At 56.2% G+C, this 115343-nt stretch carries 100 protein-coding genes and 3 rRNA genes (2 of these 103 cut by a window edge); 74 read left to right on the plus strand and 29 right to left on the minus strand.

The features are described from left to right. The 7 genes from ACMGG5_RS07020 to aceK all read left to right on the plus strand — a co-directional run. A 16S ribosomal RNA gene (locus ACMGG5_RS07020) occupies window positions 1-1156 on the plus strand; it begins 384 nt to the left of the window's first position. 199 nt (window positions 1157-1355) lie between these two features. Then, a 23S ribosomal RNA gene (locus ACMGG5_RS07025) occupies window positions 1356-4259 on the plus strand. Window positions 4260-4329: 70 nt separating this feature from the next. Beyond that, window positions 4330-4445 (plus strand): 5S ribosomal RNA (gene rrf / locus ACMGG5_RS07030). The 16S, 23S and 5S rRNA genes sit together here, the layout of an rRNA operon. A gap of 173 nt (window positions 4446-4618) precedes the next feature. Further along, window positions 4619-5548, plus strand: coding sequence for a homoserine O-acetyltransferase MetA (gene metA / locus ACMGG5_RS07035; RefSeq protein ID WP_024906663.1), 930 nt, complete (start codon window positions 4619-4621; stop codon window positions 5546-5548). 270 nt (window positions 5549-5818) lie between these two features. Continuing rightward, window positions 5819-7420, plus strand: coding sequence for a malate synthase A (gene aceB, locus ACMGG5_RS07040; RefSeq protein WP_420277645.1), 1602 nt, complete (start codon window positions 5819-5821; stop codon window positions 7418-7420). A 31-nt stretch (window positions 7421-7451) separates the two neighbouring features. Continuing rightward, window positions 7452-8756 (plus strand): isocitrate lyase, encoded by a 1305-nt coding sequence (gene aceA, locus ACMGG5_RS07045; protein WP_024906665.1) that lies wholly within the window; start codon window positions 7452-7454, stop codon window positions 8754-8756. A gap of 49 nt (window positions 8757-8805) precedes the next feature. Further along, window positions 8806-10539 carry a bifunctional isocitrate dehydrogenase kinase/phosphatase gene (gene aceK / locus ACMGG5_RS07050; protein WP_420277646.1) on the plus strand — a complete coding sequence of 578 codons (1734 nt, stop codon included), beginning with the start codon at window positions 8806-8808 and terminating at the stop codon, window positions 10537-10539. A gap of 40 nt (window positions 10540-10579) precedes the next feature. Here the strand turns inward: aceK and iclR are convergent, their stop codons facing one another. Continuing rightward, entirely contained in the window at window positions 10580-11410 is an 831-nt protein-coding gene (gene iclR, locus ACMGG5_RS07055) for a glyoxylate bypass operon transcriptional repressor IclR (protein WP_045888359.1), read from the minus strand. Between the two features lie 193 nt (window positions 11411-11603). Here iclR and metH point away from each other — a divergent pair, with 193 nt between their 5' ends. The 5 genes from metH (at window position 11604) to rluF (ending at window position 18668) form a co-directional block, all read left to right on the plus strand. After that, window positions 11604-15287 carry a methionine synthase gene (gene metH, locus ACMGG5_RS07060; RefSeq protein ID WP_420277647.1) on the plus strand — a complete coding sequence of 1228 codons (3684 nt, stop codon included), beginning with the start codon at window positions 11604-11606 and terminating at the stop codon, window positions 15285-15287. Window positions 15288-15403: 116 nt separating this feature from the next. Then, window positions 15404-17035 (plus strand): Na/Pi cotransporter family protein, encoded by a 1632-nt coding sequence (locus ACMGG5_RS07065; RefSeq protein ID WP_420277648.1) that lies wholly within the window; start codon window positions 15404-15406, stop codon window positions 17033-17035. A 95-nt stretch (window positions 17036-17130) separates the two neighbouring features. Then, window positions 17131-17424, plus strand: coding sequence for a type II toxin-antitoxin system CcdA family antitoxin (locus tag ACMGG5_RS07070; protein ID WP_420277649.1), 294 nt, complete (start codon window positions 17131-17133; stop codon window positions 17422-17424). Continuing rightward, window positions 17424-17741, plus strand: a complete 318-nt coding sequence (locus tag ACMGG5_RS07075; protein WP_029740630.1) for a CcdB family protein — start codon at window positions 17424-17426, stop codon at window positions 17739-17741. Before ACMGG5_RS07070 ends, ACMGG5_RS07075 begins: the two co-directional genes overlap by 1 nt. A gap of 54 nt (window positions 17742-17795) precedes the next feature. Beyond that, a complete protein-coding gene (gene rluF, locus ACMGG5_RS07080; protein ID WP_420277650.1) occupies window positions 17796-18668 on the plus strand; it encodes a 23S rRNA pseudouridine(2604) synthase RluF in 873 nt (290 codons plus the stop codon). Here the strand turns inward: rluF and ACMGG5_RS07085 are convergent, their stop codons facing one another. From ACMGG5_RS07085 to rtcR, 3 genes are all read right to left on the minus strand, one after another. Beyond that, window positions 18669-18941: a DUF3811 domain-containing protein gene (locus ACMGG5_RS07085; protein WP_023309994.1), complete on the minus strand. Its 273-nt coding sequence runs from the start codon at window positions 18939-18941 to the stop codon at window positions 18669-18671. It lies immediately after the preceding gene. A gap of 50 nt (window positions 18942-18991) precedes the next feature. Continuing rightward, entirely contained in the window at window positions 18992-19936 is a 945-nt protein-coding gene (gene panS / locus ACMGG5_RS07090; RefSeq protein ID WP_420277651.1) for a ketopantoate/pantoate/pantothenate transporter PanS, read from the minus strand. A gap of 105 nt (window positions 19937-20041) precedes the next feature. Then, window positions 20042-21616 (minus strand): RNA repair transcriptional activator RtcR, encoded by a 1575-nt coding sequence (gene rtcR, locus ACMGG5_RS07095; RefSeq protein WP_420278609.1) that lies wholly within the window; start codon window positions 21614-21616, stop codon window positions 20042-20044. Between the two features lie 443 nt (window positions 21617-22059). On the opposite strand from rtcR, the gene ACMGG5_RS07100 reads away from it, so the two are divergent. From ACMGG5_RS07100 to ACMGG5_RS07110, 3 genes are read left to right on the plus strand one after another with little or no spacing between them, the layout of a single operon-like run. Beyond that, a complete protein-coding gene (locus tag ACMGG5_RS07100) occupies window positions 22060-23187 on the plus strand; it encodes a slipin family protein (RefSeq protein WP_148770066.1) in 1128 nt (375 codons plus the stop codon). Window positions 23188-23191: 4 nt separating this feature from the next. Further along, window positions 23192-24418 (plus strand): RtcB family protein, encoded by a 1227-nt coding sequence (locus ACMGG5_RS07105; RefSeq protein WP_248166295.1) that lies wholly within the window; start codon window positions 23192-23194, stop codon window positions 24416-24418. A gap of 4 nt (window positions 24419-24422) precedes the next feature. Then, a complete protein-coding gene (locus tag ACMGG5_RS07110; RefSeq protein ID WP_420277652.1) occupies window positions 24423-25211 on the plus strand; it encodes a DNA polymerase beta superfamily protein in 789 nt (262 codons plus the stop codon). Window positions 25212-25252: 41 nt separating this feature from the next. On the opposite strand, the gene lysC is transcribed toward ACMGG5_RS07110, so the two are convergent. Then, window positions 25253-26602 carry a lysine-sensitive aspartokinase 3 gene (lysC, locus tag ACMGG5_RS07115; protein WP_023334126.1) on the minus strand — a complete coding sequence of 450 codons (1350 nt, stop codon included), beginning with the start codon at window positions 26600-26602 and terminating at the stop codon, window positions 25253-25255. Window positions 26603-26976: 374 nt separating this feature from the next. Between lysC and pgi the strand changes: the two genes are divergently transcribed. The 5 genes from pgi (at window position 26977) to ACMGG5_RS07140 (ending at window position 32768) form a co-directional block, all read left to right on the plus strand. Next, on the plus strand, window positions 26977-28626 hold the full coding sequence (gene pgi / locus ACMGG5_RS07120; protein WP_420277653.1) for a glucose-6-phosphate isomerase: 1650 nt from the start codon (window positions 26977-26979) through the stop codon (window positions 28624-28626). Between the two features lie 367 nt (window positions 28627-28993). Then, window positions 28994-29236, plus strand: coding sequence for an exopolysaccharide production protein YjbE (gene yjbE / locus ACMGG5_RS07125; protein ID WP_008503423.1), 243 nt, complete (start codon window positions 28994-28996; stop codon window positions 29234-29236). A gap of 63 nt (window positions 29237-29299) precedes the next feature. Then, complete coding sequence (locus ACMGG5_RS07130; protein ID WP_024906676.1) at window positions 29300-29938, plus strand: YjbF family lipoprotein; 639 nt, start codon at window positions 29300-29302, stop codon at window positions 29936-29938. After that, complete coding sequence (locus ACMGG5_RS07135; protein WP_420277654.1) at window positions 29935-30672, plus strand: capsule biosynthesis GfcC D2 domain-containing protein; 738 nt, start codon at window positions 29935-29937, stop codon at window positions 30670-30672. The genes ACMGG5_RS07130 and ACMGG5_RS07135 overlap by 4 nt, the downstream gene beginning before the upstream one ends. Beyond that, window positions 30672-32768, plus strand: coding sequence for a YjbH domain-containing protein (locus tag ACMGG5_RS07140; protein ID WP_024906678.1), 2097 nt, complete (start codon window positions 30672-30674; stop codon window positions 32766-32768). The genes ACMGG5_RS07135 and ACMGG5_RS07140 overlap by 1 nt, the downstream gene beginning before the upstream one ends. 78 nt (window positions 32769-32846) lie before the next feature. Here the strand turns inward: ACMGG5_RS07140 and ACMGG5_RS07145 are convergent, their stop codons facing one another. Further along, window positions 32847-33299: an acyltransferase gene (locus ACMGG5_RS07145; protein WP_048990582.1), complete on the minus strand. Its 453-nt coding sequence runs from the start codon at window positions 33297-33299 to the stop codon at window positions 32847-32849. 96 nt (window positions 33300-33395) lie between these two features. Here ACMGG5_RS07145 and psiE point away from each other — a divergent pair, with 96 nt between their 5' ends. Next, window positions 33396-33806, plus strand: a complete 411-nt coding sequence (gene psiE, locus ACMGG5_RS07150; protein WP_000202963.1) for a phosphate-starvation-inducible protein PsiE — start codon at window positions 33396-33398, stop codon at window positions 33804-33806. Window positions 33807-33903: 97 nt separating this feature from the next. On the opposite strand, the gene malG is transcribed toward psiE, so the two are convergent. The 3 genes from malG to malE form a co-directional block, all read right to left on the minus strand. Next, window positions 33904-34794: a maltose ABC transporter permease MalG gene (gene malG, locus ACMGG5_RS07155; RefSeq protein WP_008500077.1), complete on the minus strand. Its 891-nt coding sequence runs from the start codon at window positions 34792-34794 to the stop codon at window positions 33904-33906. Window positions 34795-34808: 14 nt separating this feature from the next. Beyond that, window positions 34809-36353, minus strand: coding sequence for a maltose ABC transporter permease MalF (gene malF, locus ACMGG5_RS07160; RefSeq protein WP_420277655.1), 1545 nt, complete (start codon window positions 36351-36353; stop codon window positions 34809-34811). Window positions 36354-36473: 120 nt separating this feature from the next. Continuing rightward, on the minus strand, window positions 36474-37664 hold the full coding sequence (gene malE / locus ACMGG5_RS07165; RefSeq protein WP_420277656.1) for a maltose/maltodextrin ABC transporter substrate-binding protein MalE: 1191 nt from the start codon (window positions 37662-37664) through the stop codon (window positions 36474-36476). Window positions 37665-38034: 370 nt separating this feature from the next. On the opposite strand from malE, the gene malK reads away from it, so the two are divergent. From malK to ubiA, 5 genes are all read left to right on the plus strand, one after another. Then, on the plus strand, window positions 38035-39144 hold the full coding sequence (gene malK / locus ACMGG5_RS07170; RefSeq protein ID WP_032650555.1) for a maltose/maltodextrin ABC transporter ATP-binding protein MalK: 1110 nt from the start codon (window positions 38035-38037) through the stop codon (window positions 39142-39144). A gap of 71 nt (window positions 39145-39215) precedes the next feature. Further along, window positions 39216-40553: a maltoporin gene (locus tag ACMGG5_RS07175; protein WP_073961651.1), complete on the plus strand. Its 1338-nt coding sequence runs from the start codon at window positions 39216-39218 to the stop codon at window positions 40551-40553. A gap of 112 nt (window positions 40554-40665) precedes the next feature. Beyond that, window positions 40666-41619, plus strand: a complete 954-nt coding sequence (malM, locus tag ACMGG5_RS07180) for a maltose operon protein MalM (protein ID WP_420277657.1) — start codon at window positions 40666-40668, stop codon at window positions 41617-41619. A 180-nt stretch (window positions 41620-41799) separates the two neighbouring features. Further along, window positions 41800-42297: a chorismate lyase gene (gene ubiC, locus ACMGG5_RS07185; protein ID WP_024906684.1), complete on the plus strand. Its 498-nt coding sequence runs from the start codon at window positions 41800-41802 to the stop codon at window positions 42295-42297. 12 nt (window positions 42298-42309) lie between these two features. Continuing rightward, a complete protein-coding gene (gene ubiA / locus ACMGG5_RS07190; protein WP_024906685.1) occupies window positions 42310-43179 on the plus strand; it encodes a 4-hydroxybenzoate octaprenyltransferase in 870 nt (289 codons plus the stop codon). 89 nt (window positions 43180-43268) lie between these two features. On the opposite strand, the gene zntA is transcribed toward ubiA, so the two are convergent. Beyond that, window positions 43269-45440, minus strand: a complete 2172-nt coding sequence (gene zntA / locus ACMGG5_RS07195) for a Zn(II)/Cd(II)/Pb(II) translocating P-type ATPase ZntA (protein ID WP_420277658.1) — start codon at window positions 45438-45440, stop codon at window positions 43269-43271. A 76-nt stretch (window positions 45441-45516) separates the two neighbouring features. Continuing rightward, complete coding sequence (locus tag ACMGG5_RS07200; protein ID WP_024906687.1) at window positions 45517-46143, minus strand: lysoplasmalogenase; 627 nt, start codon at window positions 46141-46143, stop codon at window positions 45517-45519. A 129-nt stretch (window positions 46144-46272) separates the two neighbouring features. On the opposite strand from ACMGG5_RS07200, the gene ACMGG5_RS07205 reads away from it, so the two are divergent. After that, a complete protein-coding gene (locus tag ACMGG5_RS07205) occupies window positions 46273-46629 on the plus strand; it encodes a DUF2500 domain-containing protein (RefSeq protein WP_290094289.1) in 357 nt (118 codons plus the stop codon). Between the two features lie 60 nt (window positions 46630-46689). On the opposite strand, the gene ACMGG5_RS07210 is transcribed toward ACMGG5_RS07205, so the two are convergent. Further along, a complete protein-coding gene (locus ACMGG5_RS07210; RefSeq protein WP_420277659.1) occupies window positions 46690-46971 on the minus strand; it encodes a DUF1145 family protein in 282 nt (93 codons plus the stop codon). Continuing rightward, window positions 46955-47557 carry a 16S rRNA (guanine(966)-N(2))-methyltransferase gene (gene rsmD, locus ACMGG5_RS07215; RefSeq protein WP_024906689.1) on the minus strand — a complete coding sequence of 201 codons (603 nt, stop codon included), beginning with the start codon at window positions 47555-47557 and terminating at the stop codon, window positions 46955-46957. Before rsmD ends, ACMGG5_RS07210 begins: the two co-directional genes overlap by 17 nt. Before the next feature lie 127 nt (window positions 47558-47684). Between rsmD and ftsY the strand changes: the two genes are divergently transcribed. From ftsY to livJ, 6 genes are all read left to right on the plus strand, one after another. Next, the gene (gene ftsY, locus ACMGG5_RS07220) at window positions 47685-49157 is read left to right on the plus strand and encodes a signal recognition particle-docking protein FtsY (RefSeq protein WP_420277660.1); all 1473 of its coding nucleotides are present in this window, start codon (window positions 47685-47687) and stop codon (window positions 49155-49157) included. A gap of 2 nt (window positions 49158-49159) precedes the next feature. Next, window positions 49160-49831: a cell division ATP-binding protein FtsE gene (gene ftsE, locus ACMGG5_RS07225; protein ID WP_023310016.1), complete on the plus strand. Its 672-nt coding sequence runs from the start codon at window positions 49160-49162 to the stop codon at window positions 49829-49831. Continuing rightward, complete coding sequence (ftsX, locus tag ACMGG5_RS07230; protein WP_024906691.1) at window positions 49818-50873, plus strand: permease-like cell division protein FtsX; 1056 nt, start codon at window positions 49818-49820, stop codon at window positions 50871-50873. The genes ftsE and ftsX overlap by 14 nt, the downstream gene beginning before the upstream one ends. A 251-nt stretch (window positions 50874-51124) precedes the next feature. Beyond that, the gene (rpoH, locus tag ACMGG5_RS07235) at window positions 51125-51982 is read left to right on the plus strand and encodes an RNA polymerase sigma factor RpoH (RefSeq protein WP_420277661.1); all 858 of its coding nucleotides are present in this window, start codon (window positions 51125-51127) and stop codon (window positions 51980-51982) included. 136 nt (window positions 51983-52118) lie between these two features. Next, complete coding sequence (locus tag ACMGG5_RS07240) at window positions 52119-53384, plus strand: 4-aminobutyrate--2-oxoglutarate transaminase (RefSeq protein ID WP_290094292.1); 1266 nt, start codon at window positions 52119-52121, stop codon at window positions 53382-53384. 197 nt (window positions 53385-53581) lie between these two features. After that, window positions 53582-54682 carry a branched chain amino acid ABC transporter substrate-binding protein LivJ gene (livJ, locus tag ACMGG5_RS07245; protein WP_024906694.1) on the plus strand — a complete coding sequence of 367 codons (1101 nt, stop codon included), beginning with the start codon at window positions 53582-53584 and terminating at the stop codon, window positions 54680-54682. A 95-nt stretch (window positions 54683-54777) separates the two neighbouring features. Here the strand turns inward: livJ and panM are convergent, their stop codons facing one another. Beyond that, the gene (gene panM / locus ACMGG5_RS07250; protein ID WP_024906695.1) at window positions 54778-55167 is read right to left on the minus strand and encodes an aspartate 1-decarboxylase autocleavage activator PanM; all 390 of its coding nucleotides are present in this window, start codon (window positions 55165-55167) and stop codon (window positions 54778-54780) included. A gap of 424 nt (window positions 55168-55591) precedes the next feature. Here panM and livK point away from each other — a divergent pair, with 424 nt between their 5' ends. From livK to ugpQ, 10 genes are all read left to right on the plus strand, one after another. Then, a complete protein-coding gene (livK, locus tag ACMGG5_RS07255) occupies window positions 55592-56701 on the plus strand; it encodes a high-affinity branched-chain amino acid ABC transporter substrate-binding protein LivK (protein ID WP_024906696.1) in 1110 nt (369 codons plus the stop codon). A 46-nt stretch (window positions 56702-56747) separates the two neighbouring features. After that, window positions 56748-57674: a high-affinity branched-chain amino acid ABC transporter permease LivH gene (livH, locus tag ACMGG5_RS07260; RefSeq protein ID WP_008500099.1), complete on the plus strand. Its 927-nt coding sequence runs from the start codon at window positions 56748-56750 to the stop codon at window positions 57672-57674. Continuing rightward, the gene (locus ACMGG5_RS07265) at window positions 57671-58948 is read left to right on the plus strand and encodes a high-affinity branched-chain amino acid ABC transporter permease LivM (RefSeq protein ID WP_024906697.1); all 1278 of its coding nucleotides are present in this window, start codon (window positions 57671-57673) and stop codon (window positions 58946-58948) included. The genes livH and ACMGG5_RS07265 overlap by 4 nt, the downstream gene beginning before the upstream one ends. After that, complete coding sequence (livG, locus tag ACMGG5_RS07270; RefSeq protein ID WP_420277662.1) at window positions 58945-59712, plus strand: high-affinity branched-chain amino acid ABC transporter ATP-binding protein LivG; 768 nt, start codon at window positions 58945-58947, stop codon at window positions 59710-59712. The genes ACMGG5_RS07265 and livG overlap by 4 nt, the downstream gene beginning before the upstream one ends. A 1-nt stretch (window position 59713) precedes the next feature. Next, window positions 59714-60427: a high-affinity branched-chain amino acid ABC transporter ATP-binding protein LivF gene (livF, locus tag ACMGG5_RS07275; protein WP_008500102.1), complete on the plus strand. Its 714-nt coding sequence runs from the start codon at window positions 59714-59716 to the stop codon at window positions 60425-60427. Window positions 60428-60679: 252 nt separating this feature from the next. Further along, complete coding sequence (ugpB, locus tag ACMGG5_RS07280) at window positions 60680-61996, plus strand: sn-glycerol-3-phosphate ABC transporter substrate-binding protein UgpB (protein WP_047743093.1); 1317 nt, start codon at window positions 60680-60682, stop codon at window positions 61994-61996. Window positions 61997-62123: 127 nt separating this feature from the next. Then, a complete protein-coding gene (ugpA, locus tag ACMGG5_RS07285) occupies window positions 62124-63011 on the plus strand; it encodes a sn-glycerol-3-phosphate ABC transporter permease UgpA (protein ID WP_045328892.1) in 888 nt (295 codons plus the stop codon). Beyond that, entirely contained in the window at window positions 63008-63853 is an 846-nt protein-coding gene (ugpE, locus tag ACMGG5_RS07290) for a sn-glycerol-3-phosphate ABC transporter permease UgpE (protein WP_048989807.1), read from the plus strand. The genes ugpA and ugpE overlap by 4 nt, the downstream gene beginning before the upstream one ends. Before the next feature lies 1 nt (window position 63854). Further along, the gene (locus ACMGG5_RS07295) at window positions 63855-64925 is read left to right on the plus strand and encodes a sn-glycerol-3-phosphate import ATP-binding protein UgpC (protein WP_149367215.1); all 1071 of its coding nucleotides are present in this window, start codon (window positions 63855-63857) and stop codon (window positions 64923-64925) included. Continuing rightward, a complete protein-coding gene (gene ugpQ, locus ACMGG5_RS07300; protein WP_061716144.1) occupies window positions 64922-65668 on the plus strand; it encodes a glycerophosphodiester phosphodiesterase in 747 nt (248 codons plus the stop codon). Before ACMGG5_RS07295 ends, ugpQ begins: the two co-directional genes overlap by 4 nt. On the opposite strand, the gene ACMGG5_RS07305 is transcribed toward ugpQ, so the two are convergent. Then, window positions 65652-66029, minus strand: a complete 378-nt coding sequence (locus ACMGG5_RS07305) for a DUF2756 family protein (RefSeq protein ID WP_023326493.1) — start codon at window positions 66027-66029, stop codon at window positions 65652-65654. The genes ugpQ and ACMGG5_RS07305 overlap by 17 nt on opposite strands. A gap of 126 nt (window positions 66030-66155) precedes the next feature. Here ACMGG5_RS07305 and ggt point away from each other — a divergent pair, with 126 nt between their 5' ends. Next, complete coding sequence (ggt, locus tag ACMGG5_RS07310) at window positions 66156-67898, plus strand: gamma-glutamyltransferase (RefSeq protein ID WP_420277663.1); 1743 nt, start codon at window positions 66156-66158, stop codon at window positions 67896-67898. 94 nt (window positions 67899-67992) lie between these two features. Here ggt and yhhY read toward each other — a convergent pair whose 3' ends face one another. Beyond that, window positions 67993-68481 carry an N-acetyltransferase gene (yhhY, locus tag ACMGG5_RS07315; RefSeq protein ID WP_248273375.1) on the minus strand — a complete coding sequence of 163 codons (489 nt, stop codon included), beginning with the start codon at window positions 68479-68481 and terminating at the stop codon, window positions 67993-67995. A 256-nt stretch (window positions 68482-68737) separates the two neighbouring features. On the opposite strand from yhhY, the gene ACMGG5_RS07320 reads away from it, so the two are divergent. From ACMGG5_RS07320 to gntU, 5 genes are all read left to right on the plus strand, one after another. After that, a complete protein-coding gene (locus tag ACMGG5_RS07320; protein ID WP_024906705.1) occupies window positions 68738-69775 on the plus strand; it encodes an oxidoreductase in 1038 nt (345 codons plus the stop codon). A gap of 123 nt (window positions 69776-69898) precedes the next feature. Further along, complete coding sequence (locus ACMGG5_RS07325; RefSeq protein ID WP_000639796.1) at window positions 69899-70594, plus strand: pirin family protein; 696 nt, start codon at window positions 69899-69901, stop codon at window positions 70592-70594. A gap of 101 nt (window positions 70595-70695) precedes the next feature. Next, window positions 70696-71691 (plus strand): gluconate operon transcriptional repressor GntR, encoded by a 996-nt coding sequence (gene gntR / locus ACMGG5_RS07330; RefSeq protein ID WP_024906706.1) that lies wholly within the window; start codon window positions 70696-70698, stop codon window positions 71689-71691. 126 nt (window positions 71692-71817) lie between these two features. Next, a complete protein-coding gene (gene gntK, locus ACMGG5_RS07335) occupies window positions 71818-72345 on the plus strand; it encodes a gluconokinase (protein ID WP_008503362.1) in 528 nt (175 codons plus the stop codon). Between the two features lie 3 nt (window positions 72346-72348). After that, on the plus strand, window positions 72349-73689 hold the full coding sequence (gntU, locus tag ACMGG5_RS07340; RefSeq protein ID WP_010436459.1) for a gluconate transporter: 1341 nt from the start codon (window positions 72349-72351) through the stop codon (window positions 73687-73689). Window positions 73690-73793: 104 nt separating this feature from the next. Here the strand turns inward: gntU and plsB are convergent, their stop codons facing one another. Next, a complete protein-coding gene (gene plsB, locus ACMGG5_RS07345) occupies window positions 73794-76214 on the minus strand; it encodes a glycerol-3-phosphate 1-O-acyltransferase PlsB (RefSeq protein WP_024906708.1) in 2421 nt (806 codons plus the stop codon). 154 nt (window positions 76215-76368) lie between these two features. On the opposite strand from plsB, the gene ACMGG5_RS07350 reads away from it, so the two are divergent. The 4 genes from ACMGG5_RS07350 (at window position 76369) to ACMGG5_RS07365 (ending at window position 79186) form a co-directional block, all read left to right on the plus strand. Next, complete coding sequence (locus ACMGG5_RS07350; RefSeq protein WP_024906709.1) at window positions 76369-76737, plus strand: diacylglycerol kinase; 369 nt, start codon at window positions 76369-76371, stop codon at window positions 76735-76737. A 108-nt stretch (window positions 76738-76845) separates the two neighbouring features. Further along, entirely contained in the window at window positions 76846-77454 is a 609-nt protein-coding gene (gene lexA / locus ACMGG5_RS07355; protein ID WP_024906710.1) for a transcriptional repressor LexA, read from the plus strand. Window positions 77455-77517: 63 nt separating this feature from the next. After that, window positions 77518-78855 (plus strand): MATE family efflux transporter DinF, encoded by a 1338-nt coding sequence (gene dinF, locus ACMGG5_RS07360; protein ID WP_420277664.1) that lies wholly within the window; start codon window positions 77518-77520, stop codon window positions 78853-78855. Window positions 78856-78976: 121 nt separating this feature from the next. Beyond that, entirely contained in the window at window positions 78977-79186 is a 210-nt protein-coding gene (locus ACMGG5_RS07365; protein WP_024906712.1) for a CsbD family protein, read from the plus strand. Window positions 79187-79233: 47 nt separating this feature from the next. On the opposite strand, the gene zur is transcribed toward ACMGG5_RS07365, so the two are convergent. After that, on the minus strand, window positions 79234-79746 hold the full coding sequence (gene zur, locus ACMGG5_RS07370) for a zinc uptake transcriptional repressor Zur (protein WP_008503369.1): 513 nt from the start codon (window positions 79744-79746) through the stop codon (window positions 79234-79236). A gap of 115 nt (window positions 79747-79861) precedes the next feature. Here zur and ACMGG5_RS07375 point away from each other — a divergent pair, with 115 nt between their 5' ends. From ACMGG5_RS07375 to pspG, 4 genes are all read left to right on the plus strand, one after another. Beyond that, entirely contained in the window at window positions 79862-80350 is a 489-nt protein-coding gene (locus ACMGG5_RS07375) for a cupin domain-containing protein (protein WP_420277665.1), read from the plus strand. Between the two features lie 172 nt (window positions 80351-80522). Next, the gene (locus ACMGG5_RS07380; RefSeq protein ID WP_024906714.1) at window positions 80523-81833 is read left to right on the plus strand and encodes a conjugal transfer protein TraF; all 1311 of its coding nucleotides are present in this window, start codon (window positions 80523-80525) and stop codon (window positions 81831-81833) included. An 82-nt stretch (window positions 81834-81915) separates the two neighbouring features. Beyond that, on the plus strand, window positions 81916-82911 hold the full coding sequence (gene dusA / locus ACMGG5_RS07385) for a tRNA dihydrouridine(20/20a) synthase DusA (protein ID WP_048989822.1): 996 nt from the start codon (window positions 81916-81918) through the stop codon (window positions 82909-82911). Between the two features lie 136 nt (window positions 82912-83047). Beyond that, window positions 83048-83290 carry an envelope stress response protein PspG gene (gene pspG / locus ACMGG5_RS07390; protein WP_023310044.1) on the plus strand — a complete coding sequence of 81 codons (243 nt, stop codon included), beginning with the start codon at window positions 83048-83050 and terminating at the stop codon, window positions 83288-83290. Between the two features lie 184 nt (window positions 83291-83474). Here pspG and ACMGG5_RS07395 read toward each other — a convergent pair whose 3' ends face one another. Continuing rightward, window positions 83475-84458 (minus strand): quinone oxidoreductase, encoded by a 984-nt coding sequence (locus ACMGG5_RS07395; RefSeq protein WP_090420764.1) that lies wholly within the window; start codon window positions 84456-84458, stop codon window positions 83475-83477. A gap of 66 nt (window positions 84459-84524) precedes the next feature. Between ACMGG5_RS07395 and dnaB the strand changes: the two genes are divergently transcribed. The 6 genes from dnaB to ACMGG5_RS07425 all read left to right on the plus strand — a co-directional run bounded on the left by dnaB (window position 84525) and on the right by ACMGG5_RS07425 (window position 90163). Next, window positions 84525-85937: a replicative DNA helicase gene (gene dnaB / locus ACMGG5_RS07400; protein WP_023310046.1), complete on the plus strand. Its 1413-nt coding sequence runs from the start codon at window positions 84525-84527 to the stop codon at window positions 85935-85937. A 16-nt stretch (window positions 85938-85953) separates the two neighbouring features. Then, a complete protein-coding gene (gene alr, locus ACMGG5_RS07405; RefSeq protein WP_290094302.1) occupies window positions 85954-87033 on the plus strand; it encodes an alanine racemase in 1080 nt (359 codons plus the stop codon). Window positions 87034-87152: 119 nt separating this feature from the next. Further along, a complete protein-coding gene (tyrB, locus tag ACMGG5_RS07410) occupies window positions 87153-88346 on the plus strand; it encodes an aromatic amino acid transaminase (protein WP_024906719.1) in 1194 nt (397 codons plus the stop codon). Between the two features lie 217 nt (window positions 88347-88563). Further along, window positions 88564-89277 carry an acid phosphatase AphA gene (gene aphA / locus ACMGG5_RS07415; protein ID WP_024906720.1) on the plus strand — a complete coding sequence of 238 codons (714 nt, stop codon included), beginning with the start codon at window positions 88564-88566 and terminating at the stop codon, window positions 89275-89277. Between the two features lie 113 nt (window positions 89278-89390). Then, the gene (locus ACMGG5_RS07420) at window positions 89391-89807 is read left to right on the plus strand and encodes a secondary thiamine-phosphate synthase enzyme YjbQ (RefSeq protein ID WP_157188483.1); all 417 of its coding nucleotides are present in this window, start codon (window positions 89391-89393) and stop codon (window positions 89805-89807) included. Between the two features lie 2 nt (window positions 89808-89809). Then, the gene (locus tag ACMGG5_RS07425; protein WP_023310053.1) at window positions 89810-90163 is read left to right on the plus strand and encodes an MmcQ/YjbR family DNA-binding protein; all 354 of its coding nucleotides are present in this window, start codon (window positions 89810-89812) and stop codon (window positions 90161-90163) included. A gap of 3 nt (window positions 90164-90166) precedes the next feature. On the opposite strand, the gene uvrA is transcribed toward ACMGG5_RS07425, so the two are convergent. Further along, window positions 90167-92989, minus strand: coding sequence for an excinuclease ABC subunit UvrA (gene uvrA, locus ACMGG5_RS07430; RefSeq protein WP_024906722.1), 2823 nt, complete (start codon window positions 92987-92989; stop codon window positions 90167-90169). 250 nt (window positions 92990-93239) lie between these two features. Between uvrA and ssb1 the strand changes: the two genes are divergently transcribed. After that, complete coding sequence (ssb1, locus tag ACMGG5_RS07435; protein ID WP_023310055.1) at window positions 93240-93770, plus strand: single-stranded DNA-binding protein SSB1; 531 nt, start codon at window positions 93240-93242, stop codon at window positions 93768-93770. A 61-nt stretch (window positions 93771-93831) separates the two neighbouring features. Here the strand turns inward: ssb1 and ACMGG5_RS07440 are convergent, their stop codons facing one another. Beyond that, a complete protein-coding gene (locus ACMGG5_RS07440; RefSeq protein WP_008503385.1) occupies window positions 93832-94113 on the minus strand; it encodes a YjcB family protein in 282 nt (93 codons plus the stop codon). Between the two features lie 489 nt (window positions 94114-94602). Here ACMGG5_RS07440 and ACMGG5_RS07445 point away from each other — a divergent pair, with 489 nt between their 5' ends. After that, window positions 94603-96006: a diguanylate cyclase gene (locus ACMGG5_RS07445; protein ID WP_420277666.1), complete on the plus strand. Its 1404-nt coding sequence runs from the start codon at window positions 94603-94605 to the stop codon at window positions 96004-96006. A gap of 338 nt (window positions 96007-96344) precedes the next feature. After that, complete coding sequence (locus ACMGG5_RS07450) at window positions 96345-97910, plus strand: EAL domain-containing protein (RefSeq protein ID WP_024906725.1); 1566 nt, start codon at window positions 96345-96347, stop codon at window positions 97908-97910. 6 nt (window positions 97911-97916) lie between these two features. Here the strand turns inward: ACMGG5_RS07450 and soxS are convergent, their stop codons facing one another. Beyond that, window positions 97917-98243 (minus strand): superoxide response transcriptional regulator SoxS, encoded by a 327-nt coding sequence (gene soxS / locus ACMGG5_RS07455; protein WP_008503387.1) that lies wholly within the window; start codon window positions 98241-98243, stop codon window positions 97917-97919. Between the two features lie 98 nt (window positions 98244-98341). Between soxS and soxR the strand changes: the two genes are divergently transcribed. The 4 genes from soxR to ACMGG5_RS07475 all read left to right on the plus strand — a co-directional run bounded on the left by soxR (window position 98342) and on the right by ACMGG5_RS07475 (window position 103201). After that, window positions 98342-98800 carry a redox-sensitive transcriptional activator SoxR gene (gene soxR, locus ACMGG5_RS07460; RefSeq protein WP_008503388.1) on the plus strand — a complete coding sequence of 153 codons (459 nt, stop codon included), beginning with the start codon at window positions 98342-98344 and terminating at the stop codon, window positions 98798-98800. A gap of 288 nt (window positions 98801-99088) precedes the next feature. Then, window positions 99089-99760: a glutathione S-transferase family protein gene (locus tag ACMGG5_RS07465; RefSeq protein WP_104949641.1), complete on the plus strand. Its 672-nt coding sequence runs from the start codon at window positions 99089-99091 to the stop codon at window positions 99758-99760. Between the two features lie 294 nt (window positions 99761-100054). Further along, complete coding sequence (ghxP, locus tag ACMGG5_RS07470; protein ID WP_032650612.1) at window positions 100055-101404, plus strand: guanine/hypoxanthine transporter GhxP; 1350 nt, start codon at window positions 100055-100057, stop codon at window positions 101402-101404. A gap of 150 nt (window positions 101405-101554) precedes the next feature. Then, a complete protein-coding gene (locus tag ACMGG5_RS07475) occupies window positions 101555-103201 on the plus strand; it encodes a Na+/H+ antiporter (RefSeq protein ID WP_024906728.1) in 1647 nt (548 codons plus the stop codon). A gap of 81 nt (window positions 103202-103282) precedes the next feature. Here ACMGG5_RS07475 and ACMGG5_RS07480 read toward each other — a convergent pair whose 3' ends face one another. Then, a complete protein-coding gene (locus ACMGG5_RS07480) occupies window positions 103283-104170 on the minus strand; it encodes a LysR family transcriptional regulator (protein WP_024906729.1) in 888 nt (295 codons plus the stop codon). Between the two features lie 102 nt (window positions 104171-104272). Here ACMGG5_RS07480 and ACMGG5_RS07485 point away from each other — a divergent pair, with 102 nt between their 5' ends. Together ACMGG5_RS07485 and ACMGG5_RS07490 are read left to right on the plus strand one after the other, a co-directional pair. Next, window positions 104273-104683: a CidA/LrgA family protein gene (locus tag ACMGG5_RS07485; protein WP_021242769.1), complete on the plus strand. Its 411-nt coding sequence runs from the start codon at window positions 104273-104275 to the stop codon at window positions 104681-104683. After that, complete coding sequence (locus tag ACMGG5_RS07490; protein ID WP_061716132.1) at window positions 104676-105365, plus strand: LrgB family protein; 690 nt, start codon at window positions 104676-104678, stop codon at window positions 105363-105365. Before ACMGG5_RS07485 ends, ACMGG5_RS07490 begins: the two co-directional genes overlap by 8 nt. A gap of 32 nt (window positions 105366-105397) precedes the next feature. Here the strand turns inward: ACMGG5_RS07490 and actP are convergent, their stop codons facing one another. From actP to acs, 3 genes are all read right to left on the minus strand, one after another. Then, the gene (gene actP, locus ACMGG5_RS07495; protein WP_024906732.1) at window positions 105398-107047 is read right to left on the minus strand and encodes a cation/acetate symporter ActP; all 1650 of its coding nucleotides are present in this window, start codon (window positions 107045-107047) and stop codon (window positions 105398-105400) included. Continuing rightward, window positions 107044-107358 (minus strand): DUF485 domain-containing protein, encoded by a 315-nt coding sequence (locus ACMGG5_RS07500; RefSeq protein WP_024906733.1) that lies wholly within the window; start codon window positions 107356-107358, stop codon window positions 107044-107046. The genes actP and ACMGG5_RS07500 overlap by 4 nt, the downstream gene beginning before the upstream one ends. A gap of 128 nt (window positions 107359-107486) precedes the next feature. Then, complete coding sequence (acs, locus tag ACMGG5_RS07505; protein ID WP_032650613.1) at window positions 107487-109445, minus strand: acetate--CoA ligase; 1959 nt, start codon at window positions 109443-109445, stop codon at window positions 107487-107489. Window positions 109446-109867: 422 nt separating this feature from the next. Here acs and gltP point away from each other — a divergent pair, with 422 nt between their 5' ends. Continuing rightward, window positions 109868-111181, plus strand: a complete 1314-nt coding sequence (gene gltP, locus ACMGG5_RS07510; protein ID WP_024906735.1) for a glutamate/aspartate:proton symporter GltP — start codon at window positions 109868-109870, stop codon at window positions 111179-111181. Window positions 111182-111261: 80 nt separating this feature from the next. Here the strand turns inward: gltP and ACMGG5_RS07515 are convergent, their stop codons facing one another. The 3 genes from ACMGG5_RS07515 to fdhF all read right to left on the minus strand — a co-directional run bounded on the left by ACMGG5_RS07515 (window position 111262) and on the right by fdhF (window position 114680). Next, window positions 111262-111936, minus strand: coding sequence for a tetratricopeptide repeat protein (locus tag ACMGG5_RS07515; protein ID WP_148769109.1), 675 nt, complete (start codon window positions 111934-111936; stop codon window positions 111262-111264). Between the two features lie 121 nt (window positions 111937-112057). Further along, entirely contained in the window at window positions 112058-112210 is a 153-nt protein-coding gene (locus tag ACMGG5_RS07520) for a Hok/Gef family protein (RefSeq protein ID WP_032650616.1), read from the minus strand. Between the two features lie 322 nt (window positions 112211-112532). Further along, window positions 112533-114680, minus strand: coding sequence for a formate dehydrogenase subunit alpha (fdhF, locus tag ACMGG5_RS07525; RefSeq protein ID WP_420277667.1), 2148 nt, complete (start codon window positions 114678-114680; stop codon window positions 112533-112535). 256 nt (window positions 114681-114936) lie between these two features. Here fdhF and ACMGG5_RS07530 point away from each other — a divergent pair, with 256 nt between their 5' ends. Next, a protein-coding gene (locus ACMGG5_RS07530; protein WP_420277668.1) for a response regulator crosses the window boundary here: on the plus strand, window positions 114937-115343 show its 5' portion. Its footprint extends 325 nt past the window's final position; the window shows 407 of its 732 coding nt (coding positions 1-407); its start codon is at window positions 114937-114939; its stop codon lies off the right edge, out of view.

Consider the following 115343-nt stretch of genomic DNA (forward strand, 5'->3'; position numbering starts at 1 on the left):
TGATGCAGCCATGCCGCGTGTATGAAGAAGGCCTTCGGGTTGTAAAGTACTTTCAGCGGGGAGGAAGGTGTTGAGGTTAATAACCTCAGCAATTGACGTTACCCGCAGAAGAAGCACCGGCTAACTCCGTGCCAGCAGCCGCGGTAATACGGAGGGTGCAAGCGTTAATCGGAATTACTGGGCGTAAAGCGCACGCAGGCGGTCTGTCAAGTCGGATGTGAAATCCCCGGGCTCAACCTGGGAACTGCATTCGAAACTGGCAGGCTAGAGTCTTGTAGAGGGGGGTAGAATTCCAGGTGTAGCGGTGAAATGCGTAGAGATCTGGAGGAATACCGGTGGCGAAGGCGGCCCCCTGGACAAAGACTGACGCTCAGGTGCGAAAGCGTGGGGAGCAAACAGGATTAGATACCCTGGTAGTCCACGCCGTAAACGATGTCGACTTGGAGGTTGTGCCCTTGAGGCGTGGCTTCCGGAGCTAACGCGTTAAGTCGACCGCCTGGGGAGTACGGCCGCAAGGTTAAAACTCAAATGAATTGACGGGGGCCCGCACAAGCGGTGGAGCATGTGGTTTAATTCGATGCAACGCGAAGAACCTTACCTACTCTTGACATCCAGAGAACTTTCCAGAGATGGATTGGTGCCTTCGGGAACTCTGAGACAGGTGCTGCATGGCTGTCGTCAGCTCGTGTTGTGAAATGTTGGGTTAAGTCCCGCAACGAGCGCAACCCTTATCCTTTGTTGCCAGCGGTTAGGCCGGGAACTCAAAGGAGACTGCCAGTGATAAACTGGAGGAAGGTGGGGATGACGTCAAGTCATCATGGCCCTTACGAGTAGGGCTACACACGTGCTACAATGGCGCATACAAAGAGAAGCGACCTCGCGAGAGCAAGCGGACCTCATAAAGTGCGTCGTAGTCCGGATTGGAGTCTGCAACTCGACTCCATGAAGTCGGAATCGCTAGTAATCGTAGATCAGAATGCTACGGTGAATACGTTCCCGGGCCTTGTACACACCGCCCGTCACACCATGGGAGTGGGTTGCAAAAGAAGTAGGTAGCTTAACCTTCGGGAGGGCGCTTACCACTTTGTGATTCATGACTGGGGTGAAGTCGTAACAAGGTAACCGTAGGGGAACCTGCGGTTGGATCACCTCCTTACCTTAAAGAACCTGCCTTTGCAGTGCTCACACAGATTGTCTGATGAATGATGAACTTCTGAATGTACTTTTGAGTGCATTAAGAAGTTTTGCTCTTTAAAAATCTGGATCAAGCTGAAAATTGAAACGACACATCTTTAAGGTGTGTTCGAGTCTCTCAAATTTTCGCAATCATGAAGTGAAACATCTTCGGGTTGTGAGGTTAAGCGACTAAGCGTACACGGTGGATGCCCTGGCAGTCAGAGGCGATGAAGGACGTGCTAATCTGCGAAAAGCGCCGGCGAGGTGATATGAACCTTTGACCCGGCGATGTCCGAATGGGGAAACCCAGTGCAATTCGTTGCACTATCGTTAACTGAATACATAGGTTAACGAGGCGAACCGGGGGAACTGAAACATCTAAGTACCCCGAGGAAAAGAAATCAACCGAGATTCCCCCAGTAGCGGCGAGCGAACGGGGAGCAGCCCAGAGTCTGAATCAGCTTGTGTGTTAGTGGAAGCGTCTGGAAAGTCGCACGGTACAGGGTGATAGTCCCGTACACGAAAATGCACAGGCTGTGAACTCGAAGAGTAGGGCGGGACACGTGGTATCCTGTCTGAATATGGGGGGACCATCCTCCAAGGCTAAATACTCCTGACTGACCGATAGTGAACCAGTACCGTGAGGGAAAGGCGAAAAGAACCCCGGCGAGGGGAGTGAAAAAGAACCTGAAACCGTGTACGTACAAGCAGTGGGAGCACCTTCGTGGTGTGACTGCGTACCTTTTGTATAATGGGTCAGCGACTTATATTCTGTAGCAAGGTTAACCGTATAGGGGAGCCGAAGGGAAACCGAGTCTTAACTGGGCGTTAAGTTGCAGGGTATAGACCCGAAACCCGGTGATCTAGCCATGGGCAGGTTGAAGGTTGGGTAACACTAACTGGAGGACCGAACCGACTAATGTTGAAAAATTAGCGGATGACTTGTGGCTGGGGGTGAAAGGCCAATCAAACCGGGAGATAGCTGGTTCTCCCCGAAAGCTATTTAGGTAGCGCCTCGTGAACTCATCTTCGGGGGTAGAGCACTGTTTCGGCTAGGGGGCCATCCCGGCTTACCAACCCGATGCAAACTACGAATACCGAAGAATGTTATCACGGGAGACACACGGCGGGTGCTAACGTCCGTCGTGAAGAGGGAAACAACCCAGACCGCCAGCTAAGGTCCCAAAGTCATGGTTAAGTGGGAAACGATGTGGGAAGGCACAGACAGCCAGGATGTTGGCTTAGAAGCAGCCATCATTTAAAGAAAGCGTAATAGCTCACTGGTCGAGTCGGCCTGCGCGGAAGATGTAACGGGGCTAAACCATGCACCGAAGCTGCGGCAGCGACACTATGTGTTGTTGGGTAGGGGAGCGTTCTGTAAGCCGTTGAAGGTGTGCTGTGAGGCATGCTGGAGGTATCAGAAGTGCGAATGCTGACATAAGTAACGATAAAGCGGGTGAAAAGCCCGCTCGCCGGAAGACCAAGGGTTCCTGTCCAACGTTAATCGGGGCAGGGTGAGTCGACCCCTAAGGCGAGGCCGAAAGGCGTAGTCGATGGGAAACAGGTTAATATTCCTGTACTTGGTGTTACTGCGAAGGGGGGACGGAGAAGGCTATGTTAGCCGGGCGACGGTTGTCCCGGTTTAAGCATGTAGGCGGAGGTTCCAGGTAAATCCGGTACCTTTTAACGCTGAGGTGTGATGACGAGGCACTACGGTGCTGAAGTAACAAATGCCCTGCTTCCAGGAAAAGCCTCTAAGCATCAGGTAACATCAAATCGTACCCCAAACCGACACAGGTGGTCAGGTAGAGAATACCAAGGCGCTTGAGAGAACTCGGGTGAAGGAACTAGGCAAAATGGTGCCGTAACTTCGGGAGAAGGCACGCTGATATGTAGGTGAAGCCCCTGCGGGTGGAGCTGAAATCAGTCGAAGATACCAGCTGGCTGCAACTGTTTATTAAAAACACAGCACTGTGCAAACACGAAAGTGGACGTATACGGTGTGACGCCTGCCCGGTGCCGGAAGGTTAATTGATGGGGTTAGCGGTAACGCGAAGCTCTTGATCGAAGCCCCGGTAAACGGCGGCCGTAACTATAACGGTCCTAAGGTAGCGAAATTCCTTGTCGGGTAAGTTCCGACCTGCACGAATGGCGTAATGATGGCCAGGCTGTCTCCACCCGAGACTCAGTGAAATTGAACTCGCTGTGAAGATGCAGTGTACCCGCGGCAAGACGGAAAGACCCCGTGAACCTTTACTATAGCTTGACACTGAACACTGGTCCTTGATGTGTAGGATAGGTGGGAGGCTTTGAAGCGTGGACGCCAGTCTGCGTGGAGCCGTCCTTGAAATACCACCCTTTAATGGCTGGTGTTCTAACGTAGACCCGTGATCCGGGTTGCGGACAGTGTCTGGTGGGTAGTTTGACTGGGGCGGTCTCCTCCCAAAGAGTAACGGAGGAGCACGAAGGTTAGCTAATCCTGGTCGGACATCAGGAGGTTAGTGCAATGGCATAAGCTAGCTTGACTGCGAGAGTGACGGCTCGAGCAGGTGCGAAAGCAGGTCATAGTGATCCGGTGGTTCTGAATGGAAGGGCCATCGCTCAACGGATAAAAGGTACTCCGGGGATAACAGGCTGATACCGCCCAAGAGTTCATATCGACGGCGGTGTTTGGCACCTCGATGTCGGCTCATCACATCCTGGGGCTGAAGTAGGTCCCAAGGGTATGGCTGTTCGCCATTTAAAGTGGTACGCGAGCTGGGTTTAGAACGTCGTGAGACAGTTCGGTCCCTATCTGCCGTGGGCGCTGGAGAATTGAGGGGGGCTGCTCCTAGTACGAGAGGACCGGAGTGGACGCATCACTGGTGTTCGGGTTGTCATGCCAATGGCACTGCCCGGTAGCTAAATGCGGAAAAGATAAGTGCTGAAAGCATCTAAGCACGAAACTTGCCCCGAGATGAGTTCTCCCTGAGACTTTAAGTCTCCTGAAGGAACGTTGAAGACGACGACGTTGATAGGTCGGGTGTGTAAGCGCAGCGATGCGTTGAGCTAACCGATACTAATGAACCGTGAGGCTTAACCTTACAACGCCGAAGATGTTTTGGCGAAGAGACAGACACGATTTTCAGCCTTGATACAGATTAACAGAATTTGCCTGGCGGCTTTAGCGCGGTGGTCCCACCTGACCCCATGCCGAACTCAGAAGTGAAACGCCGTAGCGCCGATGGTAGTGTGGGGTCTCCCCATGTGAGAGTAGGGAACTGCCAGGCATCAATTAGAAGAACCCCGTACCGAAAGGTGCGGGGTTTTTTGCTTTTGTCTTTCCCCTTCCTTGAAACTTTCTCACCTTCGACTTGCAGACTCGACATTCAAACCATTTCTGGGTATCGTTAGCTATCTGGATGTCTAAACGTTTATACGTATGCTGTGAGGATATAAAGCTATGCCGATTCGGGTGCAGGACGAGCTACCAGCCGTCAATTTCTTGCGTGAAGAAAACGTCTTCGTCATGACGGCTTCGCGTGCGACAGGTCAGGAAATTCGCCCGCTGAAGGTGCTTATTCTCAATCTGATGCCAAAAAAGATCGAAACAGAAAACCAGTTCCTGCGTCTGCTGTCGAACTCCCCGCTGCAGGTCGATATCCAGCTGCTGCGAATCGACGCCCGTGAGTCACGTAACACGCCTTCTGAGCATCTGAACAACTTCTACTGCAACTTCGATGACATCCAGGGGGAAAACTTCGACGGACTGATTGTGACCGGCGCCCCGCTGGGTCTGGTTGAATTTAACGATGTCGCCTACTGGCCGCAAATCAAACAGGTGCTGGAGTGGGCAAAAGATCACGTCACGTCCACATTGTTTGTCTGTTGGGCGGTACAAGCCGCACTGAATATTCTCTATGGCATCCCCAAGCAAACCCGCACTGAAAAGCTCTCCGGCGTATACGAACACCATATTCTCCATCCACATGCGTTGCTGACGCGCGGGTTTGATGATTCTTTCCTGGCCCCGCATTCTCGCTACGCTGACTTCCCGGCCCAGCTGATTCGTGATTACACCGATCTGGAGATCCTGGCCGAAACGGAAGATGGAGATGCTTATCTGTTTGCCAGCAAGGATAAACGCATTGCATTCGTAACCGGGCATCCTGAGTACGATCCGCATACCCTTGCGTCAGAGTATTTCCGTGATGTCGAAGCAGGTCTCAATCCGGATGTCCCGTACAACTATTTCCCGAAAGACGATCCGCAAAACAAACCGAGAGCAACCTGGCGCAGCCACGGGAATTTGCTTTTTACTAACTGGCTCAACTATTACGTCTACCAGATAACACCATACGATCTGCGTCACATGAATCCAACGCTGGAGTAATCGTCTGCACTAAACGATCCTAAAGCGTTTCAGCTATTCAAATCAGGCACCTTCGGGTGCCTTTTTTATTTCCGAAATGTCACTCATCATTCTTTAAAACTTTAATTTCAATAAAATCAATCAATTAATTGCAATTTATAATTAAAATGGAAATTGTTTTTGATTTTAGAAAAAATAGAGATAGTCTTAATTCTGCTGAGCGAAAACTACCCAACGATCTTTCGTTCGCATCGGGGGCGTGATTTTGGATCTTTGATGAGGAGCAGAGTAATGACTCAACAGGCAACGACGGTCGATGAACTGGCCTTTACCCAGCCGTATGGCGCGCAAGAACAGCAAGTTTTGACGGCAGAAGCGGTAGAATTCCTGACTGAACTGGTGACCCGCTTTACGCCGCAGCGCAATAAGCTGCTGGCGGCACGTATTCATCAGCAGCAGGAAATTGATAACGGCAAGTTGCCTGGTTTTATTTCGGAAACCGCTTCCATTCGCCGTGGAGAGTGGAAAATCCGCGGCATCCCTGAAGATTTACAGGATCGCCGCGTTGAGATCACCGGTCCGGTAGAGCGCAAAATGGTGATCAACGCCATGAACGCCAACGTTAAGGTCTTTATGGCCGATTTTGAAGACTCGCTGGCGCCGGACTGGCGTAAGGTCATCGATGGACAGATCAACCTGCGCGACGCCGTAAACGGCACCATCAGCTATACCAACGAAGCCGGCAAAATATACCAGCTTAAACCGAACCCGGCGGTACTGATCTGTCGCGTGCGCGGGCTGCACCTGCCGGAAAAACATGTCACCTGGCGCGGTGAAGCCATTCCGGGAAGTCTGTTTGATTTTGCGCTCTATTTCTTCCACAACTACAAAGCCCTGCTGGCGAAGGGCAGCGGCCCGTATTTCTATCTGCCTAAAACGCAGGCCTGGCAGGAAGCGGCCTGGTGGAGCGAAGTCTTCAGCTATGCGGAAGATCGTTTCAACCTGCCGCGGGGCACCATCAAGGCCACGCTGCTGATTGAAACGCTGCCCGCCGTGTTCCAGATGAATGAAATTCTGCACGCCCTGAGAGACCACATTGTCGGCCTGAACTGCGGACGCTGGGACTATATTTTCAGCTACATCAAAACCCTGAAAAACTATCCCGATCGCGTGCTGCCGGATCGCCAGGTCGTGACCATGGATAAACCGTTCCTGAGCGCCTACTCGCGTCTGCTGATCAAAACCTGCCACAAGCGCGGTGCCTTTGCGATGGGCGGCATGGCGGCATTTATCCCGAGCAAAGACGCAGAACGCAACAATCAGGTGCTCAACAAGGTGAAGGCCGACAAAGAGCTTGAAGCCCGTAACGGTCACGACGGCACGTGGATTGCCCATCCCGGCCTGGCCGATACGGCGATGGAGGTTTTCAACCGCGTACTCGGTGACAATAAAAACCAGCTGTTTGTCACGCGCGAAGAGGATGCCCCAACGGCTGAAGAACAGCTGCTTGCTCCGTGTGCGGGCGAGCGGACGGAAGAGGGCATGCGTGCCAATATTCGCGTCGCCGTGCAATACATCGAAGCGTGGATCTCCGGCAACGGCTGCGTGCCGATCTACGGCCTGATGGAAGATGCCGCGACGGCAGAGATCTCACGTACCTCCATCTGGCAGTGGATCCACCATCAAAAAACGCTCAGCAACGGCAAGCCGGTGACCAAATCTCTGTTCCGCCAGATGCTGGCCGAAGAGATGCGGGTGATCCAGGACGAGCTGGGCGAACACCGCTTCAGCAGCGGGCGTTTTGACGACGCTGCGCGCCTGATGGAGCAAATCACCACATCAGATGACTTAATCGACTTCCTGACCCTGCCGGGCTACCGCTTCCTGGCGTAACTCACCACATAACAATATGGAGCATCTGCACATGAAAACCCGTACCCAACAAATCGAAGAGTTAAAGAAAGAGTGGACACAACCTCGCTGGGAAGGCATCCGCCGTCCTTACAGCGCGGAGGAAGTGGTGAAATTACGCGGCTCGGTCAATCCGGAATGCACGCTGGCGCAAAATGGCGCGGCGAAAATGTGGAAGCTGCTGCACGGTGGCTCTAAAAAAGGCTACATCAACAGCCTCGGCGCGCTGACCGGCGGTCAGGCGCTGCAGCAGGCGAAGGCCGGTATTGAGGCGATTTACCTCTCCGGCTGGCAGGTCGCGGCGGACGCCAACCTGGCCTCCAGCATGTACCCGGATCAGTCGCTCTATCCGGCTAACTCCGTGCCGTCGGTTGTGGATCGGATCAACAATACCTTCCGCCGTGCGGATCAGATCCAGTGGGCTGCCGGTATCGAACCTGGCGATCCGCGCTTTATTGACTACTTCCTGCCGATCGTCGCGGATGCGGAAGCGGGCTTCGGCGGCGTGCTGAATGCCTTCGAGCTGATGAAATCGATGATTGAGGCCGGTGCAGCGGCCGTTCACTTCGAAGACCAGCTGGCGTCAGTGAAGAAATGCGGACACATGGGCGGTAAGGTGCTCGTTCCTACCCAGGAAGCCGTGCAGAAGCTGGTTGCCGCGCGTCTGGCTGCTGACGTGCTCGGCGTGCCGACGCTGGTGATTGCCCGTACCGATGCCGACGCGGCTGACCTGATCACCTCTGACTGCGACCCGTACGATAGCGAATTCATCACCGGCGAGCGTACCAGCGAAGGCTTCTACCGCACACATGCCGGCATTGAGCAGGCGATCAGCCGCGGCCTGGCGTACGCGCCGTACGCGGACCTGGTCTGGTGTGAAACCTCCACGCCGGATCTGGCGCTGGCAAAACGCTTTGCCGACGCCATCCATGCGAAATACCCGGGCAAACTGCTGGCCTACAACTGCTCGCCGTCCTTCAACTGGCAGAAAAAGCTGGATGACAAAACGATCGCCAGCTTCCAGCAGCAGCTGTCCGACATGGGCTACAAATACCAGTTCATTACTCTGGCAGGCATCCACAGCATGTGGTTTAACATGTTCGACCTGGCGCACGCCTACGCGCAGGGTGAGGGCATGAAGCACTACGTTGAGAAGGTGCAGCAGCCGGAGTTTGCCGCGGGTAAAGACGGCTACACCTTCGTGTCTCACCAGCAGGAGGTGGGAACCGGCTACTTTGATAATGTGACCACGATTATTCAGGGCGGCACCTCCTCCGTCACCGCCTTAACGGGTTCAACGGAAGAAGCACAGTTCTAATCTTTTCCCCCCTCTCCCCTCTGGGGAGAGGGTTGGGTAAGGGGAATATATGTCGCGTGGCCTGGAATTACTGATTGCCCAAACTATTTTGCAGGGCTTTGATGCCCAGTATGGTCGTTTTCTTGAAGTGACATCCGGCGCGCAGCAGCGCTTTGAACATGCAGACTGGCATGCGGTTCAGCAGGCCATGAAGCAGCGTATCCATCTCTATGATCACCACGTGGGTCTGGTGGTGGAGCAGCTGCGCTGTATTACCGACGGTAAAAGTCCCGACGCGGAATTTTTACTGCGCGTGAAGGAGCACTACACCCATTTGTTACCCGACTACCCTCGCTTCGAGATTGCGGAGAGCTTTTTCAACTCCGTCTATTGCCGGTTATTTGACCACCGCTCATTATCTCCTGAGCGGTTATTTATCTTCAGCTCCCAGCCCGAGCGGCGCTTTCGAACCATCCCACGTCCGCTGGCGAAAGATTTCTTTCCCGATCGCGGATGGGAAAAGCTCCTGCACCGCGTGCTAACGGATTTGCCGCTGCGCCTGCCCTGGGAGAATAAAACCCGGGATATCGGCTATATCTACGCCCATCTCAATGAAGCCTTCGGCGCGGAGGTGCTCAGCCACAGCCATTTACAGGTGGCCAACGAGCTTTTCTACCGCAATAAAGCCGCCTGGCTGGTGGGCAAACTGATTACGCCAACCGCCATTGTGCCGTTTCTGCTGCCGATTCACCGTACCGACGACGGGGAACTGTTTGTCGATACCTGCCTGACCACCGGCGCCGAGGCCAGCATCGTGTTTGGCTTCGCCCGCTCTTATTTCATGGTGTACGCCCCGCTGCCTGCCGCGCTGGTGGAGTGGCTGCGCGAGATCCTGCCGGGAAAAACCACCGCCGAGCTGTATATGGCCATTGGCTGCCAGAAGCACGCCAAGACGGAAAGCTACCGGGAGTACCTGCGCTATGTCACCACGGCCGATGAGCAGTTTATCGAAGCGCCAGGCATTCGCGGTATGGTGATGCTGGTCTTTACGCTGCCGGGTTTCGACCGGGTCTTTAAGGTGATTAAGGACAGATTCGCCCCGCAGAAAGAGATGACCGCCGCGCACGTTCGCGCTTGCTATCAGCTGGTTAAAGAGCACGATCGCGTCGGGCGCATGGCGGATACTCAGGAATTCGAAAACTTTGTGCTGGATAAACAGCAGATCGACCCGGCGCTCATGGCGCTGTTGATGCAGGAAGCGCCCGCGAAAATCACCGATCTGGGTGACAAAATCGTGATTAGCCATCTCTATATTGAGCGCCGCATGGTGCCGCTGAATATCTGGCTTGAGCAGTCCGAAGGTCAGGCGCTGCGGGATGCCATTGAAGAGTACGGCAACGCGATTCGCCAGCTTGCCGCCGCCAATATTTTCCCGGGCGACATGCTGTTTAAAAACTTCGGCGTCACCCGACACGGGCGGGTGGTGTTCTACGATTACGACGAAATTTGCTACATGACCGAAGTGAATTTCCGCGATATCCCACCGCCCCGCTACCCGGAAGATGAGCTTTCCAGCGAGCCGTGGTACAGCGTCTCGCCGGGCGATGTGTTTCCCGAAGAGTTTCGTCACTGGCTGTGTGCCGATCCGCGCATCGGACCGCTATTCGAAGAGATGCATGCCGATCTGTTTCGCGCCAGCTACTGGCGCGGACTGCAAACGCGGATCAAAAACGGGCACGTGGAAGATGTGTATGCATACCGCCGCAAGCAGCGGTTTTGCATCCGCTTTTCTCCCTCTCCCTGAGGGAGAGGGCCGGGGTGAGGGCATCAGGTCACACTCAATTTTAACGAATTCCACCGTACGCCAGCGTCACCTCTTTCGCCGCCTTAATCACCAGCGCACCGAGCTCGGTCACGCGGTCGTCGGTCATACGCGAAATCGGCCCGGAGATAGAGATGGCGGCAAACGGCTCGCGGTGCTCGTCAAAAATGCAGGCCGCGAGGCAGCGCAGGCCCAGGGCATGTTCTTCATCATCAAACGAATAGCCGCGCTTGCGGGTCAGGGCCAGGTCTTCTTTCAGATGCACGGGCGACACCAGGGTGGCGTGGGTATAGGCGTGCAGCCCTTTACGGTGCAGCAGCCCCGTCACCTGCTCCTCGCTCAGCTGCGAGAGAAATGCTTTCCCCGCCCCGGACGCGTGCATTGGCAGCTTACCGCCAATCGGCGCGGACATGCGCATCAGCTGCGTACACTGTACCTGGTCGATGATAATCGCCTGGTGATCGCTCTGGTCCAGCACCGCCAGATTCACGGTCTCGCCCGACTCTTCCATCAGCTTGCGCAGAATCGGATGCACAATCGCCAGCAGGTTGCGGCTCTGCAGGAAGCTGCTGCCAACGATAAACGCATGCGCGCCCACCGCCCAGTGTCCCAGCTCGCCCACCTGGCGGACAAAACCCAGCTGCTGCATGGTAGTCAGCAGGCGGTGTGTTGTGGAGTTCGGCAGGCCAGCCTGCTGGGCCAGCTCCGTCAGGGCCACGCTGCTGTGCGACTCGGCTATCCACTCCAGCAGCTTCAGACCGCGCGTGAGCGATTGAACCTGTCCGCCCTGTTGTGCGGCGGCGGTGGTGGCAGCAGGTTTTCTGCCGCGTTTAGCGGGAACGGTCGCGACCATGACGATCTCCTTTTTCTGTATCGTGGAAATCATTTTCGTTTTATTTGGTGAATTTGCAACCGTTATCCTGACTGATCGGAGGAGTGATGGTGAACATGTCTCATGTTACCCCTGAGCGGCTTTTCCACCCTGCGAGATTGTGCCAGTATGGAACGCAGCCTTTTGGCCTTGTTGAGCGTTGTCGGGAGCAAGTGTGAGCAGCAAAGTAGAGCAACTGCGTGCGCAGTTAAATGAACGAATTCTGGTGCTGGACGGCGGCATGGGCACCATGATCCAGAGCTATCGTCTGAGTGAAGACGATTTCCGCGGCGAGCGCTTTGCCGACTGGCCATGCGACCTGAAAGGAAACAACGACCTGCTGGTGCTCAGCAAGCCGTCCGTGATTAAGGATATCCACAACGCCTACTTCGAAGCGGGTGCGGATATCGTTGAAACCAACACCTTCAACTCGACAACCATCGCCATGGCGGATTACCAGATGGAATCCCTGTCGGCGGAAATTAACCTGGAAGCCGCGAAGCTGGCGCGCGCCTGCGCCGACGAGTGGACGGCCCTCACGCCGGACAAGCCGCGCTACGTTGCCGGGGTGCTTGGCCCGACGAACCGCACCGCGTCGATTTCACCGGACGTCAACGACCCGGCGTTTCGTAACATCACCTTTGACCAGCTGGTCGCCGCCTACCGCGAATCGACCAGAGCGCTGGTGGAAGGCGGCTCCGACCTGATCCTGATTGAAACCGTATTCGACACCCTCAACGCCAAAGCCGCAATTTACGCGGTGAAAGAGGAGTTTGAGGCGCTGGGCGTTGACCTGCCGATCATGATTTCCGGCACCATCACCGACGCCTCCGGCCGCACCCTGTCCGGTCAGACAACCGAAGCGTTTTATAACTCCCTGCGCCACGCCGAAGCGCTCTCCTTTGGCCTTAACTGCGCGCTGGGGCCGGATGAACTGCGCCAGTACGTGCAGGAGCTGTCACGTATCGCGGAATGCTACGTCACCGCCCACCCGAACGCCGGTCTGCCGAACGCGTTCGGTGAATACGATCTCGATGCCGACACCATGGCGGCGCAAATCCGCGAGTGGGCCGAGTCTGGCTTCCTGAACATTGTCGGCGGCTGTTGCGGCACCACGCCGGAGCACATCGCGGCCATGAGCAACGCCGTCGCCGGACTGCCGCCGCGCAAGCTGCCCGAGCTGCCGGTTGCCTGTCGCCTTTCCGGACTCGAGCCGTTGACCATTGGCGACGATAGCCTGTTTGTGAACGTGGGTGAGCGTACGAACGTCACCGGTTCCGCGAAGTTTAAACGCCTGATCAAAGAAGAGAAGTACAGCGAAGCGCTGGACGTCGCCCGCCAGCAGGTGGAAAGCGGCGCGCAGATTATCGATATCAACATGGATGAGGGGATGCTCGACGCCGAAGCGGCGATGGTGCGTTTCCTCAACCTGATCGCCGGTGAGCCGGACATCGCCCGCGTGCCGATCATGATTGACTCCTCCAAATGGGAAATCATCGAAAAAGGGCTGAAGTGCATTCAGGGTAAAGGCATCGTCAACTCTATCTCGATGAAAGAGGGCGTTGATATCTTTATCCACCACGCGAAAATGGTCCGCCGCTACGGTGCCGCCGTGGTGGTCATGGCCTTTGACGAAGTGGGCCAGGCGGATACCCGCGAGCGCAAAATCGAGATTTGCCGCCGCGCGTACAAGATTTTGACCGAAGAGGTGGGCTTCCCGCCGGAAGACATCATCTTTGACCCGAACATCTTCGCCGTGGCGACCGGCATCGAAGAGCATAATAACTATGCCCAGGACTTTATCGGCGCGTGCGAGGACATCAAGCGCGAGCTGCCGCATGCGCTGATTTCCGGCGGCGTATCGAACGTGTCGTTCTCGTTCCGCGGTAACGACCCGGTGCGTGAAGCGATCCACGCCGTGTTCCTCTACTACGCCATCCGCAACGGCATGGACATGGGGATCGTTAACGCCGGACAGCTGGCGATTTACGACGACCTTCCTGCCGAGCTGCGCGATGCCGTCGAGGACGTGATCCTTAACCGCCGCGACGACGCCACCGAGCGCATGCTGGACCTGGCGGAGAAATACCGCGGCAGCAAATCGGATGAGGCGGCAAACGTTCAGCAGGCCGAGTGGCGTTCCTGGGACGTGAAAAAGCGTCTGGAATACTCGCTGGTTAAAGGCATTACCGAATTTATCGAGCTCGATACCGAAGAGGCGCGCCAGCAGGCAGCCCGCCCGATTGAGGTGATTGAAGGCCCGCTGATGGACGGCATGAACGTGGTCGGCGATCTGTTTGGCGAAGGCAAAATGTTCCTGCCGCAGGTGGTGAAATCCGCCCGCGTGATGAAGCAGGCGGTGGCGTATCTTGAGCCCTACATCGAAGCCAGCAAAGAGAAAGGATCCAGCAACGGCAAGATGGTCATTGCCACCGTGAAGGGCGACGTGCACGACATCGGCAAGAACATCGTCGGCGTGGTGCTGCAGTGCAATAACTACGAAATTATCGACCTCGGCGTGATGGTCCCGGCGGATAAAATCCTCAAGACCGCGCGCGAAGTGAACGCCGACCTGATTGGCCTCTCCGGCCTGATTACGCCGTCGCTGGACGAGATGGTTAACGTGGCGAAGGAGATGGAGCGTCAGGGCTTCACCATTCCGCTGCTGATTGGCGGGGCGACCACCTCCAAAGCGCACACGGCGGTGAAAATCGAGCAGAACTACAGCGGGCCGACGGTGTACGTGCAGAACGCCTCGCGCACCGTGGGCGTGGTCTCCGCGCTGCTCTCTGACACCCAGCGCGACGAGTTTGTTGAACGCACCCGTAAAGAGTACGAAACCGTCCGCATCCAGCACGGCCGTAAGAAGCCGCGCACCCCGCCTGTTTCACTCCAGGCGGCGCGCGACAACGATCTGGCCTTTGACTGGTCGAGCTATACGCCGCCGGTCGCGCATCGCCTGGGCGTTCAGGAGGTCAGCGCCAGCATCGAGACGCTGCGCAACTACATCGACTGGACGCCGTTCTTTATGACCTGGTCGCTGGCGGGTAAATATCCGCGCATCCTGGAGGATGAGGTGGTAGGCGAGGAGGCGAAGCGCCTGTTCAAAGATGCCAACGACATGCTCGACACGCTGAGCGCAGAGAAAACCCTCAACCCGCGGGGCGTGGTGGGGCTGTTCCCGGCGAACCGCGTGGGTGACGACATTGAAATTTATCGCGATGAAACCCGCACCTACGTATTGGCAGTCAGCCGCCATCTGCGCCAGCAAACCGAGAAAGTGGGCTTTGCCAACTACTGCCTGGCCGATTTCGTCGCGCCGAAGTTAAGTGGTAAAGCCGACTATATTGGCGCCTTTGCGGTAACCGGCGGTCTGGAAGAAGATGCGCTGGCGGACGCGTTCGAAGCGCAGCACGATGATTACAATAAAATCATGGTGAAAGCGATTGCCGACCGCCTGGCGGAAGCCTTCGCAGAGTACCTCCACGAGCGCGTGCGTAAGGTGCACTGGGGCTACGCGGCGAACGAAAACCTCAGCAATGAGGATCTGATCCGCGAAAATTACCAGGGCATTCGACCGGCACCGGGATACCCGGCCTGCCCGGAACACACCGAAAAAGGCACCATCTGGCAACTGCTGGACGTAGAAGCGCATACAGGTATGAAGCTCACCGAGTCGTTCGCCATGTGGCCGGGCGCGTCAGTCTCAGGCTGGTACTTCAGCCATCCGGACAGCAAGTACTTCGCCGTGGCGCAGCTGCAGCGGGATCAGATCGAAGATTACGCCTTGCGCAAAGGGATGAGCGTATCAGAAGTGGAGCGCTGGCTGGCCCCTAATCTCGGCTACGACGCCGACTAAAATCACTTTTCCTTACAACAAACAGGGCACCTCAAGGGTGCCTTGTCTCTTTCTTACGCTTAACCCCTTATACTGAACCTATGGAAAACGAATAATGATAAGGAGGAAAACCTTCCGTGCTGACCCTGTTACATCTGCTCTCTGCAGTCGCACTGCTCGTATGGGGCACCCATATCGTCCGTACCGGCGTAATGCGCGTATTTGGCGCGCGCTTACGTACCGTTCTCAGCAGCAGCGTTGAGAAGAAGCCGCTCGCCTTCTGCGCGGGTATTGGCGTAACGGCACTGGTTCAGAGCAGTAACGCCACAACCCTGCTTGTCACCTCCTTTGTGGCGCAGGATCTGGTGGCGCTGGCCCCGGCGCTGGTCATTGTGCTGGGTGCGGATGTAGGTACCGCGCTGATGGCGCGTATCCTGACGTTCGATCTCTCCTGGCTGTCACCGCTGCTGATTTTTATCGGCGTGATCTTCTTCCTCGGCCGCAAACAGACGCGGGCCGGCCAGCTTGGACGCGTGGGGATTGGCCTGGGGCTGATCCTGCTGGCGCTGGAGCTGATTGTGCAGGCGGTCACCCCTATTACCGAGGCCAACGGCGTTCAGGTCATCTTCGCTTCCCTGACCGGGGACATCATGCTCGACGCGCTGATTGGCGCGGTGTTTGCCATCGTAAGCTACTCCAGCCTGGCCGCCGTGCTCCTGACGGCCACGCTCACCGCCGCCGGGGCGATCTCCTTCCCGGTCGCGCTGTGCCTGGTGATCGGTGCCAACCTCGGCTCGGGCCTGCTGGCGATGCTCAATAACAGCGCGGCCAACGCCGCCGCCCGCCGCGTGGCCCTCGGCAGCCTGCTGTTTAAGCTGGTGGGCAGCCTGATTATCCTGCCCTTTATCCACCCGCTGGCGAACCTGATGGACAACCTCCCGCTGCCGAAAGCGGAGCTGGTGATCTATTTCCACGTGTTCTACAACCTGGTGCGCTGCCTGGCGATGGTGCCTTTTGCCGGGTCGATGGCCCGCTTCTGCGAACGCCTCATTCAGGACGAACCGGAGCTGGATGCGCGCCTGAAACCGAAGCACCTGGATACGTCTGCGCTGGATACCCCGGCGCTGGCGCTGGCGAATGCCGCGCGCGAGACGCTGCGCATGGGCGACGCGATGGAAACCATGCTCGAAGGCCTGCAAAAGGTGATGCACGGCGAGCCGCGTGAAGAGAAAGAGCTGCGCAGGTTAGCTGACGATATCAACGTGCTCTATACCGCCATCAAGCTTTACCTGGCGCGCATGCCGCAGGACGAGCTGGCGGAAGAGGAGTCCCGCCGCTGGGCGGAAATTATCGAGATGTCGCTTAACCTTGAGCAGGCTTCGGATATCGTTGAACGCATGGGCAGCGAGATCGCCGACAAATCCCTTGCCGCGCGTCGTGCGTTTTCAGGTGAAGGCCTGAAGGAGCTGGAAGCGCTGCACGAACAGCTGGTCAGCAACCTCAAGCTGGCGATGTCGGTATTCTTCTCCAGCGATGTGCCGAGCGCGCGCCGCCTGCGCCGCAACAAGCATCGTTTCCGCATTCTTAACCGCCGCTACTCGCACGCCCACGTTGAGCGTCTGCACCAGCAGAACGTGCAGAGTATCGAAACCAGCTCACTCCACCTGGGACTGCTGGGGGATATGAAGCGCCTCAACTCATTGTTCTGCGCGGTGGCGTACAGCGTGATGGAACAGCCGGATGAAGATGACCAGCGGGATGAGTATTAATCTCTGAAAGCGCCTCGCAAAACCTTGTTGCGAGGCGTGACACCTTATCAAGCGCCATTTACCCTTCAGACCTTACGTTTTTTAGGGAATAGAAAATGGTCGTTTATTACGCTACACTTCGCCAATTCATGCGCATTCCGATGGGGGTTTTCATGCGCACTACTCATGGCATTAAAAAATCAGTCAACGTGTCGTTAGCACCTGAAATCCTTGAAGAGGCGCGACGGCTTAAACTTAATCTCTCTGCTGTGCTCACGACTGCACTGCAGGAGCAGTTTCGTGCGCATCAGCGTGCAGAGTGGTTAGCAGAAAATAAAGCTTCTATCGAGGCCATTAACCAATGGGTTGATGAAAACGGCTCCTTTAGTGACTTTCAGAGGTCGTTCTGATGGAGCAATATTTTGCTTATGAGAATGAAGGAAAGGGGAAAACTGCCTATCCCTGGCTAATCAATATGCAGCATCCCGTGGCTAATGTGATGAAGCATGTTCTGGTCGCCCCCGCAGTTGAACTTAGCCATCTGGGAGGCATTCAGCCACCTGCGAAAGTGTGCCCTGTCGTTGAGATAGCGGGTAAACCCTGTGTGGTAATGATGCACATGATGGCAGGCATATCGCCAAAAGAGTTAGGCGAGCGTGTCGCCGATCTTACGCAAAACCGGGCTTCATTGCGGGATGCACTCGATTTTTTGATCAACGGTTACTAACACTTTTTTGTCAGCCGCAAGGTAAGGTATATTTCGCCCTTCACAGGAGAAACTATGCTGCCAACTCAATCAACCCGATTAAACAAATACATTAGCGAGAGCGGGATCTGCTCACGTCGCGAGGCTGACCGTTACATTGAACAAGGTAATGTGTTTCTTAACGGCAAACGCGCCACCATCGGCGATCAGGTGGTGCCTGGCGATGTGGTTAAAGTGAATGGTCAGCTCATCGAACCGCGTGATGCTGAAGACCTGGTGTTTATCGCGTTGAACAAACCGGTTGGGATTGTCAGCACCACGGAAGACGGTGAGCGGGACAACATCGTTGATTTCGTGAACCACAGCAGCCGTATCTTCCCGATTGGCCGTCTGGATAAAGACTCTCAGGGGCTGATTTTCCTCACCAACCACGGCGATCTGGTCAACAAGATCCTGCGTGCCGGTAACGATCACGAGAAAGAGTACATTGTGACGGTGAATAAGCCGGTCACGGACGACTTCATTCGCGGTATGGGCGCCGGTGTGCCGATCCTTGGTACCGTTACGAAAAAGTGTAAGGTGAAGAAAGAAGCGCCGTTCGCGTTCCGCATTACCCTGGTGCAGGGCTTAAACCGCCAGATCCGCCGCATGTGCGAACATTTCGGTTATGAAGTGACGAAGCTTGAGCGCACGCGCATCATGAACGTCAGCCTGTCCGGCATTCCGCTGGGCGAATGGCGCGACTTAACGGACGACGAACTGATCGAGCTGTTCAAGCTTATCGAGAATTCCTCGTCCGAAGCGAAGCCGAAGGCCAAAGCCAAACCGAAAACCCAGGCGATTAAGCGCCCGGTGGTGAAGGCGCCGCAGGCGGAAGAGAAAGGGCGCGGCAAGCCGGGCAACGGAAAACGCTTTACCCAGCCGGGGCGCAAAAAGAAAGGGCGCTGATTAGCGCCTTCCACGGGTAGACGTTGTGGCCGACCAGGAAAAGGTCGCCTCTGCATCCGGTTTATAAGCCTGCTCTTTTTTCAGCTTGCGGGCTTTTTTCGCCGCGGCGTCACGCTGCGCCATCAGCTTATCGATGTACTCTTTTTTCACCTGATTGGTTTCGGCGTTCGTCAGCGTGCGGCCATGTGCGATACGGGCGCGGTCGAGAAGCGTTTTCAGTTCGCGCTGCTCGGCTTCGGTCATGTCTTTCTGGGTCAAACGTGGTGTAGCCATTGCTGAAGCCTCCTGAGAGAGAGGCTTCAGTGTAAAGCAAGCAGCGTAAATTAACCCTGCTTCACCGCATCTTTTTTTGTTTGTTCATCAATCGGTTTGCCGGACCAGTAGCCCGCCAGCAGCGAGCCGGAGAGGTTGTGCCAGACGGAGAACAGCGCGCCAGGCAGGGCCGCCAGCGGGGAGAAGTAAATTTTACCAAGCGCCGCCGCCAGGCCGGAGTTCTGCATCCCTACCTCGATTGCCAGCGTGCGGCAGGTCGATTCGTCGAAGCCAAACAGTCTCCCGCCCCAGTAGCCGCCCAGCAGACCAATGGTGTTATGCAGCACCACCGCGACGATCACCACAAAGCCTACGGAAGCAATGTGCGAGGCGGAGCCCGCTACCACGGCGCTGATGATCGCCAGAATACAGACCATCGAAAATGCGGGCAGGTATGGCTCAACGGCCTTCACCACGCGCGGGAAAATATGGTGAATGGCCAGCCCCACCGCAATCGGGATCACCACGATTTGCAGAATGCTCAGCAGCATGCCCATCACGTCCACCTGAATATGCGCATCCACGTACAGGCGGGTTAACAGTGGCGTGGCAATCACACCCACCAGCGTGGAGACGGACGAGATAGTGACGGAGAGCGCCACGTCGCCTTTCGCCAGATAGATCATGACGTTGGACGCCGTGCCGCTGGCCACGCTGCCCACCAGCACCATCCCGGCGGAAAGGTCGGGCGGCATCTTAAAGGCCATCGCCAGCAGCCACGCCGCGAGCGGCATCACCAGGTAGTGCAGAAATATTCCTGCCGCGACGGGCGCTGGGCGAGACAGCACGCGTTTGAAGTCGTCGACTTTCAGATGCACGCCCATACCGAACATGATCAACATCAGCAGCGTGGTGACCCATGGACCAATACCGGTGAACGCGGTGGGCGTGTAATACGCGAGTACGGAGAGCAGCAGCGCCCATAACGGGAACAGCCGCGTAATAGCGGATAACATAATGATTTCCTTGCGATGAATGTTGTATGTGTTTGTTATAAAAAGCCGGGATCGAGCCCGGCTATAGTTATTGTTTATCGCGTAAGGAAGTAATATTCAAATGAATTATGACCGGATGCTTTCCCAGCTCAGACTAAAGCGAGCCAGATATTTGCGCAGTCGGTCGGCGTCGTTAGGATTGGCTTTTTTGAGCCGTGAAACGGCAAACAGCTCACGACCGGCTTCAGACAACGATGCGCTGCGGCGACATACCTCCAGCACCGTTTCAAGTTGCCGCTGGTCAAAGAGGTCAATCTCCATGTCAGTTGCAGGCTGCGTCACGTCAGTTTGCCAGTCGGTCTGAAGACGTGAGATCTCCTCCAGCACCAGATCCTGAGTAATACGCCCTCGTTCCGCCAGCGTCGCCATGCGTGCGACGCTGGCGCTCAGTTCGCGAAAGTTGCCCCGCCACAGCGCCCTGCTGGAACAGGCAAAGGCCAGATAGCCTTCGCGCGCCTCTTTATCGAAGCGGATTTGCGTCTGGGTTTCGCGAGAGAAACGTTGAAGTTCGTAGTCGACATTCGGCGTTATGTCCTCTTTCCGTTGGGCAAGGCCTGGCAAGGCAAAGCTCCACATATTAATACGGGCATAGAGATCTTCACGAAAACGTCCCTCGGCCACCCACTGGCGCATATCACGGTGGGTTCCGGCGATAAGTTGAAAATCGCTGTGAACTTCTTTATCGGAGCCAAACGGGAAAAAAGTTTTCTCTTCAATGGCTTTGAGCAGCATCGCCTGTTCATCCAGGCCTAGTTCGGCAATCTCGTCGAGGAAAAGGACGCCGCCATCGGCTTCACGCAGCAGGCCGCTGCGCGCCGACAGTGCGCCGGTAAAGGCTCCTTTCACATGGCCGAACAGCGTGGACATGGCGTTATCACCGCGCAGGGTCGCGCAGTTGACGGAAACCAGCTTGCCGGAAACTTGATGGCGTGACTGCTTAAGCTGATAAATACGGTTCGCGAGGAACGACTTGCCCGCGCCGGTGGGGCCGGTCAGCAGGATCGGGGCTGTTGAACGTAGCGCCACGCGTTCAATCTTGTCGATAAGAGTGTTAAAGGTGGCATTTCGCGTATCAATGCCCGCTTTCAGAAATGAGATTGACTGCTGCTGCTCGCGCTGAAAACGGTTGGTAAGGGTCGTGTAGCGGCTTAAATCCAGGTCGATAATTGAGTAAGTTCCGGCTGCAGTCTCCTCACCAGAGGCTTCTTTTCTGGCAGGGCCAGTCTGCAAAAGGCTGGCGGGAAGATAGCGGGCTTCCGTCAGCAGGAACCAGCAGATCTGCGCCACATGCGTGCCGGTGGTGATGTGGACGAAATACTCTTCGTGATCGGTATCAAAAGTATACTGGGTGGCGAAATCGAGAAACGCGGCATAAACCTCTTCGAAATCCCACGGGTCTTCAATGATTACCGTGCTGGGACGCACCTCGGTGTGGGGGGAAACCAGCACAATATCTTCCGCCAGTTGCTGAGCCATGCCGAGATCTCGCGGTTGATGTAGCAGCTCCAGTCTGTCGACCGGGAAATCCGGCTGTTGGCACAGCCCGACGGTCGGTCGCCATTTGCGAAAGCGATTAGCCCGCTTTCCCCGTTTATCCATCACGGTGCCAAGCACCCCGATCACCACCTTCCGCTTCTTTATATTTATCCAGAAAGATAATTGTCGATATAACAGGATAAAAAATGTTGAGCCGAACGACAATGCATGAAAAGCCTGATAAATAAAAAAACATTAATTATCAATAAAATAAAAAAATAAAGCGGCGATTTTTGTTTTTGGCACGCTTCTGGCAATACAGATAATGTCACGACGTTGAGCACACTGGGGGTTAAGGCCCCGTCGGCGCACCAGGAACGGCAAGGCTGTTTTCCGGGGGCGTTCCGTCAACCAATGACAGAAAGAAGGGTTCGATTCCCGATTCATTCTCCCAATGAAAACTGGTTGTAAACATCAAAGTAAAAACGGGGGATTGCGCAGTCAGCAATCCCAATGAAGGTCGCCGGTAATGGCGCCGGATCGCAGGCGAAAAGGCATTCCCCTGTGATTTCGTGCCTGCACCCGCGCCTGACTTTAAGGAATATAAAATGGCTAAAAAAATCACGATAAAAAAAGGTCAGTTAGGACTGGTAGCAAAAGCTGGCGATTATTACCGGGTACTGGAGGCGGGTGAACACCGTCTGGGTTGGTTCAATACTGACGACGTGCTGGTGGTGAGCCAGGATGGCAGCGAGGTGCCGGGTGCGCTGGCGGATTATCTGCGCCGCTTTCAGCCTGACTGGGTGGTACGTTACTGCCTGGCGGTTGATCTTACTGCGGATGAAATCGGGGTGTTATCGAACAACGGCGTATTGCAGGAGATTGTGCCGCCTTGTACACGTCGTCTGTACTGGCAGCAGGATGCGGCGTTGAGCCTGCGAAGAATTGATACCCGCGATGTGCGGGTGCCGGAGGACGTGATGAATGCTGCTCTGCAGCCGCGTCGCAATGGCGCGGTAAAAGGGCGCGACGCGATGCTGGTCGTACAGGTGCCTGCCTGGCACGTCGGGGTGGTGAAAATCGACGGAGAAATTCAGGCACTGTTACCGCCGGGACTGACGGCATACTGGAAAATTAACCATCTCGTCGAGGCAGAGGTAGTGGATACGCGCCTTCAGGTAGTAGAAGTGAGCGGGCAGGAGATCCTGACGAAGGACAAAGTTAACCTGCGCCTGAACCTGGCGGCTAACTGGCGCTACAGCGACGTGCTGCAGGCCTGCGGACAGCTTACGAAACCGCTGGAACATTTGTACCGCGAACTCCAGTTCGCACTGCGTGAGGCGGTCGGCACCCGCACGCTCGATGAGTTACTGGAAGATAAGCAGATCATTGATGAGGTGGTCAGCAAACAGGTGCAAGGCCGCCTGTCATCCTTTGGAATGGAAATTGCGTCGCTTGGGGTAAAAGATATTGTTTTACCTGGTGATATGAAAACGATTTTATCCCGTCTGGTAGAGGCCGAAAAATCGGCCCAGGCGAATGTTATTCGCCGACGTGAAGAAACGGCGGCGACACGATCGCTGTTAAACACCGCAAAGGTGATGGAGAACAACCCGGTGGCGCTGCGTTTAAAAGAGCTGGAAACCCTGGAAAGGGTCGCGGAGCGTATCGACAAAATTTCAGTATTTGGTGGCCTGGACCAGGTATTACACGGCCTTGTTAACCTGAAAGGATAACGCAATGCAACAGAATGATTTTGAATTACTGACAGCGCCAAACGGCGCCCCGATCAAAATGTGGACTCACGGTGTGCCCGTGGAGCCAGAGGCACAAGCGCAGTTACTGAATACCGCAAAGATGCCGTTTATTTTCAAACACCTTGCGGTGATGCCCGACGTTCATCTCGGTAAAGGCTCAACCATCGGCAGCGTGATTCCGACCAAAGGGGCAATTATTCCTGCGGCGGTTGGCGTGGATATTGGTTGCGGGATGATTGCCGTTCGCACGTCGCTGGCGACCGGTGATTTGCCGGATAATCTCAGCGGTTTACGTAGCGCCATTGAACAGGCAGTACCGCATGGGAGAACCAATACGCGTTCTCGACGTGATAAAGGCGCGTGGGAAACGCCACCGAAAGAAGTGGACGATCGCTGGTGGGTGCTGGCCCCACGTTTTAAACAACTCACGGATAAATACCCGCAGTTGCTGAAAACCAACAACTATCAGCATCTGGGCACGCTGGGTACCGGAAACCACTTTATTGAAATTTGCCTCGATGAGCAGCAGCGCGTCTGGGTGATGTTGCACAGCGGCTCGCGCGGCGTAGGAAACGCCATCGGTAATGTGTTTATCGCCCTGGCACAGCAGGATATGCAGCATCACCTGGGACATCTGCCGGATAAAAATCTGGCCTATTTTCAGGAGGGGAGTCGTCACTATGAGGACTACATCGAGGCGGTGGAGTGGGCGCAGGATTTTGCCCGCCACAATCGGGAAGTGATGATGTCGCGCGTGCTGGCGGCGCTCTCTCGCGAAGTGACTAAGCCCTTTATTACGCAGCAGGAGGCGGTTAACTGCCATCATAACTATGTGCAGAAAGAGCATCACTTTGGGGAAGAGGTACTGATCACGCGCAAAGGTGCGGTGTCGGCGCAGAAAGGGCAGATGGGGATTATTCCGGGCTCAATGGGCGCAAAGAGCTTCATCGTGCGTGGCCTCGGCAACGAGCAAAGCTTCTGTTCCTGCAGCCACGGCGCTGGGCGAGTGATGAGCCGAACGGCGGCAAAAAAACGCTATACCCTTAGCGACCATATTCAGGCGACCTCTCACGTAGAGTGTCGCAAAGACAATGAGGTGATCGATGAAACGCCGATGGCCTATAAAGACATTGATGCCGTGATGGTCGCGCAATCGTCGCTGGTGGAGATCGTTCACACCCTGCGTCAGGTCGTGTGTGTAAAAGGATAAAAAAATGAGCAACAACGATGTTGATAGCGCGATGCGCGCACGTGTCTGCGCGCAACTTCGCGATATAGAGCAGCGCTATAACGTGCGCGTGCTCTACGCCTGTGAATCGGGCAGCCGGGGATGGGGATTTGCCTCACCGGATAGCGATTATGATGTGCGGTTTTTGTACGTTCACCGCCCAGAATGGTATCTGCGCGTCGAATCCCAGCGGGATGTGATCGAGCTGCCGATAGATGATGAACTGGACGTTTGTGGCTGGGAATGGCGCAAGGCACTGGGCCTGCTGAAGGGGGCAAACCCGACGCTTATCGAGTGGCTGGATTCCCCTGTTGTTTATCAGGAGGATGAGACGGTAGTGGCCGAGTTGCGCGCGCTGATACCCGCGTGGTTTTCGCCATTGCGCGCCCGATGGCATTACTTCTCAATGGCCCGAAAAAACTTCCGTGGATATTTACAGGAGGAAACGGTTCGGCTGAAAAAGTATTTTTACGTTCTGCGCCCTTTGCTGGCGGCGCGGTGGGTAGAAGCGGGGAAAGGCGTTCCACCGATGCGTTTTACCGAACTGCTTGCCGGGAGCGAACTGTGTGCGCCGTTACGTGCGGAAATCGATGCATTACTGGAAATAAAACAGCGCGCAGGTGAAACGGAATATGGCCCTAAACGGCCCTTACTCCATGCTTTTTTGCAAAGTGAGCTGGTGAGAGGAGAAGTACCGTCGGTACTACCCGACAGCAGAGAAGGAAATTTAAAAGATCTGGATTCGCTGCTGATGAGAACAGTAATGAAAAGCTAAAGAATGGCCCGGTAGTGAAAACGCCCGGGCCATTCTTGCGCTTATTCAAACAAATTCTGATGAAGTTTCTGCACGACCTGCTCGGCCTGATCGGCAGGCACCAGGAAGCAGAGGTTATAGCTGGACGCGCCGTAGCAGATCATGCGGATGCTGAACGGGTCGAGCACGCCAAACACCTCTTTGCCCACGCCGCAAGCGCGCGACAGCTTGTTGCCGATGATGGCAACCAGCGCCAGGTCTTCTTCTACTTCCACGCGGCACAGCTCGGACAGCTCAATCAGCAGCGACTGCGTCAGCAGGGTGTCGCCGGTTGAGGTAGAACCGGTGGTGTCCAGCGTCAGCGCAATGCTCACTTCAGAGGTGGTGATCAGATCCACGGAGATGTTGTGGCGTGCCAGAATGCCAAACACTTCCGCCAGGAAACCGCGGGAGTGCAGCATATTGTGGCTGTGCAGGGTGACCAGCGTCTGGCGACGGCGCAGGGCCAGGGCGCGGAACAGCGGTGGGTTTTCCGTTTTCTTGCAGACCAGCGTCCCGCCCGCTTTCGGATCTTTACTGGAGCCAACGAAGACCGGAATATCGCTACGTACGGCTGGCAAAAGGGTTGCCGGATGCAGAACTTTCGCACCGAAGGTGGCCATTTCCGCCGCTTCTTCAAAGGCGATCACGTCAATACGTTTCGCCGCAGAAACGACGCGCGGATCGGTGGTGTAAATGCCCGGAACGTCAGTCCAGATATCCACGCGCGTGGCATGCAGGGCTTCGCCCAGCAGCGCGGCGGTGTAGTCGCTGCCGCCACGGCCAAGCGTGGTGGTGCGGCCTTTCGCTTCGCTGCCGATAAAGCCCTGGGTGATCACGATACCGTCTGCCAGACGCGGGGCCAGCTGCTGATTGGTCAGTTCGGCCAGTGCTTCAACGTCCGGCTCGGCACGGCCAAAGCGGTCGCTGGTACGCATCACTTTTCGCACGTCAAACCACTGCGCCTGAATGTTACGCTCGCGCATGATTTCAACAAACAGCAGGGTGGACATCAGCTCGCCGTGGCTGACCAGCTCGTCGGTCAGGGCGGTGGAGGTGGCCAGAGAGGCGGCTTCTGCCAGGGTAGTGATATTTTCCAGCAGACGTTCCACTTCCTCGCGGATGACGTTCGGGTTCTGCAGACGCTCAAGAATGTCGAACTGAATTTTGCGCAGTGCATCCAGCTTCACGAAACGTTCTGTCGCTTCCAGTCCTTCAGACAGAGAAACCAGCAGGTTCGTCACGCCGGCAGATGCAGACAGCACCACCAGGCGGGTATTCGGATCGGCCAGCACCACATCGGCGCTGCGGTTCATGGCATCGTAATCGGCCACACTGGTGCCGCCAAACTTGGCGACCACAAAACTCGTCATAACAACCTCGTGTCAGGGAATGAATAAGCGACCTTGGCACAAGAGTGAAACGAAAACAGGTGCAGGCGCAAAATACGGCCCTATAAATAAAATGCGGGGGAGGTCCTGTCAATGCTGGGATTATGCGGATTTTTTATGGGGGGGTACCCCTAAGAAACAGGACTTATAACAGAGCCAGATTTTATGCTCCGTTTTAGGGCATTTTGACCGACATTTCGCCGCCCCGGGAGGGCGTTTCAGCAGCTATACTTTTCGGGTCTTTTCACCTGCGTTTGATGCAGGCCAGGGCAATGGCATAAAAACCATCACAATTTTTATTTGCAGGCGCTACAATCGACCGCAGTCACAATTCTCAAATCAGAAGAGTATTGCTAATGAAAAACATCAACCCAACGCAGACCGCTGCCTGGCAGGCACTCCAGAAACATTTTGATGAAATGAAAGACGTCACCATCGCGGATCTGTTCGCGAAAGATGCCGATCGTTTCAACAAGTTCTCCGCGACCTTCGACGACCTGATGCTGGTGGATTTCTCTAAAAACCGCATTACCGAAGAGACGCTGGCTAAACTGCAGGATCTGGCGAAAGAAACTGCGCTGGCCGACGCCATCAAATCCATGTTCTCCGGTGAGAAGATCAACCGCACCGAAGACCGTGCCGTGCTGCACGTCGCTCTGCGTAACCGTAGCAATACGCCAATCATCGTTGACGGCAAAGACGTCATGCCGGAAGTGAACGCGGTGCTGGAAAAGATGAAAACCTTCTCCGAAGCGATCATCTCCGGTAGCTGGAAAGGCTACACCGGCAAAGCGATCACCGACGTGGTAAACATCGGTATCGGCGGTTCTGACCTCGGTCCGTTCATGGTGACCGAAGCGCTGCGCCCGTACAAAAACCACCTCAATATGCACTTTGTGTCTAACGTCGATGGTACCCACATCGCCGAAGTGCTGAAGAACGTGAACCCGGAAACCACCCTGTTCCTGGTTGCGTCTAAAACCTTTACCACCCAGGAAACCATGACCAACGCCCACAGCGCGCGCGACTGGTTCCTGAAAACGGCTGGCGATAACAAGCACGTGGCGAAACACTTCGCGGCGTTGTCTACCAACGGTAAAGCCGTCAGCGAGTTCGGCATTGATACCGCGAACATGTTCGAGTTCTGGGACTGGGTTGGCGGCCGCTACTCCCTGTGGTCTGCGATCGGCCTGTCCATCATCCTGTCCGTGGGCTTCGACAACTTCGTTGAGCTGCTCTCCGGCGCGCACGCGATGGATAAACACTTCTCCACCACCGCACCAGAGAAAAACCTGCCGGTGCTGCTGGCGCTGATCGGTATCTGGTACAACAACTTCTTCGGCGCTGAAACCGAAGCGATCCTGCCGTACGACCAGTATATGCACCGCTTTGCGGCCTACTTCCAGCAGGGCAACATGGAATCCAACGGTAAATACGTTGACCGTAACGGCAACGCGGTGGACTACCAGACTGGCCCAATCATCTGGGGCGAGCCGGGCACCAACGGTCAGCATGCCTTCTACCAGCTGATTCACCAGGGCACCAAAATGGTACCGTGCGATTTCATCGCCCCGGCTATCACCCATAACCCGCTGTCCGACCACCATCCGAAGCTGCTGTCTAACTTCTTCGCGCAGACCGAAGCGCTGGCGTTCGGTAAATCCCGCGAGGTGGTTGAGCAGGAATACCGTGACCAGGGTAAAGACCCGGCCACGCTGGACCACGTGGTGCCGTTCAAGGTGTTCGAAGGCAACCGTCCAACCAACTCCATCCTGCTGCGCGAAATCACGCCGTTCAGCCTGGGTGCGCTGATTGCCCTGTACGAGCACAAAATCTTCACGCAGGGCGCGATCCTGAACATCTTCACCTTTGACCAGTGGGGCGTTGAGCTGGGCAAACAGCTGGCAAACCGTATTCTGCCAGAGCTGGGTGATGATAAAGCAGTTGCCAGCCATGACAGCTCAACAAATGGTTTGATCAACCGTTATAAAGCATGGCGTGCGTAATTAAAACGTCATGAAAACGTGCCGGCGAAATGCCGGCATTTTTTTATCGGATAATTCCTGATGTCTGTTAGTTAACTCAAATTCTGGTTCTGAGTTTAATCCGAAAAAGACGGTTAACCCGTTAATTGCTGCGGTTTATTTTAAGAAAATACGCAGTAGTCCATTAATATATTTATATTATAAGTTATTGATTTTTATATATTATATATTTATGTCATTTGTCTTTCATTTCCATTTTAACCATTAGTCCGAAAACCCTCTCCCTATTTCCTCTTACGGCAAACCCACGGCAGTAGTTGTGTATACTCGATTCCGCCTGAAATTCTTTTCGGGCAAATCTCCATTCATTCATTGAAGGGAAATTGTTATGAAGAAAGTACTGTATGGCATTTTTGCCATATCTGCGCTTGCGGCGACATCTGTCTATGCAGCTCCGGTTCAGGTCGGGGAAGCGGCAGGTTCGGCTGCGACGTCTGCGTCTGCGGGAAGTTCTACCGCAGCCAGCGCCAGCACCGTAAGTTCAGCCGTGGGTGTCGCGCTGGCGGCAACCGGTGGCGGTGATGGCTCCAACACCGGAACCACGACCACCACGACAACCAGCACCCAGTAATAGCGGGTGTTTTAATCATAACCACACTTCGGTGTGGTTATTTCGCCCCTTCGGAGAAGAGTCGTGAAGCGACCTGCAATCATTCTGATTTGCCTGCTGCTGCAGGCGTGCTCGGCCACCACTAAAGGGCTGGGAAACTCACTGTGGGAAAGCCTGTTTGGCACACCGGGCGTGCATCTGACCGATGACGAACTTCAGAACATGCCCTATGCCAGTCAGTACATGCAGCTTAACGATGGCCCGCAACTGTTTGTGGTGCTCGCTTTCGATGAAAACGGGCAGCAGAAATGGGTGACGCAGGATCAGGCCACCATTGTGACGCAGCATGGCCGTATCGTGAAAACCCTGTTGGGCGGCGATAACCTGCTGGAGGTGAATAATATCGCCGACGACCCGCTGATCAAGCCGAACCAGATCGCCGACGGCGCAGGCTGGACGCGCACGATGGGCTGGACCGAACACAAGCAGGTGCGTTACGCCACTGCACGCTCGACTTTCCGCTGGGACGGCACCGACAGCGTGAAAGTCGGCAGCGACGAAACGCAGGTTCGCGTGCTGGATGAAGAGGTCACCACCGACCAGGCCACCTGGCACAACCGCTTCTGGATCGACGAGGAAGGGCAGATCCGTCAGTCCTTACAGTATCTCGGTGCCGGATTCTTCCCGGTCAAAACCACCCTGATCAAGGCGGCGAAATCATGAAAACGCTCATTCACGTTGCGCTTATCGCCAGTTTTGCCGCGCCGCTGGCATGGTCCGCCGGGACAGTAAAGGTCTACACGCCGGACAGTGAACAACCCAAAACCTTAACCCACGCCGAGCATCTGCTCGATCTCGTCGGACAGCCAAGGCTCGCCAACAGCTGGTGGCCGGGCGCGGTCATCGCTGAACGGCAGAAGACCGCTGAAGCGGAACAACAGCACAAGGCGCTCCTTGCGAGGCTGACGGGACTCGCGGAGCAGGAAGATGGCGACGACGCGGCGGCCATTAACAGCGTCCGTCAGCAGCTGCAGGCGCTGAAGGTGACGGGCCGTCAGAACGTCAATCTTGACCCGGATGACGTGCGCGTCACGGAAAACGGCAACCCGACGCTGGAAGGGGACTATACGCTCTGGCTGCCGGCGAAGCCGACGACGGTGACCGTGATGGGGCTTATCAGCAGCCCGGGTAATAAGCCCTTTACCCCCGGTCGTGACGTGGCGAGCTACCTCGACGAGCAGAGCCTGCTGAGCGGTGCCGATAACAGCTACGCCTGGGTGGTTTACCCTGACGGCCACACGCAAAAAGCCCCCGTCGCTTACTGGAATAAACGGCATATCGAACCCATGCCGGGCAGCATCATTTTTGTCGGTTTTGCCGACCATTTCTGGACGAAGGCGTATGACGGGCTTAACGCCGATATCCTTCACTCCCTGATTCAGCGGATACCGGAATAATGAAAAGAACTTATCTCTACAGCATGCTGGCGCTCTGCGTGAGTGCCGCCTGCCATGCAGAAACGTATCCGGCACCCATTGGCCCGTCTCAGTCAGACTTCGGCGGCGTCGGTTTACTACAAACGCCCACCGCGCGTATGGCGCGCGAGGGGGAAATTAGCCTTAACTACCGTGATAACGACCAGTATCGCTACTACTCGGCGTCGGTGCAGCTGTTCCCGTGGCTTGAAACCACGCTGCGCTATACCGACGTGCGGACGAAACAATACAGCAGCGTCGAGGCGTTCTCAGGCGATCAGACCTACAAAGATAAAGCCTTCGACGTCAAGCTGCGCCTGTGGGAAGAGAGCTACTGGATGCCGCAGGTCTCAGTGGGTGCCAAAGATATCGGCGGTACCGGCCTGTTTGACGCGGAATACATCGTGGCCAGCAAGGCCTGGGGGCCGTTCGACTTCTCACTCGGGATGGGATGGGGCTATCTCGGCACCAGCGGCAACGTGAAAAACCCGTTTTGCTCCTACAGCGATAAATACTGCTATCGCGATAACAGCTACCAGAAAGCGGGCTCCATCAACGGCGACCAGATGTTCCACGGCCCGGCGTCGCTGTTTGGCGGTGTAGAGTATCAAACACCCTGGCAGCCATTACGCCTGAAGCTGGAGTATGAAGGGAATGACTACTCGCAGGACTTCGCCGGGAAGATTGAGCAGAAGAGCAAGTTTAACGTCGGCGCCATTTATCGCGTCACCGACTGGGCCGACGTTAACCTCAGCTACGAGCGCGGCAATACGGTGATGTTTGGCTTCACGCTACGCACCAACTTTAACGACATGCGGCCGCACTACAATGATAACGCGCGGCCTGCATACCAGCCGGAGCCGCAGGATGCGATTCTGCAGCACTCCGTGGTGGCAAACCAGCTGACGCTGCTGAAATACAATGCCGGTCTGGCGGATCCGAAAATTCAGGTGAAAGGCGATACGCTGTACGTGACCGGCGAGCAGGTGAAATACCGCGACTCGCGCGAAGGGATCGAACGCGCCAACCGGATCGTTATGAACGATCTCCCGGACGGGATCCGCACGATCCGCGTGACGGAGAATCGTCTCAACCTGCCGCAGGTGACGACGGAAACGGACGTTGCCAGCCTTAAGCGCCACCTGGAAGGCGAACCGCTCGGGCATGAAACCGAGCTGGTGCAAAAACGCGTAGAGCCGATCGTGCCGGAGACCACCGAGCAGGGCTGGTATATCGACAAGTCGCGCTTCGATTTCCATATCGATCCGGTGTTGAACCAGTCCGTCGGCGGGCCGGAAAACTTCTACATGTATCAGCTGGGCGTCATGGCGACGGCGGATCTGTGGCTTACCGACCACCTGCTGACCACCGGCAGCCTGTTTGGCAACATCGCTAACAACTACGACAAGTTCAACTATACCAACCCGCCAAAAGACTCACAGCTGCCGCGCGTGCGTACCCGCGTGCGTGAGTACGTGCAGAACGATGCCTATGTGAATAACCTGCAGGCCAACTATTTCCAGTACTTCGGCAACGGCTTCTACGGCCAGGTGTACGGCGGGTATCTGGAAACCATGTACGGCGGCGCGGGGGCGGAAGTGCTTTATCGTCCTGTCGACAGCAACTGGGCGTTCGGGGTTGATGCCAACTACGTCAAGCAGCGTGACTGGCGCAGCGCCCAGGACATGATGAAGTTCACCGACTACAGCGTCAAAACCGGTCACCTGACTGCCTACTGGACGCCGTCGTTCGCACCTGACGTGCTGGTGAAAGCCAGCGTCGGCCAGTACCTGGCGGGCGATAAGGGCGGCACGCTGGACATCTCCAAACACTTCGACAGCGGCGTCGTGGTGGGCGGCTACGCCACCATCACCAATGTCTCGCCGGACGAATATGGGGAAGGGGACTTCACCAAAGGGGTTTACGTGTCGATTCCGCTGGATCTGTTCTCGTCAGGCCCAACCCGCAGCCGTGCGGCCATCGGCTGGACGCCGCTGACGCGCGACGGGGGTCAGCAGCTTGGACGTAAGTTCCAGCTGTACGACATGACCAGCGACAAGAACATTAACTTCCGTTGATGCTTCACGCCGGGCGGCACTGCGTTTGCCCGGCCTACGGTTTTTGTAGGCCCGGTAAGCGCAGCGCCACCGGGCGAACTACAAGCGGCGCAGCAGCCTTGCCGGGTTCCCGGCATAGACACCTTTCTCGACGATCGATTTCGTCACCACGCTTCCCGCCCCAATCACCGCTCCGTCGCAAATGGAGACCGCCAGAATGGTGGCGCCGCTGCCAATCGACACATCATTTCCGATGGTAATATGGCCCCAGCTGGCCCGGTCGGCGTTCGGTTTCCCCTCACGAAACATATCGTTGGCAAACATCACGCCATGGCCAACAAAGCAACGCTTACCGATGGTCACATACTCACAGATGAAGGTGTGCGACTGAATTTTGCTGTCGTCACCGATGCGCGTATTGCCCTGGATTTCAACAAACGGGCCGACGAATACGCCGTTGCCCAGTACACAGTCGTAAAGATTAGTGGGTTCATATACGGTCACATTGTCGCCGCACGTCACGTTGCGAACCCCGGTTGGTTTACGATCCATCGGTTACCTCCCTACATAAAACATAATTAAAAAATATAGATCTCCGTCACATTTCTGCGTTATACAGAAACCTCGCCCTGGAGAATGAGGTGCTGTATGACATCCCTGACTCGCCCGCGCGTTGAGTTTATCTCAACTATCCTCCAGACCGTGCTGAACCTCGGTCTGTTGAGCCTTGGCCTCATACTGGTCGTCTTTTTGGGTAAAGAGACGGTGCATCTGGCGGATGTACTGTTTGCCCCTGAACAAACCAGCAAATATGCGCTGGTGGAAGGCCTGGTGGTCTACTTTCTCTACTTTGAATTTATCGCCCTGATTGTGAAGTACTTTCAGTCCGGCTTTCACTTCCCGCTGCGTTATTTTGTCTACATTGGGATCACCGCGATTGTGCGGCTGATCATCGTCGATCATAAATCCCCGCTCGACGTGCTGATCTACTCGGCAGCGATCCTGCTGCTGGTGATCACCCTCTGGCTGTGTAACTCGAAGCGGCTGAAACGGGAATAAAAAAATGGCGGCCCGGAGGCCGCCTAACAACAGTCACAAGTTGGGTCAATACAATACGTCTAAAGTTGAGGGTTGCAGTGGCATAACAAAATGAAACTTAACCTTTCACACCGCCCGCCGTCAGGCCATTGACCAGCCAGCGCTGCGCCAGCAGGAACACCACGGTAATCGGGATGGCGGAAAGTACGGCCGCCGCGGCAAAGTCACCCCACAGGTAGTTTTGCGGGTTGAGGTATTGCTGCATACCCACGGCCAGGGTGTAGCTGTTCACATCACGCAGTAACAGTGAGGCAACCGGTACTTCGGTGATCGCAGCGATAAACGACAGGATAAACACCACCGCCAGAATCGGCACCGACAGCGGCAGCAGCACCAGGCGGAACGCCTGCCACGGGGTAGCTCCATCCAGCGCGGCCGCTTCTTCCAGCGAACCGTCGATGGTTTCGAAATAGCCTTTAATGGTCCACACATGCAGTGCGATACCGCCAAGGTAGGCGAAGATCACGCCGCCGTGGGTGTTCAGACCGATAAACGGAATGTACTGGCCCAGGCGGTCAAACAGGGCGTACAGCGCCACCAGCGACAGCACCGCCGGGAACATCTGGAAAATCAGCATCCCTTTCAGCAGCGTCGCTTTGCCCGGGAAACGCATACGGGCAAAGGCGTATGCGCAGGTGGTGGACAGCGCCACGATACCGATCGCGGTAATGCCTGCGATTTTCACCGAGTTCCACAGCCACAGCAGCACCGGGAACGGCGGCGGCGTGACGCGGCCATCCGCGTGCTCCACGCTGAAGCCCAGCGCGAGCTTCCAGTGCTCCCAGGAGATTTCGTCCGGGATCAGGCTCCCGGTAGCGAAGTTACCCGAACGCAGGGAGATGGCGATTACCATCAGCAGCGGGAACATGATCGCCGCGATAAAAATCAGCAGGCCTAAATGCGTCGCCAGGAGGCGCAGTTTCTGAGATTTGGGTTGTACCATAGCCATGTTCAGTGCCCTCCTTAGTCAAATTTCATACGCGTGGCTTTCAGGTTCACTATCGCCAGTGCGCCTACCAGCAGGAAGATCAGGGTGGCAATCGCCGCCGCCAGACCGAAGTCCTGACCGCCGCCGCCTTCGAAGGCGATACGGTAGGTGTAGCTCACGAGCAGGTCGGTATAGCCTGCCGGCGTGGTGGTGCCCAGGCGGTCCGGGCCGCCGTTGGTCAACAGCTGAATCAGCACGAAGTTGTTAAAGTTAAAGGCGAAGCTGGCAATCATCAGCGGGGTGAGCGGCTTGATGAGCAGCGGCAGCGTAATCTTAAAGAAGTTCTGGAACGGGCCCGCACCGTCCATCGCTGAAGCTTCGTACAGGTCATCCGGGATGGCCTTCAGCAGCCCCATGCACAGGATCATCATGTACGGATAGCCCAGCCAGGTATTGACGATGATGATCATCGAGCGGGCGGTGGTTGGGTCGCTGAACCAGGCCGGTTTGATGCCAAACAGCGCGCTCAGCATCATGTTGATTTCACCGAAGCTCTGGTTAAACAGCCCTTTGAAAATCAGAATCGAGATAAACGACGGCACGGCATACGGCAGAATCAGCAGCACGCGGTAGATCGCTTTGCCCTTCAGGGATTCCCACTGGACAAGACAGGCCAGCACCATGCCCACGGCCACGGTGAGGATCACGGTCAGTACGGAGAAGACCACCGTCCAGACGAAGATGGCGAAGAACGGTTTCTGAATGCCTTCGTCGGTAAACACGCGGGTAAAGTTGTCCCAGCCGATGGTGACGGTGTAGCCCGGGCTGAGCTTGTCATCACCCCATTTGCCGTCGGCAGTAATGGACTGATAGAAACCAATGTCGTTATTCGGACGATATTTCACACCGCTCTGGTTGTTGGTCAGCGTGCCGTCATCCGCCAGGGTATAGAGCGGTTGGGTGCCTGAGAACTGGCGCAGCGAGCTCATCGTCACTTTGCTTTCGTCCGGCAGCACGGCGGTGAGCTGGGTCAGCGCCTGACGGTTCTGGGTAATGACGCGCAGGTTGGCACGTTCACCTTCCGGCAGGGCTTGCGCCTCTTTTAAGGCCAGCTTCTGCTCGCCGCCAAATTTGAAGGCGTCAGAGACATAGTATTTCCCGCTTGCTTCGTCAGTGAGCGCTAACTTCCACTCATTGCCTGCAGGATAGAGGCCGAAGTTAAAGGTCTTGCCTGCCTGGTATGAGCGGTCCAGCAGGACCTGCTGCGCGCGTTCCTGCGCAAGCTGGTTGGTGCTGCTGTAGTTGGTAAACGCAATAGCGACGGTACAAATCAACGGGAACAGGACAAACAGCCCCATCCCGGCCACGCCAGGGTAGACATAGCGCCAGGCGTAGGCTTTACGGTTGGCGAAAATATACAGGCCAGCAGAGCTTAAAATCAGCGTCATGATGGCGAACAGATATTCCCCTTGTACGTACATTAAAACAACAAGGTAACCCACCAGCAGGCACAGCAGACCGATCGCTGACCACTTCAGCGCGTCGCTTTGCCACCAGCGTTTCTTTTTAATGACATCCATGGGGTTCTTCCTCTACAACGATGGAATCTTATCGTCAGGTGGCGCTGCGCTTACCTGACCTACGGATCGTGCCGTAGTCGTAGGGCGGGTAAGCGCACGCGCCACCCGCCGTTTTTCTGCTTACTTAGTAATACGACCCTGAGCATCTTTCAGCGCGGCATCAACGGTCTGGCGACCGCTTGCAGCGTTGATAACCGCGGTACGGGTCGCGTACCAGAATGCGGCCATCTGTGGGATGTTCGGCATGATTTCGCCTCTCTGGGCGTTATCCATGGTGGCCGCGATACGTGGGTCTTTCGCCAGCTGATCCTGGAAAGATTTCAGCGCGACGGCGCCCAGCGGTTTGTCCTTGTTCACTTCATCCAGACCCTGATCGGTCAGCAGGTAGTTTTCGAGGAACTCTTTCGCCAGCTCTTTGTTCGGGCTGGCAGCGTTGATACCTGCGCTCAGCACGCCAACGAACGGTTTAGACGGCTTGCCTTTGAAGGTTGGCAGCAGCGTCACGCCGTAGTTGATTTTGCTCTTATCGATGTTAGTCCAGGCCCACGGACCGTTGATGGTCATCGCGGTTTCGCCTTTGTTGAACGCCGCTTCCGCGATGGAGTAATCGGTATCCGCGTTCATGTGTTTGTTCTTGATCAGGTCAACCAGGAAGGTCAGACCCGCTTTCGCACCTGCGCTGTCGACGCCCACGTCTTTCACGTCGTATTTGCCGTTTTCAAACTTGAACGCGTAACCGCCGTCGGCAGCAATCAGCGGCCAGGTGAAGTACGGCTCTTGCAGGTTGAACATCAGGGCGGATTTACCTTTCGCCTTCAGCTCTTTATCCAGTTTCGGGATCTCTTCCCAGGTTTTCGGTGGGTTAGGGACCAGGTCTTTGTTGTAAATCAGAGACAGAGCTTCAACCGCGACAGGGTACGCGATCAGCTTGCCGTTATAGCGAACGGCATCCCAGGTGAACGGGAACAGTTTGTCCTGGAAGGCTTTGTCTGGCGTCACTTCAGCCAGCAGGCCAGACTGCGCGTAACCGCCGAAACGGTCATGCGCCCAGAAGATGATGTCCGGGCCGTCACCGGTTGCCGCAACCTGCGGGAATTTCTCTTCCAGTTTGTCCGGATGCTCTACGGTCACTTTGATGCCGGTGTCTTTCTCGAATTTTTTGCCCACTTCGGCCAGGCCGTTATAGCCTTTGTCGCCGTTAATCCAGATAACCAGTTTGCCTTCTTCAATTTTGGCGAGCGCCGGTGCGGAAATCATCATTGCTGCGAGGGCGGACAATGCGAAAACGCGTGCGCCAGTCTTGATATTCATATCTGCCATCCTTTTTGGTGATGTCTCGTGGTATGACTTCAGTGGTTCAACGTGTCTCAGTCTCCTTATTTGACATCCTCTTTCCATCCTCCCAACCCCTACGCCCCACCCCCGGTTTGTGTGATCTCCGTTGCATAAATTTAAGTTATGAGTGCTGGCGCACATAAAAACCCACCGAATTTTGCAGGCGGCTTCACGAATTTTGCCTCAGCCCTCCCGCAGCGGTCGCAGAGCCTGCTCCCTCATCCTCCCGCCTCCTCCCCCATAAAAAAGGCGGGGGGTGGAGGATTCGGGAAAGTAATGGATACCCCATAGTGAACTTATCTTGAATGTTTCTGTCGGTGACAGGTTGTAACGAAGGGAGAAGGGCATGGCGAGCGTACAGCTGCGTAATGTAACGAAAGCCTGGGGTGACGTTGTGGTGTCGAAAGACATCAATCTGGACATCAACGAAGGCGAATTCGTGGTGTTTGTTGGCCCATCAGGCTGTGGTAAATCTACTCTGCTGCGTATGATTGCCGGTCTTGAAACCATCACCAGCGGCGACCTGCTGATCGGTGATACCCGAATGAACGACATCCCACCTGCCGAACGTGGCGTCGGTATGGTGTTCCAGTCTTATGCTCTCTATCCCCATCTTTCCGTTGCCGAGAACATGTCCTTTGGCCTGAAGCTGGCCGGCGCGAAGAAAGAGGTTATTAACCAGCGCGTGACGCAGGTGGCGGAAGTGTTACAGCTGGCGCACCTGCTGGAGCGTAAGCCGAAAGCGCTCTCCGGTGGCCAGCGTCAGCGTGTGGCGATTGGCCGTACCCTGGTGGCCGAACCGCGCGTGTTCCTGCTTGATGAACCTCTCTCTAACCTGGATGCCGCCCTGCGCGTCCAGATGCGTATCGAAATCTCCCGTCTGCACAAGCGTCTTGGCCGCACGATGATTTACGTCACCCACGATCAGGTCGAAGCGATGACCCTCGCCGACAAAATCGTGGTGCTGGATGCCGGTCGCGTGGCGCAGGTGGGCAAACCGCTGGAGCTGTATCACTACCCGGCAGACCGCTTTGTTGCGGGCTTTATTGGCTCGCCAAAGATGAACTTCCTGCCCGTCAAAGTGACCGCGACCGCGATTGAACAGGTACAGGTGGAGCTGCCAAACCGCCAGCAGGTCTGGCTGCCGGTCGACAGCGCCAACGTACAGGTCGGGGCAAACATGTCCCTCGGTATTCGTCCTGAGCACCTGCTGCCGAGCCACATCGCCGATGTGACCCTGGAAGGTGACGTTCAGGTCGTCGAACAGCTTGGTCACGAAACACAGATTCATATCCAGATCCCCGCCATCCGTCAGAACCTGGTCTACCGCCAGAACGACGTGGTGTTGGTAGAAGAGGGTGCCAGATTCGCTATCGGCTTGCCGCCAGAGCGTTGCCATCTGTTCCGTGAGGATGGCACTGCATGTCGTCGGTTGCACAAAGAGCCAGGCGTTTAAGCAATCCCAAAAGAAGACACGAAACCGACAGGTGAAGTGTTCAAAGAAAAGCAATGATCTCAGGAGATAGAATGATGATTACTCTGCGCAAACTTCCTCTGGCAGTTGCCGTCGCAGCGGGCGTAATGTCTGCTCAGGCAATGGCCGTGGATTTCCATGGTTATGCTCGTTCCGGTATTGGCTGGACGGGGAGTGGCGGCGAACAACAGTGCTTCCAGGCAACCGGTGCTCAAAGTAAATACCGTCTGGGTAACGAATGTGAAACCTATGCGGAACTGAAGTTGGGCCAGGAAGTGTGGAAAGAAGGCGACAAGAGCTTCTACTTCGACACCAACGTCGCGTACTCCGTGGCGCAACAGAACGACTGGGAAGCCACTGACCCGGCGTTCCGTGAAGCCAACGTGCAGGGTAAAAACCTGATTGAGTGGCTGCCAGGTTCCACCATCTGGGCCGGTAAGCGCTTCTATCAGCGTCATGACGTCCACATGATCGACTTCTACTACTGGGATATTTCAGGTCCTGGTGCGGGTCTGGAAAATATCGACGTCGGTTTCGGTAAACTCTCTCTGGCTGCGACCCGTTCTTCTGAAGCGGGCGGCTCTTCCTCTTTCGCCAGCAACAGCATTTATGATTACACCACCCGCACAGCGAACGATGTCTTTGACGTCCGTTTAGCTCAGATGGAAGTCAACCCTGGCGGTACGCTGGAACTGGGCGTTGACTACGGTCGTGCTAACCCACGTGATGATTACCATCTGATTGATGGCGCATCGAAAGATGGCTGGATGTTCACCGCTGAACACACGCAGAGCATGCTGAAAGGCTACAACAAGTTTGTTCTGCAATATGCTACTGACTCTATGACCTCTCAGGGTAAAGGGCTGTCGCAAGGTTCGAACATTGGTACCACTGACGATATCAATTATGGCATCAATAACAACGGTCACCTGTGGCGCGTACTTGACCACGGTGCGATCTCCCTGGGCGATAGCTGGGACCTGATGTATGTCGGTATGTACCAGGATATCAACTGGGATAATAACAACGGTACGAAATGGTGGACCGTGGGCGTTCGTCCTATGTACAAATGGACGCCTATCATGAGTACCCTGCTGGAAGTGGGTTACGACAACGTCAAATCCCAGGAAACTGGCGAAACAAACGACCAGTATAAAATCACCCTCGCCCAACAGTGGCAGGCTGGCGACAGCATCTGGTCACGTCCAGCAATCCGCGTGTTCGCAACCTATGCGAAGTGGGATGAAAAATGGGGTTATGCGCCAACGGGTAAAAACTCCGTTGCGGGTTACACCCCTGGTATGGCCTACAGCGATACCTCTGTGAAAAGCTTTAGCCGCGGTGACAGCGACGAGTGGTCCTTCGGCGCCCAGATGGAAATCTGGTGGTAATCCCGTCTTAACCTGACGTAATGACCAAACTGAGGGGCGCAAGCCCCTCAATCCTTGGGACGGCGCGCTATTGCCTGGCTACCGCTGACCTGTGCATTTTGAGGTGATAACAATGAAAATGAACAAAACTCTCCTTGCCCTTTGTTTATCCGCAGGGCTGCTTGCAAGCGCACCTGCTATTACGCTTGCAGAAGTCAATTTCGTCCCACAGAACACGACATCCGCGCCGAATATTCCTGCGGCAGCGTTACAGCAGTTAACCTGGACGCCAGTTGATCAATCCAAAACGCAGACTACCCAGCTTTCGACGGGTGGACAGCATCTGAATGTGCCTGGTATAACGGGTCCGGTAGCCGCGTATAGCGTGCCCGCTAATATCGGTGAGCTGGCCATTACCTTGACCAGTGAAGTCAATAAGCAGACGAGCGTATTTGCTCCAAACGTGCTCATTCTCGATCAGAACATGACGCCATCTGCGTTTTTCCCAAGTCAATATTTTACTTATCAGGAACCAGGCGTGATGAGTGCCGATCGCCTGGAAGGCGTCATGCGCCTTACGCCTGCGCTGGGTCAGCAAAAACTCTACGTGCTGGTCTTTACCACAGAGCAAGATCTCCAGAAGACTACTACGTTGCTCGATCCGGCTAAAGCCTACGCAAAAGGCACCGGTAACGCGATTCCTGATATTCCAGACCCGATTGCTCGTCACGTCACCGAAGGAACGTTAAAGCTGAAGGTGAAAACGAACAGCAGTTCCAGCGTCCTGGTCGGCCCGCTGTTTGGCTCCTCCGGTACCGGCCCTGTCACTGTAGGCAACACCGCTGCGCCTGCCTATACCGCACCTGCTGCCACGACAGCCGCACCGGTAGCGACCGCAGCGCCAGCCCCGGCGAAGAAAGCGGAGCCGGTACTGAACGACACCGAAGAGTACTTCAACAATGCCATTAAGCAGGCGGTGAAGCGCGGCGATGTCGATAAAGCGCTGAAACTGCTTGATGAAGCCGAACGTTTAGGTTCAACCACTGCCCGTTCCACCTTTATCAGCAGTGTAAAAGGCAAGGGGTAACCGTTTCCCCGCAGTGCTGATTTGTTAGTCGTTTGGTGCGCCTGAGTGGGCGCACTTTTTTTCGTCTCCGCCAGGCTGTTGCACTCTTGTTGCGATCGTGATCGTTAAATAACGTTTGGCCCCCCTCAATCCGTGTTTCTGCGATACAATGCCATTACGTTATGTATCGGAGAGTCTGGCATGTCACACCCTGCGCTAACGCAACTGCGTGCGCTGCGCTATTTCGACCAAATACCTGCGCTTGAACCGCAGCAACTGGACTGGTTGCTGCTGGAAGATTCCATGACGAAACGTTTTGAGCAGCAGGGTAAAACGGTTACGGTGACCCTGATTCAGGAAGGGTTTGTCTCTGGCGATGAGATTGCCAGCGAGCTGCCGCTGCTGCCGCAAGAGCCACGTTACTGGCTGCGTGAAATTTTACTTTGTGCCGATGGCGAGCCGTGGCTTGCCGGGCGGACGGTGGTGCCCGAGTCCACCCTTTCCGGGCCAGAACTGGCGCTGCAACGTCTGGGGAAAACGCCGCTGGGGCGTTACCTTTTCACCTCGTCTGAGCTTACCCGGGATTTTATTGAGATTGGTCGTGATGCCGAACTCTGGGGGCGTCGTTCCCGCCTTCGCCTGAGCGGTAAACCGTTAATTCTGACGGAGCTTTTTTTACCGGCATCACCGTTGTACTAAGAGGAAGAAAAAATGGAGTGGAGCCTGACGCAGAATAAGCTGCTGGCGTATCACCGCTTAATGCGTACCGATAAACCCATTGGCGCGTTACTGTTGCTGTGGCCGACCCTCTGGGCGCTGTGGCTCGCCACGCCGGGCGTGCCGCCGCTGTGGATCCTTGGCGTATTCGTTGCCGGCGTCTGGCTGATGCGTGCGGCGGGCTGCGTGGTGAATGACTATGCCGATCGTAAATTCGATGGTCATGTTAAGCGTACTGCCGGTCGTCCGTTACCCAGCGGGCAGGTGACCGGGAAAGAAGCCCGCGTGCTGTTTATTGTTCTGGTGCTGCTCTCTTTCCTGCTGGTGTTAACCCTCAACACCATGACCATCCTGCTTTCCGTTGCGGCGCTGGCCCTGGCCTGGGTGTATCCGTTTATGAAGCGCTACACCCATCTGCCGCAGGTGGTGCTGGGGGCGGCGTTTGGCTGGTCGATTCCGATGGCGTTTGCGGCGGTTAGTGAGTCCTTACCGCTCAGCTGCTGGCTGATGTTCCTGGCGAACATTCTCTGGGCCGTGGCGTATGACACCCAGTACGCGATGGTTGACCGCGACGATGATCTGAAAATTGGCATCAAATCAACCGCCATCCTCTTTGGCCGTCAGGACAAGCTGATCATCGGTATCCTGCAGGTTGCGGTACTGGCGCTGATGGTGGCGATTGGTCGCCTGAACGGGCTGAACTGGGAGTTCTACTGGTCAGTGCTGGTGGCGGGACTGCTGTTTGCGTACCAGCAAAAGCTGATTGCGAAGCGCGAACGCGACGCATGTTTCAAAGCGTTTATGAACAATAACTACGTCGGTCTGGTGCTGTTTTTAGGCCTGGCGATGAGCTACTTCATATAAAAAAAGCCGGGTGGCGGCTTCGCCTTACCCGGCCTACGATTTAGCAGGATATGTAGGCCCGGTAAGCGTCAGCGCCACCGGGCGTTTTTTTACCGGCGACGCAACAACCTGAGCGCGTTCGCCGTCACCAGCACCGTAGCCCCGGTATCCGCCAGCACCGCCAGCCACAGCCCGGTCATGCCAAGCAGCGTGGTCACCAGGAAAATCCCCTTCAACCCCAGCGCGATACCGATGTTCTGACGGATATTGGCCCGCGTCGCGCGCGCAAGATCGATCATCTGCGCCAGCCCGGTCAGGCGGTTGTGGGTCAGTGCCGCGTCAGCCGTTTCCAGCGCCACGTCGGTCCCGCTGCCCATCGCAATACCGATGGTGGACGCTTTCATCGCCGGAGCATCGTTAATCCCGTCACCGACCATCGCCAGCGGTGCGCGAGCGTTCAGCTCCGTTACCGCGCTGACCTTATCCGCAGGCAACAATCCGGCTTTAAACGCCAGCCCCAGCTCACCGGCAATCGCTGCCGCCGCGCGAGGGTTATCGCCGGTGAGAATCACGCCCTTCACGCCCAGCTGATGTAGCGCCACCACAGCTTCTTTTGCGTCATCGCGGAGGGTGTCGCGCAGCGCCAGCATCCCTTTTGCGACGCCGTCCTGCAGGACGGTCACGACGGTTTGTCCGGCCTGTTCTAACGCCTCCACCTCTGGAGTAGAAGACTTGCCAGCCGCGACAATCAGTACCTTTTTACCGTCAACGGTGGCCTCAATCCCTGACCCGACCAGCGCCCGCTGGGCGGTTGCCGGAGGGATGTTCAGCCCGCGCGACTGCGCTTCACGCACAATCGCCTGCGCCAGCGGGTGAGTGGAACCCAGCTCAACGGCGGCGGCCAGCGTAAGCAGTTCATCTTCACCGATATCCTGCGGATATACGCCGGTCACCTGCGGTTTGCCCACGGTCAGCGTACCGGTTTTATCGAACGCGATTTGCTGAACCTGGCTCAGCTGCTCCAGCGCCGCGCCGCCCTTAATCAGCGCCCCGCGACGCGCCGCAGCCGCCAGCCCGGAGGTAATGGCCGCCGGGGTGGAAATCACCAGCGCGCACGGACAGCCGATCAGCAATAGCGTCAGCCCTTTATAAATCCAGCCCTCCCACGGCGCGCCAAAGAACAGCGGTGGGACGACGGTGACCAGCAGGGCCACCAGCATAATGGCGGGCGTGTAGATCCGGCTGAAGCGGTCAATAAAGCGTTCGACCGGCGCGCGGCGCTCTTCGGCCTCTTCAATCAGCTTCAGGATTCGGTCGATGGCGCTGTCGCCCGGCTCGGAAAGCACGGTGAGCTGTACCAGACGGTCGACGCTGGTGGCACCCGCAGGCACTTTTTCACCCGCCTCACGTTCAACCGGAATGGACTCGCCGGTCAGGGCGCTTTCATCAAAGCTCGCGGTGGCGGTAAGCAGCGCGCCGTCTGCAGGCAAGCGTCCGCCTGCCGCGACTTCAATCACGTCGCCCGGGCGCAGCGTATTGATGGCGACCTTTTCACGCGTGCCGTTTATCACGCGCGTGGCGGTTTCCGGCTTCAGCGCCATCAGCGCGCTGACCCCTTTACGCGCCCGGCTCGCTGCCCAGCCCTCAAGGCGTTCGCCAATTAAGAACAGCAGCAGCACCATCGCCGCTTCTGCCGTTGCGCCAATAAACAGCGCCCCGATAGCCGCCACGCTCATCAGCGTTTCGATGGCAAACCAGCTGCCGCTTTTCATCAGGCGCAGCGCCTGACGGGCAATCGGGAACAGCCCGACCAGCGTGGTGGCGATAAACGCCAGGTTGCCGAACGGGTGGTTGAACTGTTCCAGCCCCCAGCTCAGGGCCATCATGATGATGAGGGTAATGAGCGGCAGGTTTTCTTTCAGGGAAGAGGCTTTTTCAGCGGGCGCCGTTTCGCTACGAAGGGTATAGCCCGCCTTGCTGACGGCGGCTTCCACCTGTTTGCTGACGTCGTTATAGGCGCTAACCAGCAGCTTTTCAGTGGCGAACAGCACCTGAACGTGACTCACGCCCGGCACTTGTTTGACGGCGTTTTCCACTTTGCGCGCACAGGCGGCGCAGTCCATGCCGTTAACGACCCAGCTGTAGCGGTTGCCGCTTTCAGGCAGCATTTCAGTTTGCGTTTCGCACACGCCTTCGCAGCAGCAGTCGTCTTTCGGCGGAACCGGTCTGAGCTTAAGTGCCGAGAATTGTGGAACTTTTTTAGATGTTTCTGGAGTCGACATGGCAGTCTCCGGTAATGATAATTTTCTCATTAACCGCAGCATACACTCTGGAGTCGACTCCAGAGTCAAGACTTATTTAAATATACAGCGAACGCACGATCAGGAAGTGCCCGGCAAAGTAGCAGGCGGCGGCAATCGCGTTATCCGCACGGAAGCGGCGACGATAGTGGCTGCCCAGCCAGACGACATTCCCGATCAGCAGCAGCGCGGCACCGAAGAACGCGGACATCGCCGGAGCGGTCGGACGGAAGAACCACAGCTCGCCCGCCAGCCACACCATTACCAGGGTCATGGCGATAAACGTGCAGACCGGCAAACGCATCTCTTCCAGACGTGACCAGATCACCGCAATCAGCAGCGCGCCAATCACCAGCAGCACCAACGGCAGCGGCCAGAAGAAGGAGAGCGTCATCTGGCTGGCAAAGTAGATGGTATACAGCAGATGCGACAGGAAGAACGCCCCAACGGCGTACAGCAGGCGCTGGCGCGGCAGCAGGGTTAAGGCATCGCCAATGAGGGAGGCGCACAGCCCGGCGAGCACCAGATAGCTGACGGCGTTGAACATCGGCGCTTGCCAGGCCAGCAGCAGCAGGAGCAACAGCGTGACCGGTTTAAACAACCAGCGCTGCCAGGTGGGACCGCGGTACGACGCATCGACATAAAGCCATGCGGAAAAACAGACAGCGATAAATGACCAAAGCATATTAACTCCCTGTATCTGTTAAGTCTGAATAATCAGTTTCTGATCCAGTGTAGTGACGCGGGCGGGCGTTTGGCAATGGCGGGGAAGGCAGGGTATCCTGAATTCCGCATAATCTGATGGGATTGTATAATGAGCAAGATGCCGCTGTTTTTCATTATCGTGGTGGCGATTATCGTCATTGCCGCCTCGTTCCGCTTCGTACAGCAGCGCCGCGAGAAGGCGGATAACGATGCCGCACCCCTGATGCAAAAGCGCGTGGTGGTGACCAACAAACGCGAAAAACCGCTCAGTGACCGCCGCTCGCGCCAGCAGCAGGTGACGCCTGCGGGCACAACAATGCGCTATGAAGCGAGCTTTAAGCCGGAAACGGGCGGCCTGGAGATGACCTTCCGCCTGGAGGCGCAGCAGTACCATCAGCTGACGGTGGGAGAGAAAGGAACGCTGAGCTACAAAGGGTCGCGATTTGAAGGGTTCAGGACGGAATAATGCACGAACGGTTCCCTCTCCCTGTGGGAGAGGGTTAGGTTGAGGGCATCAGCCCGCACCTTACTTCTTCACCTGCGCCTTAAATTTCTTCATCCACACCAGCAGCTCAAACACGCCGAAAATAAACACGCGCAGCTGCTGCCTGCCCGTCATCTGCGGTCCGTCTTTCGGCAGGCCGTTTTTCAGCATCACCATCTGCAGGGCGTGCATAAACGACGTGAAAATCAGTGCGACGTTAACGAAAATGTTCATCGGGCGCGGGAACGGGTGCACCAGGTTGAGCAGCAAAAACGCCCAGACGCCCAGCATCAGCAAACGTCCCAGATTAATCAGTACCGGCATCGGATCCTCCTTGTGCCTGACGGTGATACAGACGATAAGCAACCTGACCTGCGACTTTTTCACGGTGCAGATCCCAGTGAGCGGGAACCGGCGGTAAACCGTTTTCCACTTCGCTTTCAACGTAAATTAGCGCGTCATCCGCCAGCCAGCCGTTTTGCTCCAGCAGGGATAGCGTCTCCTCCAGCAGCCCCTTACGGAACGGCGGGTCGACAAACACCACGTTATGCGGCGTGCCTTTCTGCGCAAGAAAACTCAGCGTGTTGGTGTTCACGACTTTGGCGTTGCCCGCCTTCAGCGTCGCCAGATTTTGCTGCAGCGTCTGCGCCACGCCGCGCTCCATCTCCAGCAGCGTGGCGCTGGCGGCATAGCGCGACAGCGCTTCCAGACCGAGCGCGCCGCTTCCGGCGAAGCAGTCCAGGCAGTGGGCGTCTACCATTGACGGGGCCAGCCAGTTAAACAGCGTCTCGCGCACGCGGTCGGTAGTAGGGCGTAAACCGGGGCTGTCCGGCACCGGTAATTTCCGGCCCCGCCACTGACCGCCGATAATACGAATTTGACCGGCCGGGGCGCGGTTGGGTTTCTTCATCTCAGGAAAGCTCTGTTAACAATTGGCCTGCGATTGCGGGCGGTGATGTCAATTAAGTAAAGTGTTAGACTATTTCATCATTTTTTTAGCTTCCATGTATATAGCGCCGCGAGGAGTGTAGTCGCAGATGGCAAAACAAAAAAAACGTGGCTTCTTTTCCTGGCTGGGCTTCGGTGAAAAAGAGCAAGAAACAGAACAGAAAACCGAAGAGCAACAAGCCGTTGAAGAGCAGTCACCGCCTGAAACGCCTGTAGAAACCGCCGCGGTAGTCGACGCGGAAGAAACTGCGCACAGCAAAGAAGAGGTTGAATCCTTTGCAGAAGAGGTGGTTGAGGTCACTGAACAGGTTCAGGATAGCGAGAAGCCGGAACCGGTTGTCGTTGAAGACATTACCGAAGCACCGCAGGCCGTTATCGAGCATGAAGAGCTGCCGCTGCCGGAAGAGGTGAAAGCCGAAGAGGTGTCTGCCGAAGAGTGGCAGGCCGAAGCGGAAACCGTTGAAATTGTTGAGGCGGTGGAAGAAGAAGCGGCACTAGAGCCAGAACTGACCGACGAAGAGCTTGAAGCCCAGGCGCTGGCGGCGGAAGCCGCTGAAGAAGCGGTCATCGTGGTGCCGGTGGAAGAAGAACCGGAAGAAGAACCGGAAGAAGAGATCGTTCAGGAGCAGGAAAAACCGACCAAAGAAGGTTTCTTCGCCCGCCTGAAGCGCAGCCTGCTCAAAACCAAAGAAAACTTAGGTTCCGGATTTATCAGTCTGTTCCGCGGCAAGAAGATCGACGACGATCTGTTTGAAGAGCTGGAAGAACAGCTGCTGATTGCGGACGTCGGCGTGGAAACCACCCGTAAGATCATCGCCAACCTGACCGAAGGGGCGAGCCGCAAACAGCTGCGCGACGCCGAAGCGCTGTACGGCCTGCTGAAAGACGAGATGGGTGAAATTCTCGCAAAAGTTGACGAACCGCTTAATATTGAAGGCAAAACGCCATTTGTTATTCTGATGGTGGGCGTGAACGGCGTGGGTAAAACCACCACCATCGGCAAGCTGGCGCGTCAGTTCGAGCAGCAGGGCAAATCGGTGATGCTGGCGGCGGGCGACACCTTCCGTGCGGCGGCGGTTGAGCAGCTGCAGGTTTGGGGCCAGCGCAACAACATTCCGGTGATTGCCCAGCATACCGGCGCGGATTCCGCGTCCGTGATCTTCGACGCCATCCAGGCGGCGAAGGCGCGCAACGTGGACGTGCTGATTGCCGATACCGCAGGGCGTTTGCAGAACAAATCGCACCTGATGGAAGAGTTGAAGAAAATCGTCCGCGTCATGAAGAAGCTGGACGAAGACGCACCGCATGAAATTATGCTGACCATTGACGCCAGCACCGGACAGAACGCCATCAGTCAGGCGAAGCTGTTCACTGAAGCGGTAGGACTGACGGGGATCGCGCTGACCAAGCTGGACGGCACCGCGAAAGGCGGGGTGATCTTCTCCGTGGCCGATCAGTTCGGCATTCCTATCCGTTACATCGGTGTGGGCGAGCGTATTGAGGATTTACGTCCGTTTAAGGCGGACGACTTTATTGAGGCATTATTTGCCCGAGAGGACTAACAATGATTCGCTTTGAACACGTCAGCAAGGCCTATCTCGGTGGGAGACAAGCGCTGCAGGGGGTGACATTCCACCTGCAGCCGGGCGAGATGGCATTCCTGACCGGCCATTCCGGCGCGGGGAAAAGTACCCTGCTCAAGCTTATCTGTGGGATCGAGCGGCCAAGCGCCGGGAAAATCTTTTTCGGCGGGCATGAGATCAGCCGCCTGAAAAACCGCGAAGTGCCGTTCCTGCGTCGTCAGATCGGCATGATTTTCCAGGATCACCACCTGCTGATGGATCGCACCGTTTTCGATAACGTGGCCATTCCGCTGATTATTGCCGGCGCCAGCTATGACGATATCCGCCGTCGCGTCTCTGCGGCGCTGGATAAGGTCGGGCTGCTGGACAAAGCGAAGAACTTTCCGATCCAGCTCTCCGGCGGTGAACAGCAGCGCGTGGGCATCGCCCGCGCGGTGGTGAACAAGCCTGCCGTGCTGCTGGCGGATGAACCGACCGGTAACCTGGACGATGCCCTTTCAGAAGGGATTTTGCGTCTGTTTGAGGAATTCAACCGCGTAGGGGTCACCGTATTGATGGCGACGCACGATATCGGGCTCATTTCCCGTCGTTCGTACCGCATGCTGACCCTGAGCGACGGGCATTTGCACGGAGGCCACGGTGAACAAGCGTGATGCAATAAACCAGATTCGGCAGTTCGGGAACCGGTTTGACCGTTTCCGTAAGCCGCAGGGCGGTGGTGACGGCAATCGTAATGCGCCGAAGCGCCAGAAGGCCGCGACAAAACCGGCCTCCCGTAAAACCAACGTGTTTAACGAACAGGTACGCTACGCTTTCCACGGCGCGCTGCAGGACCTGAAAAGCAAACCGCTGGCGACGTTCCTGACGGTGATGGTGATTGCCATCTCCCTGACGCTGCCAAGCGTCTGCTATATGGTCTATAAAAACGTCAACCAGGCGGCTTCACAGTATTATCCGTCCCCGCAGATCACGGTCTATCTGGATAAAGCGCTCGACGATAACGCCGCTGCGCAGGTGGTTGGGCAAATCCAGGCCGAGCAGGGCGTGGAGAAGGTCAACTATCTCTCACGTGAAGACGCGCTGGGCGAGTTCCGTAACTGGTCTGGCTTTGGCGGCGCGCTGGATATGCTCGAAGAGAACCCGCTGCCCGCCGTGGCGGTGGTGATCCCGAAGCTGGATTTCCAGGGGACCGATTCGCTTAACACCCTGCGCGATCGCATCACGCGCATTAAGGGCATTGATGAAGTGCGCATGGATGACAGCTGGTTTGCGCGCCTCTCAGCCCTGACCGGGCTGGTAGGACGCGTCGCGGCGATGATTGGCGTGCTGATGGTGGCGGCGGTCTTCCTCGTCATTGGTAACAGCGTTCGCCTGAGCATCTTTGCTCGTCGCGATACCATCAACGTGCAGAAACTGATTGGTGCGACGGATGGCTTCATCCTCCGACCGTTCCTTTACGGTGGTGCACTGCTCGGTTTTTCCGGCGCATTTCTTTCACTGATATTGTCAGAAATTTTGGTGATGCGGCTTTCGTCGGCCGTGACTGAAGTGGCGCAGGTTTTCGGAACGAAGTTTAATATCAGCGGCTTAGGTTTCGATGAGTGCCTGTTACTGCTGCTGGTGTGCTCGATGATTGGGTGGGTGGCAGCCTGGTTGGCAACCGTTCAACATTTACGTCACTTTACTCCCGACTAATAAAAGCGTGATATAATCTTTCCCTGCACCGAGATGTTCGCTCTGCAGGGAAAGCGTCCCTGTTGTCTCTTCCCCTGTTATCATCTCCATGTCACATTTTGTGCGTAATTTATTCACCGTTGCACCTGGAACTTGTGGATAAAATCACTGTCTGATAAAAGAGTGAATGCTAATCTCGTTGCTCAAACGCTTTGGCATGGTTGTTGCCTGACGGGGACGACCTGGACCAGAAGAAACATTGAGAGGAATGAATGACCAAAGAAATGCAAACTTTAGCTTTAGCCCCTGTTGGTAACCTGGAATCTTATATCCGGGCTGCGAACACCTGGCCGATGTTAACGGCCGAGGAAGAAAAGGAGCTTGCTGAAAAGCTGCATTACCAGGGCGATCTGGAAGCAGCTAAGACGCTGATCCTGTCTCACCTGCGCTTTGTTGTTCACGTTGCTCGTAATTATGCGGGCTACGGCCTGCCGCAGGCGGACTTGATTCAGGAAGGTAACATCGGTCTGATGAAGGCTGTACGTCGCTTTAACCCGGAAGTGGGTGTGCGACTGGTCTCCTTCGCCGTGCACTGGATCAAAGCAGAAATTCACGAATACGTGCTGCGCAACTGGCGTATCGTGAAAGTCGCCACGACAAAGGCGCAGCGCAAACTGTTCTTTAACCTGCGTAAAACCAAGCAGCGTCTGGGCTGGTTCAACCAGGATGAAGTGGAAATGGTGGCGCGCGAGCTGGGCGTAACCAGCAAAGACGTGCGTGAGATGGAATCCCGTATGGCCGCGCAGGACATGACCTTTGATATGTCCTCCGACGACGACGCCTCTGACAGCCAGCCAATGGCACCGGTTCTGTATCTGCAGGATAAAACCTCTAACTTTGCTGATGGCATCGAAGAGGATAACTGGGAAGATCAGGCCGCGAACAAGCTGACCCATGCGATGGAAGGCCTCGACGAACGTAGCCAGGATATTATCCGCGCCCGCTGGCTGGACGCAGACAACAAGTCCACGCTGCAGGAGCTGGCCGACCGCTACGGCGTTTCTGCGGAACGTGTCCGTCAGCTTGAAAAGAACGCCATGAAAAAACTTCGCGCCGCTATCGAAGCGTAATTTCTGCGAAGTATGACGAGAGCCCCTGGATGTGAATCCGGGGGTTTTGTTTTTTTAGCGCCCGCTCTGGCGAATTCCCTCCCCCTGGCAAACACTTACTGATGCGCTAAGCAGGCGACTTTCTCAGGGGGACAGGGTGAAAAACAACGAACTGAACGACCGGCGTTTACAGGCGACGCCGCGCGGCATCGGCGTGATGTGTAACTTCTATGCCGATAAAGCTGAAAACGCCACGGTGTGGGACGTGGAAGGCAACGAGTACATCGACTTCGCCGCCGGTATCGCGGTGCTGAATACCGGCCATCGCCATCCCAAAGTCATTTCCGCCATCGAAAAACAACTCCACGCCTTTACCCATACGGCGTATCAGATCGTGCCGTATGAAGGCTATGTGGCGCTTGCCGAACGTATCAACGAACGCGTGCCCGTTGAAGGCCCTGCCAAAACGGCGTTCTTTTCAACGGGAGCAGAGGCGGTCGAAAACGCGGTAAAAATTGCCCGGGCGTACACCAAACGTCCGGGTCTTATCACCTTCGGCGGCGCGTTCCACGGCCGCACCTTTATGACCATGGCGCTGACCGGCAAAGTTGCGCCGTACAAGCTCGGCTTTGGCCCGTTCCCCGGTTCGGTTTATCACGCGCAGTATCCGAATGAACTGCACGGCGTCAGCACCGCTGAGGCGTTGAAAAGCCTGGAACGCATCTTTAAAGCGGATATCGCACCCGACCAGGTCGCGGCCATTATTCTCGAACCGGTTCAGGGAGAGGGCGGTTTCAACATCGCGCCAGCCGATTTTATGCAGGCGCTGCGTGCCCTGTGCGATACCCACGGCATTTTGCTGATTGCCGACGAGGTGCAAAGCGGCTTCGCCCGTACCGGCAAGCTGTTCTCGATGGAACATCACTGCGTGAAGCCGGATCTGATCACCATGGCGAAAAGCCTGGCGGGCGGGATGCCGCTCTCAGCGGTGTCGGGCCGGGCAGAGATCATGGACGCCCCTGCGCCGGGCGGGCTGGGCGGTACCTACGCCGGAAACCCGCTGGCGATTGCCGCGGCGCATGCCGTGCTCGACGTGATTGATGAAGAGGATCTCTGCACGCGCTCGGCGCATCTTGGCCATCACCTGGTGGAAGTGCTGAACAAGGCGAAGGAACACTGCCCGTATATCGCGGACATTCGCGCCCAGGGCTCAATGGTGGCGGTGGAGTTTAACGACCCGCAAACGGGCCAGCCTTCGCCGGAATTTACCCGCCAGGTGCAGGAGCGCGCGTTGCAGGAAGGGCTGCTTCTTCTGAGCTGCGGCGTCTACGGCAACGTCATTCGTTTCCTCTATCCGCTGACGATCCCTGAAGTGCAGTTCCGTAAAGCGCTGGACATTATCTCCGCCTCGCTGACACGTTAAAGCCATATGCCCGGCGAAAATCCCTGCCGGGCCTGGCATATATTCATTTCAAATTAGCTATTCCAAAATCATAAAAATCGGGTATGTTTTAGCAGAGTATGCTGAAAAAGCGCGAACAGCACACCTATAACTGACATAAAGCGCTGCACAACAACATCACAACAATCGTAATAACCATAATAATGGGGAATCTCAGGATGAACATGAAGGGTAAAGCGTTACTGGCAGGATGTATCGCGTTGGCATTCAGCACCATGGCACAGGCAGACATCAAAGTGGCTGTGGTTGGCGCGATGTCCGGTCCGGTAGCACAGTACGGCGACCAGGAATTTACCGGCGCTGAGCAGGCGGTTGCAGACATTAATGCTAAGGGCGGTATCAAGGGCGAAAAACTGCAGATCGTAAAATATGATGATGCCTGTGACCCGAAACAAGCGGTCGCGGTCGCGAACAAAGTGGTGAACGACGGGATCAAATACGTTATCGGTCACCTGTGCTCTTCCTCTACTCAACCCGCGTCTGATATCTACGAAGACGAAGGTATCCTGATGATCACTCCGGCGGCGACCGCACCGGAGCTGACCGCGCGTGGCTACAAGCTGACCCTGCGCACCACCGGCCTGGACTCTGACCAGGGCCCAACCGCGGCGAAATACATCGTTGAAAAAGTGAAGCCGAAGCGTATTGCCATCGTTCATGACAAGCAGCAGTACGGTGAAGGTCTGGCGCGTTCAGTGCAGGACAACCTGAAGAAAGCCAATGCCGACGTGGTGTTCTTCGACGGGATCACCGCCGGTGAGAAAGACTTCTCCACCCTGGTGGCGCGTCTGAAGAAAGAGAATATTGATTTCGTTTACTACGGTGGCTACCACCCGGAAATGGGGCAGATCCTGCGCCAGGCGCGCGCTGCGGGCCTGAAAACCCAGTTTATGGGTCCGGAAGGCGTGGCGAACGTTTCCCTGTCCAACATTGCAGGTGAATCAGCCGAAGGCCTGCTGGTGACCAAACCGAAGAACTACGACCAGGTGCCAGCGAACAAACCTATCGTAGATGCCATCAAGGCGAAGAAACAGGATCCAAGCGGCGCGTTCGTCTGGACCACCTATGCGGCGCTGCAGTCTCTGCAGGCGGGCCTGAACCAGTCAGCCGAACCGGCTGAGATTGCCACCTGGCTGAAAGCGAACACGGTCCAGACCGTCATGGGGCCACTCTCCTGGGACGCGAAGGGCGACCTGAAGGGCTTCGAGTTCGGCGTGTTTGACTGGCATGCTAACGGGACTGCTACTGACGCCAAATAAACGCAAATGGCAACCGTAAGGTTGCCATTTTAGTGTTTGCACCCTCTCCCCGTGGGAGAGGGCCGGGGTGAGGGCATCAGGCCGCACCGCACAATTCACCCCAAACGCTTCTCCCAACCGCTCTCCTGCGCCGTAAACCCTAACGCCTGCATAAACGCCGCCATCACGCCGCGGTCTTCCACGCCGACGTCAGCCATCCACCATGAGGTCACGCTCGGGTTTTCGCGGATCACTTCTTCAATTAAATACTGTCCCACACCGCGACGACGGGTGACGTCACGTACGCGCAGCGAGTCCAGCGCCCCTTCTGTACCGCTCAGGGTGACGCGAACCGCGGCCAGCAGGCGCTCGTTAAAACGCGCGGCATAAATGCGGTGGGTCTCATCCACGCGTAGCGACGAAGGGGAATATTCCGGCCAGATCTTGCCCAGGTCGATATGATCCTGGTCGCTAAAGGTCACCAGACGCACGATAGTCAGTTTCATTAGCTACTTGTCCAAATCAGATTCAGTAGGGGCAGTGTACTCAATTTATTCACTCAGCGGCTTCCTCTTTTTATTCTCATTAACCAGGTGATTAGTTTTTTGGCAACGCGATGGGCAGTTTGAAAACACATGGATCGAAAAATAAGCAGAATTTTAACCTGAAGGGTAGTGATTTATTCGGCGCTTTGTACCGTTATTTTATGCTGCAAACTGCACTTTTATTTGTTTATCTCTGCCTGATTTCAGAATATTATCTTTGCTTAATCGCCTGAAAAATAGAGATTTTAGTCTGGTTTTTGACAAAAACCTGCGCTAAACCATTAAAGGCACTGGTAAAAATAGCGTTGTTCATTAAAAGTACAGAATGCTTTTTAACCATAATAAAACAAAATATAAACACGACATCACGAATGGGGATTCAGAGATGAAAAGGAACGCGAAGACGTTAATCGCGGGGATGGTCGCACTGTCGATCTCGCATGCCGCTATGGCGGAGGACATTAAAGTTGCGGTAGTGGGTGCGATGTCCGGCCCTGTTGCCCAGTGGGGTGACATGGAGTTCAACGGTGCGCGCCAGGCCATCAAAGACATCAACGCTAAGGGCGGCATCAAAGGCGACAAGCTGGTGGGCGTGGAATATGACGACGCCTGCGATCCGAAACAGGCCGTCGCGGTCGCCAACAAAATCGTCAACGATGGCATCCAGTATGTGATCGGCCACCTGTGTTCATCCTCCACCCAGCCTGCGTCTGATATCTACGAAGACGAAGGCATCCTGATGATCACCCCTGGCGCAACTAACCCTGAGCTGACCCAGCGCGGTTATCAGCACATTATGCGTACCGCCGGTCTGGACTCCTCTCAGGGGCCCACCGCCGCCAAATACATCCTTGAAACCGTTAAGCCGCAGCGTATCGCCATTATTCATGACAAGCAGCAGTACGGCGAAGGCCTGGCGCGCTCCGTTCAGGACGGCCTGAAAAAAGGCGGCGCGAACATCGTCTTCTTCGACGGCATTACCGCCGGTGAGAAAGACTTCTCCGCGCTGATCGCCCGTCTGCAAAAAGAGAATATCGACTTCGTTTACTACGGCGGCTACTACCCGGAGATGGGGCAGATGCTGCGTCAGGCGCGCGCCACCGGTCTGAAAACCCAGTTTATGGGGCCAGAGGGCGTGGGCAATGCCTCCCTGTCAAACATCGCCGGGGATTCAGCCGAAGGCATGCTGGTGACGATGCCAAAACGCTATGACCAGGATCCGGCCAACAAGGCTATCGTGGATGCGCTCAAGGCGCAGAAGAAAGATCCGAGTGGTCCGTACGTCTGGATCACCTATGCGGCCGTACAGTCTCTGGCCACCGCGCTGGATCGCTCCGGCAGCAAAGAACCGTTGGATCTGGTGAAAGATTTAAAAGCACACGGGGCGAACACCGTGATTGGGCCGCTGAACTGGGATGAGAAAGGCGATCTGAAGGGATTTGAGTTTGGTGTCTTTAAGTGGCACGCCGACGGTTCGTCCTCGGCCGCCAAATAATTATCCCACCGCCCGGACCGCCGGGCGGGTATAAAAAGGTTTGCATATGTCCGAGCAGTTTCTCTATTTCCTGCAGCAGATGTTTAACGGCGTTACGCTGGGAAGCACCTACGCGCTGATCGCCATCGGCTATACGATGGTTTACGGCATTATCGGCATGATCAACTTCGCCCACGGCGAGGTCTACATGATCGGTAGCTACGTCTCCTTTATGATTATTGCTGCCCTGATGATGATGGGCATCGACAGCAGCTGGCTGCTGGTCGCCGCCGGGTTTGTCGGCGCGATTGTTATAGCCAGCGCCTACGGCTGGAGCATCGAGCGCGTGGCCTACCGGCCGGTGCGCAGCTCCAAGCGCCTGATTGCGCTGATTTCCGCCATCGGGATGTCGATCTTCCTGCAAAACTACGTCAGCCTGACCGAAGGCTCGCGCGACGTGGCGCTGCCAAGCCTGTTTAACGGCCAGTGGATTGTGGGGGCCAGCGAAAACTTCGCGGCGTCTATCACCACCATGCAGCTGGTTATCTGGGTCGTGACCTTTATTGCGATGCTCGCCCTGACGCTGTTCATTCGCTACTCGCGGATGGGACGCGCCTGCCGCGCCTGCGCAGAAGATCTGAAGATGGCGAGCCTGCTCGGCATCAACACCGACCGCGTGATTGCCCTGACCTTCGTGATTGGCGCCGCGATGGCGGCGGTGGCGGGTGTCCTGCTCGGCCAGTTCTACGGCGTGATCAACCCGTACATCGGCTTTATGGCCGGGATGAAAGCCTTCACCGCGGCGGTGCTGGGCGGTATCGGCAGTATTCCGGGCGCGATGATTGGCGGCCTGATCCTGGGCGTGGCGGAGGCGCTCTCCTCGGCGTATCTGAGCACGGAATATAAAGACGTGGTGTCGTTTGCCCTGCTGATTCTGGTTCTGCTGGTGATGCCTACCGGTATTCTGGGCCGTCCGGAGGTAGAGAAAGTATGAAACCGATGCATTTTGCAATGGCGCTGCTCTCTGCCGCCATGTTCTTCGTGCTGGCGGGCGTCTTTATGGGCGTCCAGTTAGGTCTGGACGGGACGAAGCTGGTGGTGGATACCGCCCCCGACATCCGCTGGCAGTGGGTGTTTATCGGTACCGCCGTGGTGTTCCTGTTCCAGCTGCTGCGTCCGCTGTTCCAGAAGTCGCTGAAAAACGTCTCCGGGCCGAAATTCGTTCTGCCGGCCATCGACGGGTCTACCGTGAAGCAGAAGCTGTTCCTCGTAGCGCTGCTGGTGGCCGCCGTGGCGTGGCCGTTTGTGGTGTCTCGCGGCACCGTGGATATCGCCACTCTGACCATGATCTACGTGATTCTCGGTCTCGGTCTGAACGTGGTGGTGGGGCTCTCTGGCCTGCTGGTGCTGGGCTACGGCGGCTTCTACGCCATCGGCGCCTACACCTTCGCGCTGCTGAACCACTATTACGGCCTCGGCTTCTGGACCTGCCTGCCGCTGGCGGGGCTGGTCTCTGCCGCTGCGGGCTTTCTGCTTGGCTTCCCGGTATTGCGCCTGCGCGGTGACTACCTGGCGATTGTGACCTTAGGCTTCGGCGAAATCGTCCGTATCCTGCTGCTTAACAACACCGAAGTGACCGGCGGCCCGAACGGCATCAGCCAGATCCCGAAACCAACCTTCTTCGGCCTGGAGTTCAGCCGTACCGCCCGCGAAGGCGGCTGGGACACCTTCAGTAACTTCTTCGGCGTGAAGTATGACCCGTCCGACCGCGTAATCTGGCTCTATCTGGTGGCGCTGCTGCTGGTGGTGATTACCCTGTTCGTGATTAACCGTCTGCTGCGCATGCCGCTGGGCCGCGCGTGGGAAGCGCTGCGTGAAGATGAGATCGCCTGCCGCTCCCTGGGCCTGAACCCGACCCGCATCAAGCTGACCGCGTTCACCATCAGCGCCGCGTTTGCCGGTTTCGCCGGAACGCTGTTTGCCGCCCGTCAGGGCTTTGTGAGCCCGGAATCGTTCACCTTTGCCGAGTCCGCCTTTGTGCTGGCGATTGTGGTGCTGGGCGGTATGGGCTCGCAGTTCGCCGTTATCCTCGCGGCCATCCTGCTGGTGGTCTCGCGCGAGCTGATGCGCGACTTTAACGAATACAGCATGCTGATGCTGGGTGGTTTGATGGTGCTGATGATGATCTGGCGTCCGCAGGGCTTGCTGCCGATGACTCGTCCACAGCTGAAGCTGAAACGCACTCAGGCGAAAGGAGAGCAGGCATGAGTCAGCCATTATTATCCGTTAACGGTCTGATGATGCGTTTTGGCGGCCTGCTGGCGGTCAACAATGTGTCACTGGATCTGCACAAGAAAGAGATTGTCTCCCTGATTGGCCCGAACGGCGCGGGGAAAACCACGGTCTTTAACTGCCTGACCGGCTTCTACAAGCCGACGGGCGGCACCATCATGCTGCGCGACAAGCATCTTGAAGGGCTGCCGGGCCAGCAGATTGCCCGCATGGGCGTGGTGCGTACCTTCCAGCACGTGCGTCTGTTCCGCGAGATGACGGTGATTGAGAACCTGCTGGTCGCTCAGCATCAGCAGCTGAAAACCGGGCTGTTCTCCGGCCTGCTGAAAACCCCGGCCTTCCGCCGCGCGCAGGATGAAGCGCTTGACCGCGCGGCGACCTGGCTCGACCGAATTGGCCTGCTGCAGCACGCCAACCGTCAGGCGAGCAACCTGGCCTACGGCGACCAGCGTCGTCTGGAGATTGTGCGCTGCATGGTGACCCAGCCGGAGATCCTGATGCTCGACGAACCGGCGGCAGGGCTCAACCCGAAAGAGACCAAAGAGCTGGACGAGCTGATTGCCGAACTGCGCGATCACCACGACACTACCGTTCTGCTGATCGAGCACGACATGAAGCTGGTGATGGGCATTTCGGACCGTATCTACGTGGTTAACCAGGGTACGCCGCTGGCAAACGGCACGCCGGAAGAGATCCGCAACAACCCGGACGTGATCCGCGCATACCTGGGTGAGGCATAAGATGGAAAAAGCGATGTTAACGTTCGACAAGGTCAACGCGCACTACGGCAAGATCCAGGCGCTGCACGACGTCAGCCTGCACATCAATCAGGGTGAAATCGTGACCCTGATTGGCGCCAACGGCGCGGGTAAAACTACGCTGCTCGGCACCCTGTGCGGCGACCCGCGCGCCACCAGCGGGCGGATCGTGTTTGATGGTAAAGACATTACCGACTGGCAGACCGCCAGAATCATGCGTGAAGCGGTGGCGATTGTCCCGGAAGGGCGCCGGGTCTTCTCGCGTATGACGGTGGAAGAGAACCTGGCGATGGGCGGCTTCTTCGCCCACCGCGATGAATACCAGACCCGCATCAAGTGGGTGTACGAACTCTTCCCGCGCCTGTGGGAACGCCGCATCCAGCGTGCGGGCACCATGTCCGGCGGTGAGCAGCAGATGCTGGCGATTGGCCGCGCGCTGATGAGCCAGCCGCGCCTGCTGCTGCTGGACGAGCCGTCTCTCGGTCTGGCGCCGATCATCATCCAGCAGATTTTCGACACCATTGAGCAGCTGCGCAAAGAGGGGATGACCATCTTCCTCGTCGAGCAGAACGCCAACCAGGCGCTGAAGCTCGCTGACCGTGGCTACGTGCTGGAGAACGGCCGCGTAGTGCTGGAAGACACCGGCGACGCGCTGCTGGCGAACGAAGCGGTGCGGAGCGCGTATCTGGGCGGATAGGTAAAAGCAAAAAGGCAACGCAAGTTGCCTTTTTTAGTGTTTTCTCCCTCTCCCTGTGGGAGAGGGCCGGGGTGAGGGCACCAGACCGCACCCAACCATCCAACCCCCTTCACACAACCATCATCCCCCTGACGCCTGGCTGTCACTTATCTGTAAACAAACAGTTATTTTTCTGTAATTCGAGCATGTCATGTTACCTCGCGAGCATAAAACGCGTGATATCGCGCATCCGGCACAATAAGAGAGATGACAATGACATCGTTACGACACACAGCTTTGGGTCTGGCACTGGGTCTGGCTTTTGCGGCGAACGCAATGGCTGTCACCACCATTCCGTTCTGGCATTCAATGGAAGGGGAGTTGGGTAAAGAAGTTGACTCCCTGGCGCAACGTTTCAACGACACCCATCCGGATTACAAAATTGTGCCGGTGTACAAAGGTAACTACGAGCAGAGCCTGAGCGCGGGCATCGCCGCCTTCCGTACCGGCAACGCGCCTGCGCTGTTACAGGTTTATGAAGTGGGCACCGCCACCATGATGGCCTCCAAAGCTATCAAGCCGGTGTATGAAGTGTTCAAAGAGGCGGGTATCAACTTCGATGAATCCCAGTTTGTGCCGACCGTAGCGGGTTACTACACCGATTCCAAAACCGGCCATCTGCTGTCCCAGCCGTTTAACAGCTCTACGCCGGTGCTCTACTACAACAAAGATGCCTTCAAAAAAGCCGGTTTAGACCCGGAACAGCCGCCAAAAACCTGGCAGGACCTGGCGGAGTACACCGCGAAGCTGAAAGCGGCGGGGATGAAGTGCGGCTACGCCAGCGGCTGGCAGGGCTGGATCCAGATTGAAAACTTCAGCGCCTGGCACGGCCTGCCGGTGGCGACCAAAAACAACGGCTTCGACGGCACCGATGCGGTACTGGAGTTCAACAAGCCGGAGCAGGTGAAGCACATCGCGCTGCTTGCCGATCTGAACAAGAAGGGCGACTTCAGCTACTTCGGGCGTAAAGACGAATCCACCGAGAAGTTCTACAACGGCGACTGTGCCATTACCACCGCCTCCTCCGGCTCGCTGGCGGATATCCGTCACTACGCCAAATTCAACTACGGCGTGGGCATGATGCCGTACGACGCTGACGTGAAGGGCGCGCCGCAGAACGCCATTATCGGCGGGGCAAGCCTGTGGGTCATGCAGGGTAAAGACAAGGGCACCTACAAAGGCGTAGCCGAGTTCCTCGACTTCCTGGCGAAGCCTGAAAATGCCGCCGAGTGGCACCAGAAGACCGGCTACCTGCCGATCACCAAAGCCGCTTACGACCTGACCCGCGAGCAGGGCTTCTACAGCAAGAATCCAGGCGCGGACATCGCGACGCGCCAGATGCTGAACAAGCCGCCGTTGCCGTTCACCAAAGGTCTGCGTCTGGGCAACATGCCGCAGATCCGCACCATCGTGGATGAAGAGCTGGAAAGCGTGTGGACCGGGAAGAAAACGCCACAGCAGGCGCTGGACTCTGCGGTAGAGCGCGGGAATCAGCTGCTGCGCCGCTTTGAGCAGTCGACGAAATCGTAATTCAAACCTGCCCCTCACCCTAACCCTCTCCCCATAGGGGAGAGGGGACTGCACAGAGCCGTCTTTTCTCCCTCGCCCTTTTGGGGAGAGGGTCGGGGTGAGGGGTGAATACCTACAGAGCAAACCTATGTCATCATCCCGTCCGGTGTTCCGTTCCCGCTGGCTGCCGTACCTGTTGGTCGCGCCTCAGCTGGTCATCACCGTTATCTTCTTTATCTGGCCTGCGGGCGAAGCGCTGTGGTACTCGGTACAAAGCGTCGATCCGTTCGGGCTCTCCAGCCAGTTTGTTGGCCTGGATAACTTTACCGCGCTGTTCCATGATAGCTACTACCTGGACGCCTTCTGGACGACGATGAAGTTCAGCGCGCTGGTCACCGTCAGCGGCCTTGTCGCCTCGCTGTTTTTCGCCGCGCTGGTGGATTACGTGGTGCGCGGCAGCCGCCTGTATCAGACCCTGATGCTGCTGCCTTACGCCGTGGCACCCGCCGTCGCCGCCGTACTGTGGATCTTCCTGTTTAATCCCGGCCGCGGGTTGATTACCCATTTCCTGGCAGAGTTCGGCTACGACTGGAACCATGCCCAGAACAGCGGTCAGGCGATGTTCCTGGTGGTGTTCGCCTCGGTGTGGAAGCAGATCAGCTATAACTTCCTGTTCTTCTTTGCCGCGCTGCAGTCCATTCCGCGCTCGCTGGTGGAAGCCGCGGCAATTGACGGAGCAGGGCCTATTCGTCGCTTCTTCAGGCTGTCGCTGCCGCTGATCGCCCCGGTGAGTTTCTTCCTGCTGGTGGTTAACCTCGTGTACGCCTTCTTCGACACCTTCCCGGTGATCGACGCGGCGACCGCGGGCGGCCCGGTGCAGGCGACAACGACGCTTATCTATAAGATCTACCGCGAAGGCTTCGCCGGGCTGGATCTCTCCGCTTCTGCCGCGCAGTCCGTCGTGCTGATGTTCCTCGTCATCATCCTCACGGTGGTGCAGTTCCGCTATGTCGAAAGTAAGGTGCGCTACCAATGATTGAGAACCGTCGCGGGCTGACGATTTTCAGCCATACCATGCTGATTTTAGGGATTATCGTCATCCTGTTTCCGCTGTACGTGGCCTTTGTCGCCGCCACGCTGGACACCAAAGCGGTGTTCGACACGCCGATGACGCTGATCCCAGGCACGCATCTTTTCGAGAATATGAGGACCATCTGGACCCAGGGCGTGGGCGCCAACAGCGCGCCGTTCTGGCTGATGATGCTCAACAGCTTCATCATGGCGTTCGGCATTACGGTGGGCAAAATCACGGTGTCGATGCTGTCGGCCTTCGCCATCGTCTGGTTCCGCTTTCCGCTGCGTAATCTGTTTTTCTGGATGATTTTTATCACCCTGATGCTGCCAGTGGAGGTGCGTATCTTCCCGACGGTGGAAGTGATCGCCAACCTGAAGATGCTCGACAGCTACGCGGGCTTAACCCTGCCGCTGATGGCCTCGGCGACCGCCACCTTCCTGTTCCGCCAGTTCTTTATGACCCTGCCGGACGAGCTGATTGAAGCGGCGCGCATCGACGGCGCGTCGCCGATGCGCTTCTTCCGCGATATCGTGCTGCCGCTGTCGAAAACTAACCTTGCGGCGCTGTTTGTGATCACCTTTATCTACGGCTGGAACCAGTACCTGTGGCCGCTGCTGATTATTCAGGACGTCAACCTCGGCACCGCCGTGGCGGGCATCAAAGGCATGATCGCCACCGGCGAAGGCACCACCCTCTGGAACCAGGTGATGGCGGCGATGCTGCTTACCCTTATCCCACCCGTAGTCATTGTTTTAGCCATGCAGCGCGCGTTTGTCCGCGGCCTGGTCGATAGCGAGAAATAAGATGGCAGGTTTAAAACTTCAGGCAGTAACCAAAAGCTGGGACGGCAAAACCCAGGTGATTCAGCCGCTGACGCTCGACGTGGCGGACGGGGAGTTTATCGTGATGGTCGGCCCGTCCGGCTGCGGCAAATCCACGCTGCTGCGCATGGTGGCGGGGCTGGAGCGTGTGACCTCCGGGGATATCTGGATTGACCGCCAGCGCGTCACCGAGATGGAGCCGAAAGACCGCGGCATCGCGATGGTGTTCCAGAACTACGCTCTCTATCCGCACATGAGCGTGGAAGAGAACATGGCCTGGGGGCTGAAAATCCGCGGCATGGGCAAAGGCCATATCGACGAGCGCGTGAAGGAGGCCGCCCGCATTCTGGAACTCGACGGCCTGCTTAAGCGCCGCCCGCGAGAGCTCTCCGGCGGACAGCGCCAGCGCGTGGCGATGGGTCGCGCCATCGTGCGCGATCCGGCGGTATTCCTGTTCGACGAGCCGCTCTCTAATCTCGACGCCAAGCTGCGCGTGCAGATGCGTCTTGAGTTACAGCAGCTGCACCGTCGTCTGAAAACCACCTCCCTGTACGTGACCCACGATCAGGTCGAAGCCATGACGCTCGCCCAGCGCGTGATGGTGATGAACAAAGGCGTTGCCGAGCAGATTGGTACCCCGGTGGAAGTGTACGAGAAACCGGCTACCCGCTTTGTGGCGAGCTTTATCGGCAGCCCGGCGATGAACCTGCTGGAAGGGCGCATCAGCAGCGCGGGCTCGCACTTTGAGCTGGAAAGCGGGATGGCATTGCCGATCAACTGGTACTATCGTGGCTACGCCGGGCGTAAGATGACGCTCGGTATCCGCCCGGAACATATCGGTTTAACCTCTCAGGCGGAAGGCGGCGTGCCGCTGGTGATGGACACGCTGGAGATGTTGGGTGCAGATAACCTGGCGCACGGGCGCTGGGGCGAGCAAAAAATGGTGGTGCGTCTGGCGCATCAGGAACGCCCTAAAGCCGGCAGCACGCTGTGGCTCCACCTGCCGGAAAACCATCTGCACCTGTTTGACGGTGAAACAGGACAACGAGTATGAGTAACTGGCCTTATCCCCACGTCGTCGCCCACCGGGGCGGCGGTAAGCTGGCGCCGGAAAACACGCTGGCGGCGATTGACGTTGGCGCGCGCTACGGTCACACGATGATCGAGTTCGACGCCAAGCTGTCGAAAGACGGCGAGATTTTCCTGCTGCATGACGATAACCTCGAGCGCACCAGCAACGGCTGGGGCGTGGCGGGCGAGCTGCCGTGGCGCGACCTGCTGAAGGTAGACGCCGGAAGCTGGTACAGCGGTGAATTCAAAGGCGAACCGCTGCCGTTGCTGGCGGAAGTGGCGGATCGCTGTCGCCAGCACGGCATGATGGCCAATATCGAAATTAAACCGACCACCGGTACCGGGCCGCTGACGGGCAAAGTGATTGCTCTGGCCGCGCGCGAGCTGTGGGAAGGGATGACCGCGCCGCTGCTGTCATCATTTGAAATTGACGCACTGGAAGCGGCACAGGCGGCCGTACCGGAGCTGCCTCGCGGGCTGCTGCTTGACGAGTGGCGCGAGGACTGGCGCGAGCTGACGACGCGCCTGGCATGTGTCTCTATCCATCTTAATCACAGGCTGCTGGATGAGACGCGGGTGAAGATGCTGAAAGACGCGGGTCTACATATTCTGGTCTACACCGTTAACAAACCCCAGCGTGCAGCCGAACTGCTGCGCTGGGGCGTGGACAGCATCTGTACCGATGCAATCGACCTGATCGGCCCGGACTTTAGTTCTGCGGATTAAGCATACTGCCATTCGACTGCGGCGGCAGCATATGCTGCTGTCCGCTGCCTGACGACGTCATTCCCCCTAACATCCCGCCGTTTTTATTCGGCAGCGGCTGCTCGCGCACCTGCCCCTGCTGCACGCGCTGGGTGTTGGCGTTCATCTGATTTTGCAGGCTTTGCTGCTGCATCTGGGTCTGCGTTCTCAGTTGCTGATTAAGCATCCCTTTCTGCTGCTGTTGCTGGCTCATCATCTCGGTCTGCATACGCTGCTGGCTCGGGATGACATAGCCCTGCTGGTTCGGGTTGTTCATGGTGTTGAGTGGCTGTGCGAGCGCGGCAAACGGGATCAGCGCCGTAAGAATCATCAAGCGTTTCATTGTCATTTCCTCCTCTTGAGGTCTCTCTTAAGTTTACCCTGATTTCACCATGACGATGATTTTTTAGGAGTTGTGAACCAGGCTTAAGCGGGGAATATGGATCCCTTCACCTGGAGAACAACAATCATGAAACCAACGTTTTTGCGCTGGGTCGCCATCGCCGCGCTGATGGCAGGCGGTACATTTAGCGTGGCGGCCAACCCGCCCGCGGCGCCTCCGGTCTCTTACGGCGTGGAGGAAGATGTTTTTCATCCCGTGCGGGCAACCCATGGCATGGTAGCGTCCGTGGATGCGCTGGCAACAAAAGTGGGCGTCGATATTCTCAGGCAGGGCGGTAACGCGGTGGATGCCGCGGTCGCCGTCGGCTATGCGCTGGCGGTAACGCATCCGCAGGCGGGGAACCTGGGTGGCGGCGGCTTTATGATGCTGCGCACCAAAGACGGCAAAACGACGGCCATCGACTTCCGCGAGATGGCGCCTGCTCAGGCGTCTCGCGATATGTTCCTCGACGATCAGGGCAACCCTGACAGCAAAAAATCCCTGACCTCGCATCTCGCGACCGGCACGCCGGGCACCATCGCGGGCTTCTCGCTGGCGCTGGAAAAATACGGCACCCTGCCGCTGAACAAGGTAGTGCAGCCTGCCATCAAGCTGGCGCGGGACGGCTTTGTGGTAAACGATGCGCTGGCGGACGATCTCAAAACCTATGGCAGCGAAGTCATTCCGAATCATGAAAACAGCAAAGCGATCTTCTGGAAAGACGGCGAGCCGCTGAAGAAGGGCGATAAGCTGGTGCAGAAGAACCTCGCTAAAAGCCTGGAGCTGATTGCAGAGCACGGTCCGGACGCCTTCTACAAAGGAGCGATTGCCGACCAGATTGCACAAGAGATGCAGAAGAACGGCGGGCTCATCACCAAAGCGGATCTGGCGGAATACAAGGCGGTGGAGCGCGAGCCGATTAGCGGCACCTACCGCGGGTACGAGGTCTTCTCCATGCCGCCGCCGTCTTCCGGTGGGATCCACATCGTGCAGATCCTCAATATTCTCGAAAACTTCGATATGCACAAGTTCGGCTTCGGCAGTGCGGATGCCATGCAGGTGATGGCGGAAGCGGAAAAGCGCGCCTACGCCGACCGCTCGGAATATCTCGGCGATCCGGACTTCGTGAAGGTGCCGTGGCAGGCGCTGACTAATAAAGCCTATGCCAAATCTATTGCCGATCAGATCGACATCAACAAGGCTAAGCCGTCGAGCGAGATCCGCCCCGGCAAGCTGGCGCCGTATGAAAGCAACCAGACCACCCACTTCTCGGTGGTGGATAAAGACGGTAACGCGGTGGCGGTGACCTATACGCTCAACACCACCTTCGGCACCGGGATTGTGGCGGGCAACAGCGGCATTCTGCTGAACAACGAAATGGACGACTTCTCTGCTAAACCGGGCGTGCCGAACGTCTACGGGCTGGTCGGCGGCGATGCGAATGCGGTAGGGCCGAAGAAACGTCCGCTGTCGTCCATGTCGCCCACCATCGTGGTGAAAGACGGGAAAACCTGGCTGGTGACCGGCAGCCCTGGCGGTAGCCGGATTATCACCACCGTGCTGCAAATGGTGGTGAACAGCATCGACTTTGGGATGAACGTCGCCGAAGCGACCAACGCCCCGCGTTTCCATCACCAGTGGCTGCCGGACGAGCTGCGCGTGGAGAAGGGTTTTAGCCCGGATACCATCAAGCTGCTGGAGCAGCGCGGTCAAAAGGTGGCGGTGAAAGAGGCGATGGGCAGTACGCAGGGCATTATGGTGGGACCGGACGGGGCGCTGTTTGGCGCATCAGATCCGCGTTCGGTGGATGATTTGTCGGCGGGGTATTAATTATTCCCCTCACCCTAACCCTCTCCCCATAGGGGAGAGGGGATCGCACGGTGCGGTCTTTTCTCCCTCGCCCCTATGGGGAGAGGAGAAAGTGTCACTTCATTCTCGCCATATAATACGCATCCACATACTCGCCGTTGCGCAGGGCAAATTTGTTGCCGGTGCCTTCGATTTCGAAACCAAACTTCCGGTACAGCGCCAGAGCGGCAGGATTATCGGCAAACACCGTTAATTCAATCCGTTCAATACGCATCCAGTTATCGCAAAGGTTTATCATCTCGCGCATTAACGCACTGCCCACGCCGCGCCCCTGTGCATGCGCCGCAACGCTGATACCGAATGTGGCCACATGGCTGCGTCGCGGGCTGGCTTCCACCTGAAGCATCAGATCGCCAACAAGTTGTTCATCAATGCAGGCGACAAGGCGTTTTTGGCCGGGTTTTGCGATAAGACGTTCTTGCCAGTGCTCAAGGGAAGGATGAGGTAGCTGTAGCGTGTCGTGATACACCCCCGGATGCATATAGTTCTGGCGTAAGGCTTCAGCATCTTTCGGTTCCGCATGGCGTATCACTATCTCACTCATTCCTTGTTCCTCAGTCAGTTAAACGTCCCTTCCAACATCAATGACTTTAAAATTTGAGTCAACCGCTATTTTTTGCAAAAAGTATTGGACAAGTGCGAATGAGAATGATTATTATTGCTTTGCGTTCAGGAAGACCTCTACGGGAACCTGAAAGCACGACATTGCTCACATTGCTTCCAGTATTACTTTAGCCAGCTTTTAGCTGGCTTTTTTTTTGTTATGGTTAGACTCAGTAACCTTCCAAAAGGACTGAGCTATGACACTACATTGCGCATTTATTGGATTTGGTAAAAGTACGACCCGCTATCACCTGCCGTATGTTCTTAACCGCAAAGACAGCTGGCATGTGGCCCATATCTACCGCCGCCGCGCGAAGCCGGAAGAGCAATCTCCGCAGTATTCCCACATCCACTTCACCAGCGATCTCGATGAGGTGCTTAACGACCCGCAGGTGAAGCTGGTGGTTGTCTGCACCCATGCCGACAGCCATTTTGACTATGCCAAACGCGCGCTCAATGCGGGTAAAAACGTGCTGGTAGAAAAGCCGTTCACCCCGACTATTGCCGAAGCGAAAGAGCTGTTCGCGCTGGCGAAAAGCAAAGGCCTGACCGTCACGCCGTATCAGAACCGTCGCTTTGATAGCTGCTTCCTGACGGCGAAAAAAGCGATTGAAAGCGGCAAGCTCGGCAACATCGTGGAAATAGAAAGCCACTTCGATTACTACCGTCCGGTAGCGGAAACTCAGCCCGGCCTGCCGCAGGACGGCTCGTTCTATGGTCTGGGCGTGCATACCATGGACCAGATCATCTCCCTGTTTGGCCGCCCGGACCACGTGGCGTATGACATCCGCAGCCTGCGTAATAAAGCCAACCCGGACGATACTTTTGAAGCGCAGCTGTTCTACGGCGACCTGAAAGCCATCGTCAAAACCAGCCATCTGGTGAAGATCGACTACCCGAAATTTATCGTTCACGGTACCCGGGGTTCGTTCATTAAGTACGGCATTGACCAGCAGGAGACCAGCCTGAAGGCCAATATCATGCCGGGTGAGCCGGGATTTGCCGCGGACGATTCCGTGGGCGTGCTGGAGTATGTGAACGACGAGGGCGTGACGGTCAAAGAAACGTTGAAACCGGAAACCGGCGACTATGGCCGCGTCTATGATGCGCTGTTTGAGACCCTCACAAACGGCACGGCGAATTACGTCAAGGAATCTGACGTTCTGACCAACCTCGAAATCCTTGAACGGGCCTTCGAACAGGCTTCTCCTGCCACGGTAACCCTCGCAAAATAAGCAAAAACGGCTCCTCTGCACTTGTTCACAATTTTTGAACAGAGGAGTCAATTTTCACCCTCTATGATCCCAGGCCGTTTGCGTCCACACTTACTCCATCGAAACGAACTGAGGGTGAAAACAATGATCTACTTACGCAAAGCAAACGAACGTGGTCACGCGAATCATGGCTGGCTGGACTCATGGCATTCATTCTCGTTTGCCGACTACTACGACCCGAACTTCATGGGCTTCTCCGCACTGCGCGTGATTAACGATGACGTGATTGATGCGGGCCAGGGCTTCGGTACCCACCCGCACAAAGACATGGAAATCCTGACCTATGTGCTGGAAGGCGCGGTTGAGCACCAGGACAGCATGGGCAACAAAGAGCAGGTTCCGGCGGGCGAGTTCCAGATTATGAGCGCGGGTACCGGGGTGCGTCACTCTGAGTACAACCCAAGCAAAACGGAAAAACTGCACCTGTATCAAATCTGGATCATTCCAGAAGAGACCGGCATCACGCCGCGCTACGAGCAGCGCCGCTTCGACGCGAAACAGGGTAAACAGCTGGTGCTCTCCCCGGATGCGCGTGAAGGCTCCCTGAAAGTGCATCAGGATATGGAGCTGTACCGCTGGGCGCTGGCGAAAGATGAACAGTCCGTGCATCAGATTGCCGCTAACCGCCGCGTCTGGATCCAGGTGGTGAAAGGTGAAGTGTCCATCAACGGCACTAAAGCAACCACCGCCGATGGTCTGGCCATCTGGGATGAGCAGGCGCTCTCCGTGCATGCCGACAGCGAAAGCGAAATTCTGCTGTTTGACCTGCCGCCGGTGTAATAAAACATAAATAAATACCCATCCTTCCCTTTGACAGGGGAAGGATGGGCTTTGTCCGTGATAAACTGAGCAAATCTCTCACTTCAAGATTTCTCAGGACGATGAAAAAGAAACGCCCCGTACTTCAGGATGTCGCCGATCGCGTCGGTGTGACCAAAATGACGGTCAGCCGTTTTTTACGTAACCCGGAACAGGTTTCCGTGGCGTTACGTGGCAAGATTGCCGCTGCCCTTGATGAACTGGGTTATATCCCCAACCGCGCACCCGATATTCTCTCCAATGCGACCAGTCGTGCGGTGGGTGTCCTGCTTCCATCCCTGACCAACCAGGTTTTCGCCGAAGTATTGCGGGGAATCGAAAGCGTCACCGATGCTTTTGGCTACCAGACCATGCTCGCCCACTATGGGTACAAGCCGGAACTGGAAGAGGAACGTCTTGAGTCGATGCTTTCCTGGAACATTGACGGCCTGATTTTAACCGAACGTACCCACACTGCCCGCACGCTCAAAATGATCGAAGTGGCGGGTATCCCTGTGGTGGAGCTGATGGACAGCCAGTCGCCGTGTCTCGATATTGCCGTTGGGTTCGATAACTTTGAAGCGGCGCGCCAGATGACGGCGGCCATTATCGCCCGCGGGCATCGTCATATCGCCTATCTGGGTGCGCGTCTTGATGAACGTACTATCATCAAACAGAAGGGATACGAGCAGGCGATGCTCGACGCAAACTTAACCCCGTACAGCGTGATGGTGGAGCAGTCCTCCTCCTATACGTCGGGTATTGAGCTGATGCGTCAGGCGCGGCGCGAGTATCCGCAACTGGACGGTATTTTCTGTACCAACGATGACCTGGCGGTTGGCGCGGCGTTTGAGTGTCAGCGTCTGGGGTTAAAGATCCCTGATGATATGGCGATCGCCGGTTTCCACGGCCACGACATTGGTCAGGTGATGGAGCCGCGTCTGGCGAGCGTCCTGACCCCGCGTGAACGTATGGGCCGTATTGGCGCAGAACGCCTGCTGGCGCGCATTCGTGGTGAGGCAGTTACCCCGAAAATGTTAGATTTAGGTTTCACCTTGTCACCGGGTGGATCTATTTGAACTGACAAATTTGAAGTAGCTCACACTTATTCACTTCGCGCACGTTTGGATATTGCTTCTCTTTTGCCCCGGCAGGACAATGTTACCGATAACTGTTACCCGTAACAATTGACTGAGGGACACCCTTTGAGCACGACTAATCACGATCACCACGTCTACGTCCTGATGGGCGTTTCCGGTAGCGGGAAATCAGCCGTAGCCAGCGAAGTGGCGCATCAACTCCAGGCTGCGTTCCTTGATGGCGACTTCCTCCATCCGCGCAGCAACATCATGAAAATGGCCTCCGGCGAGCCGCTGAACGACGACGACCGCAAACCGTGGTTGCAGGCGCTGAATGACGCCGCGTTCGCTATGCAGCGTACCAATAAAGTCTCCCTGATCGTCTGCTCTGCGCTGAAAAAAACCTACCGCGACCTGCTGCGCGACGGTAACCCGAACCTCTCTTTCATCTACCTGAAAGGGGATTTCGAGGTGATTGAAAGCCGCCTGAAGGCGCGTAAAGGTCACTTCTTCAAAACCCAGATGCTGGTGACGCAGTTCGAAGCGCTGCAGGAGCCGGGTGAAGACGAGAAAGACGTCTTAGTGGTTGATATCGATCAGTCACTGGAAGGTGTTGTTGCCAGCACCATCGAGGTCATTAATAAAAGGCAGTAAGTTTTGAGTACATTAACGCTAGTTTTGACAGCAGTGGGTTCCGTGTTGCTGCTGCTGTTTTTAGTGATGAAGGCGCGTATGCACGCTTTTGTTGCTTTGATGGTGGTTTCTATAGGTGCAGGTCTCTTTTCCGGTATGCCGCTCGACAAGATCGCCGCGACGATGGAAAAAGGGATGGGCGGTACGCTGGGCTTCCTGGCGATTGTGGTGGCCCTTGGCGCGATGTTTGGCAAGATTTTGCACGAGACGGGCGCGGTCGACCAGATTGCCGTCAAAATGCTGAAATCCTTCGGCCACAGCCGCGCGCACTACGCGATTGGCCTGGCGGGCCTGATTTGCGCGCTGCCGCTGTTCTTTGAAGTGGCCGTTGTGCTGCTGATAAGCGTCGCGTTCTCCATGGCGCGCCATACCGGCACAAACCTTGTGAAGCTGGTTATTCCACTGTTTGCGGGCGTGGCGGCGGCCGCGGCGTTTCTGCTGCCTGGGCCTGCGCCGATGCTGCTGGCGTCCCAGATGCACGCTGACTTTGGCTGGATGATCCTGATTGGCCTGTGCGCGGCAATCCCGGGGATGATTATTGCCGGTCCGCTGTGGGGCAACTTCATCAGCCGTTACGTTGAGCTTCATATCCCGGATGACATCACCGAGCCGCACCTGGGCGAGGGCAAAATGCCGTCCTTCGGCTTCAGCCTGTCGCTGATCCTGCTCCCGCTGGTTCTCGTGGGTTTGAAAACCATCGCCGCGCGCTTTGTGCCGGTGGGCTCCAGCGCCTATGAATGGTTTGAGTTCATCGGTCATCCGTTCACGGCGATCCTGGTGGCCTGTCTGGTGGCGATTTACGGCCTGGCGATGCGTCAGGGAATGCCAAAAGACCGGGTGATGGAGATCTGCGGTGCCGCGCTGCAGCCTGCGGGGATTATCCTGCTGGTGATCGGTGCCGGCGGCGTGTTCAAGCAGGTACTGGTGGATTCCGGCGTGGGCCCGGCTCTGGGCGAAGCGCTGACCGGGATGGGCCTGCCGATTGCGGTAACCTGTTTCGTATTGGCTGCGGCGGTACGTATCATCCAGGGTTCCGCAACCGTGGCGTGTTTAACCGCTGTGGGTCTGGTGATGCCGGTGATTGAACAGCTGAACTACTCCGGTGCGCAGATGGCCGCGCTGTCTATCTGTATCGCGGGCGGTTCGATTGTGGTTTCTCACGTTAACGACGCGGGCTTCTGGCTGTTCGGTAAATTTACCGGCGCCACCGAAGCGCAAACCCTGAAAACCTGGACGCTGATGGAAACCATTCTCGGCACGACGGGTGCAATTGTCGGGATGATTGCCTTTACGCTGCTCAGCTGAGGGCAGTGATTTAACAAGTCTAAAAATAAGGCCCGGTAGCGTCAGCGCTTACCGGGCCTTTTTATTATCCAGGGCGTCAGGCCGGGCCATAACCCGGCATTGCGTTACTCGCCCTGCGTGGCGCTCTCAATCGTCAAACGCACGTCCGAGGTAATCAGCTCTGCCAGCATCTGGTATACCTTCAGCGTCTCTTCCGGCTCGGCATCACCCGTATCGCTGATGAAGCCTTCATCGCGCAGCGTCAGGACCAGGGAACTGAAGACCGCTTTGTCGAAGAATTCAGGAGCGTTAATGCCGTGCAGAACGGACAGGCGCTGGGCCAGCGTCCGGCTCTCTTTCTCCAGCGTACCGCGGTTGATAGACGGGTTCGCACTCAGCAGCCAGAACGTAATGGCGTAGCGCTGCAGCGTTTCGCGCGCACCGGCCGCCAGCAGCTGCAGGGTGCGGGAGCGTGACGGGTTGATGTGCAGCTCGTCGTTCGTGACGGTGATCAGCCCCTGACGACGCAGCTCTTCCGTCAGTTTATCCAGCTCGCCCGCCAGCTCATCCTTGCTCCAGCGCAGGAACAGCTCCGCTTTCAGCATCGGATAGAGCGTCTCAACGTGACGCAAGAGTTCCTGACGCGAGATACGGCGATGCTGGGTGATGATAGCCGCCATGAGCGACGGCAGCATCAGCATATGGGTGATGTTGTTTCGGTAGTAGGTCATCAGCACTGCCTGCTCGCGCGGCAGAATGATGATGTCGCCGATCGTGTCCTTTTCGACTTCAAACTTGTTCATCTGCAGCGCGTGATCGATAAGTTCACTGGCGGTTGCAGAAGGCACGGTCGAATCAACCGAGTACGGCACGTTACGCATCATATCCAGATAGCAATCCAGCTGCTCCGTGAGCTGTTCACGGGTCAGCGAGCGCTGACGCGAAGCCAGAAGTGCCGTACAGCACAGGTTCATGGCGTTAGCCGCACCGGCGTTGTTAATGCGCACCATCAGCTCGGACGCGATGCCGTTGACCGTTGGCGTCAGCCAGGCTGGACGAATCGCTTCGATAGGATCGATGGACTCGCGCCACTCGGGAACGTGATGGTTCAGGTACGTCATCAACGGCATCGGTTCGCCGAAGTTCACGTAGCCCTGACCGAGATTACGCAGCTTGCTCAGGCCGCGCAGCATCTGCGGCAGGCTCTCTTTCTCTTTGGTTGCACCACGCAGCTCTTTCGCGTACGTGCCCACTTCCATCACGTGCTCATAGCCAATGTAGATTGGCACCAGCGTGATGGGACGGGTTCCTCCGCGCAGCATCGCCTGGATGGTCATCGACAGCGTGCCGGTTTTCGGATCGAGAAGACGTCCGGTACGGGAACGACCGCCCTCGACGAAGTACTCCACGGAATAGCCGCGGCTGAACAGCTCGCCCAGATACTCGCGGAACACGGTGGAGTAGAGCTTGTTGCCCTTGAAGGTACGACGGATAAAGAACGCGCCCAGGCGGCGGAAAATTGGACCCGCTGGCCAGAAGTTCAGGTTGATACCGGCAGCAATGTGCGGTGGTACCAGCCCCTGATGATAGAGCACGTAGGAAAGAAGCAGGTAGTCCATGTGGCTGCGGTGGCAGGGAACATAGACAATCTCATGGCCATCATGCGCCAGCTGACGTACACGCTCGGCGTTATGAACGTTGATGCCCTGGTAGAGACGGTTCCAGGTAAAGCCGAGAATACGATCGGACAGTCGAATCATCTCGTAAGAGAAGTTCGCTGCAATCTCTTCCATCAGCGCAATGGCGTTCTGCTGGGCTTTCTCATGCGAAATTTTCTTGCTGCGCGCTTCGTCTTCAACGGCGCGGGCAATCGCTTTGGAGGCCAACAGCTTGTTGAACAGATCCTGACGCGCCGGGAGACGCGGCCCAACGGCAGCAAGGCGCTGACGGGCGAAGTGCATACGCGCCACGCGCGCCAGTTTTTGCGCGATGATCTTGTCGGTGCCGTGCTCGTCCGCCATTCGACGCAGCGAAACGGAAGGGGAGAAACGCACAAAGCTGTCGCGTCCCAGCCAGGAGACCGCGAAGAACTTCTGGATGCCGTTAAGCATGCGCAGCGGCGGGTTCTCTTCACCTTTTTCACGGCCCGGACGACGACCAAACATCACCGATACCGGCACCATCTGCACATCCAGATCGGGGTTGCTGCGGTGCAGGTCGAGATAGTCATGGAACAGCTTGATGGACTCTTCTTTTGGCGTGTAGTAGGTAAACACGCGCGGTCCACCGTGAATGAACACGTAGCGCGGCAGCAGCGTACCGTCAACTTCAAGCGGTTCAAGCGGGTCAGGTAAGTCATGCGCCAGACACTGGGCGCGAAGCGTCAGTAAGTCTGCCTTCGAGTTATAAGGCAAAACGTACATAATAGGACGTGACGTATCGAGTCCCAATTCCAGCGCGGGTTCTGCTGGGATAGACTTGCTTTTTACCAGGATGCTTAATGGTAAATTAAGTAATTTGTAGTAAATTCGTGGCCAGCCGGACATAAACGATGTAAAGCCTCTGGTTAATAATGCAATTGCGGCGCAAGGATAACAGAAAGCGCGCAAAATTTCTGTTGTTACCCGTCATACTTCAGGCTGTAGCGAAACGCGCTACAGTTCCTGTTACTGACGCTTTTTTTCATAAAAGGTTCTTTTAATGGCCAATAATACCACTGGGTTAACGCGTATCATCAAAGCCGCCGGCTATTCATGGAAAGGTTTCCGTGCCGCGTGGATCAACGAAGCCGCCTTTCGCCAGGAGGGCATCGCCGCTATCATCGCGGTGATCGTCGCCTGTTTCCTTGATGTTGATGCGATTACCCGCGTACTTCTTATCGGTTCCGTGCTTCTGGTGATGATAGTGGAAATTCTTAATAGCGCTATTGAGGCCGTGGTTGATCGCATTGGTTCAGATTTCCATGAACTTTCTGGCCGTGCAAAAGACATGGGCTCTGCTGCCGTGTTGCTGGCGATTATCACTGCCGCTATCACCTGGGTCACGCTGCTTTGGTCACATTTCCGATGAGCCTCGAGGAATAATTAAGTCCCTGGTTTTTTGTGCAGTTTTTGGTTCCAAAATCGCCTTTGACTGTATATACTCACAGCATAACTGTATATACACCCAGGGGGCGGAATGAAAGCGTTAACGACCAGGCAGCAAGAGGTGTTTGATCTCATCCGGGATCATATCGGCCAGACGGGTATGCCACCCACGCGTGCGGAAATCGCGCAGCGTCTGGGCTTCCGTTCTCCGAATGCTGCCGAAGAACACCTGAAAGCGCTGGCGCGTAAGGGCGTGATTGAGATTGTTTCGGGCGCGTCACGGGGTATCCGCCTGCTGGTGGAAGAAGAGACGGGCATTCCGCTGGTGGGGCGTGTTGCTGCCGGTGAGCCTTTACTGGCACAGCAGCATATTGAAGGCCATTACCAGGTCGATCCAGCCATGTTCAAACCGAGTGCTGATTTCCTGCTGCGCGTCAGCGGTATGTCGATGAAAGACATCGGTATTCTTGACGGCGATCTGCTTGCGGTGCATAAAACACAGGATGTGCGTAACGGCCAGGTAGTCGTCGCGCGCATTGATGATGAAGTCACCGTCAAACGTCTGAAAAAACAGGGGAACACCGTTCAGCTACTGCCTGAAAACAACGAGTTCTCCCCGATTGTGGTCGATCTTCGCGAACACAACTTCTCTATCGAAGGGCTGGCGGTTGGGGTCATTCGCAACGGCGAATGGCTGTAACCTCTTCCTGACAGGCTATGGCGCCGCTGTAGCCTGCTTCATTCTCCACACCCGGTATTTTTCATGTCACTGCTGACGGCATCCGATAAGGCATTGTGGCGTCTTGCTCTGCCGATGATCTTCTCCAATATTACCGTTCCCTTGCTGGGTCTGGTCGATACGGCCGTTATTGGCCATCTTGATTCGCCTGTTTATCTTGGCGGCGTGGCGATTGGCGCGACGGCAACCAGCTTCCTGTTTATGCTGCTGCTCTTTTTGCGTATGAGCACCACCGGGCTCACGGCACAGGCTTATGGTGCAAAAGATCCGCTGCGTCTGGCGCGCGCGCTGGTCCAGCCGCTGATCCTCGCGCTTGGCGCGGGGGCGTTAATCGTTTTATTGCGTGCGCCCCTGATCGACCTTGCGCTTCATGTTGTTGGCGGCAGCGAGGCGGTATTAGAGCAGGCGCGACGTTTCCTTGAAATCCGCTGGCTCAGCGCGCCCGCGTCACTGGCTAACCTGGTTCTGCTGGGGTGGCTATTGGGCGTGCAGTACGCCCGTGCACCCGTGATTTTGCTGGTGGTGGGTAACCTGCTCAATATCGTTTTGGATGTCTGGCTGGTCATGGGTCTGCATATGAACGTGCAGGGCGCGGCGCTGGCGACGGCGATTGCCGAGTACGGAACTTTTATTATTGGCCTGTGGATGGTCTGGCGCGTGCTGGCGATGCGCGGCATCTCCCTGGCGCTGCTCAAAACCGCATGGCGCGGCAATATCCGTAAGCTGCTGGCGCTCAATCGTGACATCATGCTGCGCTCGCTGCTGCTTCAGCTCTGCTTCGGAGCGCTGACGGTCTTCGGGGCTCGACTGGGGCCAGAAATCGTTGCGGTCAACGCGGTATTGATGACGCTACTGACCTTTACCGCCTACGCGCTGGACGGTTTTGCCTATGCGGTAGAAGCGCATTCCGGGCAGGCGTACGGTGCGCGCGAAAGCGGGCAGCTTCGGGACGTCTGGCGGGCAGCCTGCCGCCAGTCGGGACTGGTGGCGCTGGCGTTTGGCCTGGTTTACGCCTGCTTTGGTGAGCAGATCGTTGCATTGCTGACGTCTATCCCTGCGCTGCGCGAGCTGGCGAGTCACTATCTCATCTGGCAAGTCGTCTTACCGGTGGTCGGCGTCTGGTGTTATCTGCTGGACGGCATGTTTATTGGTGCGACGCGCGGAGCGGAAATGCGTAACAGTATGGCGGTTGCAGCGGCCGGGTTTGGTCTGACGCTGCTGACGCTCCCCTGGCTGGGTAATCACGGTTTGTGGCTGGCCCTGGCCGTTTTCCTCTCGCTGCGAGGGTTGTCGCTGGCGTTTATCTGGCACCGCCACTGGCAAAACAATACCTGGTTCTCTTCACGTCACGATATATCGTGACGGTTAAAGATTCCGAATATGAAACCAACTGCCGAATCCTTAACTACAATAATTATCACGTCCAGCAGAAAAGAACGTAACGGACGTTACGACCCGACGCTTAACTTAAGAGGACACGATGATGAATAAAGACGAAATCGGCGGCAACTGGAAGCAGTTCAAAGGTAAAGCGAAAGAAAAGTGGGGTAAGCTGACGGATGACGATATGACCGTCATTGAAGGTAAACGCGATCAGCTTGTCGGTAAAATTCAGGAACGTTACGGCTACGCGAAAGATCAGGCGGAAAACGAAGTCAAAGACTGGGAAACCCGTAACGACTACCGCTGGTAACGCTGAATAACCCACAGGGCGGCTCTAAGCCGCCTTTTCTTTTGCCGTTAACGCGGCTTTTTCTTCACAAGAATTGAGTGGTCGTGCTGGCACGCATCCTGATGACGACAGGCTTCTACCTCCACGCACGCGGAACAGAGCCCATGCGCCTCAATCACGTTATGACGCAGGGCAAAACCCATTTTCGCCGCCAGCGTATGCATAATATCTTCCACGCCTTCCGCAGCCTCTTCTTTCACCACGCCGCAGCGGTCACAGATAAACATCGCCGATGTGTGGGTGGGCTGATCAAACAGATGGCACAGCACATAGCTGTTGGTGGATTCCACCTTATGCACAAACCCTTGTTCAAGCAGGAAATCCAGGGCGCGATAAACCGTTGGCGGCTTTGCCTGCGGCTCGCTTTCGCGGAGAAGATCGAGCAGATCGTAGGCGCTGATGGCACCCTGCTGCAGGCTCATCAGACGTAATACTTCAAGGCGCTGCGGAGTCAGGCGCACATTGCGTTGCGCGCACAGCTTTTCGGCCTGCGCTAACAGCTCTTTTGTGGACTTATCCATGTAGCACCCCGGATGTTATAGGACGGAAAACCCCCACTTTATCATGTTCTGGTAAAAACACCGAGATCCGCCAGTCTGTGCTATACCTGACCCATTACAAACCGGGAAATAAACAATGAAAAAACCTGACTGTATTCGGCACTGGCGCGACGTAGAAGGTGCGGATGATTCGACCTATCCAGATAGCGATGAGCTTTTTTCTATCGGCGCCCCGTTGGCTCGTAAGCTTGGGCTCAGGCGCATTGGTATCCATCATGAGCGTTTGCCGCCCGGGCGCAGAACGTCCTATCCGCATGCTGAAAGCGATGAAGAAGAGTTCATTTATGTGCTCGAAGGTTATCCAGAAGCGTGGATAAATGGCTATCAATGGAAACTTGAACCTGGCGACAGCGTGGGATTTCCTGCCGGAACCGGTATCTGCCACACATTTATCAACAACACGGAGGAAGAGGTGCGGTTGCTGGTCGTAGGCGAGGCCAACAAGAAGCACAATCGCATCTACTATCCACTCAACCCCGTGTATGCCGCTACCCGTGAGGATCGCTGGGTAGACCACCCACCCCAGTTTTTTGGACCGCATGATGGAAAACCTGGGAAAAAATAATTTCCTCATCTATAAATATTGAGGGCCGTCACAAAATATAACAGGCCGTAAGGGAGTTTTACTTAGGGACAGAAATAGCGGGTCTTTTACTACTTATTCACAGCAATAGTTCGTTCCTGTTTGGGTGATAACAGACAGGGGTTATTTCATAACAGACTATAACGGGCATACTGTGAAAAAAAATTTTAAATTTTCGGTGGTTAGCATTGCTGTCTCCTTGTTTATGGCAAATCAGGCGGGAGCAGCCAATACCTGGACAGAATCACGGAGTGACGCCATGGGCGGGACGGGCGTTGCCTCCGGGAGCTATGGCAGTGGGGCGTTAATTAACCCGGCGCTGCTGGCAAAGGCAAAACCAGACGATGATGTGACGGTCATCTTGCCAGCCGTTGGGGTGCAGGTGACGGATGAAGACAATCTTCAGGACGAGATTGATACCATCAACGACAAAATTAATCACTACAAGGATGTGGTTGATGACCTCACGCCAAGGGAGATTATCACTAATCCGTTAGGTTCCATTAATCAATTCCAGGGCGCGGCCAAAGATCTCGCCGATGAGCTGGACTATCTCAAAGGCAAAACCGCACGCGCGACGGCAGGAGCAGGGCTTGCGGTGAGTATCCCTAACGATGTGCTTTCCGTGGCCTTTATGGCGAAAGGCTATGCTCATGGCCGGGTTAGCTCGTCTATCGATCAGCAAGATATTGATTATCTGCGCGGTATTCAAAGAAGCAAAGTGGTGGCTGCCGGTGTTGCCCTGGACGCTGCGCTGAACGGCACGGATCAGATCACTAAAAACCTCAACTCAACAGCGTCTGGCCGGGCGGCGATTGTGTCTGACTACGGCGTTGCCGTTGCCCGTCAGTTTGACCTCGGCGGCGTCCCGGTTTCCGTAGGCGTGACGCCAAAACTGCAAAAAACCTGGGTCTATAACTACACCACCTCAATCTACGATTACGACAGTAACAAGTGGAACGACAGCCGCTACCGCACAGACGATACGGGCTTTAACGTCGATGCCGGTATTGCGGCTGATTTCGGCGAGAACTGGACGGTCGGCGTGAGCGGCCAAAACCTGATGTCGCGCGATATCGACACCAAAGATATCCGTATCCGCAACGGGCGGACGGGAGAAGTGGTTAGCTATAAAGATACCTACCAGATCCGTCCGCTGGTGACCGCCGGAGCCGCCTGGCACAACGATCTGGTGACGCTGACCGCCGATGGCGATCTGACGGAAACCAAAGGATTTAAGAGCGAAGATACGTCGCAGTATGTTGGCGTGGGTGCCGAGGTGACGCCGCTCAGCTGGCTGGCGGTGCGTGCGGGTTATCGCGCGGACGTGAAGGGTAACGACAGCAATGTCTTTACCGGCGGTGTCGGTTTCGCGCCATTCAGTACCGTTCATGTTGACCTGATGGGCCTGTACGGTGAAGACGAAACCTGGGGCGCAGGGGCTCAGCTGAGCATGACGTTCTAAAGTCCACCGGAGGCGCTGCGCCTCCGGCTTTTCTTTGTGCTATAGTAGCGCCCCTTTTCCACCAGATGCTTAAAACTTCGCCATGTCGTCAGAATCACAGACCGCTTTCCCTGCACACCGTTTCTCCATTGCGCCGATGCTCGACTGGACGGACAGACACTGCCGCTATTTCCTGCGCCAGCTCTCCCGCCATACGCTGCTGTACACCGAAATGGTGACTACGGGCGCAATCATCCACGGGAAGGGCGATTACCTGGCCTATAGCGAAGAAGAGCATCCGGTTGCCCTGCAGCTGGGCGGCAGCGATCCGGCCGCGCTGGCGCAGTGCGCGAAGCTGGCGGAAGCGCGCGGCTACGACGAGATCAACCTGAACGTTGGCTGCCCGTCCGACCGCGTGCAAAACGGCATGTTCGGTGCCTGCCTGATGGGGAATGCCCAGCTGGTGGCGGACTGTATTAAGGCGATGCGTGACGTCGTTTCCATTCCGGTGACGGTCAAAACCCGTATCGGCATTGACGACCAGGACAGCTACGAATTCCTGTGCGACTTCATCAATACGGTCTCCGGAAAGGGCGAATGCGAGACGTTCATCATCCACGCGCGAAAAGCCTGGCTCTCCGGCCTGAGCCCCAAAGAGAACCGTGAGATCCCGCCGCTGGACTATCCGCGCGTTTATCAGCTGAAGCGTGACTTCCCGCACCTGACCATGTCGATTAACGGCGGCATCAAGTCTCTGGAAGAGGCCAAAGCGCACCTTGAACATATGGATGGGGTGATGGTTGGGCGCGAGGCGTATCAGAACCCGGGCATTCTGGCGACGGTCGATCGCGAAATCTTTGGCATCGAAGGCGCAGACACCGATCCGGTTGCCGTCGTGCGTGCGATGTATCCTTACATTGAGCGCGAGCTGAGCAACGGTACGTATCTCGGCCATATCACCCGCCATATGCTTGGCCTGTTCCAGGGCATTCCGGGCGCGCGTCAGTGGCGTCGTTACCTGAGCGAAAACGCACATAAAGCCGGCGCCGATATTGAGGTGCTGGAACATGCGCTGCGCCTGGTGGCAGACAAGCGATAACTTTCGCTAAAAGTTCGTCAAATTCACCACGCCCTGCGAATTCTCGCGGGGCGTTTTGCTTTAATAACAACAGGTTAATGCTGGCACGATTCTTGTAATGTTAACTGCATTACTCGGGAACTCGTGGGAGAGCACCATGCTGGAACTACTTTTTGTGATTGGCTTTTTTGTCATGCTGTTAGCGACAGGCGTTTCGCTGCTCGGCATTCTGGCGGCTATCGTGGTGGCGACGGTGGTCATGTTTATTGGCGGACTGTTTGCCCTGACGATCAAATTGCTGCCGTGGCTACTGCTGGCCATCGCGGTCGTGTGGGTGATTCGGGCGATTAAAGCTCCAAAAGTGCCCAGTTATCAGCGCAATAACCGCTTCCGTTACTAAGGTATTGAGGGGTTCGTCACATACTTGTAACTTTTCCGGCAGTATGGCTTAGAACAGAATAGGATTTACTTATCGAATCTGTCACTATGACTGCCGATAACGAATTCATCGAGCTGTACCCTACATACAGCCGAACTAAAAAAAGAAAGGGCTTCCCACGGGAAGCCCAATTTCTTTTTGGGGCTCAGGGAATCAACAAACTCGACCCCTGCGTCGCCCGGCTCTCAAGCACCTCATGCGCGCGCTGCGCATCGGTTAGCGGGTATTTCTGCGCCTCTGCCACATCCACCTTAATGACGCCGCTGGCGATCAGCGAGAACAGCTCGTTGCTGGCTTCCTCAAGTTCTTCCCGGTTGGTGATGTATCCTTGCAGGGAAGGGCGAGTCACATACAGAGAACCTTTCTGGTTCAGGATGCCCAGGTTAACGCCGGTCACCGCGCCTGACGCATTCCCGAAGCTTACCATCAGACCACGACGCTGCAGGCAGTCCAGCGACGCTTCCCAGGTATCTTTCCCTACCGAGTCATACACCACGCGCACTTTTTTGCCGCTGGTGATCTCCTTCAGCCGCTCAACAATGCTCTCTTCACGGTAGTTAATCACCTGCCAGGCGCCCGCCTGCAGCGCGCGCTGCGCTTTTTGTGCATTTCCGACGGTGCCGATCAGCTTCGCGCCCAGTGCTTTTGCCCACTGACAGGCGATGAGCCCGACGCCACCCGCTGCGGCATGAAACAGGAACTGCTCGTCGGGTTTAATTTCATAGGTTTTGCGCAGCAGGTAGTAAACGGTTAAACCTTTCAGGAACGAGGCTGCCGCCTGCTCAAAGGAGATGGCGTTAGGCAGCAGGGCGGCTTTATCCGCCGGGACGTTGTGGACGGAGCTGTAAGCGCCCAGCGCAGACTGAGCATATACCACGCGGTCACCCTCTTTAATATGCTTAACCGCGCTGCCCACTTTGATGACGACACCGGCTGCCTCGGTGCCCAGTCCGCTCGGCATCGACGGAGGCGGGTAGAGCCCGCCGCGAATATAGGTGTCGATATAGTTTATGCCGATGGCTTTGTTTTCAACCTGCACTTCGTTTTCGCCAGGCGCGGTGGGGGTGAACTCCACCGCTTTCAGTACGTCTGGCCCACCGTGTTTCTGGAATTCAATGCGCGTTGCCATGCTCCCTCCGTAAGAAAAATATGGTAATCTTTCGACCCACTCTTTATCTCGGTAACTCCATTCACTATGGCAGGAAACAAACCCTTCAACAAACAGACTGAACCTCGCGAGCGTGATTTCCAGGTCGCAGGGTTAAAAGTCCCGCCGCACTCGATTGAAGCGGAACAGTCGGTGTTGGGCGGTTTAATGCTGGATAACGAACGCTGGGACGACGTCGCCGAGCGCGTCGTGGCGGAAGATTTCTACACCCGTCCGCACCGCCACATCTTTACCGAAATGGCGCGTCTGCAGGAGTCGGGCAGCCCGATCGACCTGATTACGCTCGCGGAATCGCTGGAGCGTCTTGGGCAGCTCGACAGCTGCGGCGGATTTGCCTATCTGGCGGAACTGTCAAAAAACACGCCTAGTGCAGCGAACATTAGCGCTTATGCCGATATCGTGCGTGAACGTGCCGTCGTCCGCGAGATGATATCGGTGGCGAACGAGATCGCCGAAGCCGGTTTTGATCCGCAGGGTCGCACCAGCGAAGACCTGCTCGACCTTGCTGAGTCCCGCGTCTTTAAAATCGCCGAAAGCCGCGCCAATAAAGACGAAGGCCCAAAAAACATCGCCGATGTCCTCGACGCCACCGTGGCCCGTATCGAACAGCTGTTCCAGCAGCCGCACGATGGCGTCACCGGCGTGAACACCGGCTATGACGATTTGAACAAGAAAACCGCCGGCCTGCAGCCGTCGGATTTGATTATCGTCGCCGCGCGTCCGTCGATGGGTAAAACCACTTTTGCGATGAACCTCGTCGAAAACGCGGCGATGTTGCAGGATAAACCGGTACTGATCTTCAGTCTTGAGATGCCCTCCGAGCAGATCATGATGCGTTCACTGGCATCGCTGTCGCGCGTGGATCAGACCCGCATCCGTACCGGTCAGCTCGACGATGAGGACTGGGCGCGCATCTCCGGCACCATGGGCATTCTGCTGGAAAAGCGTAACATCTATATCGATGACTCCTCTGGCCTGACGCCGACGGAAGTTCGCTCCCGCGCGCGCCGTATCGCCCGTGAACACGGCGGTATCGGCCTTATCATGATCGACTACCTTCAGCTGATGCGCGTCCCGTCGCTTTCAGACAACCGTACGCTGGAAATTGCCGAAATTTCCCGCTCGCTCAAGGCGTTAGCCAAAGAGCTGCACGTGCCGGTGGTAGCGCTGTCGCAGCTGAACCGCTCCCTGGAACAACGTGCCGACAAGCGTCCGGTCAACTCCGACCTGCGTGAATCCGGCTCCATCGAGCAGGATGCCGACTTAATCATGTTCATCTACCGTGATGAGGTTTATCACGAGAACAGCGACCTGAAAGGGATCGCCGAAATTATTATTGGTAAACAACGTAACGGCCCTATCGGGACGGTGCGTCTGACCTTTAACGGACAGTGGTCGCGTTTCGACAACTATGCCGGTCCTCAATATGATGATGAGTAATTTCTAAGGAATTCAAATGCAAGCGGCAACTGTTGTCATTAACCGCCGCGCTCTGCGACACAACCTGCAACGTCTGCGAGAACTGGCACCCGCCAGCAAGCTCGTTGCAGTCGTGAAAGCGAACGCTTACGGACACGGTCTTCTTGAGACCGCGCGAACGCTCCCCGATGCCGACGCCTTTGGCGTCGCCCGTCTTGAAGAAGCCCTTCGCCTGCGCGCGGGGGGGATTACCCAACCGATTCTGCTCCTCGAAGGCTTTTTCGAAGCCACAGATTTGCCGACCATTGCTGACCAGCATCTGCATACGGCAGTGCACAACGAAGAACAGCTGGCCGCACTTGAAACCGCCGAGCTGAGCGAGCCGGTGACCGTGTGGATGAAGCTCGACACGGGCATGCACCGTCTGGGCGTGCGTCCGGAGAGCGCGGAAGCGTTCTATCAGCGTTTATGCCGGTGCAAAAACGTGCGCCAACCGGTGAATATCGTCAGCCACTTCGCCCGTGCCGATGAGCCCGAGTGCGGTGCGACCGAGCGGCAGCTGGATATCTTTAATACCTTCTGCGAAGGCAAGCCGGGGATGCGCTCGATTGCGGCATCCGGCGGTATTCTGCTGTGGCCGCAGTCGCATTTCGACTGGGCGCGACCGGGCATCATTCTCTACGGCGTGTCGCCACTGGAGAACAAACCCTGGGGGCCGGACTTTGGCTTCCGGCCGGTTATGTCGCTGGTCTCTAACCTGATTGCCGTGCGAGACCATAAAGCGGGCGAGCCGGTGGGCTACGGCGGTACCTGGACCAGCGAGCGTGATACCCGTCTCGGCGTGGTGGCGATGGGCTATGGTGATGGCTATCCCCGCGCAGCTCCAACGGGTACGCCGGTTCTGGTCAACGGTCGCGAAGTGAAGATTGTCGGCCGCGTGGCGATGGATATGATTTGTGTTGATCTGGGGCCTGAAGCCCAGGATAAGCCTGGTGATGATGTCGTGATGTGGGGGGAAGGGCTGCCTGTTGAACGCATTGCTGAAATCACGAAAGTAAGTGCTTACGAACTTATCACGCGTCTGACCTCGCGGGTAGCGATGAAGTACATTGATTGAACCGCCAATGGAGTGAGGTTTTTATCCTCGCTCCAACTTTATTAACATCCTCTCGACCTTCTCCCACTTCCGGTTTATTGTTGAAATCCCTGCCTCATCGAATTCCGGAGAATCATCGCGTGTTTCAGAAAGTTGACGCCTATGCCGGCGACCCAATTCTCTCCTTAATGGAGCGTTTCAAAGAAGATCCTCGCAGCGACAAGGTGAACCTTAGCATCGGTTTGTATTACAACCACGAGGGTTTTATTCCTCAGCTGCAGGCCGTTGCCGAAGCTGAAGCGCGTCTGAACGCTGTTCCACACGGCGCGTCGCTCTATCTGCCGATGGAAGGGTTAAATACCTACCGCAGCACTATTGCGCCGCTGCTTTTTGGTGCCGATCACGCGGTGCTCGCGCAAAAACGCGTGGCGACCATCCAGACGCTGGGCGGCTCGGGTGCGCTGAAAGTGGGTGCAGACTTCCTGAAAAAATACTTCCCGGATTCAGGCGTGTGGGTCAGTGACCCGACGTGGGAAAACCACGTTGCGATCTTCGAGGGCGCAGGCTTCAAAGTGGCGACCTATCCATGGTTTGACAGCGAAACTAACGGCGTGCGCGTTGAAGCGCTGCTGGAAAAACTGAACACCCTGCCGGAGCGCAGCATTGTGCTGCTGCATCCGTGCTGCCATAACCCGACCGGTGCGGATCTCACCAATGCCCAGTGGGATGCGGTGATCGAGGTACTGAAGGCGCGTAACCTGATCCCATTCCTCGATATTGCCTACCAGGGCTTTGGCGCGGGTATGGAAGAAGATGCCTATGCCATCCGCGCCGCTGCCAGCGCCGGGCTGCCTGTTCTGGTGAGTAACTCCTTCTCTAAAATCTTCTCCCTGTACGGTGAACGCGTTGGCGGTCTGTCCGTGGTGTGTGAAGACGCCGAAGCGGCAGGTCGCGTGCTCGGCCAGCTTAAGGCGACGGTGCGTCGCATTTACTCCAGCCCGCCGAACTTTGGTGCGCAGGTGGTGGCGACGGTTCTCGGTGACGAAAAGCTAAAAGCGTCCTGGCTTGCGGAAGTGGAAGCGATGCGCCAGCGCATTCAGACGATGCGTCAGGAGCTGGTTAACGTCCTGAAAGAGGCCGTGCCGGGACATAACTTCGACTATCTGCTCAAGCAGCGCGGGATGTTCAGCTATACCGGACTGAGTGCGGCCCAGGTCGATCGTCTGCGCGAAGAGTTCGGCGTCTACCTGATCGCCAGCGGCCGTATGTGCGTGGCGGGCCTGAATGCCAGCAACGTTCATCGCGTGGCGCAGGCGTTTGCTGCTGTAATGTAAGTACTCACCAACTCACCCTCTCCCCGTGGGAGAGGGTCGGGGTGAAGGCATCAGGCCGCACAAAAACGTTGCCCGGCCTTTTGTGATCGTCTTCTTTTTATTCCGCTTCATAAGCAAAAACTCCTTCCCTTCACCTCCCGCTGGGGTTATGGTCGGATAGTTTTTTGACCATCCGCTCAAATTAAAACGATAACAAACTGAATATTCAGGGGAAAATATGCGCAAGATCACACTGGCGCTCAGCGCCGCCTGCTTATTGTTCTCGCTTAATAGCGCCGTCGTCGCGCGAGCTTCTGCCCCGACGCCGCTTTACACCGGCACCACCGCCGCCATTCTTGCCGAGCAGGCACCCATTCACTGGGTTTCCGTGGCCCAAATCGAAAACAGCCTGATGGGCCGTGCGCCAATGGCCGTGGGTTTTGACATTGACGATACCGTGCTGTTCTCAAGCCCCGGCTTCTGGCGCGGTAAGAAAACGTATTCACCCGACAGCGAAGCGTATCTGAAGAACCCGGAATTCTGGGAAAAAATGAACAATGGCTGGGACGAATTCAGCATCCCGAAAGAGGTTGCCCGTGCGCTTATTGCCATGCACGTGAAGCGCGGTGACAGCATTTATTTTGTAACCGGCCGCAGTCAGACCAAAACGGAAACCGTCTCTAAAACGCTGCAGGATGATTTCCAGATCCCGGCGACCAGCATGAACCCGGTCATTTTTGCGGGTGACAAAGAGGGGCAAAACACCAAAACCCAGTGGCTGGAAAAGAAAAACATCAAAGTGTTTTATGGCGATTCGGATAACGACATTACCGCCGCACAGGATGTGGGTGCCAGAGGGATCAGGGTGTTACGCGCTTCTAACTCAACCTATCGCCCGCTGCCGATGGCCGGAAAGTTTGGCGAAGAGGTGATCGTCAACTCGGAGTATTGAGCCCCTGGCAGCGAGTTTGACTCTTTTTTAATCAAATCTCGCTGCTGCGGGTTTTACCTTTCGTCTTCTTGCTGCACACTTAGAAAGATTCATCTTTCATCACGGAGCAGCCTATGTGGTACCAACAGACCCTGACCTTAAGCGCGAAGCCACGCGGATTTCACCTGGTGACGGATGAAGTCATCGGGCAACTCCGCGACCTGTCGCACGTCAGAACGGGTTTGCTGCATCTGCTGCTTCAGCACACGTCCGCCTCTCTGACGCTGAATGAAAATTGCGATCCCACCGTCCGGTCCGACATGGAGCACCATTTTCTGAAGAGCGTCCCGGACAACGCGCCTTATGAGCATGACTATGAGGGGGCGGACGATATGCCTTCGCATATTAAATCCTCTTTGCTGGGCGTATCGTTGATGCTGCCGGTCCACAACGGGCGGCTGCTGTTGGGAACGTGGCAGGGGATCTGGCTGGGTGAGCATCGTATTCACGGTGGTTCGCGTAAAATTATCGCCACGCTACAAGGGGAATAAAGATGACAATTTCGGAGATACTTCAGTACTGCATGAGCAAGCCCGGCGCGGAGCAGAGCGTCCACAGCGACTGGAAAGCCACGCAGATTAAGGTAGGTGATGTGCTGTTTGCGATGGTGAAAGAGGTAGAAGGCCGTCCGGCGGCATCGCTGAAAACCAGCCCTGAACTGGCGGATTTGCTACGTCAGCAGCATGATGACGTGAGGCCGAGCAAGCACCTCAATAAGGCGCACTGGAGCACCGTCTATCTGGATGGATCGATTCCAGGATCACAGATTTACTACCTGGTGGATGCGTCCTATCAGCAGGCGGTTGAGCTGCTGCCGGAAACCACCCGACAGCAACTCTCCGTGTGACAACTACAGCAACGGCTTAAGGAAGCGCGCGGTGTGCGAGGCTTCGCACTCTGCAACGGTCTCTGGCGTACCGGAGACAAGAATTTCACCGCCGCCGCTGCCGCCTTCCGGGCCGAGATCGACAATCCAGTCCGCGGTTTTAATCACATCCAGGTTATGTTCGATGACCACGATGGTGTTGCCCTGATCGCGCAGCTGATGCAGAACCTCGAGCAGCTGCTGGATGTCAGCAAAGTGCAGGCCGGTGGTTGGCTCATCCAGAATGTAGAGCGTCTGACCGGTACCGCGTTTTGACAGCTCGCGCGCCAGCTTCACGCGCTGCGCTTCACCACCGGACAGCGTAGTGGCGGACTGTCCCAGACGAATGTAGGTCAGGCCGACGTCCATCAGCGTCTGCAGCTTACGCGCCAGCGCAGGGACGGCGTCGAAGAATTCGCGCGCCTCTTCGATGGTCATATCCAGCACTTCGTGGATGGTCTTGCCCTTGTACTTAATCTCCAGCGTTTCGCGGTTATAGCGTTTGCCTTTGCACTGGTCGCACGGCACGTAGATATCCGGCAGGAAGTGCATCTCAACCTTGATCACGCCATCGCCCTGGCACGCTTCGCAGCGGCCGCCGCGCACGTTAAAGCTGAAACGTCCTGGCGTATAGCCGCGGGAGCGTGCTTCAGGCACACCGGCAAACAGTTCACGTACGGGCGTGAAGACGCCGGTATAGGTCGCCGGGTTAGAGCGCGGGGTACGGCCAATCGGGCTCTGGTCGATATCGATAACCTTATCGAAATGCTCCAGCCCCTGGATGTCGCGGTACGGTGCAGGCTCGGCCAGCGTCGCGCCGTTCAGCGCCGTCTGCGCAATCGGGAACAGCGTATCGTTGATCAGCGTCGATTTACCGGAACCGGACACGCCGGTGATACAGGTAAACAGGCCAACCGGCAGCGTCAGGGTGACGTCTTTCAGGTTGTTGCCGCGCGCGCCGGTCAGCTTCAGCACTTTTTCCGGATCTGCCGCTACGCGCTGTTTTGGCACTTCAATCTTGCGCTTGCCGCTCATGTACTGACCGGTCAGCGACTCGGGTACCGCCATAATGTCCTTCAGCGTCCCTTCTGCAACGACCTGACCGCCGTGCACGCCTGCGCCCGGACCAATATCGATCACGTGGTCTGCGGCGCGGATGGCATCTTCGTCGTGCTCCACCACGATCACCGTGTTGCCGAGATTGCGCAGGTGGATCAGGGTGCCGAGCAGGCGCTCGTTGTCGCGCTGGTGCAGGCCGATGGACGGCTCGTCCAGTACGTACATCACGCCGACTAAGCCCGCGCCAATCTGGCTGGCCAGACGGATACGCTGAGCCTCACCGCCGGAGAGCGTTTCCGCCGAGCGGGAAAGCGTCAGGTAGTTCAGGCCGACGTTCACCAGGAACTTCAGGCGATCGCCGATCTCTTTCAGCACTTTTTCGGCGATTTTCGCACGCTGGCCGGAGAGCTTCAGGTTATTGAAGAAGTCCATCGCGTGGCCGATGCTCATGTCTGAGATGGTCGGCAGCGCCGTGTTTTCCACAAACACGTGGCGCGCTTCACGACGCAGGCGCGTGCCCTCGCAGGTGGCGCAGGAGCGGTTGCTGATGAACTTCGCCAGCTCTTCGCGTACCGCGCTGGATTCGGTCTCTTTGTAGCGGCGCTCCATATTGTGCAGCACCCCTTCGAACGGGTGACGACGCACGGAGGTATCGCCGCGATCGTTCATGTACTTGAACTCAATGTTCTCTTTGCCGGAACCGAACAGAATTACTTTGTGCACGTTCGGGCTCAGGCTGGCCCACGGCGCTTCGACGTCGAACTTGTAGTGCTCTGCCAGCGATTTCAGCATCTGGAAGTAGTAGAAGTTACGCTTGTCCCAGCCGCGAATGGCCCCGCCCGCCAGCGACAGCTCCGGGTTCTGGATCACGCGGTCCGGGTCGAAATATTGCTGGACGCCCAGGCCGTCACACGTCGGGCACGCGCCCGCCGGGTTGTTAAAGGAGAACAGGCGCGGTTCAAGCTCGCGCATGCTGTAACCGCAAATCGGGCAGGCAAAGTTGGCGGAGAAGAGCAGCTCTTCCGCTTTCGGGTCGTCCATGTCGGAGACCACGGCCGTGCCGCCAGAGAGTTCCAGCGCGGTTTCAAAGGATTCCGCCAGACGCGTGGCGAGATCGTCACGCACCTTGAAGCGGTCAATCACCACTTCGATGGTGTGCTTCTTCTGCAGCTCCAGCTTGGGCGGATCGGACAGGTCGCACACTTCACCGTCGATACGGGCGCGGATATAGCCCTGGCTTGCCAGGTTCTCCAGCGTTTTGGTGTGTTCGCCCTTACGCTCTTTGATGATTGGCGCCAGCAGCATCAGGCGTTTGCCTTCCGGCTGCGACAGCACGTTATCCACCATCTGGCTGACGGTCTGGGCCGCCAGCGGGACGTCGTGGTCCGGGCAGCGCGGCTCACCCACGCGGGCATACAGCAGACGCAGGTAGTCATGAATTTCGGTAATGGTACCGACCGTTGAACGCGGGTTATGCGAGGTGGACTTCTGCTCAATAGAGATAGCAGGGGACAACCCTTCAATATGGTCAACATCCGGTTTTTCCATCAGCGACAGGAACTGACGCGCGTACGCAGAGAGTGATTCAACGTAACGACGCTGTCCTTCGGCATACAGGGTGTCGAAAGCCAGTGAGGATTTGCCAGACCCCGAAAGCCCGGTCACGACAATGAGTTTGTCGCGAGGGATTATGAGGTTGATATTCTTGAGATTGTGGGTGCGGGCGCCCCGAACTTCGATCTTATCCATTCACCTTTCCCGGTTGGAACACGGATTGCCTGATTTGTTTGAAGGACAAACGGCTGTCAGAAACGGCTAATTATGACACAATTTAACCTGTTTGAATATACAGTATTGGAATGCATTTTCTGATTCGCTGTGTAACAATGTCGAGTTGCGGGAGAACTCTGGAACGTGCTACGCAACTATCAAAGTGCAGCATGGAAATGGTACACTCGCGCGTTTACACTATTAAGAAACGTATTCAGGAGACACGAACATGGCCAGCAGAGGCGTAAACAAGGTGATTCTCGTCGGTAATCTGGGCCAGGACCCGGAAGTACGCTACATGCCGAGTGGTGGCGCAGTTGCCAACATTACGCTGGCTACTTCCGAATCCTGGCGTGATAAAGCGACCGGTGAGATGAAAGAGCAGACCGAATGGCACCGCGTTGTGCTGTTTGGCAAACTGGCCGAAGTGGCCGGTGAGTATCTGCGTAAAGGTTCTCAGGTCTATATCGAAGGCCAGCTGCGCACCCGCAAATGGACCGATCAGTCCGGTGCTGAGAAGTACACCACTGAAGTCGTGGTTAACGTGGGCGGTACCATGCAGATGCTGGGTGGCCGTCAGGGCGGCGGTGCACCGGCAGGTGGCGGTCAGAGCCAGCAGCAGGGCGGTTGGGGCCAGCCTCAGCAGCCACAGGGCGGCAACCAGTTCAGCGGTGGCGCGCAGTCTCGTCCGCAGCAGCAGTCTGCTCCGGCGCCGTCTAACGAACCGCCAATGGATTTCGACGACGACATTCCGTTCTGATTTCCGCGTACTTAAAACAAAAAACCCAGACCATCGTCTGGGTTTTTTATTGATGAAGGGATCAGGTAATGACCATCGGCCAGTCTGGCGGCGTGTGGCTCATCGCCTCAACCATCACCACTTTAATATTTTCCCAGACGGCGGCGATATCCAGCAGGGTAATGCCAAGCAGACCCGTTGCAAACCAGCAGGCTGCACCCAGCCCCAGCAGGGTGCTGATGACAGCAAGACCCGCATAGTCAGATTTACGAAACTGAATGTTCAGCGTGCTGGCCAAAAACATCAGTACCGCACTCAACAAAGGCCAGCGCAGGAGAACCATGCTGGTAGTAATGGTTGCCATAAAACCCATCCTCAACAAAACAGACGAACTGAATGAAACAGATTTTTTCGTTACACTATATGTGTGAACTATATCACATTTGCTGTTTTATTCGCCAGTCCCGGGGTGATGAAAAACGGGTGATTCATAGTTGCCGAGAATCAATGGGCGCCTGAGTGAAAATATATCTTTGCTGGCTAAGTTCTCCAGTTCCCGCACTCTTTATAATGAATTCATTAAGATAGCAAAACTGATGCAAAAGGATGCACACTGTACAATGTTTACAGCAATAACCCTATGGCTTATGCTTGAGTGGACAATTAATTTTACTCGCAGCTAACCTTTCAGGTTTTTGAATTTAATTATTTTTTTATTTCTTTGTACGTTTTTAATTACACACAACGTTGTTTTAATTCGCTACGCTGAGATTCAGCCTGTGCGTTGGTTTGTCGATTTTTCGAATCTGAAAAAAGTTGCGTCCGGTTTATCGCCTGATAATCAGCGAAAAAAATGAAAGAAAACCGACGTGAGATTGTTAATGACAGCATGCAAGCGTTGCATGCGCTGGCTAAGCTGATGCCTCAGCTTCATGCTCAATGTTCTCTGACCGACATGCTGACGACCATCAGTCGCGCGCTGGGCGCAAGTCTTGCCTGGGTAAGCGTTAATGGTGATGATGGGCTACAGCGCGTGGTATGCGCCGGGGAGATGACCTGCCATCCCTTCGAAGTGGCCGATTTCCTGGCGGACACCCTGCTCCAGCGGCATCATCGTTCATGGCGGGTGGTCTACTGGAAAGAGAATATTGGCCGTGCGTTATTTCCTCCTCAGCACCCGGGCTATGCGCAGTTGCATAGCGGTGTCCTGTGCAAACTTTCAACCCATAACTGGCACTGCAGCGGCTATTTCTTTTTAGCGTTTGATGAACGACTCTCTTCTCTGCCAATTCTGAAAAATATCGTCGTGGTGCTGGTCGAAAAATTAAAAGACTATTTCGCGGAAATTATTGCCCGGGAGAAAACTGCCCAGGAAATGCAGCGTGTCGTGACGCAATATAAGACGCTTTTTGAACGCGCCCCGGTTTTAATGAACTCTTTCGACAAATTTAACCGCTGCGTGCTGTGGAATGCCGAATGTGAAAAAGTATTCGGCTGGACGATGGCGGAGATCGCGGAACATGCCGATCCGCTTTCGCTGTTTTATCCTGACCCTGAAGAGCGGCGGCGGGTAAGAGAGTCGGTCAATGTCTCGCCGCTGAAGGATATGTATGAGTGGCATCCGCTACGCAAAGACGGGACCCCGCTGACGGTGCTGTGGTCCAACATTCTGTTGCCGGACAACTCTATCCTCAATATTGGGCTGGATATCACCGAGCGGAAAAAAGCCGAGCAGCAGCTGCAGGTAAAAGCCACTACTGACGATCTCACCGGCTGCTTTAACCGTTCGGCGATTTTGCAGCAGCTTGAGCTTGCGCTGGCGGCCAGTGCCCGGCAGGAGGTTAACAGCCATTTTTGCGTCCTGATGTTTGACCTGGATTTCTTCAAACAGATCAACGATGAGTGGGGGCACCCGGTGGGTGATGCGGCGCTCCTTCACTTTTGTAACGCGATCCGTGAGTTATCACCTTCAGATTCGGCATTAGGGCGCGTGGGAGGAGAAGAGTTTTTGCTCTTGCTGGCGCAAACAAACGGCAATGGTGCTGCGCAATTATCCGCCAGGTTGCGCACCTTTCTGCAAACCAACCCGCTGGCCGTGGGGGAGAGAAAACTGTCGCTGTCATTTAGTGCCGGGGTTGTGGAAGTAAGCGGAGGACAGCGGGATACTTCAGTCCTGCTGAGGCGTGCCGATAAAGCATTATATGAGGCTAAGCATTCGGGGCGAGGAAAAACGGTGGTGGCAGCTGATTATTTATAAATCAACGAACAAAATACGCCCGAACAAATAGCATAAAATGCCATGTCGAGGTTATGATTTTTCGCGCTGTTACAAGTTTGGCTTAATCAACAATCGTCTGTTGTGTTATCTTCCCACCGCCCTTGCGGGCTGGATAATTATTTTCCTTAATTGAAACGGAACGAATACTTACAGTTTAGCTTACGGGAAAATATTATCGTCATAACGAAATTTAAGATTTTTAATACGAAAAGTCAGTTGCTAACTTCGCATGATTCATGCAACGTAATCACCTGTTTAACAAAGCATCCGGCCTTCATTACTACAGGCGTACAACATGCAGGGATATAGGGCGGGAAATGAATCGTAGCGCGCGGCGCAAAATGCTCAGGGTGGTAGGGATCATCATGGTAGTTATGCTGCCTGTGATGCTTGCGCTATGGTTTGCCCAGCTACGAGCCGTATCTGAAACAAGCGCCCAGCTACGGACATTTGCTGAACTGGCTTTAGACAAAACAGAACTGGTTATTCAACAGGTTGATCTGGCCCGGGACGAGGCTGAAAAATATCAGGGTGAGCTTTGCACGCCGGGACATCGTCAATATATGCTGAACGTTGTTCGTGGCCGCCTGTTTGTCGCCGATTTAATTTACGCTCAAGGTCAGAATTTTCTTTGTTCGACCGTTTTTACACCGGATCATCCCTACGCTATTCCTGTCGCTAATTACACGCGTAAACCTGACGTCGCTATCTATTATTATCGCGATACCCCATTTTATACTGGTTATAAAATGACATATATGCAGCGCGGAAATTATGTGGTGGTCGTCAATCCACTTTCATACAGCGAAGTCATGTCCGCGGATCATTCTCTCTCATGGGGAGTGTACGACACGGTAACCAATGCTTTCTTTTCCGTCAGCCAGAAAGCCAATGTTTCTTTATTAAATTCGATGATTCGGGATAAGGAATCGGTATTTCAAAAAGATAACCGCTTTTATACGATCGTAAGTTCCCCCAAAAGACCGATTGCGGCCATTGTATCGACATCGAATAAACGCTTTTATGAAACGCTTTATCACCAGGCGACGTTGACGCTGCCGCTGGGCATGATCTGCAGCATTATTATTTTGCTGGTATGGTCCCGTACACATCGTGAGCTCAATTCGCCGGGGCGCTTACTGCACCGGGCACTGACCAAACGACAGCTTTGCGTGCACTATCAGCCGATTATTGATATCAAGAACAACCGGTGCGTGGGCGCGGAGGCGTTATTACGCTGGCCTGGTTTTAACGGGCAGGTGATGAGTCCGGCGGAGTTTATTCCGCTGGCGGAAAATGAGGGGATGAGCGAGCGGATCACGGACTATGTCGTAGAAGAGGTGTTCAGCGATCTGGGTCATTTCCTGGCCGAGCATCCCCATCTCTATATTTCGATTAACCTGTCGGCCACGGATTTCCACTCCTCGCGGCTGATCGCCATGATTTCCGAGAAGGCTCGCCATTACGCCGTCCGTGCGCAGCAAATCAAAATAGAAGTGACGGAACGCGGTTTTATCGATGTGCCAAAAACCACGCCGGTGATACAGGCTTTCCGTCAGGCGGGTTATGAAGTCGCGATTGATGATTTTGGTACCGGTTACTCGAACCTGCACAACCTCTACTCGCTGAACGTGGATATCCTGAAAATCGATAAATCGTTTATCGATACCTTAACGACCAACAGCACCAGCCACCTGATCGCCGAGCATATTATCGAGATGGCGCAAAGCCTGCGGCTGAAAACCATTGCGGAAGGGGTAGAGACGGCAGAGCAGGTGAGCTGGCTGTTGAAGCGCGGCGTCCAGTTTTGTCAGGGATGGCACTTCGCGAAAGCGATGCCGCCCCAGGAATTTATGACCTGGCAGCAGCAACCTTTGCACTGATATTCATTAATTCAACTGGTGGCGATAGTCGCTCGGCGTGCGGTCAAACTCCCGGCGAAACACGCGGGAAAAGGTTTGTTGCGACACATAGCCAAGATCCATCGCGATATCAAAAATCGGCCGCTGCGTTGAGCGTAGCGCCTGCGCCGCCAGCAGCAGTCTGCGCTGGCGAATGTACTCACCCAAGGTCTGATGCATGACCGTGCGGAACATTCTCTGTAAATACCATTTCGAATAGCCCGACTTTTTAGCGACCACATCGATGTTCAACGGTTGGTCGATATGGTCATCAATCCATTCAATAAGCGTCTGAATAATCTGCTGATGCGACATAAGGTTGCCCCTCTGTAGATACAACTATCTCGGTTAATTCGTCGTTTTCTCTGCGGGGGAGTATAATTCCTCAAGTTAACTTGAGGTAAAGAGGTTTTATGGAAAAGAGATTGCCGCGAATTAAAGCGCTTTTAACCCCCGGCGAAGTGGCAAAGCGAAGCGGCGTTGCCGTGTCGGCGCTCCACTTCTATGAAAGCAAAGGGTTAATCAAGAGTATCCGTAACGGAGGAAACCAGCGTCGCTATACCCGCGACGTGCTCCGCTACGTGGCGATTATCAAAATTGCGCAACGAATCGGAATTCCCCTGGCCACGATCGGCGAGGCCTTTGGCGTGCTGCCGGAAGGGCACACGCTGAGCCCGAAAGAGTGGAAAGAGCTGTCATCCCAGTGGCGCGAAGAGCTGGACAGGCGTATCCATACGCTGGTCGCGCTGCGTGACGAACTGGATGGCTGCATTGGCTGCGGCTGCCTGTCGCGGAGCGATTGTCCGTTGCGTAACCCCGGGGACAAGCTGGGCGAGCAGGGGACGGGGGCACGGTTGCTGGAAGAGGACTGAGATTGCGCGGCAAAAAGCACATAAAGAACTAAAGCGCCACATAAGGGCGCTTTAGTTTTTCCCGGTCTTTGTCTTTCACTCTATCCCGCTGGTTCACGGGAGGGTTTCCCCCGACGTCAGCACCCCTCGTGTCGAGCTGGTTGGGGAGGTTCCGGATTGTGCTGACACTTTAATTCTATGCAAGACCCGTTTTTTCGCCAGCCTCGCTGACCGGTTTTTAGCCGAATTTTTTTCGCGGTGTTGTTCAATTTTCTATAGTTAAAAAGTATGAATAACCAGGAGAAAACCATGCTCACGGTACATCACCTAAACCAGTCGCGCTCGCATCGCGTGATCTGGGCGCTGGAAGAACTCGGCCTGCCTTATGAGATCGTTCACTATCAGCGTGAAAAGAACATGCTGGCACCTGAGGCTCTCAAAAAAGTGCATCCGTTGGGCAAATCACCGGTCATCGAAGATAACGGACTGATCCTCGCAGAGTCAGGCGCCATTCTGGAGTATCTGCAGGAAACGTACGATGCCGAGTCGCGGCTTAAGCCTTTAGATCCGGCGCATAAGGTGCAGTACCGCTTCTGGCTGCACTACGCGGAAGGATCGCTGATGCCGCTGCTGTTAATGAAGCTGGTCTTCAACAGCCTCGGCAAGCCGCCCGTGCCGTTTGGTATCCGAACCCTGGGGAAAGCGCTGGGGCAGGGGGTGCAGAAAGCGTACCTCAACCGCCAGCTGGAAACCCATGCACGCTTTATTGAGTCGCATCTTGCTAAAAACAGCTGGTTTGCCGGGGATTCGCTCAGCATGGCCGACATCCAGATGAGCTTCCCGATCTTTGCCCTGCTGGCGCGCGGCGGTATTAATAACCTGCCGCATAGTCAGGCATGGAAAACGAAGGTTGAAAACAGCCCTGGCTGGCAACGAACCCTGGCACAAGGGGGGCCGTTATCCATTCCGGGGGAGGATTGAAATGTAAACAAATTGCGCATAGACGATAACGTTTGCGCATCCTCTGTTTATTTCTTCAGCGTCATAAGTGAATTTTAGCGAAAAACAATAAAGTTCAGTTGAAAAGGGCGGGGATTACGCTAGATAATCGTTTGCCTTAATTTGACCACCCGTTTGTAAGCGCGGAGCTAAACGTTTGCTTTTTTTGTGACGCCCTTTCGTCGCAAACGCAACACAAGGATTTGACGTTTAGCTGGCAGCGGCGTCTCCACCTCGCTTACGGACTTCCTAAAAAACTCTCAGGGGATGTTTTCTATGTCTACGCCATCTGCGCGTACTGGCGGTTCACTTGACGCCATGTTTAAAATTTCGGCTCGCGGCAGCACCGTGCGCCAGGAGATCGTTGCTGGTTTGACAACGTTTCTGGCGATGGTTTACTCCGTCATCGTTGTGCCGGGCATGCTGGGCAAAGCGGGCTTCCCGCCAGCGGCTGTCTTTGTGGCAACCTGCCTTGTGGCCGGCGTAGGCTCCATCGTGATGGGCCTGTGGGCGAACCTGCCGCTGGCGATTGGTTGCGCCATCTCTCTGACCGCGTTTACCGCGTTCAGCCTGGTGCTGGGCCAGCACATCAGCGTACCGGTTGCGCTGGGTGCCGTGTTCCTGATGGGTGTGCTGTTTACCGTGATTTCAGCGACCGGCATCCGTAGCTGGATTTTGCGCAACCTGCCGCAGGGTGTGGCGCACGGTACCGGTATCGGCATCGGCCTGTTCCTGCTGCTGATCGCCGCCAACGGCGTCGGTCTGGTCATCAAGAACCCGCTGGACGGTCTGCCGGTGGCGCTGGGCCACTTTGCCAGCTTCCCGGTGATTATGTCGCTGATCGGCCTGGCGGTGATTATCGGTCTGGAAAAACTGAAAGTGCCGGGCGGCATTCTGCTGACCATTATCGGCGTTTCCATTGTTGGCCTGATTTTCGATCCGAACGTCCATTTCTCCGGCATTTTCGCCATGCCGTCGCTGAGCGATGACAAAGGAAACTCCCTGATTGGCAGCCTGGATATCGTCGGCGCGCTGAACCCGGTGATCCTGCCAAGCGTGCTGGCGCTGGTGATGACCGCGGTGTTTGACGCGACCGGTACCATCCGCGCGGTGGCCGGTCAGGCGAACCTGCTGGATAAAGACGGTCAGATTATTGACGGTGGCAAAGCGCTGACGACGGACTCCCTGAGCAGCGTCTTCTCTGGCCTGGTGGGTGCGGCACCTGCGGCTGTGTACATCGAATCCGCAGCGGGTACGGCGGCAGGCGGTAAAACCGGCCTGACGGCAATCACCGTCGGCGTGCTGTTCATGCTGATCCTGTTCCTCTCTCCGCTCTCCTATCTGGTTCCGGCGTATGCGACTGCGCCAGCGCTGATGTACGTTGGCCTGCTGATGCTGAGCAACGTGGCGAAAATCGACTTTGCAGATTTCGTGGACGCCATGTCTGGCCTGATTACCGCGGTCTTCATCGTGCTGACCTGTAACATCGTGACCGGCATTATGATCGGCTTCGCGTCGCTGGTGATTGGTCGTCTGGTCTCCGGTGAGTGGCGCAAGCTGAATATCGGCACCGTGATTATCGCCGTTGCGCTGGTGGCGTTCTACGCGGGCGGCTGGGCAATCTAAGTTGTCCTTTGATGCGAAAACGGGTGGCTCAGGCCGCCCGTTTTTATTTTCAGGACTCATCCTGTTGCCTTTTGCGTTACTCTGGGGAAGATAGAATAAAAGGCACGACGCCTTCCGGAGTACATAAGCAACACAGCAAACAGGGAACGCATGGAAATCTTCTTCACAATACTCATCATGACCCTTGTGGTCTCGCTATCCGGGGTGGTTACACGCGTACTGCCCTTTCAGGTCCCCCTGCCATTAATGCAAATTGCCATCGGCGCGCTGCTGGCGTGGCCGACGTTTGGCCTGCACGTGGAATTTGACCCCGAACTGTTCCTCGTGCTGTTTATTCCGCCACTGCTGTTTGCCGATGGCTGGAAAACGCCCACGCGCGAATTCCTTGAGCACGGGCGAGAGATCTTCGGCCTGGCGCTGGCGCTGGTGGTGGTCACCGTCGTCGGGATTGGTTTTCTGATCTACTGGGCGGTACCGGGCATTCCGTTAATACCGGCTTTTGCGTTGGCCGCCGTGCTGTCGCCAACCGATGCCGTGGCGCTGTCCGGCATTGTGGGTGAAGGCCGTATTCCGAAGAAAATTATGGGAATTTTACAGGGGGAGGCGCTGATGAACGACGCCTCCGGCCTGGTTGCCCTGAAGTTTGCCGTGGCCGTTGCGATGGGCACGATGGTCTTTACCGTCGGCGGCGCGACGCTGGAGTTCTTCAAGGTGGCGATTGGCGGTATTCTCGCGGGCTTCGTGGTGAGCTGGCTGTACGGCCGCTCGCTGCGCTTCCTCAGCCGCTGGGGCGGCGATGAACCCGCTACGCAGATCGTACTGCTGTTCCTGCTGCCGTTTGCCTCTTATCTGATTGCCGAACATATCGGCGTGTCGGGCATTCTGGCGGCAGTGGCGGCAGGGATGACCATTACCCGCTCCGGTGTGATGCGCCGCGCGCCGCTGGCCATGCGTCTGCGTGCCAACAGCACCTGGGCCATGCTGGAGTTTGTCTTTAACGGCATGGTGTTCCTGCTGTTGGGTCTGCAGCTGCCGGGCATTATGGAATCCTCGCTGGTGGCGGCCGAAGCCGACCCGAACGTTGAGGTCTGGATGCTGTTTACCGACATCGTGCTGATCTACCTGGCGCTGATGCTGGTGCGTTTCGGCTGGCTGTGGACGATGAAAAACTTCAGCGTCCGTTTCCTGAAGAAAAAGCCGATGGAGTTCGGCTCGTGGACAACGCGTGAACTGCTGATTGCCTCTTTTGCGGGCGTACGCGGGGCGATCACCCTTGCCGGTGTCCTCTCCATTCCGCTGCTGCTGCCGACGGGCGACGTCTTCCCGGCGCGCTACGAGCTGGTCTTCCTGGCCGCGGGCGTCATTCTGTTCTCACTGTTTGTCGGCGTGATTATGCTGCCGATTTTACTCCAGCATATTGATGCCGGTGATTCGACCCAGCAGCATAAAGAGGAGCGTATTGCGCGGGCGGCTACCGCCGAAGTGGCGATTGTCGCTATCCAGAAAATGGAAGAACGTCTGGCCGCGGATGCGGAAGAGAACATCGACAATCAGCTGCTGACGGAAGTGAGTTCCCGCGTGATTGGTAACTTGCGCCGTCGCGCGGACGGGCGTAACGACGTGGAAAGCTCGCTGCAGGAGGAGAACCTTGAGCGTCGGTTCCGTCTGGCGGCGCTGCGCTCCGAGCGTGCCGAGCTGTATCACCTGCGCGCCACGCGCCAGATCAGCAACGAGACGCTGCAAAAGCTGCTGCACGATCTGGACCTGCTGGAAGCGCTGTTGATAGAGAATCAGTAGCGCTGTTTTGCCGGGTGGCGGCTTCGCCTTACCCGGCCTACGATTCGAACGTAGGCCCGGTAAGCGCAGCGCCACCGGGCACTATTCAGACCGCACCCAAAACCCCTCACAACACTGCAGCCACGCCTGCGCGCTCTGCGACAAATACACTCCTTCACGCCAGATCATCCCCAGCTGCCAGTGTAGATCGCTCTCCAGCGGGATCCAGCGCAGCGTGTTTTTATCCAGACGCTCGCAAATCGGCTGCGGCAGAATGGCAATCCCCACGCCGGCCTGCACCATCGCCGCCAGGAAATCCCACTGCCCGCTGCGTACCGCAATGCGTGGCTTCACGTTATGCTGGTTAAACAGCGTCATCAGCTGGCGGCTGAGGGCGAAGTCTTCGTTGTAAATCAGCAGAGGGTGCTCGCCGAGCAGTTCAGGCTTCACCGACTCCCTCTTCAGCCAGTCGCCGGAGCGGGGCACCAGCACGCACAGCGGGTGGCTAAAGAGCGGAAGCGTCGCCAGGCCGCTCTCTTCCTCAACGGGGAGGGCGGTCATTGCTACGTCGAGCTCGCCGTTGGTGACGGCCTGCTGGACGGTTAACCCACCAAACTCCGAAATCTTCAGCTCTACGCCGGGATAACGCTGGCGAAACAGGCTGATCGGCCCGGCCATCATCATGCCGACCATCGGTGGAATGCCGAGGCGAAGCACCCCTTTGGTCAAATGGTTTATATCGTCCAGCTCCGCTTCCAGCTGGCGGAACTCCGCCAGAATCGCCAGCCCGCGTTCGAACACCACGCGTCCGGTGTCGGTCAGCAGCAGCTTGCGTCCGTCGCGGATCAGCAGGGTACAGTTCAGTTCATCTTCGAGGTTTTTCAGCATCTTGCTGATAGTGGGTTGGGTGACAAACAACTTCTCCGCTGCGCGGGTAAAACTTTGCTGACGAACCACTTCGACAAAATAGCGCAGCGTTCTTATGTCCATGATTATTCCTCGAAACTATACCTTTGATGATTTTAATTCATTTCAGTCCATACCGTGCGCTCACTATACTGGCGCCTCGTCTCATTTTTGAGGAAAACTCCCATGGCCGTGGCGTTAAGCCGTGTTACGCCTGCCGTTGTTCAACGACTCCAGGTCCCGGTTCAGGTACTGCTCTACGCGGGACTGTTTGTTTTTGCCGAATATCTTGTCGGCTGGCTCCACCTGCCGCTGCCTGCCAACCTGGTGGGGATGCTGCTGATGCTGACGCTTATTCTGTGTCGCGTGATCCCCCTCAACTGGGTGCGCGCCGGGGCGCGCTGGCTGCTTGCGGAGATGCTGCTGTTCTTTGTCCCCGCCGTGGTGGCGGTGGTGAACTATGCGCAGCTGCTGATGGTGGACGGCTGGCGAATCTTTGCGGTGATCGCGCTGAGTACGTTGATGGTGCTGGGGGCGACCGCCTGGGTGGTGGATAAAGTCTACCGCTTTGAAATCAGCAGGCACAAACATGACTAACTTTCAGATCAGCGTCTTGTGCCTGATTGCGACGCTCGGGATCTACTTCGCCAACAAGCGGCTGTATCGCCGGTTTCATTCGCTGCCGCTGATGCCGCTGGTCTTCACGCCGATCCTGCTGGTGCTGATGCTGGTCTTTGGCCACATCTCCTGGCAGAACTACATTGGCGAATCCCACTGGCTGCTGTGGCTGCTCGGCCCGGCAACCATCGCCTTTGCCGTGCCCGTTTACGACAACCTGGCGATTATCAAACGCCACTGGATGTCGCTCAGCGCAGGGGTGATCACCGCCACGGTGGTCGCGGTCTGTAGCTCCGTCTGGCTGGCGAGACTGTTTACGCTGCCCGATGAAATTCAGCGCAGCCTGGCCGTGCGCTCGGTGACCACGCCGTTTGCGCTGGCGGCGGCTAAACCCCTCGGCGGGCAGCCGGACCTGGTGGCGCTGTTTGTGGTGGTGACGGGCGTCTTTGGGATGGCAGTGGGCGATATGCTGTTCCTGCGGCTTTCCATTCGCGAAGGCATGGCGAAAGGGGCAGGGTTCGGCGCGGCGTCGCACGGCGCGGGCACGGCACGTTCGTATGAGCTGGGCCAGCAGGAGGGCGTTGTCGCGAGCCTGGTGATGATGCTGTCGGGCGTGGTGATGGTGCTGGTTGCACCGCTGGTGGCGTGGGTGATGTTTTAAGCTCCCCGGCCAGAATGGCCGGGGAGAAAGGCTTAGTGCGCGCGGCCCTGCTCGACGCCGAGACCGGTTTGTGAACGAATAAACTGGGCGCGGAATTTTTCGCGCTCCAGATTACCCTCCGGCGAATTGTCGGTGGCCGAGAAGAACCAGATGCCGATAAACGCCACGGCAATGGAGAACAGTGCCGGGTATTCATACGGGAAGATGGCGCTTGCGTGACCGAGGATCTGCACCCAGATCGTCGGGCCCAGAATCATCAGGATCACCGCCGTCAGCAGCCCCAGCCAGCCGCCAATCATCGCGCCACGGGTGGTCAGTTTCGACCAGTACATGGAGAGCAGGATGATCGGGAAGTTACAGCTTGCCGCAATGGAGAAGGCCAGCCCCACCATAAAGGCGATGTTTTGCTTCTCGAACAGAATACCTAACAGAATCGCCACCACGCCCAGCACCAGCACGGTGATTTTGGAGACCTTCAGCTCATCGCGCTCGCTCGCGCCTTTGCGGAAGACGTTGGCGTAGAGGTCATGCGAGACCGCCGACGCGCCGGCCAGCGTCAGACCCGCAACTACCGCAAGAATGGTGGCGAAGGCCACGGCAGAGATAAAGCCGAGGAACAGGTTACCGCCCACCGCGTCCGCCAGGTGCACCGCCGCCATGTTGTTACCGCCAATCAGCGCGCCTGCGGCATCTTTAAATGCCGGGTTCGCCCCCACCAGCATGATCGCGCCAAAGCCGATGATAAAGGTCAGAATATAGAAGTAACCCATGAAGCCGGTGGCGTAGAAGACGCTCTTGCGCGCTTCACGCGCGTCGCTCACGGTGAAGAAGCGCATCAGAATATGCGGCAGACCCGCGGTACCGAACATCAGTCCGAGACCCAGTGAAAGCGCCGATATCGGGTCTTTCACCAGCCCGCCCGGGCTCATGATTGCTTCCCCTTTCGGGTGGACCGCCATGGCTTCGGTAAACAGGTTATTGAAGCTGAACCCGACGTGCTTCATCACCATAAAGGCCATAAAGCTGGCGCCGAACAGCAGCAGCACGGCTTTGATGATCTGCACCCAGGTCGTCGCCAGCATGCCGCCGAACAGCACGTACATCACCATCAGTACGCCAACCAGCACCACCGCGATATGGTAGTTCAGGCCGAACAGCAGTTGGATCAATTTACCCGCGCCCACCATCTGCGCAATCAGGTACAGCGCCACTACCACCAGCGAGCCGCAGGCGGAGAGGGTGCGAATCGGCCCCTGTTTCAGGCGATACGAGGCCACGTCGGCGAAGGTATAGCGGCCCAGGTTGCGCAGGCGCTCGGCAATCAGGAACAGGATGATCGGCCAGCCGACGAGGAAGCCGAGAGAGTAAATCAGGCCGTCATAGCCGGAGGTGTAGACCAGCGCAGAGATGCCAAGGAAGGAGGCGGCGGACATAAAATCACCCGCAATTGCCAGCCCGTTCTGGAAGCCGGTAATGTTGCCGCCTGCGGTGTAGTAATCGTTACGGGAGCGCACGCGTTTCGACGCCCAGTAAGTGATATACAGCGTCAGCACCACGAAAATCAGGAACATCACAATCGCCTGCCAGTTGGTCGGCTGGCGCTGTACCTCGCCGGTAATGGCATCCGCCGCGTGGGCGGCAAAGGGAAGTGTGGCGGCGAGCGCCGTCAGAACTCGCTTCATGATGCTTTTACCTCTTGCAGTACCGCTTTATTAAGACGATCGAATTCACCGTTCGCGCGCCAGACGTAGACGCCGGTCAGCAAGAATGAAATCACAATCACGCCAATGCCAATCGGAATGCCGCGCGTCACGCTGGTCCCCTCGTGCAACGGGGTGCCCAGCCAGTGTGGGGCAAAGGCGATCAGCAAAATAAAGCCGACATAGATAATCAGCATGATGATGGAAAGGATGAAGGCAAACCGTTGCCGCTTATCGACGAGCTCCCTGTAGTGCGCACTATTCTCTATCTGCTGACAAATATCGTTATTCATCACAGAGTTCTCCAGAGGTAAGGTTGGTTTGTTTTATCCCCTCTCCCCTATGGGGAGAGGGTTAGGGTAGGAAGGTGCGGTCTGATGCCCTCACCCCGGCCCTCTCCCACGGGGAGAGGGAGAAAAGATTACGAGGGCATTGCGATGGCCTGCTTCTCTTCGAGCAGTTTTTCCACCACGCCAGGATCCGCGAGCGTTGAGGTATCACCGAGGTTGCTGGTGTCCCCTGCCGCGATTTTGCGCAAGATACGACGCATAATTTTGCCGGAGCGGGTTTTCGGCAGCGAGTCGGTCCAGTGCAGCACGTCCGGCGTTGCCAGCGGGCCAATCTCTTTACGCACCCAGTTGCGCACCTCAGCGTAGAGCTCTGGCGATGGCTCTTCCCCGTGGTTCAGGGTGACATAGGCGTAAATCGCCTGGCCTTTGATGTTGTGCGGAATACCGACAACGGCGGCTTCGGCAATCTTCGGATGCGACACCAGCGCCGATTCAATCTCTGCGGTGCCCAGACGGTGGCCGGAGACGTTAAGCACGTCGTCCACGCGCCCGGTTATCCAGTAATAGCCATCTTCGTCACGACGCGCGCCGTCGCCGCTGAAGTACATGTTTTTAAAGGTCGAGAAGTAAGTCTGCTCGAAGCGATCGTGATCGCCGAACAGGGTACGCGCCTGACCCGGCCAGGAGTCTGTGATCACCAGGTTGCCTTCGGTGGCGCCTTCCAGCGGGTTGCCTTCATTATCCACCAGCGCAGGCTGCACGCCGAAGAACGGACGGGTCGCGGAACCGGCCTTCAGTTGCGTGGCGCCCGGCATCGGGGTGATCATAAAGCCGCCGGTTTCGGTCTGCCACCAGGTGTCCATCACCGGGCATTTCTCGTTGCCGATTTTCTTCCAGTACCACTCCCAGGCTTCCGGGTTAATGGGCTCGCCCACGGAACCGAGGATGCGCAATGAAGAGCGGTCGGTGCCTTCGATGGCTTTGTCGCCTTCCGCCATTAATGCGCGGATCGCCGTTGGCGCGGTGTAGAGAATATTGACCTGGTGCTTATCGACCACCTGGCACATACGCGCCGGGGTCGGCCAGTTGGGTACGCCCTCAAACATCAGCGTTGTTGCGCCACAGGCCAGCGGGCCGTACAGCAGGTAGCTGTGTCCGGTGACCCAGCCCACGTCGGCGGTACACCAGTAGATGTCGCCCGGATGGTAGTCGAAGACGTATTTGAAGGTGGTGGCCGCATAGACCAGATAGCCGCCGGTGGTGTGCAGTACGCCTTTTGGCTTACCGGTGGAGCCGGAGGTATAAAGAATGAACAGCGGATCTTCTGCGTTCATCTCTTCCGGCTGATGCTGGTCGCTCGCTTTTTCAATCAGGTCGCTCCACCACAGGTCGCGACCTTCGTTCCAGTCGATCTTGCCGCCGGTACGCTTAAGGACGATGACGTTGCTGACCGTTTTGACGTTCGGGTTTTTCAACGCTTCGTCGACGTTTTTCTTCAGAGGGATACCGCGTCCGGCGCGCACGCCTTCATCGGCGGTGATCACCAGTTTTGAACTTGAATCGACAATACGACCCGCAACCGCCTCTGGTGAGAACCCGCCAAAAATCACTGAGTGAATCGCACCGATGCGCGCGCAGGCCAGCATGGCCACCGCCGCTTCCGGCACCATCGGCATATAGATAGCGACCACGTCGCCTTTTTGAATGCCTTTTTCCAGCAGAACGTTGGCGAAGCGGCACACGTCACGGTGCAGCTCTTTATAGGTAATATGTTTGCTCTGCGAGGCGTCATCGCCTTCCCAGATAATCGCCGTCTCATTCCCACGCTCGGCAAGGTGACGATCAAGGCAGTTCGCCGCCAGGTTCAGGGTGCCATCTTCATACCATTTAATGGAGACATTGCCGGGCGCAAAGGAGGTGTTCTTCACCTTCTGATAAGGTTTGATCCAGTCAAGGATATGGCCCTGCTCACCCCAGAAGGTGTCCGGGGCGGTGATAGATTGCTGATATTTCTCGTGGTACTGCTCCGGGGTGATCAGGCAACGGTCCGCAATATTTGCGGGAATGTCATGTTTGTGGATTTGGCTCATGGCTTTTTTTCTCCTTGTAAGATGTTAATAATATGTCGCAAAAACGTTAATTGTAGGGGCTTTACAAGCTTTGTTTAGTATTTGGGCTACAGATCACGCATTGTTTGAAGAGTATGAAAAATGAGCGAATGAAACTTTGAAGGAAAATAATTTATGCTGACGATTATTCACATTTATGTTTAAAAAAGCGTTTTTATAACAAAAGGTTATTTATAAGAAGTAGAACAAACTCCCGTCATCGTCGCTTTTGTGAGTGAAACGCGTCGTTCTTTAAGGCTTGCGCAACAGGTCGCGCAAATGATACTCATACGCCGCGTTAAAAAATCCCATAAACCAACGCAACACAATTCATACCCTTTCAGTATGTCTCCATATTCATGCAGTTTGCGTGAATAAGGCGCTCATTGAGGAAGTCAGTTTCTATGAAAAACGTTAAAGTCAGCCTTGCCTGGCAGATCTTAATCGCCCTTGTGCTGGGCATCTTGCTGGGCAGTTACCTTCACTATCACAGCGACAGCCGCGAATGGCTGATTGCGAACCTGCTCTCTCCGGCAGGGGATATCTTTATTCATCTGATCAAGATGATTGTGGTACCGATTGTGATCTCGACGCTGGTGGTCGGTATTGCGGGCGTCGGCGATGCGAAGCAGTTAGGTCGTATTGGTGCGAAAACCATTATCTATTTCGAAGTGATCACTACGGTGGCGATCATTCTCGGTATCACCCTGGCGAACGTGTTCCAGCCGGGTTCCGGGATTGATATGTCGCAGTTGGCTACGGTGGATATTTCGAAATACCAAAGTACGACCGCCGACGTGCAGAGCCACGCGCACGGCCTGATGGGCACTATCCTGTCGCTGGTGCCGACCAACATCGTGGCGTCGATGGCGAAGGGCGAGATGCTGCCGATTATCTTCTTCTCGGTGCTGTTTGGTCTGGGGCTCTCTTCTCTGCCGGCGACGCACCGCGAGCCGCTGGTCACCGTGTTCCGCTCTATCTCCGAAACCATGTTTAAAGTGACCCACATGGTGATGCGCTACGCGCCGGTAGGGGTGTTCGCGCTTATTGCCGTCACCGTGGCGAACTTCGGTTTTGCCTCCCTGTGGCCGCTGGCGAAGCTGGTGATCCTGGTGCACTTCGCCATCCTGTTCTTCGCGCTGGTGGTGCTGGGGATCGTGGCACGTCTGTGCGGGCTGAGCATCTGGATCCTGATTCGTATCCTGAAAGATGAGCTGATTCTGGCCTACTCCACGGCAAGCTCTGAGAGCGTGCTGCCGCGTATTATTGAGAAGATGGAAGCCTACGGCGCGCCAGCGTCGATCACCAGCTTCGTGGTGCCGACCGGTTACTCCTTTAACCTGGACGGCTCAACGCTGTACCAGAGTATCGCCGCTATCTTTATTGCGCAGCTGTACGGCATTGACCTGTCGCTCTGGCAGGAGATCGTACTGGTACTGACGCTGATGGTGACGTCCAAAGGTATTGCAGGCGTTCCGGGCGTTTCGTTCGTGGTGCTGCTGGCAACGCTTGGCAGCGTTGGTATTCCGCTCGAAGGTCTGGCATTTATTGCGGGCGTGGACCGTATCCTCGACATGGCGCGTACGGCGCTGAACGTGGTGGGCAATGCCCTGGCGGTGCTGGTTATCGCCAAGTGGGAGCACAAATTCGACCGCAAAAAAGCGCTGGCATATGAACGCGAGGTGCTGGGTCGTTTTGATAAGACGGCTGACCAGTAACATCCTAAGCCCGGTGGCGCTGCGCTTACCGGGCCTACGGGTTTTGTAGGCCGGGTAAGGCGAAGCCGCCACCCGGCACTTTACTCCCCGCTCAACGCATCAAACTCTTCGCATCCCGTATCAAACCCTTCAGTGCAGCTCAGATTCAACCAGTACAGTGCTTTCTGTTTATTGGGCGTGATAAAGCCTTTCTCACCCTGCCTGAACAACATCCCCGCCCAGTACTCGGCGTAGCCCGTACGCGAAAGGGCTGAACTCCGCTTGAACCACGAGGCGGCCTGCACGTCATCCCGCGCCACCTCTACGCCGTTGGCATAAATCAGCCCCAGCAGCAGTTGCGCATCGACCGCAGAGTCGCTGTCGATATCTTCGGTTGCCGTTTGCAGCAGTCTGATGGCCTGGGGGTAGTCAGTTTTCCCCGCCTGAGTATTCACCAGAATGCGCGCCAGCATGATCGCGCCGCGTTTGCTGCCAGCAATGTTTGCCTGTTGCGCCAGGGCTTTGGCCTGTGCGTAATCGCCCTGCGTAAAAAGGATTTGCGACAACAGCGCCATGGCGTCAACATCGCCGCCTTTTGCGGCTTTCTCGGCCCACAGCGCGGCCTGCTTGCTGTCGCCGGAGCTGAAGTACGTATCAGCAAGATAATACTGGGCACGCGCATCGCCGGCTTCCGCCTGCTTCTGATACTGGCTGCCTATCTCATCCGCGCGGGCGAAGGACGTTAAAAACACTAACAACAGAAAAATGGCTTTCATGGATTCTTATCATCTGGGTACACGCCGCGCAGTATAATCGCGGGCGCAAAAGAAAAAAATGGGTGCATTAAGACCTCAGCATCCTACAAGCCGGGCGGAACCATTGTTCCGCCCGTAGAGGTTAGCCTGGGTTGCAGGCTAATTTTGCCGCCACCTCCTGATGCTCACTCTTTATTGAAAACTCGCAGAGCCTACCGCGAGTAATAAAGGTAAAGATCACTATCGTCAGGCAAATAATAAAGACGATGCCTAACGCAGTTTTTAATGGCGTCATGCCTTTTACTCCTTGTCAAAAAAAGAATAAGAGGCTACTCTCAACCTGTTGGGAGTTGAGGGAGTAGCCTCGGGTAAATGAAAATTTCCCGGGGCTTTCTACTTTCTGTCCCTCAACAATGCTCAAGACAGAAAGTCTTAAGCACCCGCCGCACATCTTATCCCTCTGAATTAAAATGCAAAGATGTAATTCCTTTTCGTGAAAATTACATTATTTCTGCGAGCCGCTTTCCAGAATAATAATTTCTATTTCTTATGAATTAATCGGAAATAAAAAAGGAGTGAATATATCACTCCCTTTATTCAACGATAAATTAACGGCTTCAACCCATTGCGCTTTCGCGCAGTCGGGCTTTCAGCTTGTTATATTCGTCGATCACGTACTGTTCCGCCGCGTGCTGATCCGCAATCGGCTCAACGTTGACGGCGCAGTATTTATACTCCGGCGTTTTGGTTATCGGGCTTAAGTTCTCCGTCACCAGCTCGTTGCAGGCACCAATCCACCACTGATAGGTCATATAGACCGCCCCTTTGTTTGGACGATCGCTGACCTGCGCACGGGTGATAATCCGCCCTTTGCGCGAATTCACCCACACCAGCGCCTCGTCCTCAATACCAAGGCGTTCCGCATCGGCGGTGTTGATTTGCGCATAGCCCGGTTCGTCCGCCAGCGCCGCCAGCGCGGCGCAGTTACCGGTCATCGAACGACAGGAGTAGTGCCCCACCTCACGTACGGTGGAGAGCACCATCGGATACTCGTCAGTGAGTTTATCGATCGGCGCGACCCAGTCGCAGGTGAAGAACTGCGCCAGCCCGTTCGGGGTGTCGAACTTCTCTTTAAAGAGGTACGACGTCCCCTGGTCGGTTTCGGACTCATCGCGGCACGGCCACTGGATATACCCCAGCTCACCCATTTTTTCATAGGTTGCCCCGTAGAAGTCCGGACACAGACTGCGCAACTCGTCCCAGATCTCCTGAGTGTTGTTGTAGTGCATCGGGTAGCCCATGCGGGTGGCGATTTCGCTGATGATCTGCCAGTCGGTTTTCAGGTCCCACTTCGGCTCGACCGCCTTAAAGAAGCGCTGGAAGCCGCGGTCTGCCGCCGTGTAGACGCCTTCATGCTCGCCCCAGGAGGTCGACGGTAAAATCACATCCGCCGCCGCCGCGGTTTTGGTCATGAAGATATCCTGGACAATCACCAGCTCCAGATCCTCAAACCCTTTGCGCACCGCCGAGAGCTCGGCGTCGGTCTGGAGAGGATCTTCACCCATGATGTAGGCCGCACGCACTTCGCCATGCGCCGCGCGGTGCGGCAGCTCGCTGATGCGGTACCCGGTGTGTTCCGGCAGGCTTTCCACGCCCCAGGCCTTCGCGAATTTGGCGCGGTTCTCCGGGAATTTCACGTATTGATAGCCAGGATAAGTATCCGGCAGCGCGCCCATATCGCAGGCGCCCTGGACGTTATTCTGACCGCGCACCGGGTTCACACCAACGTGGGCTTTACCCAGATTACCGGTCAGCATCGCGAGGCTGGTCAGAGAGCGCACGGTCTCCACGCCCTGGTAGAACTGGGTCACGCCCATACCCCAGAGGATGGCGGCGGTTTTCGCCCCGGCATACATTCGTGCCGCCTGGCGGATCGCCTGCGCGCTGACGCCGGTGATCGCTTCCACCGACTCCGGCGTATAGCCTTCGACTATTTTCTTGTACTCTTCAAAGCCTTCCGTACGGGTCGCGACAAACGCCTGGTCGTACAGGTTCTCCTCAATGATGACGTGCCCCATTGCGTTCAGCAGCGCGATGTTCGAGCCGTTTTTCAACGCGATGTGCATATCCGCAATGCGCGCGGTTTCAATTTTGCGCGGATCGCAGACGATGATTTTCGCCCCATTCTGCTTAGCGCGAATAACGTGGTTCGCGACGATAGGGTGAGAATCCGCCGGGTTATAACCAAAGATGAAGACGAGATCGGTATTATCTATCTCGTTGATGGCATTGCTCATTGCGCCGTTACCGACCGACTGGTGCAGACCTGCAACCGATGGGCCGTGTCAGACGCGAGCGCAGCAGTCGACGTTATTGGTTCCAATAACGGCGCGCGCGAATTTTTGCATCACATAGTTGGTTTCATTTCCCGTCCCGCGGGAAGAGCCGGTGGTCTGAATCGCATCCGGGCCATATTTGGCCTTGATGGCGCTCAGGCGCGTGGCGACGTAATCCAGCGCCTCGTTCCAGGAGACGGCTTCCAGCTTGCCGCCGCGCTCGCGGCGGATCATAGGGTTTTTCAGGCGCGGGGTGAGGATTTGGGTATCGTTTATAAAATCCCAGCCGTAGTAACCTTTCAGGCATAGCGTGCCCTGGTTGGTTTTCCCCTGTGCGGCCTCTGCCCGGACGATTTTGCCGTTATCGACCACCAGGTGGATCTTGCAACCTGAGGCACAATAAGGGCAAACCGTGACGACTTTTTTCATCAGTCAGCTCCAGTTAATCGAATCATTCGCACCCACTATGCAGCTTCTATGCCATGTTTTTCGTATGGGTATACCCTGACTTTACGGCCCCTTCGCGGTGAAAACCCTGACAAAAAACAGCCAATCGTCAAAATTGACGTGTCGACAAGGCAGCGGATGTGACATGGGTTGAATTTCCGTCACTGAAAAAACCATTTGACTGGAGCCGACGGCAGAATGGTTCAGACTTAACATAATCCCCTGACGGAAGCATACGATGAAACCGGCGATTCTGGTGGTTGATGACGATACGGCAGTCTGCGAACTGCTTCAGGACGTGCTGAGCGAGCACGTCTTCAGCGTGCTTGTCTGCCATAACGGCCAGGATGCACTGCGGCAGGTGCAGCAGGAGCCGAATATCGCGCTTGTGCTGCTGGACATGATGCTGCCGGATATCAACGGCCTGCAGGTTCTGCTGCAGCTGCAAAAGCAGCGACCGGCGCTACCGGTTGTGATGTTAACCGGGCTGGGCAGTGAGTCAGACGTGGTGGTGGGGCTGGAGATGGGGGCCGATGATTATATTGGCAAACCGTTCAACCCGCGCGTAGTGGTCGCCCGCGTGAAAGCGGTATTGCGCCGTACCGGCGTGCTTGCTGCGGAATCCCCCGCAGCGCCCGTCGCGTG

Source organism: Enterobacter sp. BNK-34, from assembly GCF_048684445.1.
Lineage (GTDB): Bacteria > Pseudomonadota > Gammaproteobacteria > Enterobacterales > Enterobacteriaceae > Enterobacter > Enterobacter pseudoroggenkampii.

Bases quoted from the DNA above. Each gene is read 5' to 3' on its own strand.
- ACMGG5_RS07440 (WP_008503385.1), bottom strand. From the start codon at position 94,113: ATGGCAACCATTACTACCAGCATGGTTCTCCTGCGCTGGCCTTTGTTG.
- ACMGG5_RS07140 (WP_024906678.1), top strand. From the start codon at position 30,672: ATGAAAAGAACTTATCTCTACAGCATGCTGGCGCTCTGCGTGAGTGCC.
- aphA (WP_024906720.1), top strand. From the start codon at position 88,564: ATGCGCAAGATCACACTGGCGCTCAGCGCCGCCTGCTTATTGTTCTCG.
- ACMGG5_RS07135 (WP_420277654.1), top strand. From the start codon at position 29,935: ATGAAAACGCTCATTCACGTTGCGCTTATCGCCAGTTTTGCCGCGCCG.
- ugpA (WP_045328892.1), top strand. From the start codon at position 62,124: ATGTCATCATCCCGTCCGGTGTTCCGTTCCCGCTGGCTGCCGTACCTG.
- ACMGG5_RS07425 (WP_023310053.1), top strand. From the start codon at position 89,810: ATGACAATTTCGGAGATACTTCAGTACTGCATGAGCAAGCCCGGCGCG.
- ACMGG5_RS07485 (WP_021242769.1), top strand. From the start codon at position 104,273: ATGGCCGTGGCGTTAAGCCGTGTTACGCCTGCCGTTGTTCAACGACTC.
- ssb1 (WP_023310055.1), top strand. From the start codon at position 93,240: ATGGCCAGCAGAGGCGTAAACAAGGTGATTCTCGTCGGTAATCTGGGC.
- ACMGG5_RS07175 (WP_073961651.1), top strand. From the start codon at position 39,216: ATGATGATTACTCTGCGCAAACTTCCTCTGGCAGTTGCCGTCGCAGCG.
- ACMGG5_RS07445 (WP_420277666.1), top strand. From the start codon at position 94,603: ATGAAAGAAAACCGACGTGAGATTGTTAATGACAGCATGCAAGCGTTG.
- ACMGG5_RS07295 (WP_149367215.1), top strand. From the start codon at position 63,855: ATGGCAGGTTTAAAACTTCAGGCAGTAACCAAAAGCTGGGACGGCAAA.
- rsmD (WP_024906689.1), bottom strand. From the start codon at position 47,557: ATGAAGAAACCCAACCGCGCCCCGGCCGGTCAAATTCGTATTATCGGC.
- zntA (WP_420277658.1), bottom strand. From the start codon at position 45,440: ATGTCGACTCCAGAAACATCTAAAAAAGTTCCACAATTCTCGGCACTT.
- malF (WP_420277655.1), bottom strand. From the start codon at position 36,353: ATGGATGTCATTAAAAAGAAACGCTGGTGGCAAAGCGACGCGCTGAAG.
- livJ (WP_024906694.1), top strand. From the start codon at position 53,582: ATGAACATGAAGGGTAAAGCGTTACTGGCAGGATGTATCGCGTTGGCA.
- acs (WP_032650613.1), bottom strand. From the start codon at position 109,445: ATGAGCCAAATCCACAAACATGACATTCCCGCAAATATTGCGGACCGT.
- ACMGG5_RS07070 (WP_420277649.1), top strand. From the start codon at position 17,131: ATGGTCGTTTATTACGCTACACTTCGCCAATTCATGCGCATTCCGATG.
- dinF (WP_420277664.1), top strand. From the start codon at position 77,518: ATGTCACTGCTGACGGCATCCGATAAGGCATTGTGGCGTCTTGCTCTG.
- ACMGG5_RS07145 (WP_048990582.1), bottom strand. From the start codon at position 33,299: ATGGATCGTAAACCAACCGGGGTTCGCAACGTGACGTGCGGCGACAAT.
- ugpQ (WP_061716144.1), top strand. From the start codon at position 64,922: ATGAGTAACTGGCCTTATCCCCACGTCGTCGCCCACCGGGGCGGCGGT.
- gntR (WP_024906706.1), top strand. From the start codon at position 70,696: ATGAAAAAGAAACGCCCCGTACTTCAGGATGTCGCCGATCGCGTCGGT.
- aceA (WP_024906665.1), top strand. From the start codon at position 7,452: ATGAAAACCCGTACCCAACAAATCGAAGAGTTAAAGAAAGAGTGGACA.
- ACMGG5_RS07265 (WP_024906697.1), top strand. From the start codon at position 57,671: ATGAAACCGATGCATTTTGCAATGGCGCTGCTCTCTGCCGCCATGTTC.
- livK (WP_024906696.1), top strand. From the start codon at position 55,592: ATGAAAAGGAACGCGAAGACGTTAATCGCGGGGATGGTCGCACTGTCG.
- plsB (WP_024906708.1), bottom strand. From the start codon at position 76,214: ATGTCCGGCTGGCCACGAATTTACTACAAATTACTTAATTTACCATTA.
- ACMGG5_RS07420 (WP_157188483.1), top strand. From the start codon at position 89,391: ATGTGGTACCAACAGACCCTGACCTTAAGCGCGAAGCCACGCGGATTT.
- ACMGG5_RS07110 (WP_420277652.1), top strand. From the start codon at position 24,423: ATGAGCAACAACGATGTTGATAGCGCGATGCGCGCACGTGTCTGCGCG.
- ACMGG5_RS07320 (WP_024906705.1), top strand. From the start codon at position 68,738: ATGACACTACATTGCGCATTTATTGGATTTGGTAAAAGTACGACCCGC.
- ggt (WP_420277663.1), top strand. From the start codon at position 66,156: ATGAAACCAACGTTTTTGCGCTGGGTCGCCATCGCCGCGCTGATGGCA.
- ACMGG5_RS07490 (WP_061716132.1), top strand. From the start codon at position 104,676: ATGACTAACTTTCAGATCAGCGTCTTGTGCCTGATTGCGACGCTCGGG.
- livF (WP_008500102.1), top strand. From the start codon at position 59,714: ATGGAAAAAGCGATGTTAACGTTCGACAAGGTCAACGCGCACTACGGC.
- ACMGG5_RS07205 (WP_290094289.1), top strand. From the start codon at position 46,273: ATGAGCAAGATGCCGCTGTTTTTCATTATCGTGGTGGCGATTATCGTC.
- soxR (WP_008503388.1), top strand. From the start codon at position 98,342: ATGGAAAAGAGATTGCCGCGAATTAAAGCGCTTTTAACCCCCGGCGAA.
- yjbE (WP_008503423.1), top strand. From the start codon at position 28,994: ATGAAGAAAGTACTGTATGGCATTTTTGCCATATCTGCGCTTGCGGCG.
- dusA (WP_048989822.1), top strand. From the start codon at position 81,916: ATGTCGTCAGAATCACAGACCGCTTTCCCTGCACACCGTTTCTCCATT.
- soxS (WP_008503387.1), bottom strand. From the start codon at position 98,243: ATGTCGCATCAGCAGATTATTCAGACGCTTATTGAATGGATTGATGAC.
- ACMGG5_RS07350 (WP_024906709.1), top strand. From the start codon at position 76,369: ATGGCCAATAATACCACTGGGTTAACGCGTATCATCAAAGCCGCCGGC.
- aceB (WP_420277645.1), top strand. From the start codon at position 5,819: ATGACTCAACAGGCAACGACGGTCGATGAACTGGCCTTTACCCAGCCG.
- panS (WP_420277651.1), bottom strand. From the start codon at position 19,936: ATGTTATCCGCTATTACGCGGCTGTTCCCGTTATGGGCGCTGCTGCTC.
- ACMGG5_RS07105 (WP_248166295.1), top strand. From the start codon at position 23,192: ATGCAACAGAATGATTTTGAATTACTGACAGCGCCAAACGGCGCCCCG.
- ACMGG5_RS07450 (WP_024906725.1), top strand. From the start codon at position 96,345: ATGAATCGTAGCGCGCGGCGCAAAATGCTCAGGGTGGTAGGGATCATC.
- pspG (WP_023310044.1), top strand. From the start codon at position 83,048: ATGCTGGAACTACTTTTTGTGATTGGCTTTTTTGTCATGCTGTTAGCG.
- rpoH (WP_420277661.1), top strand. From the start codon at position 51,125: ATGACCAAAGAAATGCAAACTTTAGCTTTAGCCCCTGTTGGTAACCTG.
- livG (WP_420277662.1), top strand. From the start codon at position 58,945: ATGAGTCAGCCATTATTATCCGTTAACGGTCTGATGATGCGTTTTGGC.
- ACMGG5_RS07475 (WP_024906728.1), top strand. From the start codon at position 101,555: ATGGAAATCTTCTTCACAATACTCATCATGACCCTTGTGGTCTCGCTA.
- ACMGG5_RS07100 (WP_148770066.1), top strand. From the start codon at position 22,060: ATGGCTAAAAAAATCACGATAAAAAAAGGTCAGTTAGGACTGGTAGCA.
- alr (WP_290094302.1), top strand. From the start codon at position 85,954: ATGCAAGCGGCAACTGTTGTCATTAACCGCCGCGCTCTGCGACACAAC.
- lysC (WP_023334126.1), bottom strand. From the start codon at position 26,602: ATGACGAGTTTTGTGGTCGCCAAGTTTGGCGGCACCAGTGTGGCCGAT.
- ACMGG5_RS07200 (WP_024906687.1), bottom strand. From the start codon at position 46,143: ATGCTTTGGTCATTTATCGCTGTCTGTTTTTCCGCATGGCTTTATGTC.
- rluF (WP_420277650.1), top strand. From the start codon at position 17,796: ATGCTGCCAACTCAATCAACCCGATTAAACAAATACATTAGCGAGAGC.
- ACMGG5_RS07210 (WP_420277659.1), bottom strand. From the start codon at position 46,971: ATGCCGGTACTGATTAATCTGGGACGTTTGCTGATGCTGGGCGTCTGG.
- dnaB (WP_023310046.1), top strand. From the start codon at position 84,525: ATGGCAGGAAACAAACCCTTCAACAAACAGACTGAACCTCGCGAGCGT.
- iclR (WP_045888359.1), bottom strand. From the start codon at position 11,410: ATGGTCGCGACCGTTCCCGCTAAACGCGGCAGAAAACCTGCTGCCACC.
- ACMGG5_RS07325 (WP_000639796.1), top strand. From the start codon at position 69,899: ATGATCTACTTACGCAAAGCAAACGAACGTGGTCACGCGAATCATGGC.
- ugpB (WP_047743093.1), top strand. From the start codon at position 60,680: ATGACATCGTTACGACACACAGCTTTGGGTCTGGCACTGGGTCTGGCT.
- ACMGG5_RS07515 (WP_148769109.1), bottom strand. From the start codon at position 111,936: ATGAAAGCCATTTTTCTGTTGTTAGTGTTTTTAACGTCCTTCGCCCGC.
- ugpE (WP_048989807.1), top strand. From the start codon at position 63,008: ATGATTGAGAACCGTCGCGGGCTGACGATTTTCAGCCATACCATGCTG.
- ftsY (WP_420277660.1), top strand. From the start codon at position 47,685: ATGGCAAAACAAAAAAAACGTGGCTTCTTTTCCTGGCTGGGCTTCGGT.
- actP (WP_024906732.1), bottom strand. From the start codon at position 107,047: ATGAAGCGAGTTCTGACGGCGCTCGCCGCCACACTTCCCTTTGCCGCC.
- ACMGG5_RS07465 (WP_104949641.1), top strand. From the start codon at position 99,089: ATGCTCACGGTACATCACCTAAACCAGTCGCGCTCGCATCGCGTGATC.
- ghxP (WP_032650612.1), top strand. From the start codon at position 100,055: ATGTCTACGCCATCTGCGCGTACTGGCGGTTCACTTGACGCCATGTTT.
- ACMGG5_RS07520 (WP_032650616.1), bottom strand. From the start codon at position 112,210: ATGACGCCATTAAAAACTGCGTTAGGCATCGTCTTTATTATTTGCCTG.
- ACMGG5_RS07500 (WP_024906733.1), bottom strand. From the start codon at position 107,358: ATGAATAACGATATTTGTCAGCAGATAGAGAATAGTGCGCACTACAGG.
- psiE (WP_000202963.1), top strand. From the start codon at position 33,396: ATGACATCCCTGACTCGCCCGCGCGTTGAGTTTATCTCAACTATCCTC.
- yhhY (WP_248273375.1), bottom strand. From the start codon at position 68,481: ATGAGTGAGATAGTGATACGCCATGCGGAACCGAAAGATGCTGAAGCC.
- livH (WP_008500099.1), top strand. From the start codon at position 56,748: ATGTCCGAGCAGTTTCTCTATTTCCTGCAGCAGATGTTTAACGGCGTT.
- ACMGG5_RS07375 (WP_420277665.1), top strand. From the start codon at position 79,862: ATGAAAAAACCTGACTGTATTCGGCACTGGCGCGACGTAGAAGGTGCG.
- zur (WP_008503369.1), bottom strand. From the start codon at position 79,746: ATGGATAAGTCCACAAAAGAGCTGTTAGCGCAGGCCGAAAAGCTGTGC.
- malK (WP_032650555.1), top strand. From the start codon at position 38,035: ATGGCGAGCGTACAGCTGCGTAATGTAACGAAAGCCTGGGGTGACGTT.
- ACMGG5_RS07305 (WP_023326493.1), bottom strand. From the start codon at position 66,029: ATGAAACGCTTGATGATTCTTACGGCGCTGATCCCGTTTGCCGCGCTC.
- ubiC (WP_024906684.1), top strand. From the start codon at position 41,800: ATGTCACACCCTGCGCTAACGCAACTGCGTGCGCTGCGCTATTTCGAC.
- ftsE (WP_023310016.1), top strand. From the start codon at position 49,160: ATGATTCGCTTTGAACACGTCAGCAAGGCCTATCTCGGTGGGAGACAA.
- malG (WP_008500077.1), bottom strand. From the start codon at position 34,794: ATGGCTATGGTACAACCCAAATCTCAGAAACTGCGCCTCCTGGCGACG.
- metA (WP_024906663.1), top strand. From the start codon at position 4,619: ATGCCGATTCGGGTGCAGGACGAGCTACCAGCCGTCAATTTCTTGCGT.
- ACMGG5_RS07395 (WP_090420764.1), bottom strand. From the start codon at position 84,458: ATGGCAACGCGCATTGAATTCCAGAAACACGGTGGGCCAGACGTACTG.
- ACMGG5_RS07480 (WP_024906729.1), bottom strand. From the start codon at position 104,170: ATGGACATAAGAACGCTGCGCTATTTTGTCGAAGTGGTTCGTCAGCAA.
- pgi (WP_420277653.1), top strand. From the start codon at position 26,977: ATGAAAAACATCAACCCAACGCAGACCGCTGCCTGGCAGGCACTCCAG.
- ACMGG5_RS07075 (WP_029740630.1), top strand. From the start codon at position 17,424: ATGGAGCAATATTTTGCTTATGAGAATGAAGGAAAGGGGAAAACTGCC.
- ACMGG5_RS07365 (WP_024906712.1), top strand. From the start codon at position 78,977: ATGAATAAAGACGAAATCGGCGGCAACTGGAAGCAGTTCAAAGGTAAA.
- gltP (WP_024906735.1), top strand. From the start codon at position 109,868: ATGAAAAACGTTAAAGTCAGCCTTGCCTGGCAGATCTTAATCGCCCTT.
- aceK (WP_420277646.1), top strand. From the start codon at position 8,806: ATGTCGCGTGGCCTGGAATTACTGATTGCCCAAACTATTTTGCAGGGC.
- malE (WP_420277656.1), bottom strand. From the start codon at position 37,664: ATGAATATCAAGACTGGCGCACGCGTTTTCGCATTGTCCGCCCTCGCA.
- panM (WP_024906695.1), bottom strand. From the start codon at position 55,167: ATGAAACTGACTATCGTGCGTCTGGTGACCTTTAGCGACCAGGATCAT.
- ACMGG5_RS07085 (WP_023309994.1), bottom strand. From the start codon at position 18,941: ATGGCTACACCACGTTTGACCCAGAAAGACATGACCGAAGCCGAGCAG.
- lexA (WP_024906710.1), top strand. From the start codon at position 76,846: ATGAAAGCGTTAACGACCAGGCAGCAAGAGGTGTTTGATCTCATCCGG.
- uvrA (WP_024906722.1), bottom strand. From the start codon at position 92,989: ATGGATAAGATCGAAGTTCGGGGCGCCCGCACCCACAATCTCAAGAAT.
- ubiA (WP_024906685.1), top strand. From the start codon at position 42,310: ATGGAGTGGAGCCTGACGCAGAATAAGCTGCTGGCGTATCACCGCTTA.
- malM (WP_420277657.1), top strand. From the start codon at position 40,666: ATGAAAATGAACAAAACTCTCCTTGCCCTTTGTTTATCCGCAGGGCTG.